Raw genomic sequence first — 115,343 nt, 5'->3', positions numbered from 1 at the left:
GCGTCGGCTTTCGTCCCTATGTCCATGGTCTGGCAACCCGCCATCGGCTCGGCGGCTTCGTCGCCAACGATGCTGATGGCGTGCTGATCGAGGTCGAGGGCGACGAGGTCGCCGAATTCGTCGAGGCTCTGCCGCGGCAGACACCGCCGCTGGCGCGCATCGACGACATCGCCGTCGAGCCGATCGCGGCCGGTACCGGCACGGGCTTCCGGATCGCCGGGAGCGTGGGCGGGCGCGTCACGACGCGGATCGTGCCGGACGCAGCCACCTGTGCCGCATGCCTGGCCGAGCTGTTCGATCCCGGCAGCCGCTTCCATCTCTATCCTTTTGTCAACTGCACCCATTGCGGCCCCCGTTTCACCATCGCCGAGCGCCTGCCTTACGATCGCGTGTCCACGGCGATGAAGCACTTTCCGATGTGTGAGGCGTGCCGGTCCGACTACGAAGATCCTGCAGGGCGCCGCTTTCATGCCGAGGCGATCTCGTGTCCGCGCTGCGGTCCGCGGCTCAGCCATGGCATCGATGATATCGCAGCCGCGCTCGCGAGTGGCAGGATCGTCGCCATCAAGGGTCTCGGCGGCTATCAGCTGCTCTGTGACGCCCAGGATGAACAGGCGGTCCGGCGGCTGCGCGCGCGTAAGCAGCGCGACGGCAAGCCGTTTGCCGTGATGTTGGCCACGGCCGACGCCGCAACTGAGATTGCCGAGATCGATGCGCCTGAGCGCGCGCAGCTGGAGCGGGTGGCGCGGCCGATCGTGCTGTTGCGCTCACGCCAGCGTGTTGCGTCCTCGGTCGCACCAGGCCTCGCAAAGATCGGGGTGATGCTGCCGGTCGCTCCGCTGCATCATCTGATCTTCCATGCGCTGGAGGCGGGCCGCCGCGCGGCTGCCGACGGACCATGGGCGCTGGTCTGCACCAGCGCCAATCCGAGCGGGGAGCCGCTGCTGACCGACAACGCCGAGGCGCTCGCGGATCTTGCCGACATTGCGGACCTGATCGTCACCCACGACCGGGACATCGTCATCCGCGCCGACGATTCCGTGCTTGCCGTCGTGGCCGGCGTTCCCCGCTTCGTCAGGCGTGCGCGCGGCTATGTTCCGGAGCCGATCCGGCTCGCGCGCACCATGCCGCCGGTGCTCGCGGTCGGCGCTCACCTGAAGGCGACGGTCACGGTGACGCGCGGCAACGAGGCGTTCGTGTCGCAGCATCTCGGTGATCTCGACACGGCGGCCGCGATCCGCTTCTTCGAGGAGGCGATTGCGCATCTCACCGCCATCCTCGATGTCCAGCCGGTCGCGATCGCGCATGACCTGCATCCGGACATGGCGTCGACGCGGTTCGCGCAGGCACGAGGTCTGCCGACGCTGCCGGTGCAGCATCACCAGGCGCATGCGGCCTCCGTCATGGCCGAGCATGGCGTGACCAGTCCCGCTCTCGCGCTGGTGCTGGATGGCTACGGCTATGGCAGCGACGGCGGAGCCTGGGGCGGTGAGTTGCTGTCGTGCGACGGCGCGGGCTTCCGGCGCCTCGGCCATCTCGCTCCGTTGAAGATGCCGGGCGGGGACCGGGCCGCACGGGAGCCGTGGCGGATGGCGGCTTCCGTGCTGCACGACATCGGTCGCGGTGACGAGATCGGGCATCGTTTCTCGGCCCAGCCACAGTCGCGCAACATCTCCATGCTGCTGGATCGTGCCGATGCTCCAGTCACCACCAGCGCCGGCCGGCTGTTCGATGCCGTGGCCGGACTGCTCGGTGTCAGCGCGGTGCAGAGCTACGAAGGCGAGGCGGCCATGAAGCTGGAAGCGCTGGTGCGCGAACCCGCGGCGCTGGAGCGCGGCTGGACCATTGCCGATGGCGTGCTGTCGCTGCGGCCGCTGCTCGCGCATCTGATCGCGCGTGATCTCGACGCCGTCGAAGCGGCGGGGCTGTTTCACGGCACGTTGGCCGCGGCCTGCGTCGACTGGATCGTGAGAGCCTCGCGTGCGACCGGCATCGGTACGATCGTGCTGAGCGGCGGCTGTTTTCTCAATGCGCATCTGGCCGAACAGATCGTGCGCGGCTGCCGGTCCGCAGGCCTCGATCCGCTGCTGCCGCGCCGGCTGCCGCCCAATGATGGCGGCCTCAGCCTCGGACAGGCCTGGGTGGCCGGTCTGCATCTCGCACAAAACAACATGATGTCTGGAGGGACCGTCTGATGTGCCTGGCCATTCCTGCCGAGGTGATCAAGCTCTTGGCCGATGACATGGCGATCGTCTCGATCGACGGCGTCAGCAAGGAGGTCTCGGTCGCGCTGATCGAGGAGATCGCCGTCGGCGACTACGTCATTCTCCATGTCGGCCATGCGCTGGCCAAGATCGATCCGGAGGAGGCGCGCGAGACGCTCGACCTGCTCCGGCAGATGGGCGAGGCTGTGGCGGAGGTCAGGCCATGAAATATGCCGACGAGTTTCGCGACAAGGAGTTGGCGACAGGTCTTGCGCGCGCCATCCGCGCCAAGGCCGATCCGGCGCGCGCCTATCGCTTCATGGAGTTCTGCGGCGGACATACCCATGCGATCGCGCGCTATGGCCTCGAGGACATGCTGCCCGACAATGTGCGCATGATCCATGGCCCCGGCTGTCCGGTCTGCGTGCTGCCCGCCGGGCGCATCGACATGGCGACCGCGCTGGCCGAACGGGCCGAGGTCATCCTCTGCGTTTATGGCGACCTGATGCGCGTGCCGGGCTCGCGCGGGTCCTCGCTGCTCAAGGCGAAAGCGCGCGGCGCCGACGTCCGCATGGTGTATTCGACGCTGGATGCGATCGCGCTGGCCGAGCAGAATCCTGGTCGCGAGGTGGTGTTCTTCGCCATCGGCTTCGAGACCACGACGCCGCCGACCGCCGTGATGATCCGGGCCGCCGAGAAGAAGCAGCTGTCGAACTTCACCGTGTTCTGCAACCACGTGCTGACCCCGCCGGCGATGCGCGCGATCCTCGACAGCGACAATCCTGTCGAGATCGACGGCTTCGTCGGACCGGCACATGTCTCGACCGTGATCGGCACCGAGCCCTACGCGCCGTTCGCGCGCGATGACGGCAAGCCCGTCGTGATCGCAGGCTTCGAGCCGCTCGACATGATGCAGGCGATCCTGATGCTGATCGAGCAGGTCAATGACGGCCGCCACGAGGTGGAGAACCAGTACCGTCGCGCCGTCACCGCCAGCGGCAACCAGCGCGCCATCCGCGAGGTCGCCGAGATCTTCGAACTGCGCGACCAGTTCGAATGGCGCGGCCTCGGCAGCATTCCGGCGAGCGCATTGAAACTGCGGCCCGCCTTCGCGCATCTCGACGCCGAGCTGCGCTTTGCCATGTCCGAGCTGGTTGTGGCCGACAATCCGGCCTGCGAATGTCCGGCCATTCTGCGCGGCCTGAAGAAGCCGGTGGACTGCCGGCTGTTCGGCACCGCCTGCACGCCGGAGACGCCGATCGGCTCCTGCATGGTGTCGTCGGAAGGTGCCTGCGCGGCGCATTGGACCTATGGCCGCTTCCGCGACCATCAGCGGAGGCTTGCATCATGAGCATGCATCAGCGCCGGCTCGACATGAAGAACGGCTGCGTCGATCTCTCGCATGGCGCCGGCGGTCGCGCGATGGCGCAACTGATTGCCGGCCTGTTCCACGAGGCGTTCGGCAATGAATGGCTGGCGCGTGGCAACGACCAGTCGGCGTTCGACGTCGCCGCCGGCCGCATGGTGATGACGACCGACGGCTATGTGGTCTCGCCGCTGTTCTTCCCCGGCGGCAATATCGGCTCGCTGGCGGTGCACGGCACGGTCAACGACATCGCCATGGCCGGCGCCAGGCCGCTGTATCTGTCGGCGAGCTTCATCATCGAGGAGGGGTTTGCGTTTTCCGACCTGAAACGGATCGCCGATGCGATGGGCGAGGCGGCGCGCGAGGCGGGCATTGCGATCATCACCGGCGACACCAAGGTGGTCGAGCGCGGCAAGGCGGATGGCGTGTTCATTTCCACCGCCGGCGTCGGCGTGCTGCCGGACGGCCTCGATCTCTCGGCCGACAAGGCCAGGCCCGGCGACCGCGTGCTGTTGTCCGGCAGCCTCGGTGATCACGGCGTGGCGATCATGTCGCGGCGGCAGAACCTCACCTTCGACACCGAGATCATCTCCGACTCGGCCTCGCTGCACGGGCTCGTCGCCGACATGGTTGCAGCCGGCGGCGCCGGCATCCGGCTGATGCGCGATCCCACGCGCGGCGGGGTTGCGGCCACGATGAACGAGATCGCGCAGCAGTCCAATCTCGGCTTCCGTCTGCAGGAGGAAGCGATTCCGGTGAAGCCTGCGGTCGCTGCCGCCTGCGAGCTGCTCGGGCTCGATCCGCTCCACGTCGCCAATGAGGGCAAGCTCGTCGCGATCGTCGCGCCGGAGCTGGCCGGCGCCGTGCTCGCCGCCATGAGGGCGCATCCGCTCGGCCGCGATGCGGCTGACGTCGGCGAAGCGGTGGCCGATGATCACCGCTTCGTCCAGATGGCGACGAGCTTCGGCGGCGGCCGTATCGTCGACTGGCTGTCCGGCGAGCAGTTGCCGCGGATCTGCTGAGACGCGCGATGGGGATCCAGGGAACGATACTGGTCGTGGATGACGAGGTCCGGTCGCAGGAGGCGCTGCGCCGCGTCCTCAACCAGGACTTCGAGGTCTTGTGTGCCGGCAACACGAACGACGCGGAGAAGCTGCTCGAAGGCGAGATCGTGCACGCCGTGATCTGCGACCAGCGCATGCCGCAGGAATCCGGCGTCAGCTTCCTGAAGCGCGTGCGCGAGATGTGGCCCGACCCTGTCAGGATGATCATCTCCGGCTATTCGGACTCCGAGGACATCATCGCCGGCCTCAACGAGGCCGGCATCTATCAGTACATCACAAAGCCCTGGCAGCCGGATCGCCTGATCGAGATCGTCCGCGAGGCCGTGCAGTTGTACCGGCTGCAGAAGGAGACGGAGACCGCCGGCGTCGACGTGAAGGCCACGCCGGCCCACATCAAGAAGGTGGTGTCGGTCAAGCGCGGCGCCGCCAAGCAGCTCTATGATTTCGACCGCATCGTGCATTCGGCGGCGAGCCCGATGCGCAACGTGATCGAGCTCGGCCGGCGCGCCGCCGACTACGACATCTCGGTCTTGATCACCGGCGAATCCGGCACCGGCAAGGAGCTCCTGGCGCGTGCGATTCACTATGGCTCTGCGCGCGCCACCAAGGCCTTCGTGGTCGAGAATTGCGGCGCGCTGCCCGATGAGCTGCTCGAGAGCGAGCTGTTCGGCTGCAAGAAGGGCGCGTTCACCGGCGCCTATCAGGACCGCATCGGCCTGTTCGAGGTCGCCGACGGCGGCACCATCTTTCTCGACGAGATCGGCGAGACATCCCCCGCCTTTCAGGTCAAGTTGCTGCGTGTGCTGCAGGAGAGCGAGATCCGGCCGCTCGGCGCGCAGCGCGTGCGCCAGGTCGACGTGCGCGTGGTCGCGGCCACCAACCGGGATCTCGAGGCCGAAGTCGAAGCCGGCCGCTTCCGCCGCGATCTGTACTACCGGCTCGCCGCGTTTCCGGTGCACATGCCGTCCTTGCGCGAGCGTCCGATGGACATTCCGCTGATCGCCGAGGGCGTGCTGTCGGCGGTGAAGACATCGTTCAACCGGCCGCATCTGCGGTTCGCACCGGCGGCGCTGGAGGAATTCTCCCGCTATCACTGGCCCGGCAATGTTCGCGAGTTGCAGAACGAGATCCAGCGCATGGCCGTGCTGGCCGATGCCGACGAGCTGCGCTGTCCGCCGTTCGCCGGCCGGCGCAACGGCCGCCGCGCCGCGCCCGTGATCGCCAATGGCAAGCTCAACGGTTCCGGGAGCCTGAAGGACAAGGTCGAGGATCTCGAAAAGACCATCATCGTCCACTGTCTGGAGAAATATGATGGTAACATCAGTCGCGTCGCCAGCGAGCTCGGCCTGTCAAGGGTGGGGCTCCGGAACAAATTGTCGAGATACGATCTGAAGAAACATGGCAAAGGCCACTCACTCTCCTGAGTCCGGGGCTGACACGCTGCTCAAGCTGATCGCGAGCAGCAGTACGCTCGAACTCGACAGCGAGCGCGAAGGCGTGTGGATCGAAGTGATCCGCAAGATGGACGAGGTCTATTCCGACCTGCTGCGCTACGAGGTCGATCTCGAGCACAAGAACGCCGAGCTCGAGGAAGCCCAGGCCTTCGTCACCAACGTCATCGAGTCCGTCTCCGACATCCTGGTCGTCTGCGACGCCAGGGGCACGGTACAGCAGGCCAACTCCGCCTTCCTGCACACATCGGGACGGGCCTTGGCCGACATCGCCGGTCGCGATATCGCCGAGATGATCGATCCCGATCATCGGCCCAAGCTCGCCTCGCTGCTGAAGCCGCGCAGCAGCGCCGATGTGGTCGACGGTGAATTGCGCTTTGCCGCGGCAGCCGGCGTCAGCTCCGATCTGTTCGCGATCAACAGCTCGCCGCGGCATGACCATCGCGGCCGCTTCATCGGCGTCGTGCTGACGGGCCGTCCGATCGGCGAGCTGCGCCGTGCCTATGAGGCCCTGCACAAGGCGCATCAGGAGCTGCAGCGGGCGCAGCGGCAATTGGTCGAGCAGGAGAAGATGGCGAGCCTCGGCCGGCTCGTCGCCGGCGTGGCCCACGAGCTGAACAATCCGATCAGCTTCGTCTATGGCAACATCCACACCCTGATGCGCTACCGCACCTCGCTGGTCGGCTATCTCGATGCCATCCATGAGCAGCCGGTCAGCGAGGACATCGCCGCGCTTCGCTCGGATCTGAGGATCGACGCCATCCTCGAGGATTTCGGGCCGCTGATCGACGGCACGCTGGAAGGCGCGGTGCGCATCAGCGAGATCGTCAAGAACCTGCGCCGCCTGTCGTTCTCGAAGCTCGGCGAGGTCGAGCGCGTCAACATCGAGCGACTGATCAATACCGCCGTGCTGTGGGCAGGGCGCACCAAGCAGCATCGTGTCGACATCCAGATCGAGGTCGAGCCGGATCTGTGGATCTTGGGCAACGAAGGCCAGCTGCATCAGGTGATCGTCAACCTCGTGGAGAACGCGATCGACGCGATGCGATCGACCGACCTGCCGCGCCTTCTGGTCGCGGTGGCGCGCCAGGGCAGCGAGATCGCCTTTCGCATCACCGATAACGGCCCGGGCATCGACAAGGATCATCTGACCCACATCTTCGAGCCGTTCTTCACGACCAAGCGCGTCGGGGAGGGGACGGGGCTCGGGCTGTGGATCAGCTACGGCATCGTCCGCGAGCACGGCGGCGAGCTGTTGGCCAGCAACGAGCCGCGGGGCGGCGCCACGTTCTCTTTCAGCTTGCCGGCGGCTTGACCATAGCGGCGGGGCTGCTGCCGACGCTGAAGTGGGATGCTGGGTATCCCTTCGAAACGATGCTGGGGGTTCCTGACGGCGGTGCCGTCGGATGTTGCGGGCAGAAGCCAAGCCCGAGGTGATCAAGACACCGTCGCGACCGGCAGGGGCTCGCGCTGATTGGTCAACCGCGCCAGCAGCACCGTGGCGGTCCGTGTGATGTGCTGCCGGGCGAGATCCTCGGCTGTCTGCGGATCGCCCGCGATCACCGCCCGCAGGATGTCCTCGTGCTGGTCCCAGATCCGCCGCGGGGTCTCGTCGCGCATCAGCACCTCGCCCATCAGGCGGCGCAGATGCAGCCAATGCGGCAGGGTGGTGTCCTGGATGACGGCGTTGCCGGAGATCTCGTAGAGAAATTCATGAAACCTGACGTCGGCCTCGATCAGCTTCTCGACCGAATGCTCGCGCTCGGCGCGCCGGCCCTGCTCGATCAAATTCGGGCCTTCCTCGGCCGCTCGCTTGGCGCCGCGGGTCGCCGCGAGCCGGCAGGCGAGGCCCTCGGCGACCGCGCGTATTTCATAGAGGTTGCGGATGAAGCCGGTGTCGATCGGCGCGACTTCCAGGCCGCGGCCCGGCGCCTCGCGCACAAAGCCCTGATTGCGCAGCAGCAGCAGGGCCTGCTGCACCGGCTGGCGCGAGACGCCGAGGTCGCGGGCCAGATCGTCCTGGATGAGGCGGGCAGATTCCGGCAACTCCCCGCCGACGATGTCGGAGAGAATGCGCTCATAGACGCGTTCGGTCAGGCTCGGCTGGGTCTTCAGCGGCGGCACACGGCCTCCACGGGATCAGGTGTGATGTCCGGTCGCGAATGCGAGGCTGCCGTGCCGGAGCCCAGCGCTCGCATTGCGGCCGCTGTCGGTTTGAACGGAGTCATAGCGGGAATTTCCGCGCAGTGAGCGTCCGCCGCTGCTTGGACTTGCTGTCCTGCTGGATTTCGAGGTGATGGATGAACACGCTGGCCGCGCGCGAAATGTGCTCCCGGCTCAGCCGTTCGGCCTCGGCGCTGCGGCCCTCGATGACGGCTGCAAGAATGTCCTCATGCTCGTCCCAGACCATCCGTGACATGCTCTGCTCCTTCTGCAGCACGTCGGACATCACCCGCTTCAGGCACGGCCAATGCGGTGCCATCGTCTCGCCGATCAGCGCGTTGCCGGAGAGGTCGCCGAGGAAGCGATGGAAGGCGATGTCGGTCTCGATCTTGCGGTTGACGAGCCCGCTCTTCACCGCCTCGTAGCCGGCCGCGATGTAGGCCGGACCTTCGCGCGCAGCGCGATCGCTCGCCCGCTCGGCGGCCAGTCGCGCCGCGAGGCCTTCGAGCACTGCCCGCATCTCATAGAGGTCCCGGACGAAGCCGGGGTCGAGCGGCGCCACGATCAACCCGCGGCCCGGCGCGCTCTGCACCAGCCCGCAGCCGCGCAGCAGGATCAGCGCCTGCTGAACCGGCTGGCGCGACACTCCGTAAGCCTGGGCCAGATCGTCCTGGATCAGCCGCGAGCCCGGCGCGAGAACGCCGCTGACGATCTCGTCAGTGATGGCTTCGACGACCTGGTCGACCAGAGAGGGAGCGGCGGGCACGATTCGCATGGGTCATCACGTTTTGCCGGACATTAGCATGTCAAGACAGAAAATCCATTTGCGACGTATTCGAATTCAGAGTACGAATTCAAAAAAGGGCGCCGCCCTAGGGCAAGTTAAAGAGGCGGCCATATAGGGGAGGGACTCCGTTGTCGGAAGATCCGACCAGTCTGGAGCGCGATCAGGTTTGGTCCGCGCGCTCGGAGGGCAGCGTGCGCGCCGGCGTGATGCCGGCGGTCTCGCGCGCATTGCTGGCGGCCTCTGTGGCGTCGGTTGCAGCGATGGCGCCTGCGCTCGGGGTGGCCGGAGAAGGCCTGACCCTGTCGGATGCGTGGGTGCCGGCGGCGCCCGAGGTGGGACGCGACATCCCGTTGCTGATCACGATCAAGAATGACACGACCGCGCCGGAAGCCTTGATGCGCGTGCGTTGTCCGATCGCAAATTTTTCGGAGCGGCACACCGTCGACCGCGGCGAAGGCGCGCCGGCGATGCGCTCCATTCCCAACATTCCAATTGCCGCGGGCAGCACGCTGGTGCTGCTGCCGACCGCCTATCACGTGATGCTGCTGCAGACGCGGGAGCCGCTCGAGCCAGGCAAGCGCTTCACCTGCACGATCGTGTTCCAGAAAGCAGGATCCATCGAAACGGAGGTCGAGGTTCGCAAGTCCCCTTGAAGCGTGTTTGTCGCCTGCTGCCCTCCGCCGTCGCGCTTGGCGGAGCGGTATTCGCTCCAACTCATAATCAATATAATGGGAGAAGGAAACGATGAGGACTAACGTCAGGTCGACCCTGCGGGCGGTGCTGCTGGCCAGCGCAGCCTTCGCCTGTTTCCAGCTTGCATCGCCGGCGCAGGCCGCCGACGAGATGACCCCCGAACGGCTTCTCAACGCCGACAACGAAGCCGGCAACTGGCTGCACCATCATAAGAACTACTCGGGCACACGGTTCTCGGCGCTGAGGGAGATCAACAAGGATAACGTCAAGAACCTGAAGGTCGCCTGGACGATGCATCTCGGCGGCGTCGAGGGCGGCGGCATCTGGAGCCACGGCGGTCTCGAAGGCACGCCGATCGTCGAGAACGGCATGATCTACGTCACCGACGGCTGGGGCTCGGTCTACAAGATCGACGCGCGCGGTGGCAAAGGCCAACTGGTCTGGAAGATGGATCCGAAGACGGATCACGACTGGGCCGGCGCCATCGCCTGCTGCGGCGTCGACAATCGCGGCGTCGCGCTGTGGGGCAATCTGGTCATTTCGCACACGCTCGACGGCCGCCTGATCGCGACCAACAAGGAGACCGGACAGGTCGCCTGGCAGCGCCAGGTCGCCGATCCCGACAAGGGCGAGGTCATCACCGGTGCGCCGCTGATCGTGAAGAACATGGCGATCTCGGGCGTGGCCGGCGCCGAATACGGCATCCGCGGCTGGATCGCGGCGACCGATCTCGGCACGCAGAAGGAGGTCTGGCGCACCCACACCATTCCGGGGAAGGGCGAGCCGGGCAGCGAGACCTGGAAGGACAGCAACGACGCGGCCGCGGCCGGCGGCGGCTCGACCTGGGTGACCGGGACCTACGACCCGGCGACCGACACCATCATCTGGGGCGTCGGCAATCCCGGTCCGGACTGGGACAACGCCTATCGTCCGGGCGACAACCTCTACACCGACAGTTCGCTGGCGCTCGATGCCAACACCGGCAAGATCAAGTGGCACTATCAGCACACGCCGAACGATCCCTTCGACTATGACAGCGTCGCCGAGAACGTCTTGGTCGATGTGCCCGCGCCGAACGGCTCGACCCTGAAGCTCGCGCTCGAGGCCGACCGCAACGGCTTTGCCTATGCGATCGACCGTACCAGCGGCAAGTTCATCTGGGGCCTGCCCTTCGTCAAGAAGGTGACCTGGACCAAGGGGCTCGATGCCGAGACCGGCAAGCCGATCGAGTATGATCCGAAGAACCCGGTGCAGCGCTACAATGCGTCGGTGTCGCCGCATCGTGAGAACAAGGTCGCGGACATCTGCCCAGGCAACATGGGCGGCAAGAACTGGCCGCCGACCTCGTACAATCCGGACCTGAAGCTCTGGTACATCCCTGTCATCGAGAGCTGCAACCGGATCACCGTGGAAGAAGCGACCAAGGACAAGCTGAAGCCGCGCGAGTTCTGGACCGGCGGCGGACCGAGCCAGCCGTTCAAGATCACGGGCAGCGTGACCGCGATCGACGTCACCACCGGCAAGATCGCCGGCAAGATGGAGACGCCGTTCCCGAATCTCGGTGGCATGCTGTCGACGCCCGATCTCGTCTTCACCGGCCAGCCCTCGGGCGAGGTGATGGCGCTCGATGCCAAGACCCTGCAGAAGCTGTGGGAGTTCAACACCGGTGGCGGCGTCAATGCGCCTCCCGTGACGTTCTCGGTCGACGGCAAGCAGTATGTCGCGATCCTGGTCGGTCTCGGCGGCGCCTGGGACAAGTGGTTCATCGAATCCACGCCCGAGCTGAAGAAGATCCAGCCCGGCTCGATGCTCTACGTCTTCTCGCTGTGAAGTCGGCTGCGGAGCGGAGGCATGGCCTCCGCTCCGCCTCCTATCCCCTGTTCGACAAGAAGATCAGATGAAACTCAGTGCGATCACGTTCGCCGTGACGTCGGCTCTCGTCCTCGGCTCCGCTTCGCTCGCGTTGGCGCAGTCCGCGGCGCCGGCGGATCCGACCGAGGCCGGCAAGGCCGTGTTCAAGCGCGCGAACTGCGTCGGCTGCCACAAATGGCACGGCAATGGCGGTGGTGGCTATGGCGGCGACGCGCTGTCGCTGCGCAGGACGCAGCTCACTCGTGACCAGATCATCGAGACCGTGACCTGCGGCCGGCCCGGGACGGGCATGCCGTACTTCGCGCGCGGCTCCTATGACACGGCGAAGTGCTACGGCATGAGCCGCCAGGATGTCGGCGAGCGCATGCCGCCGGAAGGCGGCGTGTTCCTGCGGCCGAACGACATCGAGGCGGTCGCAGACTACGTGCTCGCGCACATCAAGGGGCGCGGCGAGCCGACCTACGACGAGTGCACCGCCTTCTTCGGCAACACGTCGCGGGTCTGCGATATCTACAAGGCGAATGCCACCAAGCCTGCAAGCGAGCCATCGAAATGAAGCGGTCGACCTGCGCTGCGATCTTCGCCACGTTCGTGCTGTCGTTCGTGATGCACGCGGCCTCCGCGCAGGCGGTGCCGAACTACGATCTGCGTGACATCACCGTCGGCATGCCGGTCGGCGACCTGCCCGATCAGGGCTATGTCAATCTGACTTGCGCCAAGGATCCGAATCGCAAGCTCAATGCGTGGTCGGCATGGCGCGACTGTCCCGCGGACGAGCAGGCGCGGCACGCGGTGCGCTTCGATTTCGATCCGGCGACCAGCCAGGACGGCACAAAGGTGGCCGGTCATCCCGTGCTGCTGACGGTCCTGGTCGACGACAAGGGCACCGTCACCGGCCTGACGATCGAGACCGATCCGAAGGCGCGGCTCTATATTCGCAAGAAGGCGTTCCTGCTCGGCAACCAGGTGAAGTCGCGCTATGGCGCCGAGGGCTGGGAGTGCAAGGAGCAGCAGCCGACCGCAGGCGAGCAGCCCGTCGGGGGCGTGTTCCTGCGCGAGGTCTGCAAGAAGACGGTGCCCGGCCGGACCCTGACGGTCGAGCGCGAGCTGTTCCGCAAGCCGGATCAGGACGCCAAGAGCTTCGTCGATCAGACGCTGGTGCGGATCACCAAGGATATCAACTAATCCGCCGCCGACCTTCATCGCGCTCCGCTGGAGGCGCGCGCCAGTCGGCGTCGTGAACCCGGTTGCCGGGAGGAAACGACGATGAGGGATCTCTTGAATTTCGGGCAGATGCTGTCGGCCCATGCGCGCATGTCGCCGGAGCGCACCGGTGCCCGAGATCTCGAACGTGCGATGAGCTTTGCGCTGTGGAACGAGCGCGCGTGCCGGCTCGCAAACGCGCTGCTCGGGCTCGGCCTTGCCAAGGGCGATCGGGTTGCGATCCTTGCCTACAATTGTGTCGAATGGTGCGAGATCTATGCAGCCACGGCCAAGGCCGGCCTGGTGGCGCTGCCGATCAATTTCCGCCTCACCGCGCCCGAGATGCAGTTCATCGTGCAGAATGCCGAAGCGGCCGCTGTCATCGTGCAGGACGAACTCGTGGGCCTGGTCGAGGAGACGCGCAAGGATCTTGGCATCGCCGACGACCGCTTCATCCACTTTGGCACCAGGCCGCGTCCGGCAGGCTATCGCGGCTACGAGGACGTCATCGCCGCGGCTGCGGACCGCGAGCCGGACCAGCAGGTCGCGCTGTCCGATCCCTGGACGTTGATGTACACCTCGGGCACCACCGGCAAGCCCAAGGGCGTGCTGCGCAGCCATCGCAGCGCCGTCCTCTTGTCGATGGTCACCGAGATCGAACTGAAGCTGAGCCGCAACGACGGCGCGCTGCTGGTGATGCCGATGTGCCATGCCAATTCGCTGAACTTCTTCGGCGCGTTCGGCTATATCGGCGGCGTCAACTCGATCTATTCGCGCAAGAGTTTCGATCCCGAGCACGCCGTGACGACGCTTGCCGATGGCGGCTCCACGTTCACGTCGCTGGTGCCGACTCACTACATCATGATGCTGGATCTGCCGCGCGCGGTGCGCGCGCAGCATGATTTCAGCGCCGTCACCAAGCTGATGATCTCCTCGGCGCCGGCGCGCCCGGAGACCAAGCGCGAGGTGATGGAGATGTTTCCGAAGTCCGGGCTCTATGAGCTGTATGGGGCGACCGAGACTGGCTGGGTCACCATGCTGCATCCGCATGAGCAGTTTACCAAGCCCGGCTCGGTCGGGCGCGAGTGTGTCGGCGCCGCACCGATCCGCATCCTCGACGAGGCCGGCCACGAGGTGCCGGACGGCGAGGCGGGCGAGCTCTATTCGTCGAACGCGCACACCTTCGACTGCTATTGGCGCCTGCCGGAGAAGACCGCGGAGGCGTTCCGCGGTGACTATTGCTCGGTCGGCGACATGGCGCGCCGCGATGCCGACGGCTACATCCATCTCGCCGACCGCAAGAGCAACATGATCATCTCGGGCGGCGAGAACATCTATCCCTCCGAGGTCGAAGCGCAGGTCGGCGCGCATCCTGGTGTCAAGGACATCGCCGTGATCGGCCTGCCCGACGACAAATGGGGCGAGCGCGTTCATGCCGTGATCGTGCCGCGCGACGGCATGGCGGTGAAGGAGGGCGATCTGGCCGAATGGGCGAAAGAACGGCTCGCCGGCTTCAAGCGGCCGCGCTCCTACGCCTTCATCACCGACGCCGAGATGCCGCGCAACGCGACGGGCAAGATCCTGCATCGCGAGCTGAAGAAGAGATTCTCGCAGTGAGTCGCTGCAATGGCTTACGGTCTGATATGTAGTTGCGATGCAGGCCGTCCTCAATTCCGCCCTTCCGATCTTCGCGCTGATTCTGACCGGATTCCTGTGTGGCTGGTTCGGCGTGTTCGATCGCACCGCGACCGACAATCTCAACCGTTTTGCCGTCTATCTGGCGCTGCCGGCGCTGATCTTCACCGCGATGTCCAAGATCGGCGTCGAGCAGGTCAGCCAGTTCGGCTTCATCGGCGCGTTCTGCGGCGGCATCGCCGCGACCTTCGCGACCGGCTTCGTGATCAGCCGTCTGCGCGGCCGGCGCATTGCGAACGCCAGCATCGAGGGGCTGGACGCCGGCTACAGCAATGTCGGCTTCATGGGCATTCCGATGTGCCTCCTGGTGTTCGGTCCGGACAGCGCGCCGGCCTCGATCATCGCCACCCTGTTCACGGCCTGCGTGCTGTTCCTGTTCGCGATCGTGGTCGTCGAGATGGATCTGCAGAAGGGCGCCACGCTGGGCGCGACGGTCGCCAAGGTGGCGCGTTCGCTGCTGACCAGCCCGTTGTTCATCGCGCCCGTCGCCGGGCTCGCGGTCGGCCTCAGCGGATTCTCGCTGCCGGCGCCGTTCCTCAGCTTCACGACCTTGCTCGGCGGCGCAGCCTCGCCGGCCGCGCTGGTCTGCATCGGGCTGTTCCTGGCACAGGAGCGCGTCGCGACGCGCGATGCGACCTCGATCGCCATCCTCGTCTCGCTGAAGCTCGTGATGCAGCCGGCGGTGACCGCGCTGCTCGCCTTTTACGTGTTCTCGATGCCGCCGCTGTGGTCGCATTCGGCCGTGATCCTGAGCGCGCTGCCGATCGGCTCGGGACCATTCACGATCGCCAAGCTCCACGGCCTGGAGGCCGGCGTCACCTCCGGCTCGATTCTCGTTTCGCACATCTTCGCCGTCCTCACTGTCTCGCTGCTCGTGGCCTGGCTTGCGCCGGGCTGATCACGTCACCATCCGCAGGAGTCGTCAGATGAAGATCTCTCCCGACAGTGCCGCCGATCTGATCGCCCGCCTGCTCAAGCGCCGCGGCGTCAGCCGCGTGTTCGCGCTGTGCGGCGGCCACATCATGCCGATCTGGATGCGGCTGGACGCGGAAGGCATCGGCATCATCGACGTGCGCGACGAGCGCGCCGCCGTGCACATGGCGCAGGCGCATACGGAGCTCACCGGCGAGCTCGGCGTCGCGCTGGTCACCGCCGGGCCGGGCATGACCAACGCGATCACCGGCATCGCCAATGCCCATGTCTCGCGCGCGCCGGTGCTGGTGATCTCGGGCGGCAATCCGCGGCCGCAGGAGAACCGCGGCGGCCTGCAGGACATGGATCACACCCAGCTGGTGCGCTCGATCACGCGCTATGCGCGCACCGTGCGGGAACCGTCGCTGGTGCTGCAGGAGCTCGACGAGGCGATCTCCCGCGCCTTCGGCGACGGCGGCGAGCCCGGGCCCGTTTTCATCGATTTCCCGGTGGATACTTTGCGCGGCATCGTGCCCAAGGCGCTGCAACTGGAGGAGCATCTCGCACCGAAGCCGCGGGCGGCGATGCGGCCGGATCCGGCCGAGGTCGAGAAGGCGGTCGAGCTGTTGTGGTCGGCGCGCCGCGTGCTCGTCATCTCCGGCCGCGGCGCGCGTGGCGCCGGCCCGGAGCTGATCGCGCTGCTCGACCGGCTCGGTGCGGTCTATCTCGACACCGGTGAGAGCAGGGGGCTGGTGCCCCACGATCATCCGTCTGTTGTCGGCGCGATGCGCGGCGCCGTGATGGGCGATGCCGACGTCGTGCTGACGGTCGGCCGCCGGCTCGACTTCCAGCTCGCCTACGGCTCCCCGGCTGTGTTCAAGGACGCCAAATTCGTCCGCATCAGCGACATCGCCAGCGAGCTGCGCGACAACCGCCGCGGTGCGGCCGAGATCCTGGCGACACCAGCGGAGACCTTGCGCGCGATGGTGGGGCTGGCGGGCAACCGCGAGTCGGCTGTCGATCGGCAATGGGCTGCAAGACTGCGGGCGGCGCATCAGGAGCGTGCCACGAAGCTGAAGCAGAGCATGGCGACGGCGCCGGCCGGCTCCGACGGCCGGTTGCATCCGAATCGTGTGCTCTCGGCCATCCAGGACGCGATCGGCAACGACGCCGTGGTCATCGCCGACGGCGGCGATTTCCTGTCCTTTGCCCGCGTCGGCCTGAGCGCGCCCCTGATGCTCGATCCCGGCCCGTTCGGCTGTATCGGCATCGGCGTGCCCTATGGCATTGCCGCGAGCCTGGCCTATCCAGACAAGCCGGTGGTGGTCGCGACCGGCGACGGTGCCTTCGGCTTCAACGCGATCGAGGTCGACACCGCCGTCCGCCACAAGGCGCCGGTGCTGATCGTCGTCGCCAACAATGGCGCCTGGCAGATCGAGGTGCACGACCAGGCGGTGACACATGGCAAGGTGGTCGGCACCAGGCTGCAATTTGCCGATCACGCGGCGATGGCGCGCGCCTTCGGCATGCATGCCGAGCGCGTCGAGACCGAGGAGCAGCTCGGCCCCGCGATCCAGCGCGCGCTGGCCAACCGCCCGGCGCTGCTCGACATGGTCGTCACGCCGGAAGCGGTGTCGTCGGATGCCAAGACAGGACTCGCCTGGGTGCCGGACCTGCAGCCGCTTGCTGCGTGGGACGAGGCGGAACGGAAGTGGCGCGGCTCGTGAGGCCTCACACCTGCTGCAGTTGGCGCGGCGCGCTGAGCCACAGCGCGAGCAGGGTGCAGACGGCGCCGGACAAGAGATAGCCGCCGGCCGACAGCAGGCCGAGATTGGCCGCCAGCACCAATGCCGCCAGCGGCGCGAAGCCGGCGCCGAACAGCCAGGCGAGGTCGGCGGTGAGCGCCGAGGCCGTGTAGCGATAGGTGCGCGCGAAGTTGGCGGCGATCGCGCCCGAGGACTGGCCGAACGACAGGCCGAGCAGGATGAAGCCGAGCACCATGTAGATGGTCTCGCCGACCGGGCCGGCGTCGAGCAGTTGCGGAGCGAAGCCGGAGAACACCGCGATCGCGATCGCCGAGCTGATCAGGAGCGACTTGCGCCCGATGCGGTCGGCCAGCATGCCGGACACCACGATCGCGACGACGCCGAACACCGCGCCGACGGCCTCGATGATCAGGAAGCGCGCCGGGGTCTCCTTGGTGAACAGGAACACCCAGGACAGCGGAAACACCGTCACCATGTGGAACAGCGCGAAGCTCGCCAGCGGCGCGAAGGCGCCGATCACGATGTTGCGGCCCTCGTGCCGAATCGTGGTGATGACGCGTGCCGGCTGCAATTCGCGCGACTGGAACAGCTCGTCATATTCCGGCGTCACCACCATGCGCAGCCGCGCGAACAGCGCCACGACGTTGATGGCAAACGCCACGAAAAACGGGTAGCGCCAGCCCCAGTCGAAGAAGTCGGCCGCGGAGAGATAACCGACGAAGAACGCGAACAGCACGCTGGCGACGATCAGCCCGAGCGGCGCGCCGAGCTGCGGGATCATCGCATACCAGCCGCGCCGGTGCTCCGGCGCATTCATGGCGAGCAGCGACGCCAGCCCGTCCCAGGCGCCGCCCCAGGCGAGGCCCTGGCCGATCCGCGCCAGCGCCAGCAGCCAGATCGCCGCGGCGCCGACGGTGTGGTAGCTCGGCAGGAACGCGATCGCGACGGTCGAGGTGCCGAGCAGGAACAATGCGGTGATCAGCTTGGCGCTCTTGCCGTAGCGGCGGTCGATCGCCATGAAGATCACGCTGCCGAACGGGCGTGCGATGAAGGCGAGCGCGAACAGCGCGAACGAATACAGGGTCTGCGTCAGCTCGTCGGCGAACGGAAACACGAGGCGCGGAAACACGATCACCGAGGCGATGGCATAGACGAAGAAGTCGAAGAATTCCGACGTGCGCCCGATGATCACGCCGATCGCGATCTCGCCCGGATGCGCCTCATGCGTGCGGGAGAGTTGGGTTTCGCCGTCGGCGGTCGCCGCTGCCTGTGTCATCGCGCTGCCTGCAGTCCTCTCATACTCTATTGTTGCCCCGTAATTGTCGTCCTCGGCGCCGCTCCGGTATTGGACAAATTGTCCAATGTCGGCCGTGTCGTCCGGTCGCTACGTGAGGCCTCGTTCAGAGATCCGCCGTGCGACGAGGTTAAGCGTGCGTTACTGGAAATTCTTGGCACTGCTGCCGCTGGGGCTCGCGCTCGGAGGCTGCAATCTGGTCGTGCTCTCGCCCTCCGGTGACGTGGCCGCCCAGCAGCGCGATCTCGTGATCATCGCAACTGTGCTGATGCTGCTGATCGTGGTGCCGGTGATGGCCGCAACCGCCATCGTGGCCTGGCGCTACCGCCAGTCGAACCAGGCGGCGGCCTACACGCCGGATTGGGATCACTCCACCCAGCTCGAGCTTCTGATCTGGGCGGCGCCGCTGCTGATCATCATCTGCCTGGGCGCGGTGACGTGGATGGGCACGCATCTGCTCGATCCCTATCGCACGCTCGGACGCATCTCCGCCGAGCGCGCGGTGACGCCGCAGGACAAGCCGCTCGAGGTCGACGTCGTCGCGCTCGATTGGAAGTGGCTGTTCATCTATCCCGAATATGGCATCGCCAGCCTCAACGAGCTTGCGGCGCCGGTGAACCGGCCGCTCGATTTCAGGATCACCTCGTCGTCGGTGATGAACTCGTTCTACATCCCCGCGCTCGCCGGCCAGATCTATGCGATGCCGGGCATGCAGAGCCGGCTGCACGCCATCATCAACAAGCCCGGCGTCTATCGCGGCTTCTCGGCGAACTACAGCGGCGCCGGCTTCTCCGGCATGCGCTTTGCCTTTCATGGCCTGTCTGACGTCGAATTCGCCGGTTGGATCGAGAAGGCCAAGGCCAGCGGCGCCGAGCTTGGCAAGCCGGACTATCTCAAGCTGGAGCGTCCCAGCGCGAACGAGCCGGTCCGCTACTACGCATCGGTGGATAGCGACCTGTTTCGCGCCGTCCTCAACATGTGCGTCGAGCCCGGCAAGATGTGCATGAGCGAGATGATGGCGATCGACGCGAGAGGCGGCATGGGCATGGCCGGCGTCCGCAACACGCTGCCGCTCGCCTACGACAAGTTCGCCGGCCGCGGCGCCGTGTTCGGCGCCGAGCCGAGCTTCGTTGCCGGCGGCGTCTGCCTGCCGGGCGATCAGGTCACGCGGATGGCCGACGATTCCTCGCCGACGGTCCTGGCGCCGCTCGACTGGACGCCGCTGCAGGGCCGTGGATTGGAGCGGCCCGGCCTGCTGCGGCCGTCCAAGGCCACCTTCATCACGGGGACAACCTCCAAATCGGATTCGTGACGTCGGATTCGTGAGGGTCACATCATGTTCGACACTGCCAATCTCACCAGGTTCATCTTCGGCCGGCTGACGCTGGAGTCGCTGCCGTTGCACGAGCCGATCATCGTCGGCACCTTCGCGATGGTCGCGCTCGGCGGCCTCACGCTGTTCGGCGCCATCACCTATTTCCGGCTGTGGGGCTATCTCTGGAAGGAGTGGTTCACGACCGTCGACCACAAGCGCATCGGAATCATGTACATGGTGCTCGGCATCGTCATGCTGCTGCGCGGCTTCGCCGATGCGCTGATGATGCGCCTTCAGCAGGCGATCGCGTTCAACGGCTCCGAAGGTTATCTCAACTCGCACCACTATGATCAGGTGTTCACGGCGCACGGCGTGATCATGATCTTCTTCGTGGCGATGCCTTTGGTCACCGGCCTGATGAACTACGTTGTGCCGCTGCAGATCGGCGCCCGCGACGTGTCGTTCCCGTTCCTCAACAATTTCAGCTTCTGGATGACCACGTCGGGCGCCGTTCTGGTGATGTGCTCGCTGTTCGTCGGCGAGTTCGCGCGCACCGGCTGGCTGGCCTATCCGCCGTTGTCGAACCTCTCCTACAGTCCGGATGTCGGCGTCGACTATTACATCTGGGCCCTGCAGGTCGCCGGCGTCGGTACGCTGTTGTCCGGCGTCAACCTGATCTGCACGATCGTGAAAATGCGTGCGCCCGGCATGACCATGATGAAGATGCCAGTCTTCACCTGGACCTCGCTGTGCACCAACGTGCTGATCGTCGCCTCCTTCCCGGTGCTGACGGCGGTGCTGGCGCTGCTGTCGCTCGATCGCTACGTCGGAACCAACTTCTTCACCAATGATTTCGGCGGCGATCCGATGATGTATGTCAACCTCATCTGGATCTGGGGCCATCCGGAGGTCTACATCCTCATCCTGCCGGCCTTCGGCATCTTCTCCGAGGTGACCTCGACCTTCTCGGGCAAGCGGCTGTTCGGCTACACCTCGATGGTCTACGCCACCGTCGTCATCACCATCCTGTCCTACCTGGTCTGGCTGCACCACTTCTTCACGATGGGCTCCGGCGCCAGCGTGAACTCGTTCTTCGGCATCACCACGATGATCATCTCGATCCCGACCGGCGCGAAGATGTTCAACTGGCTGTTCACGATGTATCGCGGCCGCATCCGCTTCGAGCTGCCGATGATGTGGACGGTCGCCTTCATGCTGACCTTTGTGATCGGCGGCATGACCGGCGTGCTGCTTGCAGTGCCGCCGGCCGACTTCGTCTTGCACAACAGCCTGTTCCTGGTCGCGCATTTCCACAACGTGATCATCGGCGGCGTGCTGTTCGGCCTGTTCGCCGGCATCGCCTACTGGTTCCCCAAGGCGTTCGGCTTCAGGCTCGATCCGTTCTGGGGCAAGATGTCGTTCTGGTTCTGGACGGTGGGCTTCTACTTCGCCTTCATGCCGCTCTACGTGCTCGGCCTGATGGGCGTGACCCGTCGGCTGCGCATCTTCGACGATCCGAGCCTGCAGATATGGTTCATCATCGCCGGCATCGGCGCGTTCCTGATCCTGCTGGGCATCGCGAGCTTCCTGATCCAGATCGCGGTCAGCATCCTCCGCCGCGAGCAGCTCGCCGACGTCTCCGGCGATCCCTGGAATGCGCGCACCCTGGAATGGGCGACGTCGTCGCCGCCGCCGGCCTACAACTTCGCCTTCACGCCCGTCGTCCACGACAACGACGCCTGGTGGGACATGAAGCGCCGCGGTTACGCGCGTCCGCTCGCCGGCTTCAAGGCGATCCACATGCCGAGCAACACCGGTACCGGCATGATTCTGGCGGGCCTCAGCACCACCATGGCATTCGGACTGATCTGGTACATGTGGTGGATGGCGGCAGGCAGCTTCGTCGCGCTGCTCGCGGTCGCGATCGGCCACACCTTCAACTATCACCGCAGCTTCCACATCCCGGCCGATGAGGTCATAAGCGTCGAGCGCGCGCGCACCAAGCTGCTCGTGGCAGGAGCCAAGTCATGACCGTTGCGATGGGCACGATGAAGGCCGGGGAGCCGGTCTTCTATGTCGTCGACGAGCACGAGCATCCCGAAGGCAGCAGCACGATGCTCGGCTTCTGGATCTATCTGATGAGCGACTGTCTCATCTTTGCGATCCTGTTTGCCGTCTATGGCGTGCTCGGCGCCAGGTACGCCGCCGGGCCGGCGCCGAAGGATCTGTTCGACCTGTCGCTGGTCGCGGTCAACACCTCGTTCCTGCTGCTGTCGTCGCTCACCTATGGCTTCGCGATGCTGTCGATGCAGCGGAACCGCATTGGCGCGATGCAGGCCTGGCTCGTGGTGACCGGGCTGTTCGGCCTCGCCTTTCTCGGCATCGAGCTGACCGAGTTCGCGCACATGATCCATGAGGGCGCGACGCCGCAGCGCAGCGCCTTCCTATCGTCGTTCTTCACGCTGGTTGGAACCCACGGCCTGCATGTGACGTTCGGTCTGGTCTGGCTGGTCACCCTGATGGTGCAGGTCGGGACCCACGGCCTGATCGAGGCTAACCGCCGCCGGCTGGTCTGCCTCAGCATGTTCTGGCACTTCCTCGACGTGATCTGGATTGGTGTCTTCACCTTCGTCTATCTGATGGGGATGCTTCGATGAGCTCTGATGCACACGCGCACGGTTCGGCGGACGACCATGCCGGCACGCGCTCGGGCCAACTGATCGGCTTCGGCGCCTCCGTCGTCCTGACGGCGATTCCGTTTCTGCTGGTCATGAACGGCTCGCTCGACAAGCAGGCCACGGCGCTGATCATCATGGCATTCGCGGCCGTGCAGGTCGTCGTCCACATGATCTTCTTCCTGCACATGAACACCAAGGCCGAGGGCGGCTGGACCATGATGGCGCTGATCTTCACCATCATCATGGTGGCGATCGCGCTCAGCGGCTCGCTCTGGGTCATGCATCACCTGACCACCAACATGATGCCGGTACACGAGATGGGCCAGACGCCGTGATGTCAGCTCCTGCCGACGGGGCAGGGGAACGCGACGAGGCCAGCCGCGGGCGATCCGGCGCGCTGCGGCTCGCGATCGTTGCGGCGTGGGTTGCCTGCGTCGCGATGCTGCTGTCGCTGGGCGTCTGGCAGATCGAGCGGCGGGCCTGGAAGCTCGACCTGATCGATCGCGTCGAGCGCCGCGTTCATGCCGCGCCCGTGCCGGCGCCGAGCCCGGCGGATTGGCCGGCCATCGATCGCAGCAGCGACGAGTACAAGCTGATAACGTGAGCGGCCGCTTCCTCAACGACCGCGAGACGCTGGTCCAGGCGCTGACGGTCGAGGGCTCCGGCTATTGGGTGGTGACGCCGCTGCAGACCGCCGGCGGCGCCGTGCTCGTCAATCGTGGCTTCGTGCCCGCGGATCGCCGCGCGCCCGCAAGCCGCAGCGCCGGGAACCCGAATGGCACGGTAAGCGTGACCGGATTGCTGCGGATCTCCGAGCCTGGCGGCGGCTTCCTGCGCCACAACGATCCCGCGGGGAATCGCTGGTATTCACGTGACGTCGCGGCGATCGCGGCGGCGCGCGGTCTGTCCGACGTCGCACCATTCTTCGTCGATGCCGATGCGACCCCGAATCCTGGCGGACTTCCAATCGGCGGACTCACCGTGATCTCGTTTCCGAACAACCATCTGGTTTACGCGCTGACCTGGTTTACATTGGCCCTCATGCTGGCCGGCGCCGGGCTGCAGCGGCTCCGCCGCGCGCAGCGTGAGCCCGGCGCGCCGGCAGCGCAGGATGTGGAATGGGATCAGCAGCGGCAGGACATGGGTGGATGCGGGACGGCGTCTTGAGCGATCGACGCTTGCCGTTCTGCCGGCGGAGATCGGACGGGCCCTCATGAGCAGCGAGGCCCCCAATTTGCCGTTCGGAGTCGTGGCCGCGATCGCCACACCCGAGATCAACGCGCCGCTGCCGACCAAGGACGCGACCAACCGCAAGAACATGGTGCTGCTGATCCAGCTGCGCTGGATCGCCGTGGTCGGCCAGATCGTCACCATCGGCTTCGTGACCACCTGGTTCGGCATTGCGCTGCCGGTGCTGCCGATGGCGGCGATCATCTGCGCGCTGGTGGCGCTCAACATCGCCAGCCATATCTGGCTGCGCAGGCGCGACGACGTCGGCAATCGCCATTTGCTGATCGCGCTGATGCTCGACGTGGTGGCGTTGACATCGGAGCTCTATCTCACCGGCGGCGCGTCGAACCCGTTCACGTGCCTCTATCTGCTGCAGGTGACGCTGGGGGCCGTGCTGCTCGACGCGCGCTCGTCCTGGTCGCTGGTCGCGCTGACGGTGCTCAGCTTCATCTGGCTCACCATCGAGTACCGCCCGCTGCAACTGCCGCAGCATCATGTCAGCGATGCCTTCACCCTGCACATCACCGGCATGTTCGTCGGCTTCATGCTCGACGCCGTGCTGCTCGTCGTCTTCGTCACCCGCATCAACCGGAACCTGCGCGAGCGCGACGCCAAACTCGCCGATCTGCGCCAGCACGCCGTCGAGCAGGATCACATCATCCGCATGGGCCTGCTCGCCTCAGGCGCCGCGCATGAGCTTGGCACGCCGCTGGCGTCGATCTCGGTCATCCTGAACGATTGGCGCCGCATGACCGTGATCTCTGCCGATCCGACGCTCGCGGAGGATTTCACCGAAATGGAAGCGGCGGTGCAGCGCTGCAAGTCGATCGTGACTGACATCCTGGTCTCGGCCGGTCAGGCGCGCGGCGAAGGCTCGGCGCCGACGACGTTGAAGGCGTTCCTGACGACGTTGGTCGCCGAATGGAGCGCGGCGCGCTCGGCGCGCAATCTGATGTTCCGCAACGAGTTCGGCTCGGATCCGGCGATCGTCTCCGACGTCGCCCTGAAGCAGGCGATCGTCAACGTGCTCGACAACGCGTTCGAAGTCTCGCGCGAGTGGGTGGAGTTCGTGGTCGAACGAGATGGTGATCAGCTGCTGCTCAGCGTCAGCGATCGCGGGCCGGGTTTTGATCGGGCGATGCTGGGGCAACTCGGACGTCCCTATCAGTCGAGCAAGGGCCGCCCGGGCCGCGGCCTGGGCCTTTTCCTGGTGGTCAACGTGATCCGCAAGCTGGGCGGCAGCGTTTCCGCCTGGAACCACCGGGGACGTGGAGCGACCGTCCGGCTGTCACTGCCGTTGTCGACGCTTGTCATTGGAGAGCGCGATGGCGAATGACCTGTCCCTCCTGATCGTCGAGGACGATGACGGTTTTGCACGCACCCTGAAGCGCTCGTTCGAACGGCGCGGCTACGAGGCCGTCGTCGCCGGCTCGCTCGAGGACGTCGACGAGATCCTCAAGGAGAAGACGTTCGGTTATGCCGTCGTCGATCTCAAGCTCGGCGGGGCTTCCGGCCTCGTCTGCGTCGAGAAGCTGCATGCGCACGATCCGGAGATGCTGATCGTGGTGCTGACCGGCTTTGCCAGCATCGCCACTGCTGTCGAGGCGATCAAGCTCGGCGCCTGCCACTATCTGGCCAAGCCGTCGAACACCGACGACATCGAGGAGGCGTTCCGCAAGGCGCAGGGCAATGCGCAAGTGGCCCTGGCGGAGCGCTCCACCTCGATCAAGACCCTGGAATGGGAGCGCATCCACCAGACCCTGATCGAGACCGACTTCAACATCTCCGAAGCTGCGAGGAGGCTCGGCATGCATCGCCGGACGCTCGCGCGCAAGCTGGAGAAGCGCCCGGTGAAGTAGATCGATCCGGTTGTTGTCCGGAGGAGTGGAGCTCATTCTTTCCGACCTACTCCCTTGCCAGAGCCGTTGCCGGATCGAGCCGTGAGGCGCTGCGGGCGGGCATGTAGCCGAAGCCGATGCCGATCGCCATCGACGTGACGGCGGCGCCGACCATGGCGAGCGGCGAATAGATCAGCTGGAAGCCGACGTCGAGCGCGTTGAAGACCGTGCCGAAGCCGACCGCGAGCGCAAGGCCCAGCGCACCGCCCAGCAGGCAGACCAGCACCGCCTCGATCAGGAACTGCATCAGGATGTCGCTGCGGCGGGCGCCGACCGCCATGCGCACCCCGATCTCGCCGACGCGCTCCGACACCGACACCAGCATGATGTTCATGACGCCGATGCCGCCGACCAAGAGCGAGATCACGGCGATGGCCGCCACCAGCAGTGTCAGCACCTGCGTCGTGCTTTCGACGGTCTTGCGGATGTCATCGGTGTTGAGGACGAAGAAATCCTTGGCATTGTGCCGCGCCGTCAGCAGCGCCGTTGCGGCACGCTCGGCCGCCGCCATCGGCGTCGCCTCGTCGACGCGGACGCTGATGCTGCGCAGCACCTGGTTGCCGAGGAAGCGCGCCTGCACGGTCGTGTAGGGCAGGTACACGATCGGCGTGGAGCTGGAGCCGAAGCCGGCCTGCTGCTGCTTGGTGATGCCGACGACGCGGCAGGGCACCTTGCCGATCAGGACCACGCTGCCGAGCGGACTGACGTCGGGATCGGGAAACAGCGCCTTGCGCGCATTGTCGTCGATCACGGCGTCCTGGGCGTAGGAGCGCACGGTATCGGCATCGAGATAGCTGCCTTCGGCAAGCTCGGTGTTCTTGACCCGGAAATACTGCTCGCCGACGCCGGAGATCTGGGCGCTGACCTCGATCGCGCCGAACCGCAGCGTGCTGGTGGTCGAGACCGTCGGCGAGATCGCATCGACATAAGGCTGCTGCGCCATGACCTTGGCATCGGCGAGCACCAGCGTCCTGATCTTGCTGGAGCGCGTATCGCCGAAATCCTTGCCGGGAAAGAATTCCAGCGTGTTGGTGCCGAGCCGGTTGATGTCCTTCAGCACCTTGGCCTGCGAGCCCTTGCCGAGCGCCAGCACCAGCACGACCGAGGCGACGCCGATGATGATGCCGAGCATGGTGAGGAATGCGCGCATCCGGTGCGCATTCATGGCGAGCAGCGCCATCCGCGCGGCCTCGCGGAAACGGTCGAGCTGGCTGCGCCACCACGACGCCGCCTGCGCTGCGTGGTCTTCGGTCGCTGCGGCTGGCGCGGGTTCCGAAGTCCGCGGATTGAGCCGGTCGGAAATGACGCGGCCGTCCTCGATCTCGATGATGCGCCGGGCGCGCTGCGCGACGCTCGGATCGTGCGTGACGATGATGACGGTGCGCCCGGAGGCGCTGATCTCGTCGAGGATGCGCAGCACCTCCTCGCCGCTGGCGCGGTCGAGCGCGCCGGTCGGCTCGTCGGCCAGGATCACGTCGGGATCGTTGACCAGCGCGCGGGCGATCGAGACCCGCTGCTGCTGGCCGCCCGAGAGCTGACCCGGCTTGTGGTCGGTACGGCTGCCCATGCCGAGCCGCTGCAGCAGCGCCTCGGCCTTGCGGTGGCGTGCCGCCGGGCCGAGCCCGGCATAGACCGCAGGCACCTCGGCATTGTCGGCGGCGCTGAGCTCGCCCAGCAGATGGTAGCGCTGGAAGATGAAGCCGAAATGCTCGCGCCGCAACGCCGCCAGTTCGTCCGGATCGAGCGAGCCCATCTCGCGGCCGGCGATCCGGTAGCTGCCGGATGTCGGGCGGTCGAGGCAGCCCAGAATGTTCATCAGCGTCGACTTGCCGGAGCCCGACTGGCCGATGATCGCCACCATCTCCCCGCGCGCGATCTGGAGGTCGACGCCACGCAAAGCATGGACCGTGCCTTCGCCGGACGCGTAGCGCCTCCCGACATTCTGCAGGTCGATCAGGACCTCCGTCATTACGCGCCTCCGGGCGGGGGCATCACGGTTCGCTTCGTGCCCTCCTCGGGCGCCGAGATCACGACCCGCTCGCCCTCGCGCAGGCCGGACTGCACCTCGGCCCGGATCTTGTTGTTGAGGCCGACGCGAATGGTGCGCTTCTCCAGCGTTCCTGCGCCGGTCAGCACGCGCACCGTGTAGCTGCCATCGGGATTGGCGTTGCCAAGCGCGGACGACGGAATGGTCGGGACCTTGCGGGCCTCGCCGAGCAGGATGTGAACCTCGGCCGTCATGTAGGTCATCAGCCGCCCGTCCGGATTGGCGATGTCGAACACGCCGTTGTAGTAGATCGCGGAGGACGTGGTGGACGAGGACGAGCTGCTGCTCGACGTGGTCGTCGTGCTCGACGAGAAGCTCGAATCGCTCTTGATCGATTCGGGCGCCGGCTCGATCGACCCGAGCGTGCCCTCGTAGCGATGATCGGGCTCGCCCAGCACGGTGAAATAGACGTTCTGTCCGGGCCTGACCTTGACGACATCGGCCTCGGAAATCTCCACCCGCACGGTCATCGTCTCGACCTGGCCGAGCACGACGATGGTCGGTGCCGACTGCACCGCATTCACGGTCTGGCCCTGCTGGGTGACGATCGACAGCACGGTGCCGTCGATCGGAGCCGTGATCTTCGTGTAGCCGAGATTGACGCGCGCGGTCTCGATCGCCACCTCGGCCTCGACGATCTGCGCGTCGAGCTGCGCGATCTGGGCCTGGGTCTGCTTCGCGGTCGCCTCGGCGCTGTCGTAGTCGGCGCGCGACGACGCCTTCTGCGCCAGCGTAACCTGCTGCCGCGCCAGGTTGGCCTCCGCCAGCGCCAGGGTGGCGACCTTCTCGTCACGCTGCGCCCGCACGCTCCGCAGGCTCGCCTCGTTGGTGCGCAGCGTGTTCTGTTGCGTCAGCGAGTCGATCTCGGCGATCAGGTCGCCGGCCTTCACTTTCTGGCCGAGCTTGACGTTGAGCGCGACGAGGCGCCCCGAGGCCTGGGCACCGACCGCGACGAGCTTGACCGGCTTCAGCGTGCCGGTGGCGAGCACGGTCTGCTCGATGTCGCCGGTCGTGACGGGTGCGGTGACGAGATTGGCGTTGGGATTGCTGGTCAGCCTCATGATCAGCACGATCGCGGCGGCCAGAACGACGAGCGCTCCGGCGATCAGCAGCGGCCAGCGGCGTGGCCGCTTCGGCTTCGGCGCCGGCGCGAGGCCGCCATCGACCGCGACCGGTCGGGGCATGTGGGATAAGGGTGCGTTCATCGGATCACTTCGGAGGCACTTTTTGAAGTTCAGATCGTAGATTATTTGGGCGCGACGGCCTGTGCGAGATGCGGGCCGGTGCCGCTGTCGACGACCTCGGGCAGCGAGCTGTCGATCGCTGCGGTCCAACCGCCGCCCAGCGCCTTGGCCAGCGCCACGTAGTTCTTCGCGAGCGTAGCGCGGCTGGCGAGCAGGTTGTCCTCGGCGGTGAACTGCGAGCGCTCGGCATCGAGCACGTCGAGGAAGGTGCTGGAGCCGGTCTGGTAGAGCGAGCGCGACAGCCGCGCGGCTTCGCCATAGCGCCGGGCCGACTCGCTCAGGCTGCGGATGCGGATGCGCTCCTGGCCGAGGCCGACGATGGCGTTTTCGACGTCTTCGAGCGCGCTCAGCACCGCGCTGCGCCAGGCGACGTGGTATTCGTCACGCTGCGCTTCCGCGACCTCGACGGCGGCCTGCAGCTTGCCGCCGTTGAAGATCGGCACCGAGACGCTCGGGCCGATCGACCAGCCGATCGTCGAGCTCTTGCCGAGATCGCCGAGCTTCAGCGCCGTGGTCGAGACCGTGCCGGTCAGGCTGACATCCGGGTACAGCGCGGCGGTGGCTTGGCCGATCTTCGCGGTGAACTGCGCGAGCTGCCGTTCGGCCTTGCGCACGTCGGGCCGCATGACCAGCACGTCGGCCGGGATGCCCTTCGGCAGCGGCAGGCGCGGCGATGGGATCGGCGCCGCGCGCGACAGGCGGAGATTCAGGGCCGTCGGGTCGCGGCCGAGCAGGACGCCGAGCCGATGCACGGCCTGCTGATAGCTGCTCTCATAGGTCGGGATGGTTGCTTCGGTGCTGGCGGCCAGCGCGCTCGCCTTGGCGGTGTCGACGGCCGAGGCAGAGCCGGCATTCTGCTTGCGCTCGGTCAGCGCCGCGGTCTCGCGCTGCGAGGCGGCAGTGCGCCGCGCCAGCGCCGCTCGCGCCTGGTAGGCGCGGGCATCGATGTAGTTGGAGGCGACGTCGCCGACCAGCGTCAGCAAGGTCGCGCGCAGATCGTCCTCGGCGGCATCGACGCCGTAGGTCGCCGCCTCGACCGCACGGCGGTTGGCGCCGAACAGATCCAGCTCCCAGCTCGAATCGAAGCCGGCCTGGTACTGGCTGTAGGTGGTAGGAGCGATCGCGATGCCGCTCGTCGAGCTGCCGGCGCTGCGGGTCTCCGTTGCCGTGCCGGTGCCGCTGACGGACGGAAACAGCGCGCCGACCGCCTGGCGCTGCGTCGCCCGCGCCTCGCGGATGCGCGCCTTGGCGGCGGCGACGTCGAGATTGCCGGCAACCGCCTCGCTGATCAGTTGATCGAGCAGGTCATCATTGAGGTTGCGCCACCACTGCGCGAGCTTCAGCGTCTGCGCCGGCCGATTGCGGTCGCTGCTCCAGCGCTTCGGCACGCCGAACTCAGGCGTCACGTAATCGGGGCCGACGGCGCAGCCGGCGAGCAGCGGCGTGGCGAGGCAGAGTGCGAGCAGGACGGGCTTCACGGCGGCTGATACTATCGCGGTTCGAAAGGAGGCCGCGCCGGCTGGTCGGCCACGCCGCAGGACTTCCCCGTGTTTGTTTGATGCGCGGAGCCTAGGCAGGTTAACGATTGCGCAGGATTAAGTCGCGTGAAGAAATGTTTCCGCCTTAACAATACAGCTTACTTTCGCCACGATCGGACCTCGCTTCGGGCTGTTCTTTTGGACTCAAATCGACCATGTTCCGCGCATGATGTCGTCACACGATACCGCCGTGTCCGCAGACGCGAACATACCGGCAGCCGCGCGCATTCTCTGCGTCGAAGATGACCGGGAGATTGCGGCGCTGCTCACCGAGCTGTTGCAGGAGCACGGCTTCGCGCCGCGCTTCGTGTCCTCCGCGGCCGCGATGAACGACCTCCTGCAGCGCGAGCAGGTCGACCTCATCATGCTCGACGTGATGCTGCCGGACGACGACGGCATGAGCATCTGCCGCCGCCTGCGCCAGATCTCGACCGTGCCGATCATCATGGTGACGGCGAAGGGCGAGGACATCGACCGCATCCTCGGCCTCGAGCTCGGCGCCGACGACTATGTCGTCAAGCCGTTCAATCCGCGCGAGCTGGTGGCGCGCATCCGCGCGCTGCTGCGCCGGTCGCAATTGCATCCCGCCGTGATCGCGGCGCGGCAGGCGCCGATGACGTTCGACGGCTGGCGCATCGAGCCGGCGACGCGCACGCTGTTCGATCCCGACCGCGTCAAGATCACCTTGACCAGCGCGGAGTTCGATATCCTGCTGGCGTTCTGCCGCAATGCCGGCCGCGTGCTGTCGCGCGAGCAACTGATCGAGCTGGCGCACGGCGGGCAGGCCGGGCCGGTCGAGCGCAGCATCGACGTCCATATCAGCCGTATCCGGCAGAAGATCGAGCCGGGCGCGCGCAGTTGGTCCCTGATCAAGACCGTGCGCCTCGGCGGCTACGTGTTCACGCCAAGAGTCGAGACCATCGATGACGCCAGATAGCAAGCCGTGCCCGCGCCTCGGCCTCACCACGCAGATCGTGACCTTGGCGTCGCTGTCGGTGCTGTTCGGCATGGTGCTGATGATCGCGGCCGCGCTGCTGTTTCTCGATCCGCCCGACGAGCAGGAATCGCCGGCCTACGGCATCGCGCGCGTCGCCGAGGCGGTGCACTTCGTCCGCGCCGCGAACGACCCCGTGGCCGTCGAGAGCAGCCTGTCGAGCCTGCGCAGCTCCGGCATCCAGGTCGAGCTGGTGCCGCTGACCTCGCTGACGCTGCTCGCCAAGCCGGTCAGGGACGTGCCATGGACCTCGCGGCTGGCCCGCCGTCAGCTCAGCGTGCTGCGTGACGTCACCTTGCTCCACGGCGTCGGCTATGGTGCGGCGCCGCCGACCCAGATCATCGTCCAGGTCGACGGCGAGCGTGCGCTGGTGTTCGACGACGTGCCGCGCCTCGAATTCTGGTCGATGGTGCTGAAGCCGACGGCGGTGTTCCTGTTTCTCATCCTGATCCTGGGCGTGCTGCTTTCGATCTACGCGGCGCGGGCGATCATCCGGCCGCTGTCGGAGATGGCGCGCGCGGCGGCCGCATTCGGCCGCTCGCCGGGCGCGCAGGAGCCGCTGAGCCGGCGCGGGCCCAGGGAGATCGCCCAGGTCGCCGAGGCGCTGAACGAGATGCAGGCGCGCATCCGCGCGCTGCTCGACGACCGCACGCGGATGCTGGCGGCGATCAGCCACGACCTGCGCACGCCGCTGACGCGGCTCAGGCTGCGCTCGGAGCGGATCGGGCAGGGCGAGATGCGCAGCGCGATGCTGCGCGACATCGACCAGGTCAGCCGCATGCTCGACGAGACGCTCGATTACCTGCGCGACGACACCAAGGCGGAGCAGCCGGCGCGGATCGAGCTGGCGAGCCTGCTCGAGACGATCTGCTGCGACTTCGCCGATGTCGGCCACGCCGTCAGCTTCGATGGACCGTCGCGGCTGGTCTGCGAGGGCCGGGCGCGGGCGCTGTCGCGCGCCGTCACCAACGTGGTCGAGAACGCGGTCAAGCACGGCAGCGAGGTCGTGGTCAGCCTGTCGACCCTGGCCGACGGCATGATCGCGATCGAGGTCGCCGATGACGGCCCGGGCATTCCGCAGGCGCTGCAGGCGCGCGCGCTGGAGCCGTTCGTCAAGCTCGACCAGGCGCGCTCCGCCGGCGGCTTCGGCCTCGGCCTGTCGATCGCGCAGGAGATCATGAAGAAGCATGACGGCGGCATCGCGCTGATGCCCAACGCCCCGCGCGGCCTGCGGGTACGGCTGTCGCTGCCGCTGCGCCTCGCGATGCCCGCGGCGATCCCCGCCAAGGTGGCGTAGCAGACGCCACGAGGAGGAAACCCCGCCGGTGCTGATCCCGGCGGGGCCTTTGCGTTCGCCGATCTCGAGGGACGGCGATCAGCTCACGCGCTTCCAGGTCTGTCCGCCGCAGAACAGGCCGCCGAAGGCGCAGCCCTGGACCCGCAGCGTGTTCGGATTCTTGAGCACCACGGTGGAGTCGTAGTTGCCGCCGCCGTCCGGATCGTGGATGCGGCCGACCCATTTGCTGTCCTTCGGCTTCATGTTGATCAGGATCTTCTCCCGCGTCTTCTCGGCAAAGCCGCAGATGTTGGCGCCGCACGGCTCGATCACGACATTGCCCTTGCCGCCCTCGGTGGCCCACAGCCCGAGCGGCGAGTTCGGATCGGCTGCCGGCGCCGGCTGAACTGCGGCAGGCGCCGCGGCAACCGTGACCGGCGCGGGTGCCGGGGCTGGCTGTGGAGCAGGCGCGGTCGCCGCGACCGGCGCCGGCGGCACCGGCATCTGCACGGTCGTGGATGGCGCAGCGGCAGTGGGCGATGCAGGGGCTGGCGCGGCCGCGGCTGGCGCGGTGGCGGCGGGCGCCGGCGCGTTGACGACCGGCGGAGCCGCCACGGGCGCCGCGACAGCGGGGGCCGGAGCGCCGGCCGCAGGCGCGCTGCTCGCCGGCGCATCGTCATCGTCGAGCTTGGATGATTTCAGCCCGCTGAGGTCGATGCCGGACACCTGCAGGCAGGACAGCGACTGGCAGTTGCGCGGCACGGTGACGCGGATCTTGTGTCCGTCGAAATTGAACGCGATCGAGCTGCCGGCCTGCGCGGCGCTGCTCGCGATCAGAACGGCTGCTGCGGCCAGATACACGGTCTTCATGAATGAGCTCCCTCGGACGGCGTCGTGAACCTGGAGGGAACTCTTAGACGCGGGTGACGGCGCGATCTGTGACAAGGGTCACAGCCGAAAAGGCAATGCGGCTGGGGCCGCACGCGGCCCACCGCGGCCCGTCAATCGATCGAGGTCGGATCGCAGCGATCAGATCATCCCGACGATGATCGCGCCGACGAATGCAAACACGACATACGTGACCACCATGCTCAGCCGATCGGCAAGGCTCATGGGACCGCTCCCGTTTCGCATCTCGCGCACCTGGCGTGCGCTCGCGCTTGACGCCTGCTCCGCAAAGCGCGCGCCACACATATCCGATCGGCATCGGCAAAAAAGACAGCGCGGTTGTCGCTTCCCCGTAAATGGACTGCCTTTCACGTCACGATGGTTTGCGCGCCGTAAATGGACGGCATTGACAGGTCCTTAAGCAAATTGCCGCAAACCTCTGCATATGACGCGCGGAGTTCGTTTGTATCTCGTCGGCTCCATCGTCCTTGTCTCGCTTGCGGGTTGCGGCCGTGGATTCTTCCAGGAGCGCGAGCCGTGGCGGGCCGAGGCCGAGATCGCCTGCCTGAAATCGGGCGCGGTGAAGGAGAGCGCGGATATCGTCCGCATCAATCCGATCTCCGGCCCCGGCATGTGCGGCGCCGACTATCCGCTGAAGGTGGCGGCGCTCGGCGAAGCGACCACGAGCTATGGCTTCGCCGATGAAAGCCTGCGTCCGCCGGCCGCGATCGGCGGCCAGCCGCGCTGGCCGATCAACCAGCCGCCGCAACGCTACGCCCCGCCCGCGACCTATCAGCCACAGGCGGCGCCGCAGCCCGCCTATCCGTCGTCGAGCGCGGCCTATCCGGGTCCGGCATCGCCGTCCTATGGCGCCCCTCCCGGCGCGCCACTGCAGCTCGAGCCGCCGGTCGGCGAGGACGACGTCAATCAGCCGGCCGACGCGGCCTATTCGCCCTCTGGCGGTCAGCCGGCCGCTCGCACCGCCTATCCGCAGCAGGAACCGCCGCCGCGGCTCGGACCGTCGCGCGATCCGGTCGGCACCGTCGGCCCGGTCGCGGTGAAGCCGACCGCGACGCTCGCCTGTCCGATCGTCTCGGCACTCGACCGCTGGATCGCGGAGTCGGTGCAGCCGGCAGCCCAGCGCTGGTTCGGCACCAAGGTCGTCGAGATCAAGCAGATCTCGGCCTATTCCTGCCGCGGCATGAACGGCAATCCGAGCGCGCACATTTCCGAGCATGCCTTCGGCAACGCGCTCGATATCGCCGCCTTCACGCTCGCCGACGGCCGCCGCATCAGCGTCAAGGACGGCTGGATCGGCCTGCCGGAGGAGCAGGGCTTTCTGCGCGACATCCAGGGCGGGGCGTGCCAGCAGTTCACCACCGTGCTGGCGCCCGGCTCCAACGTCTATCACTACGACCACATCCATGTGGACCTGATGCGCCGCGCCAGCCGCCGCATGATCTGCCAGCCAGCCGCGCAATCCGGCGAGGCGGTGGCGGCACGCGCGCAGCAGCGGCGCTATGGCTACGGCCAGCGCGAGCCCGACGTGACCAGCTCGATCCCGTCGCGCAAGCAGCCGCGCAGCATCGGCCAGCTGATCAACGAGGAAGACGAATTCCGGGACTATTGAGTGGGCGAATAGGGAATAGCGAGTAGCGAATCGGGATCGGGACGATCACCTGCTCGCCATTCGCCATTCGCCATTCGCCATTCGCCATTCGCCCGTCCTGTGCGCGGTTGTGGATTTCTTTCGCCGTCAGCCGCGCCTGACCGCGCTCTGTCCCGTCCCGAAACGCAAACGCCGACGTCACGCGCTGCGGATTAGGAGTCCGTTGACCAGTTTTGCCGTCCGCCTTTGGCCGACACTAGACCTGCCACAGTCGCCAGGAACAAGGCGCGCGGGGTTCTGGTTGCTGCCGGATTGGGAGAGGCGGAGATGGCATCGTATCGCATCAAGGCGATTGGGGCGGGCTTCGAGGTCGGCACCGCCGAGCAGGCCGTGCTGGTCTGCCGCTCGCTGAAGACGGCACGCCGCGCCGTCGCCGATGCGCAGCGTCTGGAGCGGATGCCGCCGAAGCCGATTCCCTGGCGCACGCCGCCGGAGAGTGAGACGTCGGCTGGCGGAGCGGAGGATGCCGCGCGCAGCGAGGATACCGACACCGAGGTTCTCGTCGTGTCGGATGGGCCGCCTCTGTGCTGCTGACTAGATCATGATGCGATTCCACGGAATCGCATCATGATCTCATCTCCTTGTTTGAGCATGATCTTTTCGGAAAACCGGCTTCCACTTTTCCGGATCATGCTCTAACCGGCGCGGAAGCGGCAGAAATTGAACTGCTGCGTAGAGTCCCATGGCGTGCGATGCACCTCGGTGCAACTGTCCTCCAGCGTGAAAGCAGGACCCAGCGCAGCGGCCAGTCCGTGGGCGTCGTAGCGGACGACCGGCAGTCCGCTGCACTTCTCCGGACCATCGGACGCGAACGTGCCGATGATGATGGCCCCGCCGGTCACCACGGCCGCGCGCAGGCGGTCGACGTAGGCGGCGCGGTCTTCGGGCGCGGTGAGGAAATGGAAGGCGGCCCGGTCGTGCCAGACATCGTAGCGCGCGTCCGGCGTCCAGGTGGTGACGTCGGAGGCGATCCACGTCACCCCGGCCGCCGCCGCGCCAAGCCTGCGGCGCGCCGTCGCCAGTGCCGCGTCGGAGATGTCGAGCACGGCGAGCGCGCCGTAGCCGGCCGCGAGCAGCGCATCGACCAGCCGCGAGGCGCCGCCACCGATGTCGATGATCCGCGATGTCGGTGTCGCACCGGCCTCGCGGATCATCCGCAGCGACGTCGCCGGGTCGTCCTGGTACCAGCTCACCTCGGTCTCGGCCTTGGTGGTGTAGACGGTCTGCCAATGGGTGGTGCGGTCGGACATGGTTTCGGTCCCGAGGAGAGGCACGCATTATAGCACGCGACGGCTCGAACTCTTGCCCAGTGAGCTCCCCTCCCCCTTGCGGAGAGGGGGCGGGGGGGGTCCCCACGCGCTGAACGTGGTGAGATCCCCACCATCTGTCGAGAACTCATGGGGTGCGTAACGCGACACGCAACGAAGCGTCGTGCCTGTCGGCGCGCTGGCTCTCATCAACAGCGGGACGCGTGGACCCCCACCCCCAACCCCTCCCCGCAAGGGGGAGGGGAGCCGACCGCGGTCGCGGCGGGCCTCAGAACGTCCCCGCCACCGTCACCCGGAACGTCAGCGGCTCGATCGGGTGCAGCACGCGGTCCATCACGCCGGTCTGGCAGACCTGGGCCGGCGGCACCGGCGGGGGCGGCAACGGGGAGGCCGATGAGCCGTAGCAAGCCTGGTAGAGCTGGTCGGTCGCCAGCAGCGAGCCGTAACCGTAGGAGATCTGGCTGGCCTTGGTGTTGAGCAGGTTCAGCACGTCGAGCTGGATGCGCCAGCCATTGGCGTCGCGGAAGCCGATGCGGCCGTTGAACACGCTGGTCGCGGTCGAGCGGAAGTAGTTGTCCTCGGTCAGCGGCGTCGATCCGAGATAGCGCCAGCGCAGGCCGCCGAACCAGCCGGTCTTCTCGCCGAGCGTGATGCCGGCCGAGGCGATCACCGAAGGCGCGTTGGGGATGTAGTTGCCCGGCGCATTGCCGCGCAACACCTCGGCGGGCGCGCCGGCCGCGACGAGCTGGTTATAGGCGTCGGCCTGGCCGTCGTCGGAGCCGACGAAGCGGGCATGCGTCATCGCGAGGTCGGCGTCGATGTCGATCCACGACGCCGGGCGATAGTGGTTGGTGAACTCGAAGCCATAGCGCCGGCTCGGCCGGCTCGCCTCGGTGTTGCCGGCATCGCCCGAGAACAGTATCTCGGAATCCTGGTTGAGCATGAACACGCTTAGCGACGAGTCGAGTCCGGGGACGATGCGCGTGCGCACGCCGACCTCGGCGCCCTTGGTGCGGACGAGGAGCGGCGAGGAGGCAACTTTGTTGGTTGGATCGGCTGGATCCACGGTCGTGGTCGCGCCGCGGGCATCGTTGCTGTGCATGCCGTAGCCGGCGCCGAGGAAGAACTCGGTCCTGTTGAACGGTCCGATCACCATACGGAACTTCGGGCTGCCGAGGCTCGCGGAAGCGTCGCCGGTGTTGTTGCCGTTGGTGAGCGAGTAGACGTGAGTCTGATAATAGTCGCCGCGATAGCCGACCGTGGTGCGCAGCCAGTCGGTCCAGCGCACGGTGTTCTCGACGTAGATCCCGACGCTGCCTTCGCCGGCCTTGTCGGCGCGAACGACGCCGGTGCTCAATGGATCGATGTCGGAGAGCAACACCCGCTGACGGGTGTTGGTCAGCGCCAGCGCGATGTCGTCGTAGCGCGTCTGGACGCCAAACGTCGTCTCCATCGGTCGGCCGGCAAAGCTGCCGTTCAAGGTGCGCGACGCATTGGCCCCGAGCATCAGCCGATCGTCGTGCTGGTGGAACTGGTCGCCATAGGTGGGGTTGCTGAGTGCGTAGGTGAAATTGTTGTAGAGATCGAGCTGGCTCTTCACCACATAGGCGTTGGCCTTCCACGAGCCGGCGTCGTCGCTGCCGGCGATGCGGCCGGACAGCGCGAAGCGGTTGGTCTTGCCGCCGTCGGTCGGATCGACCGCATCGTAGCGGCCGAGATATCCCGAGGTGATGGCGCGCTCCGGCACCTGGTCGGTCGAGGTCCAGCGGTTCGCATAGGCCATGCCGGTGATCGAGAAGCCGTCGGTTGCCGTGCCCTGCGAGTAGCGCATCAGGCCGTTGATCTTCTTGGCATCGTCGGGCGTGGTCCAGGGACCGTCATAGCGGCCGGCCTCGCCGGCGATCAGGAGATGGCCGTCGCCGACATGCACCGAGTCCATGCCGAAGAAGCGGCGATAGCCGAAGCTGCCCGCCGTCACCTGCGCGATCGCCTTCGGCACGCTGTCGACCAGGCCGATATGGACGCTGCCGACCGAGGCGAAGTCGCCCTCGTCGGCGAAGTAGGGCCCCTTGCGCACGTCGACACGGCCGATCGTCTCCGGCATCAGCCAGTTGAGATCGGCATAGCCCTGGCCGTGGGCATGGGTGCGCATGTTGACCGGCACGTCGTCGACGAACAGCGCGAGGTCGGTGCCGTGATCAAGGTTGTAGCCGCGCAGAAAATACTGGTTGGCTTTGCCTTCGCCGGAGTGCTGCGTGACGATCAGGCCGGGCACCGCTTCCAGCACCTCGCCGGGGCGCGTCGCCGGGCGGGCGTTGATCTCCTCGCCGGATATCACGACCTCGCTCGCCATGCCTTGCGGCTGCGCTGGGCCGGAGCCGACATTGGGCGCGCCGGATGGTGCAGCCGCGGCCGTGGCGGCCGGCATCACATGCGCAGTCGCACCGGCCGTGCCCGGCTTCGGCCGCTGCGCCGACCGCCGGACCTGCGGCTTCGGCTTGGCCGTGCGTCGGGGGGCATCCACGTCGACCGTCGGCAACTCGGCAGGGGCCCGTTCCGGATGGGCGTTTGCCTGCTGCGCCAATGCCGCCATCAGCACGCCAACACTCGCCCCACGCCACCGCATCGTCACGCCCCTAGAACTCGCCACAGGGCATGCATCATCAACTGCAGCGCGCCTTCGTTGGCCCGCGACATGCTCGCTTGGATCGCCCTACTGTCGAATGTTAAAGAACGCTAAGGTGACACCGGTATGATGTCAACGTGAATACATCATACTCATGCGGTGGATAGGCGCTTGCCGCGCAGCTCAGGGAGACCGGACATGCAGCGCCTGACGATCACGATCGACGACGATCTACTCGCCGAGGTCGACGCCTTCATGGCCCGGCGCGGCTACGATAACCGCTCGGAGGCGTTTCGCGATCTGCTGCGCAGCGGCTTGGAGACGGCGGACGGGGCGGCCGGCGACAGCCGCCACTGCATCGCGACGCTCAGCTACGTCTACGACCATGCCGCGCGCGAGCTGCCGAAGCGACTCACCCAGGAGGCGCACGACCATTCCGGCCTCGCCCAGGCGACCCTGCACGTCCACATCGACCAGGAGAGCTGCCTTGAGGTCACCGTGCTCAAGGGCGAGCGCCGCGAGGTCAAGGCGTTCGCCGACCACGTCATCGCCGAGCGCGGCGTCCGCCACGGCCACGTCGCGATGATGCCGGTCGAGGCGGCGCAAGGCCATGGGCACGCGCATTCGCATAGCCACGCCCATAGTCATAGCCATTCGCATTCCCACACGACCAAGAGCGGGAAGAAGTAGAGCAGAAAGAGATTTGGCACCCTGCCGGCCAAATCCTCCAATGTCATGCCCGCCCCCGGGTCTCGCCTTTGGCGAGCCCGAGGGCAGGCTCCGGCGGGCATCCAGTACGCCGTGACGTCGCGTGTCATCACAGCCGCCGCGGAATACTGGATCGCCCGGTCGAGCCGGGCGACGACAGTTGAGGTTTTGGCGCGGAGCCTGCCCACTCTCTGTCAATGCGAGGCGCTCTTGCGCCGAAGCAATCCAGACTCTTCCCGCGCCTCTGATTGCTTCGCTTGTGTTGGCGACAGGGTAGGGTGGGCAAAGGCGCGCCCCGATGCCGCTGATCATACGTGATGCGTCGCGCGCGGTGCCCACCATCCCGCTTTCTCGTGCGCGGAGCGATGGTGGGCACGCGACCGACCTGCAGGCGGCTACTTTGCCCACCCTACGACTGATGTTTCCGACACCCATCAGATGGCCCGCACGGCTGCGCGTGACATCGTCGGGGCTGCGTCGAGCAACTGCTCCGAGCGCTCCCAGAGCCGGCGGGCCAGCGCCCGGTCATGCGCCTGCGGATGCCGTCGGCGAAACACCTAGCGCCTGGTCCGACCGGGACAATGGCAGATAGCGTCAATCCTAGATTCACCATTGGCCACGTGCGGATGCGGCGCGGACGATTTTGCCGGGCCGAGAGATCATAAAGGCGCTACGGTTGTGACCATGAGCAGCGGCATCCCGACAGGCAAGACTTACCTTGGATTCTGTCTACTATGGACCGGTGTGATCTGCGTCGGTGGGCCGCTCTGCTTTGCGACTCTAGCGGCTGGTCACGTGATTTCTGGCGTCACTGCAATTCTGCTCGCTGGTTATGCGTTTTTCCGACACAGCAGATCGATTGGCCGACGTGCCAAGCGAGCAATTCGTCGACCCTCGTCGGAGCTGAGGCGCATTTTGGACCAGCAGCGAGACGTTGTTGGCGACGACAGTTCTCGTTAAGCAGCGGCTTAGTCAACAGTCTCAGCAATTGGCCCGTTGCAGACCTTGCCACTACCAACTCGAGAGGGCATGAGTTACGAGTCGCGCGTTCGGAGGACGAAGGACTATGACTGAACGGCATGAAGTACCTTGGGAAGGTCAGTGCACCGATGCCGCCTATCAGTTCGGTCTGCAGTGCGCAAAGTTGGTCGCCGGAAAGCCTCACAACGTGACCGCGCCGTTAGATTTCATCATCAACTGCTTTATGACTGAGCTTTGGGACAGGAACTTCGGCCAAAGCGAAATCAGGGCAGCTTTCGAAGGGGCAATCTCCGATCTGCCGCGCTACGCTGCGGGGGAGGAGCGGCGCAGTTCAACATCGGCCGAATTGGCTACGGCTGATTGGCGAATGACAGAAAGCCCATGATCGGCGCAAAAGTCCGGATCTGGTCGATTTCGTTGAAAAAGTCAGCAGTTGCGACGCAGAGATATCGGTGATTCAGTCTGTCTAGTGGGCAGGACTGAAGGTCATGATGGGGCATCGGCAAGTCGAACAGGCTGCGTTGTTCTATGAGTTCTCGCTGGAAAGGCACATCCCAGCCGACCACCTCGTGCGGTCGATCGATAGGTTCGTCGACCTTGAGGACTTACGGCGGGAGCTGGCGCCGTTCTACAGCAACATCGGGCGGCCCTCGATCGATCCGGAGCTGATGATCAGGATGCTCTTGATCGGCTATTGCTTCGGCATCCGATCGGAACGGCGCCTCTGCGATGAAGTCCATCTCAATCTGGCATACCGCTGGTTTTGCCGGCTGGGTCTGGATGGAGCTGTCCCCGATCACTCGACGTTCTCGAAGAACAGGCACGGCCGCTTCCGTGAGAGCGATCTCTTCCGTCGCGTGTTCGAGACCGTCTTGCGCCGCTGCATCCGGGAGCGCCTGATCGGCGGCGAAGGGTTCGCAGTCGACGCGAGCCTGATCAAGGCGGATGCCAATCGGCAGAAGGGAATCGAAGGCGATAAGAGGCTTCCGCCGGAGGCTGCGGGTCGAGCGATCGACGAGTATCTTGCCGTTCTTGATGATGCCGCGTTCGGTGCCGCGACGGAGGTCACGCCCAAGTTTGTATCGCCCTCCGACCCGGCGGCGCGCTGGACGGGAGCGCACGGCGGCCAAGCCTTCTTCGCCTACTCGACGAACTATCTGGTCGACGTCGAGAATGCGATCATCGTCGATGTCGAAGCGACCACGGCGATCCGCCAGGCAGAAGTATTGGCCGCCAAGCGCATGATTGAGCGTTCAATCGAAAGGTTCGATCTTTATCCAAGCCGGCTTCTCGGCGACAGCGCCTATGGCTCCGCTGAGATGCTCGGGTGGCTGGTCTACGAGCACGGGATCGAGCCGCACGTGACCGTCTTCGACAAGTCGGCCCGCACCGACGGGACCTTCTCGCGTGAGGCCTTCACCTACGACCATACCAGGGACGTCTATCGCTGCCCCGCTGGCAAACCCCTCACCACTACAGGGACGCTGGTGAACAACGACACGACGGTCCTCTACCGTGCGAGCAAGCGCGATTGTCAAGCATGCTCTCTAAGAAGCAGGTGTTGCCCCAACACCCCGGCCCGAAAAGTGCCGCGCTCGATCTACGAGGGCGCTCGCGACATGGCACGCGAGATCGCAAGCTCATGGGAAGGCCGCACTTCACGCCGGCTCCGCAAGAAGATTGAGATGCTGTTCGCGCATCTCAAGCGCATCCTCAAGCTAGATCGGCTGCGACTAAGAGGGCCGAACGGCGCACGCGACGAGTTCACCCTCGCTGCAGCCGCTCAGAACCTTCGTAAGATGGCCAAGCTGATCCCGATGCCCGCGCTGACGCCCGCGTGAACCACAACGCGCCAATTCGTCCTCGAAACAGATGGCGTTCACGACGAAACTACTGTCGACTTTTTCAACGGAATCGGCCCTTCTCGGACTTTAGGCTCCGGCCGGCTGTCCAGTTCAGGCAGGTGCATCGGTTTTGGAAGGGTGGGCAGCGCCGTTGCATCGTCACCCGCGGCTGCAGCGGAGCAAGGCGCCGTTTGTCCACCCTGCGCGCCTTGCATCGTCCACGTCATTGCAAGGCGCCCTTGCGCCGACGTGTCCGCCGAAGCCGATCGGGCGTAGGCGGAAGCAATCCAGACTGTTGGTGCGGCCCCTGGATCGCGTCGCTTCGCTCGCGATGACGCCGGCTGCTGCGGTCGCGCGCCTTAAAGACCATGTGCGCGCAAAAACTAAATTTGTCAGTCCCATCAAACTGATTTGCCCTGTCCAGTCCCTCGCGCAAAAATTTTGATCTTCCATTTTTCCGAATTTCATGGTTGTCTACCGCCATCCCGCCTCGATCGAAGAGGGACGTTTCGCGGTCGTCACGAGCGTTGGAGGCGGGGAGCGGTGGCCTGTCGGCGCGCAGCGCGCTGAAATCGCGAGCGGACGAACGCGACCGGCAGGACGATGAAGTCGTATGGTCCTGGCGCCCCGATGCTGGCGCCAAGTTGGCGACGATGCCCAGCGCATCGCGCTGATGACGGTGGCTACAAGCCCGGACACCGGGGAGACTACGTATAAGTCGTAAGCCCATCGCGCAGGGAGGGCCGGGTGATCTCGGCTGAACCTGTGGTACCTGCCGCCTGCATTTTTTTGAGCAGGCGGGCCACGGGCGCGGCCAGCGCCCGGCCTTCCCTGCACCCTCCGATCGATTCGAGGGTGATCCGGACGCCAAGCTCGGACGTCATCCGTCGCGAGAAGGAAAGCGCATGCCCGATGCTGGTGAGAACAGAGCCGCAGATGCCGCCATCCGCGGCCCGTCCTCAGTTCTTGACGCCATAGTGGGCGAGGAACATGCCTACGGCGCTGGCGATGACCTTGTGAACGCGGTCGGGCGAGGGGGCCGGCTCGGCCTGGAAGATGAAGGGCAGGAACAGCGTGGCCTGGCACATCTGCTGGAATTGCGAGGCCGCCAGATGGCAGTCGTCGATGGCGAGCTCGCCGGCGTCGACACGGGCCTGCAGATAGGCCGCCAGCCGGCTGATCGTGCCGTTGAGCACGCACTCGTAGTAGCGGCGGCCGACGTCCGGCATCCGCTCGGCGATCGCCATTACGGTACGGATCGCCGATCCGCCGCCCGGCCGGCAGACCACCGCGATCCAGGCCTTGCCGAACTCGCTGAGCACGGTCGCGGCATCGCGATCCGGGTCGAAGCTGAAATTCGAGGCGCCCCGATGCACGCTCTCCTCTTCGACGATCGCCTCGAACAGGCGGAATTTGTCGGCGAAGTAGACGTACAGCGTGCCCTTGGAGACGCCGGCGACGCGCGCGATCTCGCCCATGCTGGCGCCGTCGAAGCCCATGTCCATGAACACCTTGCGGGCGCCCTCGAGGATTTGCCGACGCTTCGAGGAATCGTCGTCCGTCGTCGCCTGGGTGGTGTTTTGGTGCGGCTCAATCATTGGTTTAGGCTGTTCCCGAAGATTTGGCCGGTGCCAACGTCACAAAAGCATCTGCGCGGATATGTTGCGGTAGCGAAGATATAGATTGACCGAACGGTTCGGTCAATGGTAGAGATGAATTGACCGAACGGTTCGGTCGGGATTTTCGATTTTCGGGGCCTGAGCGGCCCCGCTGTCATGGGTGGAGTCTCTGATGGCCGCTGCGAGAGATCAGGCTGTGCGGGCGCGCCGTCCGGACGCTGAGGAAACGCTGGAACAGACGAGGTCTGGGCCGGTCCGGCCGCAGGCCAGCGACGCGGCACAGCGCAAGCCGGTTGATGCCAAGCCGGCTGACCCGAAGGCCGACGTCAGCACCGAGGCGCCGCTTGAACGGCCGGCGCCGGCCGGCGCTCCCACGGGCGCGAAGCCGCAAGCCGCGCCCGCCGCCGCTCCGAAATCCGGCAAACGCAAGCGCGTGCTGGCGGGCATCGGCGTACTGCTCGCGCTAGCCGCCGCCGGCTATGCCACGCACTATTATCTGGTCGGCCGCTTCATGGTCTCGACCGACGATTCCTACGTCCGCGCCAACAACACCATGCTGGGCGCGCGCGTCTCCGGGCACATCCAGGAGATCGTGCCGCGCGACAATTCGGTGGTTCGCAAGGGCGACGTGATTTTCCGCATCGACGACGGCGACTACAAGATCGCGGTCGACGCCGCCCGCACCAAGATTGCCACGCAGGAGGCGACGATCGCGCGCATCGGCCGCCAGGTCGCCGCGCAGCAGAGTGCCGCCGAGCAGGCGCAGGCCAATCTCACCTCATCCGAAGCCGCGATGAAGCGCGCCGGGCTCGACTATGAGCGCCAGCAGGCGCTGAGCAGCAAGGGTTTTGCCTCGCATGCGACCTTCGAGCAGTCGGAAGCCGCGCGCGACCAGGGCATGGCGGCGGTCCGCGCCGCCCGTGCCGCGTACGACGCCGCGCGCGACAATGTCGAGGTGACGAAGGCGCAGCAGGTCGAGGCCCAGGCGCAGCTCGCCGAGCTGAAGACATCGCTTGCCAAGGCCGAGCGCGATCTCGAATTCGCCACCGTGCGCGCGCCGGTCGACGGCACCTTCTCCAACCGTCTCGTCAACACCGGCGACTTCGTCGCGGTCGGCCAGCGGCTCGGCAACGTCGTGCCGCTCGACGACGTCTTCATCGACGCGAACTTCAAGGAAACCCAGCTCAGGCGCATCCGTCCGGGCCAGCCGGTCACGATCAAGGTCGACGCCTATGGCGCGCGCGGCTTCAAGGGCGTGGTCGACAGCATCTCGCCGGCCTCGGGCTCGGTGTTCACCCTGCTGCCGCCGGACAACGCCACCGGGAACTTCACCAAGATCGTGCAGCGCCTGCCCGTGCGCATCCGCGTGCCGAAGGAGGTTGCGCGGCAGAACCTGCTGCGCGCCGGCATGTCGGTCTACGTCACCGTCGACACCACCGACGGCGCCAAGGATGCCGACAGCGACGGAGATCTCGACGCGCCGGCGACGGTGCAGGGGAAGTAGCGAGGTGATCTAACTGACGCGATTGCATTCGCTGTTGCGTCATCGGAAGTCAGCTCCCTCCCCCCTTGCGGGGGAGGGTTGGGGTGGGGGGTCTCCGGGCGAGACCGCCGTTGGGGACCTCCACCCCCGACCCCTCCCCGCCTAGCGAAGCTCCGCTTCGCGCGGGGGGAGGGGAGCGCACCTGTGACGCGGCGCGGTCATTGACTCCAGCGGACTCATTAGAACATGGCTACCGCAACGACAGCCGACCCCACTATGAGCGCACCGGCCGCGCCGTCGGACCGCATCGCGCCGCGGCGGCTGATCGCGTTCCTGATCATGGTGTTCGGCATGTTCATGGCGATCCTGGACATCCAGATCGTCTCGGCGTCGCTGAGCGAGATCCAGGCCGGACTGTCGGCGAGCTCCAGCGAAGTGTCGTGGGTGCAGACGGCCTATCTGATCGCCGAGGTGATCGCGATTCCCTTGTCCGGCTTCCTGTCGCGCGCGCTCGGCACGCGGCTGTTGTTCGCGATTTCGGCGGCCGGCTTCACCATTTCGAGCTTCCTGTGCGGCTTCGCCTCGTCGATCGAGCAGATGATCGTGTGGCGCGCGCTGCAGGGCTTCCTCGGCGCCGGCATGATCCCGACCGTGTTCGCCTCGGCCTACACGGTGTTCCCGCGCACCAAATTCCACATCGTCGGTCCGATCATCGGCCTGGTCGCGACGCTGGCGCCGACGGTGGGTCCCACGGTCGGCGGCTACATCACCGACGCGATGTCGTGGCACTGGCTGTTCTTCGTCAACATCGTGCCGGGCATCATCATCACGACAGGCGTGCTGGCGCTGGTGGATTTCGACGAGCCGCATTTCGAGCTGCTCGACCGCTTCGACTGGTGGGGCTTGCTGTTCATGGCCGGCTTCCTCGGCTCGCTCGAATACGTGCTGGAGGAGGGGCCGCAATATGAATGGCTGCAGGACACCTCGGTCGCGATCTTCGCCGCGGTCTGCGCCGTCTCGGCGGTGTGCTTCTTCTGGCGGGTGCTGACGGCCGACGAGCCGATCGTCGACCTCTTCGCTTTCGGCAACCGCAACTTCGCGGTCGGATGCCTCCTGCAATTCTGCATCGGCATCGGCCTCTACGGCCTGACCTACATCTATCCGCGCTATCTCGCCGAAGTCCGCGGCTACAGCGCCCTGATGATCGGCGAGACGATGTTCGTCTCGGGCGTCACCATGTTCCTGATGGCGCCGGTGGTCGGCCGCCTGATGCTGAAGATCGACATGCGCCTGATGATCGCGTTCGGCCTCGTGATCTTCGCGATCGGCTCCTACCAGATGACCGGCATCACCCGCGACTACGACTTCTGGGAGCTTTTCCTGCCGCAGGTGCTGCGCGGCGTCGGCATGATGTTCGCGATGGTGCCGACCAACAACATCGCGCTCGGCACCCTGGCGCCGGATCGGGTCAAGAATGCATCCGGCCTGTTCAACCTGATGCGCAATCTCGGCGGCGCCGTCGGCCTTGCCGTGATCAACCAGGTGCTGAACGACCGCACCGACCTGCACATTTCCCGCCTGCACGAGCGCGTCAACTGGGGCAATGCCACCGCGGTCGAGACCCTCAACATGCTGCAGCAGAAGCTGCAGGGCATGGGCGACTCGGCGCTGATGGCGATGAAGCAGCTGTCGCAGATCGTGCATCGCCAGGCCGTCGTGATGGGCTATGGCGATGCGTTCTTCATGCTGACCTGCTTCTACATCGCGCTCAGCTTCATGGTGATGCTGCTCAACAAGCCGAGCTCGCCGATGGCGGGCGGCGGCGACGCGCACTGAGACGAGGACGTCGGGCGGGGTGGTGATAACGACGCGGTGAGCTGGATGGCTTACGTGATGTACGCGGGTTGCCAAATCATACCGCCGCGGTTATAAGGCGGGAATTGTCGCTCGAACCGGGGAGATTTGCATGACTGAATCGCATCTGCAGATCGCATGCACCCGATCGATGCCTGTCTTGGTGTTCGGCCGCTCGCTTTGAGCGCCACCGTCTTCTTCCCACAGCCTGATTAGTCATTCGCAGACCGCGCCTGCCGCGTCCGTCTGCCTCATTTGGAGCCGGCCTGGCGCGACGAGCGCGGCCGGATGATGCCATGACCGTCGACGTCTCCGGCCTGAAGGCCGACAAGCGTCCCGCCGCCATCCGCGTCGTGATGCCGTTCGTGTTCCGCCACTGGCTGAAGCAGCCGCGCATGACGCTCGGCATTGCGTGCGCGCTGCTGGGCGCCACCGCTGCCGATCTGTTCATGCCGCTGTTCTCTGGCCGGCTGGTCGATGCGCTCACTCTGGGCCCAGGTAATGCCGATGCACGGCACAGCGCCCTGGTGGCGTTCGCCGCCATCGTAGCCCTCGGCTTCGCCTCGATCGTGCTGCGATTGTCGGGCCTGCAGCTGATCGTGCCGTTCACCCTGCGCATCATGTCCGACGTGGCGCGCGACGCCTTCGTGCGCGTGCAGCGCTTCTCGACCGACTGGCACGCCAACAGCTTCGCCGGCTCCACGGTGCGCAAGATCACCCGGGGCATGTGGGCGCTCGACCTCTATAACGACACCATCCTGCTGGCGCTGCTGCCGTCGCTCTCGGTGCTGCTGGGCTCGATGGTGCTGCTCGGCCTGCACTGGGGCGCGCTGGGCGGCGTGATCGCCGTCGGCGCGGTGCTGTACGTCGCGATGACCGTCGCGTTCTCGACCCGCTACATCGCCCCGGCCGCACGGATCTCCAACGCCTGGGACACCAAGGTCGGCGGCACGCTGGCGGACGCGCTGAGCTGCAATGCGGTGGTCAAGTCGTTCGGGGCGGAAGCCCGCGAGGACGGCCGGCTGATGCGCGTCGTCAGCCGTTGGAGCCGTCGCGTCAACCGAACCTGGCTGCGCTACAACACGACGGCGGCCGTGCAGCTCGGCGTGCTGCTGTGCCTGCGCTCCTCGGTGATCGGCGGCGCCGTGCTGCTGTGGATGGCGGGCAAGGCCTCGCCAGGCGACGTCACCTATGTGCTGACGAGCTACTACGTCATCCATGCGTATCTGCGTGACGTCGGCATGCACATCAACAACCTGCAGCGCGCGGTCAACGACATGGACGAGCTGGTGGCGATCCACAGCGAGCCGATCGGCATCATCGATGCCAAGGACGCCAGGCCGATCGCGGTGACCGGTGGGCACATCGTGTTCGATGCGGTGACGTTCCACTATGGCGGCCATCGCACCCCGCTGTATGACCGGCTCTCGGTGGACATCCGGCCGGGCGAGCGGATCGGCCTCGTCGGGCGCTCCGGCTCCGGCAAGACGACCTTCGTCAAGCTGGTGCAGCGGCTCTACGACGTTGGCGGCGGCCGCATCCTCATCGACGGGCAGGACATAGCGCATGCCACGCAGGACTCGCTGCGCAGCCAGATCGCGATCGTGCAGCAGGAGCCGATCCTGTTCCACCGCTCGCTGGCCGAGAACATCGCCTATGGCCGTCCCGGCGCCAGCCAGGCCGAGATCGAGCAGGCGGCGCGGCTCGCCAACGCGCATGAGTTCATCACGCGCCTGCCCAAGGGCTACGGCACGCTGGTCGGCGAGCGCGGCGTCAAGCTGTCGGGCGGCGAGCGGCAGCGGGTCGCGCTGGCGCGGGCGTTCCTGGCGGACGCGCGGGTGCTGATCCTGGACGAGGCGACCTCGAGCCTCGATTCGGAATCCGAGGCGCTGATCCAGGAGGCGATGGAGCGGCTGATGAAGGGCAGGACGGCGATCGTGATCGCGCATCGGCTGGCGACCGTGCGCAGCCTCGATCGCATCCTGGTGTTCGACCGCGGCCGTATCGTCGAGCAGGGCAGCCACGCCACGCTGGTTGGCAGACCCGGCGGACTCTATCGCAGCCTGTTCGAGCGCCAGGCCACCGAGTTCGGCCAGCTCTCGGCCGCCGGTTGACAAAAATGGTGAGGGGCCCGGCGCTGCTGCGCCGAGCCCCTCATGAACATATCAGCCGGCCTGTAAGCCGGGTTCTGTAGGGCACCGTGATGCTTGCGCATGACGATACGTGACGGCCATTCCTCTGGGATCGCGCTTGCGCGCGACCTCGGGCAACCTACCCGGACGGCGAGCCTGACATCGCTCCCGCGGACGTCATCGCCTTGGCATCATCTGCCTTGGCGATTGTCTCCGCGTGGCCGTCCCTATTCGGTTTTGCTCCCGGTGGGGTTTACCATGCCGGTTCCGTTGCCGGCCCCGCGGTGCGCTCTTACCGCACCTTTTCACCCTTACTCGCCTCCCTCGCGGGAGGAAGCGGTTCGTTCTCTGTGGCACTATCCCTGGGGTCGCCCCCGCCGGACGTTATCCGGCACCGCATGTCGATGGAGCCCGGACTTTCCTCCCCGGCGGCCTTTCGGCGCCTGCCGGAGCGGCCGTCCGGCCGACTGACGCAGCTTGAATGGGGCTTCCCGGCCATCAGGTCAAGCCATCGCTGCGCCGGCAAAAATATTATCCTGGGCGTGTCGTTTCGTGAGCGCGCCATTCGACTGGATGTCGGCGATCCGGCCGAAACAAGGGAGCAAGTTCGATGCAATATCTGTTGATGATCTACCAGAACGAAGTCGACTACGCGAAGATGGAGAAGGAGGCCGAGGGCAAGATGCTGGCGGAGTACCAGACCTTCACCCAGTCGATCATCTCGAGCGGCAATTACAAGGGCGGCGACCGGCTGCAGCCGACCACGACGTCGACGACGGTGCGGGTGCGCGACGGCAAGATCCTCACCACGGACGGTCCGTTCGCCGAGACCCGCGAGCAGCTCGGCGGCTATTACATGATCGAGGCCAAGAATCTCGACGAGGCGATCGGGATTGCCGCGCGGATTCCCGGCGCCCGTTTCGGCTCGATCGAGGTGCGGCCGGTCTGGCAATATAATCATTGAGGCCGGTGCGCTCGCGGCCGAGAAGGGTCACCGATGACGCTTGATGCGATCGACAAGGTGTTCCGCGATGAGGCCGGCCGCGCACTCGCGACCTTGATCCGGCTCGTCGGTGACTTCGATCTGGCCGAGGACGTGCTGCAGGATGCGTTCGCTGCGGCGCTGCTCAAATGGCGGGGGTCCGACGCTCCCGCCAACCCGCGGGCGTGGCTGGTCAATGTCGCCCGCAACAAGGCGATCGACCGGATCCGGCGGCGGAGCAATTTTCGCGGCAAGGAGGCGGAGATCGTTCACGCCATCGAGCGCGATGCCGCCAACGACGATGCCGACGCGCCGGGCGATCTCGACGACGACATGCTGCGGCTGATCTTCACCTGCTGCCATCCGTCGTTCGCGCCGGAGGTCCAGGTGGCGCTGACGCTGCGCACGGTCTGCGGCCTCACCACCGCCGAGGTCGCCCGCGCACTTGTCACCGGCGAGGAGGCGATGGCGCAGCGCCTGGTGCGCGCCAAGCAGAAGATCCGCCTCGCCGGCATTCCCTACGAGGTGCCGGGACGCGATGCGCTCGAGGAGCGGCTGCGCGGTGTCCTGACCGTGATCTATCTGGTGTTCACCGAGGGCTATCTCGCGACCTCAGGCACCGAGCTGATTCGTGAGGATCTCGCGCGCGAGGCGATCCGGCTGTGTCGCCTGCTGCTTGGCTTGATGCCGGAGGCGCGCGACATCAAGGGCCTGCTCGCGTTGATGCTGCTGCACGATGCGCGGCGCGCCGGCCGTACCAATGCGGCGGGCGACATCGTCCTGCTGGAGGAGCAGGACCGCTCGCTGTGGAATCGTGAGCAGATCGCCGAAGGGCTTGGGCTGGTCGAACAGGCCCTGGGCATGAAGGGGCTCCCGCAGCCCTATACGGTCCAGGCAGCGATTGCCGCGCTTCATGCTCAGGCCTCCAGCTACGCTGAAACGGATTGGCGGCAGATCGTGGGGCTCTACGAGGTTCTGCTGCGGATCGCGCCATCGCCTGTGATCGAGCTCAATCATGCGGCCGCTGTCTCGATGGTCGACGGCCCGGCGCGGGCGCTGGCACTGGTCGATGCGCTGGCCGCGCGCGGCGGATTGAAGCAGTACGATCTGCTGCCGGCGGTGCGGGCAGACCTTCTGCGGCGGCTCGGTCGGCGCGACGAGGCGCGCGCTGCTTACCGCGAGGCGAGCGCAGCCACGCAGCTCGCGCCGCTCAAGCGTCTCTATGCACGGCGGCTCGGCGAGCTCGACGTGGAGGCCTGACGTGTCAGACGCGCGGCGCCTGATCCTCGGCCGGCAGGCTCGTCAGCAGCGCATGCAACGTCCACAAGGTCGAGCGGTCGGCGATGCCGTCGATCTTTTCGGGGCGGAAGTGCCGCTGGAACGCGGTGACGACATCCATGGTGATGCCGTCGAATTTACCCGTGATCGGCACGCCATAGCCGTATTTGGCGAGCGCCTTCTGCAAGCCCTTGACGTCGTCGCCGATGCTGCCGAGCTTTAGCGTCTCGCCCTTGGTGATCGCCGCCGGCTGCACCCAGTGGCCCACGCCCGAATTCGCCAGCGAATGCCACGGGAATTTCTCACCCGGATCCTTCTTGCGCGCGGGTGCCACGTCGGAATGCCCGAGCACGCGATGCGCCGGGACATTGCGGCGGAGCATGATGCCCCGGCACAGCGCGATGACCGCCGCGATCTGCCGCGGTGGGAAATCCGGATAGCCCCAATCGTGGCCGCGATTGACGATCTCTATGCCGATCGAGCAGGAATTGATGTCCTCCTCGCCGTCCCATGACGAGAGACCCGCGTGCCAAGCGCGCAAGGCCTCCGGCACGCACTGGACGATGCGTCCGTCCTCGAGCACGACGTAATGCGCGGAGACCTCGCTGCCGGCGGTGCACAGCTTGGTGATTGCCCCTTCGACATCCGGCATGCCGGTGTAATGAAGAATGATCATGTCCGGCTGGCGCCCACCCTTGCGCTCGCCGAAATTGGCCGACGGGATCACGTCGGAGACAACCGACGAGTCCGGCGTGAAGACCGGCAGGTTGGAAACGCCTTTGGGGATCTGCAGCGCACGAGGACGCTTCGATTCCGGCTTGTCGGAGGGACTTGGCATGAACGACTCGAAGCGGACGGCGGCGGCGGCTCAAACCGGATATGGGCAGGCACTACTCTTTTACATGACCCAGCCGCAATCGAAATCGCATGCGAGCCCTCGCTATTGAGCGGACCGTTGTATCGCGATCGCCGGTCCGCCGAACGGCACGGCGGCGAGCAGGACGAAACGTCTACCGGGCAGCTCCGCCTCGCGGTCCAAGTGCCCAACATCCGCCACAGACCATCAACGGTTTGTTAACGCTAAACGCCGTTACTGAGTGGTGAAGAGCCAAGCCGGCTTTCGGGACGGCAAGCCGCCACGATGCAAGGTCCTGCACGGCAGATCACGATCGAAAGCGGTTCCGGGGCGCTCCGGCGCCGCGCGATCGCTGTCGGATCGAGGATCTCGACATGGCCGGATCGTGCTGCTGATGTCGTGACGGCGCGACGGATGACGGAGCGTCCCGGGAGATGGCTTGGCGAATTGACGGGGCGCGAGGATCGAGGGCGCGATGGGCTCGCTGCCAACCAAAGTCAGTCTGAAGCAACGGCGCGCGTGCGGAGCGGCCGGGTGAGCACGGCTGACCAGCGGCACATCCCGGTGCTCGGCCCCGAAGCGGTCGAGATGCTGGCGCCACGCGGCGGCGGAACCTACGTCGATGCGACCTTTGGTGCCGGTGGCTATACGCGCCTGATCCTGGCAACGGCGGGAACACACGTCATCGGGATCGATCGCGACAGCACCGCAATCGCCGGCGGCGCAGGTCTCCTCGCCGAAGCGGGCGGTCGCCTGACACTGGTCGAGAACCGTTTCTCGGCATTGGCCGACATCTGTGCATCGCGAGGCCTTGCGCATGTCGATGGCATCGTGATGGATGTCGGCGTCTCCTCGATGCAGCTCGACTCCGCCGCGCGCGGCTTCTCGTTCAGGTTCGACGGCCCGCTCGACATGCGGATGGGCGGCACGGGACCGACGGCCGCCGATGTCGTCGCCAACGCTGCCGAGCGCGCTCTGGCCGACGTCATCTACATCTTTGGCGAAGAGCGGCACTCCCGCGCCGTGGCGCGGGCCATCGTCGCCGCGCGCAAGGAACAGCCGATCACGACGACGCGGCAACTCGCCGACATCGTCGCGCGCGTGGTGAGATCCAAGCCTGGCGACATCCATCCGGCGACGCGCACGTTCCAGGCGCTGCGGATTCTCGTCAACGAGGAGCTGGACGAGCTCGAACAGGCGCTGTCGGCAGCGGAGCGCGTGCTGGCGCCGGGCGGCCGGCTGGCGGTCGTCTCGTTCCATTCGCTCGAGGACCGCATCGTCAAGACGTTCCTCGCCGAGCGCAGCAGGACCGGCGGCGGCTCGCGCCATCTGCCCGAGATCGCGCAGGAGGCACCGAGCTTCCAGTTGCTCAACCGCAAGCCGGTCGTGGCCGCGGAGGCTGAGACCGAAGCCAATCCGCGGGCGCGGTCCGCCAAGCTGCGCGGTGCCGAGCGCACGGCGGCGCCGGCGCACGCTTCGGCATCCTCGTCGCCCTGGCCGCGGCTGGCCGATGTCCTGCGAGGAGGGTGACCGATGCGCCTCCTGCATCTCGTCGTGATCTGCTCGCTGATCTTCGCGGCGGCCTATGTCTATCGCATCAAGATGGACTCCACGGCGCGGGTCGAGCGCGTGCTGCAATTGCGCGCCGAGATCCGCGAGCAGCGCGAGGCCATCGCAGTGTTGCGCGCGGAATGGGCCAAGCTCGACGCGCCGCTGCGGCTGCAAGGGCTGGTCGAGCGGCATCTGCCGCTGAAGCCGCTCAACGCCACACAATACGACAGCCTGAAGAATCTGCCGGAGCGGCCGCCGCGATTTGCGCGACCGGACAATCCGGATCCGATCGGATCGATGATCGATGCGATCGACGCGATCAACGAAGAGCCCCCCGTGACCGGGTCGGTGCGTCGCCCGGAGGATCAGCAATGACCGATCAGCTTCGGCCCGACGTCAAGCCGCAGGAACCCTGGCGGCAACGTCTGGTGCGCACGCTGCTGTATGGGCGCGATGTCGATCGGACTGCCAAGGCGCGCGCGCGAGTCGGCCTCGCGATCATTGCCTTTGCTGCCGTCTACGCGGTCATCGGCGGCCGCCTCGTGATGTTCGCGATCGGCTCGGATGGTCCGAGCGCGCGGCGCGCCGCGCAGCAGGACGCCATCGCCACCGCGCGCCCCGATATCGTCGACCGCAATGGCGCCGTTCTCGCCACCGACGTGAAGACGCCGAGCCTGTTCGCCGAGCCGCGTCGTCTCATCGACAAGGACGAGGCAATCGAGCTTCTGACGGCGACCTTGCCGGATCTCGATACGGGCGAGGTCCGCGACCGACTGTTGTCGCGCAAGGGTTTCGTCTGGTTGAAGCGCGAGATGACGCCGAAGCAGCAGCAGGACATTCATCGCCTCGGCCTGCCGGGCATCGGCTTCCTGCGCGAGAACAAGCGCGTCTATCCGACCGGAAACGAGGTGGCCCATCTGATCGGCCTGGTGAACATCGACAACCAGGGCATCGCCGGCATGGAGAAGTGGCTCGACAATCAGGGCCTTGCCGACCTGCATCGCGCGGGCTTCGCCACCGATCGCCTGCAGCGCCCAATCGAGCTCTCGGTCGATCTGCGCGTCGAGCACGCGCTGCGCGACGAACTGCTCAAGGCCAAGGACAAGTTCAAGGCCAAGGCAGCTTCCGGTCTCGTCGTCAATGTCAGGACAGGCGAGATCATCGCCATGGTGTCGCTGCCGGATTTCGATCCCAACAACCCGAAGGAAGCGCACGATCCCGACCGGATCAACCGCCTGACCACGGGCGTGTACGAGATGGGCTCGACCTTCAAGGCGTTCACCCTGGCAATGGCGCTCGACACCGGCAAATATGATCTCAATTCGCTGTGGGATGCACGCGGGCCGCTGCACTACGGCAAGTTCGCGATTCATGACGACGAGCCGAAGGGCCGCTTCCTCAACATGAAGGAAGTGTTCTACTTCTCGTCCAACGTCGGCGCCGCCAGGATCGCGTTGACGCAGGGCGTGGAAGCGCACAAGGCGTTCCTGCGCAAGATGGGCCAGTTCGACCGGTTGCGCACCGAGCTGCCTGAGAGCGCCTCGCCGATCCTGCCCAAGCGCTGGGGCGAATTGAACACGGTCACGATCGCGTTCGGTCACGGCATGGCGGTGGCGCCGCTGCAGGGCGTGATGGGCGTCAGTGCGCTGGTCAATGGCGGCTATCTGATCCCGCCGACTTTCATGAAGCGCACCGAGGCAGAGGCGATGCAGGTCGCCAAGCGCGTGATCAAGCCGGAGACCTCTGAGAAGATGCGGTATCTGATGCGTCTGAACGCCGAGGTCGGTACCGCGCGCAAGGCCGACGTGAAGGGCTACTACATCGGCGGCAAGACCGGCACCGCCGAGAAGGTGATCAACGGCCGCTACGCCAAGAAGAAGGTGCTGACCCTCTTCACCGCCGTGATCCCGGCGGACAAGCCAAAATACCAGCTCCTGATCATGCTGGACGAGCCGCAGCCGTTGAAGGAAACCTATGGCTTCATCACCTCGGGCTGGAACGCGGTGCCGACCGCTGGCAACGTGATCTCCCGGATCGGGCCGCTGCTGGGAATTGAGCCCCGTTTCGACCTCCCGCCGTCCGACCGCCAAATTCTTGCGGCATCGCGGCTGACACAGTAAGCCGTCGTCGAATCGCAGGCTTTGGAGCTGCCGCCATCCCGGGCGGGGCCAGGACTGGCACGGAACCAGGATGAAACTTCACGACCTCCTGGGCGATCAGGCGACGCTCGACGCTCCCATCGCCGCAGTCGAGATATCCGGCCTCGCCGTCGACAGCCGAGCCGTGCGGCCCGGCGACCTGTTTTTTGCACTCTCCGGCACCAAGACCGATGGCTCCCGCTTCATTGCGGCGGCAATCGCGGCCGGTGCGGTCGCCGTGGCCGGCGCGGCGGGCCCTGGAACAGGGCTGGCCGTTCCATTCATCGCGCTGCCGAACCCGCGGCGGGCACTCGCGCTCGCTTCGTCCCGGTTCTATCCGCGGCAGCCGGCGACGATTGCCGCCGTCACCGGCACCAGCGGCAAGACGTCGGTCGCGGCCTTCACGCGCCAGATCTGGCAGCGCCTGGGCCACAGCTCGGCCAGCATCGGCACCGTCGGGCTGGTGTCGGACAAGCGCACCGTCTACGGCTCGCTGACGACGCCAGATCCGATCGCGCTGCATCGGCAGATCGACGAGATCACGCAGGATGGCGTCACCCATCTAGCGTTCGAGGCTTCGTCGCACGGGCTCGATCAGTTCAGGCTCGACGGTGTCAGGGTCTCGGCCGGCGGGTTCACGAACCTGTCGCGCGACCACATGGACTATCATCCGGACATCGCGCACTACCTCAACGCCAAGCTGAGGCTGTTCCGCGATCTCGTGCCGCCGGGCGGGCCTGCGGTGATCTCGGCCGATCATGAGTGCTCGCCGGAAGTCATCGCTGCGGCGCAGACGCGCGGTCTTCGCCTGATGACGGTGGGGACGCATGGCGACGGTGCAGGCGAGGGCATTCGCCTCGTGGCCGTTGCAATCGACGGCTTTGCGCAGCAGCTCCAGATCCAGCATTGCGGCCGCATGCATGCGGTCCGCCTGCCGCTGGTGGGCGCGTTTCAGATCGAGAACGCGCTGGTCGCGGCGGGCCTCGCGATCGGCACCGGCAGCGATCCGCAAGCGGTGTTCGAATCGCTCGAGCAGCTCGAGGGCGCCAAGGGCCGGCTCGAGCTGGTCGGCGAGCACAATGGCGCACCCATTTTCATCGACTACGCGCACAAGCCGGATGCGCTCGCCAAGGCGCTGCATGCGCTGCGGCCCTATGCTCCGCGAAAGCTCGTCGTCGTGTTCGGCGCCGGCGGCGACCGTGACACCGGCAAGCGCCCCTTGATGGGCGCGATCGCCGCCGAAGAGGCCGACAGTGTCATCATCACCGATGACAATCCGCGCAGCGAGGATCCGGCTGCGATCCGCGCTGCAATCCTGGCCGCCGTACCCGGTGCGCGTGAGATCGGCGACCGAACGGAGGCAATCCGCGTCGCGATCGGCGAGCTGCAGCCCGGCGATGCGCTCGTGATCGCCGGCAAGGGCCATGAGACCGGACAGATCATCGGCAGCACTATTCTGCATTTCAGCGATCATGAAGCGGTCGCGGACGCGTTGGCAGCGAGGACATCATGACGAAGGCGCTGTGGACCGTGGCAGAGGCGGCGCGCGCGCTCGGCCTCGCCGGCGACTACCCGGAGACCCCGATCGATTTCGTCGCGCAGGACAGTCGCGCGGTGAAGCCCGGCAGCCTGTTCGTGGCACTGAGTGGCACACCGAGTGGCGGCTTCGTATCGAGCTTCGCCTCCAGCCGCGACGGCTGGGAGTTCGCGGCGAATGCCGAAGCGGCCGGCGCGGTGGCGATGATCGTTCCCCACAGGATCGATGGGATCACGGTGCCGCAGCTCGTGGTGCCGGACACGCTGATCGACGGGCTGTGGGCGCTGGCGCGCGCCGCGCGGGCGCGCTTCCATGGCCCGGTGATCGGGTTGACCGGCAGCGCCGGCAAGACCTCGACCAAGGAGTTCATCGCCGCCTATCCCGGTGCGTCTGCGAGTCCGTCGAGCTTCAACAATTTCTGGGGCGTACCGCTGACGCTGTGCAACGCCGATCCTTCCGCTTCGGTGTGGGTCGTCGAGATGGGCATGAATCAAAAAGGCGAGATCGCGCGGCTGACGGAGCTGTCGCAGCCGACGGTGGCGCTGGTCGTGAATGTGCAGCCGGTGCATCTGGAGAAGCTCGGCAGCCTGGAAGCGATCAGGAAAGAGAAGGTCTCGATCGCGCATGGGCTGCCGGCTGACGGCGTCCTCGTGTTGCCGGCTGATCTCGCAGCACCGGAATGGACCGGCAAGGTGATCCGCTTCGGTGGCGGCGCTGACGTCCGCGAGCTCTCGCACGACTCGCGCGGCGAGACCTGGGATGTGAGCGCCGACATCGCCGGTCGCCGCGTCGCCTTCACGCTGACGCCGGGTGCGCCGCATCGCCTGCACAATGCGCTGGCGGCACTCGCCTCCATCGCAGCGGCCGGGCTCGATCCAGCGCTGCTCGCGCCGACGCTCGGCGATGTCGGCATCATGACCGGCCGTGGCGTCGAGCAGACCGTCGGCGACATTGTTCTGATTGACGACAGCTTCAATGGCAACCCCGCCAGCATGGCGGCGGCGCTCGACAGCCTGCAGGCGCGACCGGTGCGGGGACGGCGGATCGCCATCATCGGCGACATGCTCGAGCTCGGCGACGAGGCGCCGGCCTATCATCAGGGGATGGTCGCTCATCTCGCGGGGGTCGACGGCGTCTATTGCGTCGGTCCGCTGATGCGTCACCTGTTCGACAGCCTGCCGCACGCGAAGCGGCTCGGCTGGCACGAGGATCCGGTGACGCTGGATCCCGGTCGGGTCGCGGCGCTGCTTGCGCCGGGCGACGTCGTCGTCATCAAGGGCAGCAAGAAGATCTTCTGGGTCAACAAGTTCGTGTCGAAGCTCGCCGCGGCGCTGCAGCGGGCCACTTGAAAATCGGGCGATATCGCGGCGCGGCAGAAGGATATTTTCCACTGGTGGTCGAAGCGGTCATGCCGGATGGGTCATTCCGCCGGGCTATGATTCGCACCCGGCCCCGATCATGGTTAAAAGAGGCTGGACCGGATTCGCGACCGAATTCGTGTTCGCGGTCTCGGTGAGGCGGCATAGGCGGGTTGGATGTTCTACTGGTTGATCGAGCTGACGAATACGTTTCCGAGCCTGTCCGTCTTTCGCGGATTGCTGAACGTGTTCCGCTACATCACGTTCCGTACGGGCGGCGCCGTCGTCACCGGGGCGCTGTTCGTGTTCCTGTTCGGGCCCTGGATCATCGATCATCTTCGCCTGCGCCAGGGCAAGGGCCAGCCGATCCGCACCGACGGCCCGCAATCGCACATCATCAGCAAGAAGGGCACGCCCACGATGGGCGGCTTGATGATCTTGTCGGGCCTCGTCGTCTCCACCGTGCTGTGGGCCAATCCGCTCAACCCCTATGTTTGGATCGTGCTCGCGGTGACACTCGGCTTCGGCTTCGTCGGCTTCTATGACGATTATCTGAAGGTGACCAAGCAGTCGCATTCCGGCTTTGCCGGCAGACTGCGTCTGCTGATCGAGGCTGCGATCGCTCTGGTCGCCTGTTACGCGCTGGTGCGGCTCGGGCGCGATCCGTCCTCGACCGGGCTTGCCATTCCGTTCTTCAAGGATCTGGTGATCAAGTTCGGCTGGCTCTATGTCATCTTCGGAGCGTTCGTCATCGTCGGCGCCGGCAATGCCGTGAACCTGACCGACGGGCTCGACGGCCTGGCAATCGTGCCGGTGATGATCGCCTCCGCCAGCTTCGGCCTGATCGCCTATCTCGCCGGCAATGCGGTGTTCTCGGACTACCTGCAGATCCACTATGTCGCGGGCACTGGTGAGCTTGCCGTGCTGTGCGGCGCGGTGCTCGGCGCGGGCCTCGGCTTTCTCTGGTTCAACGCCCCGCCGGCGTCGATCTTCATGGGCGACACCGGCTCGCTGGCGCTCGGCGGCATGCTCGGATCGATCGCGGTCGCGGTGAAGCACGAGATCGTGCTGGCTGTCATCGGCGGCCTGTTCGTGCTGGAGGCCGTGTCGGTGATCGTGCAGGTCGCCTCGTTCAAGCTGACCGGCAAGCGCATATTCAAGATGGCGCCGATCCACCACCATTTCGAGCAGCTCGGCTGGACCGAGCCGCAGATCGTGATCCGGTTCTGGATCATTTCGGTGATGCTGGCGCTGGTCGGTCTCTCGACGCTGAAGCTGCGCTGACATGATCCCCGTCACCGCATTTGCCGGAAAGACCGTCGCCGTGTTCGGGCTCGGCGGCTCGGGGCTGGCCTCGTGTCATGCCCTGCGGGCCGGCGGCGCCGAAGTGATCGCTGCCGACGACGGCGCCGATCGGATGACGGAAGCGGCGAAGGCGGGTTTCATCACCGCCGATTTGCGCACCGTCTCCTGGGCGAACTTCGCCGCGCTGGTGCTGGCGCCGGGCGTGCCGCTGACCCATCCCGTGCCGCATTGGACCGTATTGAAGGCGCGCGAGGCCGGGGTCGAGGTGATCGGCGACATCGAGCTGTTCTGCCGCGAGCGCAGGCGGCACGCGCCGGATGCGCCGTTCGTCGCGATCACCGGCACCAACGGCAAATCGACCACGACGGCGTTGATCGCGCATCTGATGCGCGTCGCCGGCTACGACACCCAGATGGGCGGCAATATCGGCACGGCGATCCTGTCCCTCGAGCCGCCGCGCATGGGCCGCGTCCACGTCATCGAGATGTCGTCCTACCAGATCGACCTGACACCATCGCTCGATCCGAGCGTCGGCATCCTGCTCAATGTCAGCGAGGACCACATCGACCGGCACGGCACGATCGAGAACTACGCGGCCGTAAAGGAGCGCTTGGTGGCGAATGTCCAGTCCAAGGGCTCCGCGATCGTCGGCGTCGACGACGGTTTTTCGCGCGCGATCGCCGACCGGCTCGACCGGGCCGGCAAGCGCGTCGTGCGCATCTCGGTGAAGAACCCGCTGGCGGACGGGCTGTATGTCGAGCACGAGACGATTGTGTGCAGTGCAGGCGGGGCCCGCAGCGAGGTCGCCCGGCTTGGCGGCATCGGCTCGCTGCGCGGCCAGCACAATGCTCAGAATGCGGCCTGCGCCGCCGCCGCGGCGCTCGCGATCGGTGTGAAGGAGGACGTGCTGCAGCAGGGGCTGCGCAGCTTCCCGGGCCTGGCGCATCGCATGGAGCAGGTCGGCCGTCGCGGCAACGTGCTGTTCGTGAACGACTCCAAGGGCACCAACGCAGACGCGACCGCGCACGCATTGTCGTCCTTCGCCGACATCTTCTGGATCGCCGGCGGCAAACCGAAGGCCGGCGGCATCACCAGCCTCGCGGGTTTCTTCCCGCGCATCCGCAAGGCCTATCTGATCGGCGAGGCGGCCGCGGAGTTCGCTGGCACGCTGGGCGACAAGGTGCCGCACGACATGTCCGGCACGCTGGAGGTCGCGGTCTCCCAGGCGGCCGCCGATGCGGAGGCCTCGGGATTGAAGGATGTCGTGGTGCTGCTGTCGCCGGCCTGCGCCTCCTTCGATCAGTTCCGCAACTTCGAAATCCGCGGCACGCATTTCCGCGACCTGGTGCAGGCGCTACCGGGCGTGGAGCGGGTGGCCTGAGGCAGCGTTGCCAGCGATTTTCTTAACCCTTCGATAACCATCCTGGGCGCCAATGGGCCGAATATTCGGCTCAGGTGGACGCCCGATGCTCTCCCGTGAAGAACGCAATCCGCTGTCCGACTGGTGGTGGACGGTCGACAAGCCGCTGCTCGGCTCCATCCTCGCGCTGATGCTGTGCGGGGTGATCCTGTCGCTCGCGGCCAGCCCGCCGGTGGCGACCCGGATCGGGCTCGATCCGTTCCACTTCTTCAACCGCCACGTCCTGTTCCTGCTGCCGTCGTTCATCGTGCTGATCGGCGTCTCCTTCCTGTCGCCGCGCCAGATCCGGCGCAGCGCGCTGGTGGTGTTCGCGATCGCCATCGTGCTGATCGTGCTGACGCTCGCGATCGGCCCGGAGGTGAAGGGCTCGCGGCGCTGGATCACGCTGATCGGCGTCAACATCCAGGCGTCCGAGGCGGCGAAGCCGGCCTTCGTCGTCGTTTCCGCCTGGCTGTTCTCGGAATCCGCGCGGCGGCCCGACATGCCGGCGACCACGATGGCGTTGGTGCTGCTGCTGATGCTGGTGTCGCTCCTGGTGATGGAGCCGGATTTCGGCCAGACCATGCTGATCCTGATGGTCTGGGGCTCGCTGTTCTTCATCGCCGGCATGCGCATGATCTGGGTTGCGGGCCTCGCGGGCGCCGCCGCCGCCGGCCTGTTCGGCGCCTATCTCTTGGTCCCGCACGTCGCCGGCCGCATCAAGCGCTTCATGAACCCGGCCTCCGGCGACACCTTCCAGGTCGACACCGCGATGGAGGCGTTCTCCAACGGCGGCTGGTTCGGGCTGGGGCCGGGCGAGGGCATCGCCAAGCGCAGCCTGCCGGACAGCCACACCGATTTCGTGTTCGCGGTCGCTGCCGAGGAGTTCGGCATCATCCTGTGCCTGGCGCTGGTCGCGCTGTTTGCGTTCATCGTGATCCGCACGCTGTCGCGTGCCTATGCGACCGAGGATAGCTTTGCGCGCTTCGCGGCCTCGGGCCTCGCGATCCTGTTCGGTATCCAGGCGGCCATCAACATCTCGGTCAATCTGCAGTTGATCCCGGCCAAGGGCATGACCTTGCCCTTCATCTCCTACGGTGGCTCCTCGATCGTGTCGCTGGCCTATGGCGTCGGCATGATGCTGGCGCTGACCCGACAGCGGCCGCGGATGGAGCTCGAGGCCGGCGACGCAGCCGGCGCGCTGCGCAATTACGCTTAGGCTGCTGGCTCGCAATGACGAGACATTGCCTGTAAACATCAGCGCATGACCTCAACCGCGCCTCTCATTCTGCTCGCGGCCGGCGGCACCGGCGGCCATCTGTTTCCCGCTGAAGCGCTCGGCGTCGAGCTGATCAGGCGCGGCTATCGCGTCCGTCTCGTCACCGACGCGCGCGCGCTGCGCTACAGCGGCCTGTTCACCAAGGACATGATCGACGTGGTGCCGAGCGAGACGGTGCGCAGCCGCTCCCCGGTCGCGCTCGCGCGCACCGCGCTGCTGCTCGGCACCGGCACCATCGCGGCCTTCAACCTGATGCGGCGGCTCAAGCCCGCGGCCGTGATCGGCTTCGGCGGCTATCCGACCGTGCCGCCGCTGCTGGCGGCGCGCCTCGCCGGCGTGCCCAGCCTGATCCACGACGCCAATGCCGTGCTCGGCCGCGCCAATCGTTTCCTGTCCGCGCATGTGAAGGCGATTGCAACCTCGTTGCCGGGCGTGCTGGACCGCGATCCTGCGCTGGCCGGCAAGACGACCACGGTCGGCACCCCGATGCGACCTGCAATCCTCGAAGCCGCGGGCGTGCCCTATGTCCCGCCGGAGACCGCCGGGCCGCTGCGGCTGCTCGTCGTCGGCGGCAGCCAGGGCGCGCGCATCATGAGCGACATCGTGCCCGGCGCGATCGAGCGGCTGGAGCCGGCGCTGTGGGGCCGTCTGGTGCTGACCCAGCAGGTGCGCCAGGAGGACATGGCGCGGGTGCGCGCGGTCTATGACCGGCTGAAGATCAATGCCGACCTGCAACCCTTCTTCACCGACCTGCCGGCGCGGCTTGCCGCCAATCATCTCGTGATCTCGCGCTCCGGCGCCGGCACCGTGGCCGAACTCGCCGCGATCGGCCGGCCCTCGATCCTGGTGCCGCTGCCGGGCGCCATCGACCAGGACCAGTTCGCGAATGCCGGCGTGCTGTCGGACGCGAGCGCCGCGATCCGGATCGTGCAGAGCGAATTCACCTCCGACAGGCTGGCTTCCGAGATCTCGGCGCTCGCCGCCGAGCCGACGCGTCTCGCCGCGATGGCCCAGGCTGCGCGCACAGCCGGGCGGCTCGATGCCGCGGAACGGCTGGCCGATCTCGTGATCAGGACTGCGGCGCTCTAGTCGCGCAAGCGCACGGTGATCCCATGATGAACCGGAGCTCCGACGATGGCGCTATCCTGCTTGACGATCATCCGATGCACTTGCGGCGCCATCCGTCCTTTGTGCCTGTGCTCGTCGGATTTTGCGACCGGCTGATTGCGCCGCTGCGCGGTCAACGCCTGATGATCAAGCTGTTCGGTCAGCGCGCTCCGACGGAAATCGCCGCGCACATCGTGATGATGCACATGTCGGCGCGCAAGCCGGTCGAGCGGCCAACCCTGACACGCCTGCAGAGGCGACTGCCGGGTCCGCGGCAGACGGCGGCGTTCGTCGCGGTGTTGCGCGGTCTGTCGCTGGTGACCGTCGAGCGCGATCCCGAGGATGCCCGTCTCCGCTACCTGGTGCCCGGCCCCGTCATCCTTGAGGGGCTGCGAGGCTGGCTTGCCATGCATCTGGATTGCCACGCCCGATTGACGCATGCCGGCGGACTGAGCCTTCGTCTGCAGGATGACGCCGCGTTCTATGCGGAGACGATCCGGCAATGTGCGAGCTGGCTGTGCCGCGACAATCGGCCCCTGACGGGATTTCCCGATCTCGCCTGGACCGACGAGCATGACAGCGGCATCCATCTGGCGCTGACGCTCGTCGCCCGGTCCGCCGTTGGGCGCGAGGCCGTCGCGATTTCGACGGCGGAGCTTGCGAGCTCGCTCGGCGTTTCGCGCTCCCATATCCGCAATCTCCTGACGACCATGGAGGGGCGCGGTCTGCTCCGCTTCGGCGACGGGCGCCGGCATCTGATGCTGACGCCGGGTTTCGTGGCCTCCGTGGAGGCCTGGTTCTGCCACCAAGTGTGTTGGCTCGCGGCCGCAGCCGCGCGTGCGGATCGCGTGCTGCGGCCAGCTTGAGGCGTCAGATCATCGTGACCCGGCCGGTGCCGATGTCATAGATGCCGCCCACGATCTTCACCTTTCCTTCGGCGACCATGCGGCCGACAATCGGCTTGGCGGTCGACAGGCGCCGGACGTTGCTGCGCACGTTCTCCGCGGTGGCTTCGGCCAGCAGATCCTGCGGCTTCTTCGCGATCGCAGCCTCGACGCCGGGTTTGAGCGCATTGATCAGTGCGGGCAGGTGGCCTGGCAGCTTGGTGCCGTCCTTGAGTACCTTGATCGTCGCATCGATGGCGCCGCAGCCGCTGTGACCGAGCACCAACACGAGAGGCGTGCCGAGGAACTTGACGCCATATTCGAGGCTGGCGAGACCGTCGTCGTTGACGAAATTGCCGGCGACCCGGACCACGAACAGCTCACCGGGCGCTTGATCGAACACCAGCTCGGGGGCGACCCGGGCATCGGCGCAGCTCACGATCGCGGCGATCGGGTATTGGGCCGCGGCGCGCGCTGCCCGGCCGGCCGAGAAATCCTTGTTGTCGAGGTTGCCGGCGACGTAGCGCGCGTTGCCATCGACGATGCGCTTCATCGCGTCGTCCGGAGAGATGGCGTTGGGGGGCATCGCGCTGTCGCTCGCCTGCTTGGCTTCTTTGGCAAACGCCGGAAGTGCGCCGACCGCCGCGGCAGCCAGCACTGCGCCGCCGCCGAGCAGCCGGCGCCGGGACAATACGGGAGGGTGCGTTTCACACAGCGAGCACATCGGCGAGGGTTCTCCATCAAAGATTGAAATATGCGTGCCCGGCACGCCGGCCGCCCGCTACTCATGCCACGCGAACTGACGCGGTGAGCGCGCAAAAATTGCAGGTATCCTGTTGGGAGGGGGCAGCGTGGGATCGCGCTTAACAATTTGTGAAAGGTGGGATCGAGCGGGAACTCCTGGCCGATCGCGCCGGCTGGGCTGCCAAAATCGGCCAAAATCGGGCGAACGGCTGCGAATTTGGCAGTTCTTACGGCCTGGCCGCACTTGTCCAGGTCGGTCATGTCTTGCAAGAAGGGCTGATGATTCGCGGCCGCTCCCCTCCCGCCGGGCGCCCGGAACCCTTGAGACGAGATGCCCCCATGAGACTGCCGCGCGAGATCGGACCCATCCACTTCGTCGGGATCGGCGGCATCGGCATGAGCGGCATCGCCGAGGTGCTGTGCAATCTCGGCTATACCGTGCAGGGCTCGGACGCCTCGGACAATGCGAACGTCGCACGCCTGCGCGAGAAGGGCATCACCGTCAGCGTCGGCCACAAGGCCGAGAACGTCGCGGGTGCCGACGTCGTCGTCGTCTCGACCGCCATCAAGCGCGACAATCCCGAGCTGATGGCGGCGCGCGCCCAGCGCATTCCCGTCGTCCGGCGTGCCGAGATGCTGGCCGAGCTGATGCGGCTGAAGAGCTGCGTCGCCATCGCCGGCACCCATGGCAAGACCACGACGACATCGATGGTCGCGGCGCTGCTCGATGCCGGCGGGCTCGATCCGACCGTCATCAATGGCGGCATCATCAATGCCTATGGCACCAATGCGCGGCTCGGCGCCGGCGAATGGATGGTGGTCGAGGCCGACGAGAGCGACGGCACCTTCCTGAAGCTGCCGGCGGATGTCGCCATCGTCACCAATGTCGATCCCGAGCATCTCGATCACTTCAAGACCTTCGACGCCGTGCAGGACGCCTTCCGCGCCTTCGTCGAGAACGTGCCGTTCTACGGCTTCGCCGTGATGTGCATCGATCATCCGGTGGTGCAAACGCTGGTCGGAAAGATCGAGGACCGCCGCATCATCACCTACGGTGTGAACCCGCAAGCCGATGTCCGCCTTGTCGACCTCGCGCCGATGGGCGGCGGCTCGTCGTTCAAGGTCGTGTTCCGCGACCGCAAGAGCGGTGAGACGCACGAGATTGCCGACATCGCGCTGCCGATGCCAGGCCGGCACAATGCCTCGAACGCAACGGCGGCGATCGCGGTCGCGCGCGAGCTCGGCCTGTCCGACGAGGCCATCCGCAAGGCGATTGCCGGCTTCGGCGGCGTCAAGCGCCGCTTCACCCGCACCGGCGAGTGGAATGGCGTCACCGTGATCGATGACTACGGTCACCATCCGGTCGAGATCGCGGCGGTACTGAAGGCGGCGCGCGAATCCACCAATGGCAAGGTCTTCGCCGTGGTGCAGCCGCATCGCTACACCCGGCTGCAATCGCTGTTCGAGGAGTTCTGCACCTGCTTCAACGACGCCGATGCGGTCGTCGTCGCCGACGTCTATCCGGCCGGCGAGGCGCCGATCGAGGGCATCGATCGCGATCACTTCGTTCTGGGCCTGCGCGCCCACGGCCATCGCGACGTGGTGCCGCTGCCGAAGGCCGCCGACCTCGCCGGGATAGTCAAGGATCTCGCCAAGCCCGGTGACCTCGTCGTGTGCCTCGGTGCCGGCAACATCACGCAATGGGCCTACGCGCTGCCCGGCGAGTTGAAGGCGCTGGGGTGAGGGCGGTGTCGTTGGGCGAGCTGGCAGCTACGCGGCATACTCTGCTCTCTCCCCCCTTGTGGGGGAGAGGTGGAGAGGGGGGGACCACGAGCGCCGGCACCTGGGGCTCACCCCCCTCCCTGACCCTCCCCCACAAGGGGGGAGGGAACGGAGAGTGCGTGCCGACCCTGACGATGCCGGCGCACGATGTGAGAGCAGCCGCGTGAGTTTCCCCGACATTACGCCCGAGCTCAAAGCCGCAATGCCGGAGCTGCGCGGGCGGCTGCTCGCCAACGAGAGTCTCGCACCTCTCACCTGGTTTCGCGTCGGCGGACCGGCGCAGGTGCTGTTCACGCCGGCGGATGCCGATGACCTCGCCTACTTCCTCAAGCACCTGTCCAGTGATCTGCCGCTCTACGTCATCGGCGTCGGCTCCAACCTGATCGTGCGCGACGGCGGCGTGCCGGGCGTCGCGATTCGGCTGGCGCCGCGCGCGTTCGGCGAGGTCAAGGCGGAGGGCGATATCGTGACCGCCGGCACCGCCGCGCTCGACAAGCGCGTCGCCGAGATCGCGGCGTCGGCCAATCTCGCGGGCCTGGAATTCCTGTTCGGTATTCCCGGCACGATCGGCGGCGCGCTGCGGATGAATGCCGGCGCCAATGGCGGCGAGACAAAGGACATCCTGGTCGAGGCGATCGCGATTGACCGCCATGGCAAGACGCACCGCTTCAACAATGCCGAGATGAAGTTCACCTATCGCGCGAGCGGCGCCGATCCGTCGCTGATCTTCACCGCAGCGCGCTTCCGCGGCACGCCGTCGGCGCCGGAGGCGATCCGGGCGCGCATGGCGGAGGTGCAGGCGCATCGTGAGACGGCGCAGCCGATCCGCGAGAAGACCGGCGGTTCGACCTTCAAGAATCCGCCGGGACATTCCGCCTGGAAGCTGGTCGATGCCGCAGGCTGCCGCGGTCTCAAGGTCGGCGGCGCCCAGGTTTCAGAAATGCACTGCAACTTCCTGATCAACACCGGCAACGCCACCGCTGACGACATCGAGACTCTCGGCGAGACCGTGCGCGAGCGGGTCAAGGCGAGTTCGGGCATCGAGTTGCAGTGGGAGATCAAGCGGATCGGAGTCAAGGCGAGCTGATCGCCCCCCTGCTCAAGTGACGTCAGCGCAATCGCGACTGCGGTTGTGAGATCAACCGAGAAGACATTGATGCGCACCACGATTTTGTTCGGCGGCTCCAACAAGGAGCGCCTCGTCTCGGTCGCCAGCGCCAAAGCGCTGCATGCCGCGCTGCCCGAGGCTGACCTCTGGTTCTGGGAGGCCGACGACACGGTGCATCAGGCGAGCGGCCTGGCGCTCATGGCTCATGCCAAGCCGTTCGAGGAGCCGTTCACCGCCGATGGTGAGAGTATCGGCACGCTCGCCGAGGCGCTCGATCGCGCCAGGGCCGAGGATCGGGTTCTGGTGCTCGGTCTCCACGGCGGCCGGGCGGAGAATGGCGAGCTTCAACTGATGTGCGAGCTTCGCGGCGTGCCGTTCACCGGCTCGAGCTCGGCCGCCTCGCACCTCGCCTTCGACAAGGTTGCCGCCAAGCGCTTCGCCGTGCTCGGCGGGGTCACAGCGGCCGAGGGCGTCGCGTTCGATGACGCCGAAGCGGCGCTGGCGCGCTACGGCCGGCTGATCGCCAAGCCGGTGAAGGACGGATCGAGTTTTGGGCTGATCTTCGTCAACGCCAGCCAGGACCTCGTTGCCGTCAAAGCGGCGGCCGCGACCGAGGAGTATCTGATCGAGCCGTTCGTCACCGGGACGGAAGCGACCTGCGGCGTGCTCGAACAGGTAGACGGCTCGCTGATCGCGCTGCCGCCGATCGAGATCCTCCCCGCCGACGGCGCCTTCAACTATTTCGCGAAGTACCTCGCCGCGGCGACGAAGGAGATCTGTCCCGGCCGCTTCAGTCCGGAGGTGACGGTCGCGCTGCAGACGGAGGCGATCAAGGCGCATCGCGCGCTGTCCTGCGGCGGCTATTCGCGGACCGACTTCATCGTCTCGGCCAATGGTCCCGTTTATCTCGAGACCAATACGCTGCCCGGGCTGACCGCGGCCTCGCTGTATCCCAAGGCGCTCGCGGCGCAGGGGATCGCTTTTGTCGATTTCCTCAATCAGCAGATCGCCTTGGCGGAGGGGCGCAGCCGTCGATCCGGCGTTCGGTAGACGCCCCGCAGGAACCCGGCCCGGCGTCTCCCGGTGGTTCCTGTAACCCGTAAAATGCTTAAGAATTCCGGGCAAGGTCCTCATAAATCGGAGAAAAAATTCGTCTCTCCGGACCGATTTTACTTTTTGTTTACCAGGACGTCCGAAGGTTAACGCTGGCGCCTCAGTGGTGCTCGGCTGCCGGGTGGTGACGTCACGCATCGCGACGTCACCAGCGTCCGGCCGGCCGGGAGCGCAGGCGTGGGTCCGCGAGTATCTGCGGGCGCAACAGTTTGATGAGCTCGTGCAATGGATGGTGCAGGACGCCTCGCTCGATCGCAGAGGCCTCAAGCGAACCTGAAAGCCGCTGCCCTTGGCGCGGCAATCCTGCTGCGCGAGTATGTCTCGGCCCGCCTTCCGCGTATCGGCTTCGCGCACGGCGGCACGAAGCAAGGCAGGCGGTCGAGCCGAAGAGATCTGGCGTCGATGCAGGCCGCGCGCGCGCCGATGGTCGAGCGCGAGGCGCCGCCGCGCGTGGTCGAGCTCGTCGAGCGCTATTTGCCGCGCCGGCTCGGCACCGTGGCGACCGTGGTGCTCTTGTTCGGCAGCGTCTGGCTCGGCATCGTCAAGGGCGGCCACGCCCAGGACGTCAGCGCGGCCCTGTCCGACACCCGCAATGCCCTGGCCAATGCGGCCGGCTTCCGCATCACGGCCGTGGCGATCAATGGCCGCAAGCAGCTCACCCAGGACGAGATCCTCGCCGTCGGCGGCGTCACCGGCCGCTCCTCGTTGCTGTTCCTCGATGCCGCCGCCGTGCGCGACAGGCTCAAGGCCAACCCCTGGATCGCCGACGCCACGGTGCAGAAGTTCTTTCCGAACCAGCTCCAGATCGACGTCGTCGAGCGCAAGGCGTTCGCGCTCTGGCAGCAGGAGGGCCGCCTCTCGGTCATCGCCGATGACGGCGCCGTGCTCGAGCAATATGTCTCGCGCCGTTTCCTGACCCTGCCGCTCGTGGTCGGCAAGGGAGCCGAAAGCCGGGCGCGTGATTTCCTGGCGCTGCTCGCCCGCTACCCGCAGGTGCGCGCGGTTACCAAGGCCGCCGTGTTCGTCGGCGAGCGTCGCTGGAACCTGCGGACCAAGGACGGCCTCGATATTCGCCTGCCCGAGCACGATGTCGGTAATGCGCTCGCGACCCTGACCCAGCTCGACCAGGACGACAAGCTGTTCTCGCGCGACATCGTCGCCATCGACTTGCGGCTGTCGGACCGGCTGACGGTGCAACTGTCCGAGGACGCAGCGAAGGCGCACGACGAGCTGTTCAAGGACAAGAAGTCCAAGAAGAAGGCCGGTGACGCATGACCGGCTTCGATCGCCAGACTCCGAAGACGCGCCCGATGGGCCAGAAGCGCACCGCGCTTGTGGCCTCTCTCGATGTCGGCACCAGCAAGATCGCCTGCATGATCGCGCGGCTGAAGCCGGCGCCGCCCAGCGACGCGCTGCGCGGCCGCACCCACACGGTCGAGCTGATCGGCTACAGCCAGATCCAGTCGCGCGGCGTCAAGGCGGGCGCCGTCGTCGATCCCGTCGAATGCGAGCAGGCCGTGCGGCAGGCGGTCGCGCTGGCCGAGCGCATGGCCAAGGTGCGGGTCGAGTCCGTGCTGCTGCCGGTCGCCGGCGGCCGCGTCATGGGCCATCTGATCGAGGCCACCTCGGACATTCGCGGCGGCGCCGTGACCCAGGCCGATGTCAGCCGCGTGACCTCAACCGGCATGCACCACGCCACCGGCGACGGGCGCGCGGTGCTGCATGCCTTGCCCGTCGGCTACACGCTCGATGGCGTGAAGGGCATCCGCGACCCCCGCGGCATGCTGGCGCGGCAGTTCGGCGTCGACATGAACGTGGTCACGACCGACGCCACCGTGGCCAAGAACCTGATGCTCGTGGTGGAGCGTTGCCATCTCAACGTCGAGGCCATGGCGGCAAGCCCGTATGTTGCCGGGTTGTCGGTGCTGACCGACGACGAGGCCGATCTCGGCGCGGCGGTGGTCGAAATGGGGGCCGGCACCACGACGATCGCGATCTATTCCGGCGGCCGCTTCGTCCATGCCTCCGGTTTTGCGCTCGGCGGGCATCACGTGACCATGGATCTTGCGCGCGGACTATCAGCGTGCATTGCAGATGCCGAGCGAATCAAGACGTTATATGGCACGGTGCTGACTGGCGGGTCCGACGCGCGTGAGTTGATGTCTGTTCCGACGGCCGGTGACAACGAGCGGGATGTTCCGCAGATCGTGTCCCGCGCCACCATCGCGAACATCGTCAGGCACCGCGCAGAGGAGATTTTTGAAATGGTCCGCGACCGGCTGAAGGATTCGCCCTTTGCGGCAGAACCCAAGGCGCGCGTCGTCCTTAGCGGAGGCGCCTCCCAGCTGACGGGGCTGGTCGAGCTTGCGACCCGGATCCTCGACCGCCCGGTGCGCGTCGGCCGTCCGCTCGGTTTCGGCCGTCTCCCCAACGAGGCCAAGAACGCCGCCTTCGCGGTGCCCACCGGGCTTCTGGTCTATCCGCAATACGCGCACCTGGAACACGTCGAACCGCGGCATACGCGGCAGGTCGGGACAGGAACCGACGGCTACTTCGGAAAGGTCGGACGATGGCTACGCGAGGGCTTCTGATGACCGGTTTCCACCCCATGCGATTTTCAACAACACCAACCGCGGCCGGCGGCCGGGGCGAACCCACCCGCGCGTGATCGAGAGGCAATCATGGCACTCACTATTACCCCTCCTGATATCCACGAGCTGAAGCCCCGGATCACCGTGTTCGGTGTCGGCGGCGCGGGCGGCAACGCCGTCAACAACATGATCACGGCCGGCCTGCAGGGGGTGGACTTCGTGGTCGCCAATACCGACGCGCAGGCGCTGACCATGTCCAAGGCTCAGCGCATCATCCAGATGGGCACGCAGGTGACCCAAGGCCTCGGCGCCGGCTCGCAGCCGGACGTCGGCGCCGCCGCCGCGCAGGAGGTGATCGACGAGATCCGCGATCATCTCTCGGGCGCCAACATGGTGTTCGTGACCGCCGGCATGGGTGGCGGAACGGGCACCGGTGCAGCTCCGGTCATTGCCAAGACCGCGCGCGAGATGAACATTCTCACCGTGGGCGTCGTCACCAAGCCGTTCCACTTCGAGGGCGCGCGCCGCATGCGCACCGCGGAGTCGGGCATCTCCGAGCTGCACAAGGTCGTCGACACGCTGCTGATCATCCCGAACCAGAACCTGTTCCGGGTCGCCAACGAGAAGACCACCTTCGCCGACGCCTTCGCGATGGCCGACCAGGTGCTCTATTCCGGCGTCGCCTGCATCACCGACCTGATGGTCAAGGAAGGCCTGATCAACCTCGACTTCGCCGACGTCCGCGCTGTCATGCGTGAGATGGGCAAGGCGATGATGGGCACCGGCGAAGCCTCCGGCGACAAGCGCGCGCTCACTGCCGCCGAAGCCGCCATCGCCAACCCGCTGATCGACGATTCGTCGATGAAGGGCGCGCGCGGCCTCCTGATCTCGATCACCGGCGGCAAGGATCTCACGCTGTTCGAGGTCGACGAAGCTGCGACCCGTATCCGCGAGGAGGTCGACCAGGACGCCAACATCATCGTCGGCGCCACCTTCGACGAATCGCTCGACGGGCTGATTCGGGTCTCGGTGGTCGCGACCGGCATCGAGCAGGCGCAGTTCAACCGGAACGTCACGACCTCACAGCCGGCGGCGGCTGTCGCTCCGATTGCCGCCGCCCCGACCGCTGCCGCGGGTCTCCCTGAAAGCCGCCTCGCCGATCTGACTGCGCGCCTGCGCGCCGACAATCAGCGCCTGGCTGAACGCGCCGCCAAGCTCGAGCAGCAGGCGTCGCAGGCTCCGGCCGTCGCCGCCGCGGCGCCCGCGCCGATGGCGCCTGCGCCGCGTCCGGCGCCGAATCTCGAGCGCGACACGCTGGCCGCCGTTGCAGCCGCAATGGCAAGCGAGCCCGCGCCCTCGGCTGCCCCGGCGCCGGCAGCCTCTTATGGCGACGTGACGGTCCGCCCGATTGCGCAGAAGCCGTCCCTGTTCCCGGAGCCCGAGGCGCAGCGCGCGGCTCCGATCGAGCCGGCGGCCCCGCCCGAGACCTTCATTCCCCAGGCCGCTGAGCGGGTTCCGGTCCGCGCGCCGCGCATGCCCAAGTTCGAGGACCTGCCGATGCCGGCCCAGGCCGAGATCCGTCAGGCGAGGGGCGACGAGGGCGACGAGCATCCGCAGAAGACCCGAATGTCGCTGCTGCAGCGTCTCGCCAATGTCGGTCTCGGCCGCCGGGACGAGGACGCCGAGCCGCCGCTGCCGGTGCGGACCGCGGGTCCTGCCATGCCGCAGATGCCGCCCCTGCCGGAACGTAAGCCGCAGCGGAACGTTGCTCAGCAGGTTGCGAGCCACGAATCGCCTGTCTCGGAATATGCCCGCCGTCCCGCGCCGCAGGGTCTGGACGTCCATGGCCGTCCTGCGCCTGTGTCCCCGGCGCCACAGGGAGACGACCATTTGGATATCCCGGCCTTCCTCCGCCGGCAGGCAACCTGAGAATTGTTACAGCCCTGATGGTGCTGAACAGGCCCGGCTCGCGAGAGCCGGGCCTTTTCCATGGGCCGCCGGGGCTCCGTGATTGCCGTTCAACTAACTGATTTTAAATGATTAATTATTCTTTCGGTGTTTAGATCGGGAACCGGGAGGGTTAAGGCCTCGTTCCAGTTTGGTTAAGGGTTGGCGCGAATACGGCAGAGATGGGGTAACAATCCGTAAAGAAGCGTGAGTTGGCGCTCTTTGGGGCTCTCGTTAAGTTCTGCCGTGACTTGGGGATGCCTGAAAGTGAGTCGGTTCGCGAGGGGCGGGCTGACGAGGGATCAGGCGGGGTCTTGGGCGATCGTCGATGAAATTCAGCCGGCAAACAACGCTTCGTTCGCAAGCCACCGTCACCGGTGTAGGCGTCCACTCTGGCGCGCCTGTCAGCCTGACGATCGGGCCTGCGCCGATCGATGCGGGGATCGTGTTCCTCCGCACCGGCCTCGATGGCGCCGACCGCGAGGTCCAGGCGTCCTTCGGCTCGGTGATCGCCACCGAGTTGGCGACGGTGCTCGGTGACCGCAACGGTCCGCTGGTGTCCACCGCCGAGCATGTTCTCGCCGCGCTGCGCGGCATGGGTGTCGACAATGCGCTGATCGAGGTCGATGGTCCCGAGGTTCCGATCATGGATGGCAGTGCGGCACCGTTCGTCGCTGCCATCGACCAGGCCGGGATCGTCAATCAGTCGGCTCCGCGGCGCTACATTCAGGTGCTCAAGCCGGTCCAGGTGACCATCGGCGCCTCCACGGGCGAGCTGCGTCCAAACAGCTCCGGCTTCTGGGTCGAAGCCGAAATCGATTTCACCAACCCCGTGATCGGCCGCCAAGCCTATCATTTCGAGCTCAGCCCCGAGCGCTTCCGCCGCGAGATCGCCCGCGCCCGCACCTTCGGCTGCATGAGCGACGTGTCGCGACTGTGGAGCGCCGGCTTCGCGCTCGGTTCGTCCTTCGACAACACGCTTGTGTTCGACGAGGACCGCCTGCTCAATCCCGAAGGTCTGCGCTACGCCGACGAATGCGCCCGCCACAAGGTGCTGGATGCGATCGGCGATCTGGCGCTGGCCGGCCTGCCGATGCTCGGAACCTATCGTTCGGTCCGTGGCGGTCACAAGCTCAACCATGCGGTGCTGACTGCTCTGATGGCGGATCGCACGGCTTGGCGGATCGTCGAAGGCGAGACCGTGCGGCGTCCCCGCGTGGCCGCGGAGGTCGTTGGCGGCATGGTCGGTGGCATGGTTGCGCCGGCCTACGGCCCGGACGTGTCCTGAGCGTCGTCCTGCCGCTCGGCTGATCCGTCGACGGGGTTGCGCGACGCGCGACATTGCCGGGAGCTTTGCTTTCGACTTCGTTCGGTTTTTTCCGGCTGCTTTTTTGTCAATGTTTGTTACTGGCCACGTCTTCTCCGTGGCTGGATCATCGGCATTTCGATGTTTTCCAACGGCTTCTTCAGCGGTAACCATGATGCGTGGCGGCAGCCTCGGTGTTGCCTTAATCCGGGCGGATTGGCTTCCTATGCGGTTGGTTGATGAAGTGTTTTCGGCTAGAGAGGCCGGGGCCGCGTGATGCGTGCCACTGGCGGGGCTCTTCCTTCGCGGTCATGAAGCGACCTTCATGGTGCACGGCGTAGATCAGATCACAGGCATCGGGTTCCAAAGAAGCATGTCGATACAGCGTCTCACGCGCGACCTCCGTCATCCCGCAGCAAGCATCGGCCGGCTCCGGCTCGCCGCGTCGCTGATCCTGCTGGCGCTGCCGTTGAGCGGCTGCGGCACCGGCGGACTCTGGGACAAGTTCCTCGCCAAGGACGACACCTTCGTCGATGAGCCCGCGGACAAGCTCTACAATGAGGGCTTGTACCTGATGAACGAGAAGAAGGACGTCAAAGGCGCGACCAAGAAGTTCGAGGAGGTCGACCGCCAGCATCCTTATTCCGACTGGGCCCGCAAATCGCTGCTGATGTCGGCCTACGCCTCCTATCAGGCCGGCGACTACGATGGCTGCATCGGCGCCGCCACCCGCTACGTGACCCTGCACCCGGGCAGCCCGGACGCGGCCTATGCGCAATACCTGATTGCTGCCTCGCATTACGACCAGATCCCGGACATCAGCCGCGACCAGGGCCGGACCGAGAAGGCCATCGCCTCCCTCGAAGAGGTGGTGCGTAAATATCCGACCTCCGAATACGCCACCAATGCCAAGGCCAAGATGGAGGGCGCCCGCGACCAGCTCGCCGGCAAGGAAATGGATGTCGGCCGCTACTACATGCAGAAGCGCGACTACACGGCCGCCATCAACCGCTTCAAGGCGGTGGTGACGCAGTATCAGACCACGCGGCACGTCGAGGAAGCGCTGTATCGCCTGACCGAGGCCTACATGACGATCGGCATCGTCGGCGAGGCCCAGACCGCGGCGGCCGTGCTCGGGCACAATTTCCCCGACAGCAAGTGGTACAAGGACGCCTACAATCTCGTGAAGTCGGGCGGCGTCGAGCCCGAGGAGAACAAGGGCTCCTACATCTCGCGCGCCTTCAAGAAGCTCGGCCTGGGCTGAGCAATCGGCCGGATCGCTCGTTTGATCTGGCTTTGTTCTATATTCTTGTTTTGTTCTCTATTTGCTGCTAGCATCAAGTCGTTCGCTCAGGGGCGTTCCGCCCCGTTACGAAGGACTTCGGTTCCATGCTGGCGCGACTGTCGATCCGTGACATCGTCCTGATCGAACGACTCGATCTCGAATTCTCCCATGGACTTGCGGTGCTGACCGGCGAGACCGGTGCCGGCAAGTCGATCCTGCTGGACGCCTTCGCTCTCGCGCTCGGCGGTCGCGGCGACGCCAGCCTGGTGCGCCACGGGGCCGACCAGGGGCAGGTCACGGCCGTGTTCGAGATCGGCAAGGATCATCCCGCGGCCAGGATCCTCGCCGCCAACGGCCTGGATGCCAATGGCGAGATGATCCTGCGCCGCGTCCAGTTCGGCGACGGCCGCACCCGCGCCTTCATCAACGACCAGTCGGTCAGCGTGCAGACGCTGAAAGCGATCGGCGCCACCCTGGTCGAGATCCATGGCCAGCATGATGAACGTGCGCTGGTCGATGCCGCCACCCACCGCCGGCTGCTGGATGCCTTTGCGGGCCTGGAGAAGGACGTCGCCGCGGTCGAGGCCCTCTGGGCGGCCCGCCGGACCGCGGTCACGGCGCTCGACGAGCACCGGGCGGGCATGGAGCGCGCGGCCCGCGAGGCCGACTATCTGCGGCATGCCTCGGACGAGCTGAAGAAGCTGGCGCCGAAGGAGGGCGAGGAGACGCAGCTCGCCGCCCGCCGCACGGCCATGATGCAGGGCGAGAAGATCGCAGGCGATCTGCGCGACGCGCAGGATGCGGTCAGCGGCAACCAGTCGCCGATCGCCGCGCTGGCCGCGGCCGTTCGCCGGCTGGAGCGACGCGCGGTCAGCTCGCCCGCGCTGGTCGATCCGGCGGTGAAGGCGATCGATTCGGCGATCAACGCCCTGGAGGAGGCCGATCAGCATCTGACGGTGGCGCTCGCGGCCACCGATTTCGATCCGCTGGAGCTGGAGCGCATCGAGGAGCGGCTGTTCGCGCTGCGCGCGGCTGCGCGCAAATATTCGACGCCGGTGGATGGGCTGGCGGCCTTGGCTGCCAAATATGCCGCGGATGTCGTCCTGATCGATGCCGGCGCCGAGCAGTTGAAGAAGCTGGAGGCGGCGGCGGCAACAGCCGATGCGCGCTATGCCGCGGCGGCGGCCAAGCTGTCGGCGGCGCGGACCAAGTCGGCAGAGAAGCTGAACCGGGCCGTCCATGCCGAACTCGCCCCGCTCAAGCTGGAGCGCGCCAAGTTCATGACCCAGGTCGACAGCGACGCCGAGGCGCCGGGGCCGGAGGGCATCGACCGTGTCGAGTTCTGGGTCCAGACCAATCCGGGCACGCGGCCGGGCCCGATGATGAAGGTCGCCTCGGGCGGCGAGCTGTCGCGGTTCCTGCTGGCGCTCAAGGTCGTGCTGTCCGACCGCGGCTCGGCGCCGACCTTGGTGTTCGACGAGATCGACACGGGTGTTGGCGGCGCGGTCGCGGATGCCATCGGCGCCCGGCTGGCGCGGCTCGCGCACCGGGTTCAGGTGATGGCCGTGACCCATGCGCCGCAGGTCGCGGCCAGGGCGGACCAGCATCTCCTGATTTCCAAGGATGCGCTGGATCGCGGCAAGCGTGTCGTCACCCGGGTCAACACGCTCGCCACCCTGCACCGCCGCGAGGAGATCGCCCGCATGCTGGCCGGCGCCGAGGTCACCGCCGAAGCCCGCGCCGCCGCCGACCGGCTGCTGGAGGCTGCGGCGGCGTAGCTGGAAACGGAGCGGGCCGAACGCTTTGGCTCCGGCGTGCGCATTGTGTACACCGTCGTTTCGGAACGGCCTCCGGGCCGTCCCGCAACGACGAGCAGATCATACGCATGCCCAAGACAGCAAAACCGAAGCAGCCCATCGACGTTGCCGATCTCACCAAGGCCCAGGCCAAGGTGGAATGGAAACGGCTGGCGCTGGAGCTCGAGACCCACGACAGGCTCTATTATCAGGATGACGCGCCGAAGATCTCGGACGCCGCCTATGACGAGCTGCGTCGCCGCTTCAATGCGATCGAGAAGCGTTTCCCTGAGCTCGTCAGCAGCGAGTCTCCGTCGCAGAAGGTCGGCGCGGCGCCCTCCGGCCGGTTCAAGAAAGTGCGGCACGCGGTGCCGATGCTGTCGCTCGACAACGCCTTCGCCGAGGAGGACGTGCGCGACTTCGTCGGCCGCATTGCGCGCTTCCTCAAGCTTGCCGACGATCGCATCGATTTCTCGGCCGAGCCGAAGATCGACGGGCTGTCGATGTCGCTGCGCTACGAGGGCGGCGAGCTGGTCACCGCCGCGACGCGTGGTGACGGCGCCGAGGGTGAGGACGTCACCGCCAACATCCGCACCCTGAAGGACGTGCCGCACAAGCTGCACGGCCGCAACCTGCCCGACATCTGCGAAGTGCGCGGCGAGGTCTACATGACCAAGCAGGCCTTCCTCGCGCTCAACGAGCGCCAGAAGGAAGCGGGCGACACCATCTTCGCCAACCCGCGCAACTCCGCCGCAGGCTCGCTGCGGCAGAAGGATCCGGCCATCACCGCCTCGCGTCCCCTCGGCTTCTTCGCCTATGCCTGGGGTGAAATGAGCGCGATGCCGGCGGAGACGCAGAGCGGCATGATCAAATGGTTCGAGCGCTGCGGCTTCACGACCAATCCGCTCATCAGGCTCTGCCACTCGGTGGAGGAACTGATCGCGTTCCATCGTCACATCGAGGAGCAGCGTGCCGAGCTCGACTACGACATCGACGGGGTCGTCTACAAGGTCGACCGCATCGACTGGCAGGAGCGGCTCGGCTTCGTGTCGCGCACGCCGCGTTGGGGCATCGCGCACAAGTTTCCGGCCGAGCGCGCCATGACCGTGCTCAAGGACATCGAGATCCAGGTCGGCCGCACCGGCTCGTTCACGCCGGTCGGCAAGCTTGAGCCGGTCGGTGTCGGCGGCGTCATCGTGCAGAACGTGACGCTGCACAATGAGGACTACATCAAGGGGATCGGCAACAAGGGCGAGGTTCTGCGCGAGGGCCGCGACATCCGGATCGGCGACACCGTCGTGATCCAGCGCGCCGGCGACGTCATCCCACAGGTGGTCGACGTCCTCATCGACAAGCGGCCGAAGCACGCCAAGGAATTCCATTTCCCCAAGACGTGCCCGTGCCCCCTGCATACCGACGTCGTGCGGGAGGAGATTGCGACCGGCGAGGAGGGCTCGCGCGCCCGCTGCACCGGCGAGTTCGCCTGCCCGTTCCAGAAGATCGAGCACCTCAAGCTGTTCGCCTCGCGCCGCGCTTTCGACATCGACGGCCTGGGCGAGAAGCAGATCCAATTCTTCTTCGACCAGGGCTGGGTCAAGGAGCCCGCCGACATCTTCACGCTGGCCGCGCGCAACGCCAAGCTGAAGCTCGAGGAGATCGAGGGCTATGGCGAGACCTCGGTGCGCAATCTCTTCAATGCCATCGACGCGCGGCGCGAGATCGCGCTGGAGCGCTTCATCTTTGCGCTCGGCATGCGCCATGTCGGCGAGACCACGGCGCTGGCGTTGGCGCGGGGCTACGGCTCCTGGGATGCGTTCCACGAAGCCTGTCTCAAGGTCGCCAACGGCGACGAGGAGGCGATCGCGGAGATGGATGCGCTCGACCAGATCGGCGACACCGTGATCAAGAGCGTCGCCGCCTATTTCGGCGAGGACCACAATCGCGGCATCGTCGAGCGGCTGACGAAAGAGGTGAAGATCCTCGACGCGGAGAAGCCGAAGCGCAATTCGCCGATCGCGACCAAGACCGTGGTGTTCACCGGCACGCTGGAAAAGATGACGCGCGATGAGGCCAAGGCGACCGCCGAGCGGCTCGGCGCGAAAGTCTCGGGCTCGGTGTCGAAGAAGACGGACTACGTCGTCGCCGGTCCCGGCGCGGGATCAAAGCTGAAGGACGCGCAGAAGCACGGCGTGCAGGTGCTCACCGAGGACGAGTGGCTGCAGCTGATCGGGGAGTAGCAGCTCCGCGGTGTTGGTTGCGACAGATGCTGGATGCGACCTCAACAATTGTCATCATCCGCGAAAGCGGATGATCCAGTATTCCAGAGGCATTTGTCATGAAGCCAGGACGCTTCGGCCTGCTGGATTACCCGCCTGCGCGGGTATGACGCCGAGAGTGACGCGCGGTCGTGCGGTCGCTCACGCGCCTCCCTCACATTACCCCGGCTTCGTCCTCTTCCGCCGTCTCGATCAGCTCCTTCGTCACCTTCATCTGCGTGCGCGGGACCAGGAAGATCATGCTGCAGGCGCAGGCGAGGGACAGGGTGAGCATCGCTGATGTCAGCGGCAGCGTGCTGCTGAAATGGCCGCCGAGCCAGGCGCCGAGCTGCGATGTCAGCGCGCCCACGCCCATCTGCAGGAAGCCCATCGCGCCGGAGGCGGTGCCCGCCGCGCCCGGCCGGACGCTGATGGCGCCGGCGGCGGAGTTCGCCATCACGGCGGCATTGGCGAACATCAGCAGCATCTGCGTGCCGAACAGCACCGAAGGCACCTGGTTGAAGCCGAACAGGCTCCACGTGAAGTTCAGCGCGGCGCTGGTGAGCTGCAGCCCCAGTCCGAACCAGATCAGCCGATCGAGCGAATGGCGCGGCGCGTAGCGCACGCAGAACAGGTTGCCGACGAAATAGGCGAAGCCGGTGGTCGCAAACCACGCGCCATACTCGGCCGAGGAGCGGCCCATCTGCACCTCGACGATATACGGCCCGCCGCCGGCGAAGGCGAAGATGATCTGCGAGGCCAGCACCTGGCACAGCATATAGCCGAGGAAGGCGCGGCTCTTCACCAGCATGGCGACGTCGCGGCGGAAGCTCGCGTCTTCGACGCGGGCAGGGCGGGTCTCCGGCAGCGCCATGGTCACGGCGATCGCGATCACGATCGACAGCGCGGCGACGACGTAGAAGATGGCGTGCCAGCCGAACGCGATCTCGATCAGGCCGCCGGTCAGCGGCGACAGCATCTGCGCGATCATCATGACCGCGACGACGAGGCTGATCATCGCCCCGATGCGCTCGCGCGGATAGAGATCGCGGATGATGGCGCGGCTGATCACCATGCCGCTGGCGCCGCCGAGCGCCTGGAAGAAGCGCGCCGCGATCAGCTGGGGCAGGGTGTCGGCGAAGATGCAGCTGACGCTCGCGACGATCGACAGCGCGAGCCCTGCGAGCATCACGGGGCGGCGGCCGAAGCGGTCCGACAGCGGCCCGAGCAGCAGCTGCGAGATCGCGATGCCGGCCATGTAGAACGACACCGTCATCTGCACCACGGAGGCGTCGCGCCCGAACGTGGTCGCGAGCATCGGCAGGGCCGGCACCAGCAGGTATAGCGAGATCGGCGCCAGGCCGGTCATCACGACCAGCAGGACCAGCAGCGTGCGCGAGGGAGCGGCGCGCGGTGGCGCCGCCCCAGGCGGTCTGCTGATCATTCCATGCATGATGCCGCTCAAATCGGGTGAACGCCCCGACTGTAGCGGCCTTCCGCTTCGCGGAAATGCCTGTTTCGGCATGCGCCCATGCGGGCAGCGGGACAGTTCGTAGCTGGACAGTCCGGATGACTACAGTGGCGCAGTCGCCTGATCGAGCCAGCGCTGGTCGCTGTCGTCGAGCGCTGCACGGACGGTTTCCCTGACCCGGGCATGATAGGCGTCGAGCCATGCCCGTTCCTCGGCGGTCAGCATGACGACATCGATCAGGCGGCGGTCGATCGGCGCCAGGGTCAGCGCCTCGAAGCCGTTCATCGGCTTCTCCGCGCCCGCGACGTCCTTCGCCACAACGAGCTCGAGGTTCTCGATGCGGATGCCGAAGGCGTCGGTCTTGTAGTAGCCGGGCTCGTTGGACAAGATCATGCCGCGCTTCAGTGGCGTCGTGCCGAGCTTCGAGATGCGCGCGGGCCCCTCGTGTACGGACAGATAGCTGCCGACGCCGTGGCCGGTGCCGTGCTCGAAATCGATGCCCGCCTGCCACAGGAACTGCCGCGCCAGGGTGTCGAGCTGCGCACCGGTGGTGCCGTCGGGGAAGATCGCGCGTGCGATTGCGAGGTGGCCGCGCAGCACGCGGGTGAAGCGGTCGCGCATCTCCTCGGTCGGCGCGCCCACGGCGATCGTGCGGGTGACGTCAGTGGTGCCGTCCTGATATTGCGCGCCGGAATCGATCAGCAGCAGATCACCCGGCATGATGCGGCGGTTGCTCTTGCGGGTGACGCGATAATGCACGATGGCGCCGTTGGGACCGGTGCCCGAGATGGTCGGGAACGAGACGTCCCTGAGTGCGCCGGTGTCGCGGCGAAAGCTCTCCAGCGCCTCGACCGCATCGATCTCGGTCAACGTGCCCTTCGGCGCCTCGCGATCGATGAAGGCGAGAAAGCGCGCCAGCGCCACCGCATCGCGCTGATGGGCGCGCCGCGTACCCTCGATCTCCACCGCGTTCTTGGCGGCCTTGAGCAGGCTGACCGGATCGGCGCCGCGCACCGCCTTGCCGCCGGCGCCCTGGATCAGCCGCGTCAGGGCATCGGCGGCCGTGGCGCTGTCGAGCGCGATGGCTGCGCCGGATTGTGCGAGCTCGCTCAGGCGCAGTGTCAGCGTGTCCGGCTCCGCCACATCAGCGCTCTGCTCGAGATGATCGCGCGTCAGGTTCGAGAGCTTCCGGGAATCGATGAAGATCGTCGGACGTCCGGCCTTCGGCACCAGCGCATAGGACAGCGGCAGCGGCGTGTGCGAGACGTCGGCGCCGCGGATGTTGAAGGTCCAGGCGACGTTGTGGGAATCGGACAGCACCAGCGCCTCGACCCCGAGGCGCTCGATCTCCAGGCGGATCCGGCCGAGCTTGTCCGCCTCGCTCTCGCCGGACAATTCCGCGCCGTGGATGGAGACGGCGCCGAGCGGCGGCAGCGGCCGTTCGGTCCAGATGCTGTCGACCGGGTTGCGCTCGACCGGCACCAGCTCCGCGCCCGCCTTGGCGCAAGCGGCGGCCAGACGTTCGGCCGCGGCCGTCGTATGCAGCCACGGATCGAAGCCGACGCGGTCACCGCTCTGCAGGTGTCGCGTCAGCCAACTCTCGGGCGGCGGCTCGATCAGCGATTCCACCATCCAGGCCTTGCCGTCGACCTGCTTGCCGGCCTGCAGCGTATAGCGGCCGTCGACGAAGATCGCGGCTGCCTGCGGCAGCACGATCGCGAGGCCGGCCGAGCCGGTGAAGCCGGTCAGCCATGCCAGCCTTTCCTCCGATGGCGGCACATATTCGTTCTGCTGCTGGTCGGCGCGCGGCACGATGAATCCGGTGAGCTTGCGGCTGGCCAGCTCTTCGCGGAGCGCGGCCAGCCGCGCGGTCAGCGCCACGCCGGTTTCGGGTTCTTCGAACGTCTGGAACAGAGCTTCGAACATCGGTCTCATACTTTAGAAGTGGATCCTGCCGCAGAAGTGGATCTTGCCGCGTCGGCGACGAATACTCCTTCAGCAGACAGTGCAGTGCACGAAGAATCTCCTTGCATTCGCCTGTGCAAAAAGATTTGCTGTCGCATGCCAGTCATCCGAAAGAGGTGCGGCGAGGAAACGTATGGACGTGACGACCGCGATCGTAAAGATCATCCGCGGTCGGTCGCATGATCCGGGGAGTGCCTCAACTCAACGGCGAGGGGATGCACGATGCCTGCTTTTACCTTCGAAAAACTATCGGCGCCCGCGCCAAGCGGACCTGCGTCCGCACCGGCCGAGAAGCCGCGCAGCGCGCTGGCCGATCTCGTCAATCGTCTCGTTGCGCCGCGCGGTCGACGTGCCTCGCGTAATCAGTCCGACTCCACCTCCCAGCAGAGCCAGCCGAAGACGTAGTCGCGAGCTTGCCGCACCGGCGTGAAGGTTAGCGTGCAGGTTCGATCCACGCCGTGAGCTGACTGCCTCACTGCTGCTTCTGCAGCAACAGGCTGCTCCACCCCTCGATTCTCAAATGCCGGATCGGAACCAGGCCGCGAGCGCGATAGGCGGCGCGGACGGCGCGTGCCTGCGGGGTCAACAGGCCCGACAGGATCACGAAGGCTCCAGGCGCGAGGTGGCGCAGCATCGGCGCGGCCAGCTGGCGCAGCGGGTTGGCCAGGATATTCGCCAGCACCAGGTCGAATGGGCCGCACCGGGCAAAGTCCGGGGCGGCGAAGCCGGTGGCGCGGATGACCCGGACCAGGGGGCCTGCGCCGTTGAGCCGGGCGTTCTCCCGCGCCACCATGACCGAGGGCGCATCGATGTCGCTCGCCAGCACGGACCGGTGCGTCGCCTTGGCGGCGGCGATGGCGAGCACGCCGGTTCCGGTGCCGAGGTCGAGCACCCGTCGCGGCGCGTGCGTCTTGAGCACGTGATCGAGCAGCAGCAGGCAGCCGCGGGTGGTGCCGTGGTGGCCGGTGCCGAAGGCGAGCGCCGCCTCGATCTCGATCCCGAGCTTGTTGCCGGGCACCCGCTGCCGGTCATGGCTGCCATGGACCATGAAACGGCCGGCCGGCACCGGAACAAGGTCGTCCAGGCTGGCCTTGACCCAGTCCTTGGCCTCGACGACCTCGAACGCCAGGGTCTGGGCCACGTCGGAGCCTGCCGCCCCGCCGACCAACTCGCGCACCAGCGCCTGGTCGGGCGGGTCGGCAAAATGAACCGTGACGTCCCAGCGCCCGTCCGGACGCTCGAACGCCGCCACCGCCGCGTCGCCCTCGAAGAACACCTCGGTCAGGACGTCGACCGCCGGGCGGGCGGTCGCTTCATCGGCAACCGTGAAGCTGGCCTTGTGGGTGGCGGGCGTGGTCGTTGAGGTCATCAAGGTGGATCCTGGCGAGATTTGACGGCGTGGTTAAGGGAATTGCCTGCCAACGCAAGCGATAGGGCCGCAATGCGGCCGGATCTGCACATCCGGCGGTTGTATAATGCCTTTCCTGATCCGAATAAAAGTTGAGGTTCAATTGCAGCGAAGAATCTCTGCAACTTGAACTGGGGGCATTATCCCGACTTTAGGGTCCTGGCCCCTAATTTTCCCGTCATGGGAACCGGATGATCCTCGGTTCCTGGGTTGGGAAACGAGGTTCAGATGAAGTCCATTCTGTCGAAGTTCTTGCGTGATGAATCCGGCGCCACCGCCATCGAATACGGCCTGATTGCAGCGGGCATCTCGCTGGCGATCATTGCCGCCGTCAACGGCCTGGGCAGCTCGCTCAGCAGCAAGTTCGAATCGATCAACACGTCGCTGAAGTAATCCGACCGCCGCGGCGTCCTCGAAGAACCGGGCCTCAGCGCCCGGTTTTTCTGCTCTTGAGAGGGCGTATCGAACGCCGGGTCCACAGCATATCCACACGGCCGTGCACTGCTTCTTTGGCGGTTGATCCACCGCTTGTCCACAGGGGTGTGCCGCGCCTTTCCACCCCTTATCCTCAGCCGAACAACGCGCGATGGTCCGCCAGGATCGCCTGGGCCGCATTGTGGCCGGGGGCGCCGGTGACGCCGCCACCGGGGTGGCTGCCCGAGCCGCAATGGTAGAGCCCCTTCAGCGGCGAGCGATAGTCGGCGTGACCGAGCATGGGGCGGGCCGAGAACAACTGGTTCAAGGTCAGCGCGCCGTGGAAGATGTCGCCACCGATCAGCCCGAACTGGCGTTCGAGGTCGAGCGGTGACAGCACCTGCCGGCCGAGCACGCTGGCCGCAAAGCCCGGCGCATAGCGGTCGACGGTCGCGATCATCAGGTCGGCGACCTCGTCGCGATGATTGTCCCAGGAGCGGCCGTCCGGCAGCTCGGGTGCGACATGCTGGCAGAACAGGCTGGCGACGTGCCGGCCCGCGGGCGCCAGCGTCGGGTCGAGCGTGGAGGGGATCAGCAGTTCGACCACGGGATCGCGGCTCCAGCCATGCGCCCGCGCGTCGAGATAGGCCTGGTCCATGTAGCCGAGGCTCGGGCCAAGGATGATTCCCGCGGACAGATGGTCGCCGTCGCCCGGCAGCGCGCTGAACGAGGGCAGCCGGTCGAGCGCCACGTTCATGCGGAACGTGCCCGAACCGCAGCGCCAGTTCCGGATGCGGCTCAGGAACGGCTCGGGCACGGCACCGGCCGGCACCAGGCGCGTATACAGCAGCTTCGGGTTCACGTTGGCGACGACATGGCGGGCGCGGATGGTGCGGCCATCCTCGAGCACGATGCCGACCGCGCGGTCGCGCTCGACGATCACCTCGCGCACGCCGGTCTCGACCTCGACCAACGTTCCCAGCTCTTTCAGGCACCCGGCCATCGCCTGCGTGATCGCGCCCATCCCGCCGATCGCATGGCCCCAGACGCCCTTCTTGCCGTTCACCTCGCCGAAGGCGTGATGCAGCATCACATAGGCCGAGCCGGCAGCGTAGGGGCTGGCATAGTTGCCGACGATGGCATCGAAGCCGAACAGCGCCTTCACCAGGTCGGTCTCGAAGATCTCGTCGAGCATCTCGCCGGCCGAGCGCGTGAAAAGGTCGAGCAGGTCGCGCTGCTGCTCCAGCGACAGTGCGCGCAGGGTGTTGGCGGTGCCGAGCGCGTTGAACGCCTCGCGGATCGCCGACAGCCCGAACTGGGCGGCCAGATTCGGTGGCGCCCGGAGCACGAGGCTGCGCAGCACGTCCGCGATCGCCTCGAGCCGGGCCGAGAACGGGGCGATCGCGTCGGCGTCGCGGTGGCTCAGCCGCGCAACCGAAGCCAGCGTGCGACCCTCGCCCGTCAGCAGATAGCGACCGTCCGGCGAGGGCAGGAAGTTCTGCGCCCGGCGCTCGACGATCTCGAGCCCGTGCTCGTGCAGCTTCAGGTCGGAGATGACGCGCGGATTGAGCAGGCTCACCGTGTAGGACGCGACGGAGTTGCGGAAGCCCGGATGAAACTCCTCGGTCACCGCGGCGCCGCCGACCACCTTGCGACGCTCGACCACATGCACGCGCAGGCCCGCCATCGCGAGATAGGCCGCACAGGTCAGGCCGTTGTGGCCCGCGCCGATGATGATGACGTCGGTTTCATTCATGTCAGCTTCAAGAAGTCCTGTTTAATGGCCCGCACCGGGAACCTCGGCTGGTGCTGTCGCGCCGGAAGGCTGCGACGTCAAGGAAAACTCCATTTTGCCTCAGCTGCTCGCCATACCGCCCTGCGATCCGCTATGTCTCGTCTGCTCATCGCGGTCCGGCCTCGGCATCTGATGCCGGCCGCGCTGCTGCCGGAGTTGTCATGACCTCAATCGCCTCGCCCGCCGTCGTCGCTCAGCCCTCCGCCGCACGCAACCGGCTGGTGCTCGTCGTCTATACCGCCGCCATTTTCGTCAGCGCGCTGCTGTTGTTCTCGGTGCAGCCGCTGTTCACCAAGATGGTGCTGCCGCGACTCGGCGGCTCGCCGGCGGTGTGGTCGGTGGCGATGGTGTTCTTCCAGACCCTGCTGCTGGCGGGCTACGCCTATGCGCATTTTCTCACCCAGCTCCGCAGCCGGGTGCTGCCGATCGCGATTCATCTGCTGCTGCTCGGTTTCGCCATCCTGGGCTTGCCGCTGTCGATCGCGAGTAGCTGGGGCGATCCGCCGACCTCGGGCTACGGGCTGTGGCTGCTCGGCCTGTTCACCGTGTCGATCGGCCTGCCGTTCTTCGCGCTCGCCGCCAACAATCCGCTGCTGCAGGCGTGGTTCGTGCGCACGGGTCATCCGGCCGCGCCCGACCCGTATTTCCTCTATGCGTCGTCGAACATCGGCAGCTTTCTGGCGCTGCTGTCCTATCCTCTGCTGATCGAGCCGATCTTCAGCCTGCGCATGCAGAACCTGATCTGGACCGGTGGCTATGGCCTCCTGATCGCGCTGATCGCCGGCTGCGGCGTCCTGCTGCTGCGGTCGCCCGTGATCGTCACGAGCCTGTTGCACACCGGCGACAGCCATGCGCCGGCGCCACGCTGGCTGCTGCGCCTACGCTGGATCTTCCTGGCCGCGGTGCCCTCCGGCCTGCTGATCGCGGTGACCGCGCACATCTCCACCGACGTCGCGGCCGCCCCCTTGCTGTGGGTGCTGCCGCTGTCGCTCTATCTGCTGACCTGGGTGCTGGTGTTCCAGTCGCGGCCGCTGCTGCCGCACAAATGGATGCTGGCGCTGCAGCCGCTGGCGATCGCCGGCGTCGTCGTGCTGCTCGCCTTCGGCGGCGAGCAGAATCTCGCGCTCACGCTCGGCGGTCACCAGCTCTGCTTCTTCATCATCGCCATGGCCTGCCATGGCGAGCTCGCGCGCACCCGCCCGCCGGCCAAATATCTCACCGGCTTCTATGTCGCGCTGTCGTTCGGTGGCATGGTCGGCGGCCTGTTCGCCGGCTTGATCGCCCCCTTCACCTTCTCATGGGTTGCCGAATATCCGATCCTGCTGGCGCTGGCGGCGCTGTGCCGGCCCGCGGCCAACGAGCGCTTGCCCGGGATCACGCGCTGGTACTGGCTCCCGCTCGCGGTCATCGCCGTCGCGCTGCTGGTGCCCGCCGGCATGACCGGCAAGGTCACGACCTATCTCGAGGACCACCGCGTCTATGTCGCGGGCGCCGTGGGCGTGCTCGCAGCGCTGCTCGCTCTGCTGCTGAACGGTGGCCGCTGGAAGGTGTTCGCGACGGCCGCGCTCGCGCTCGTCCTGATCCGCGCCTATCCGGCCGATGACGGCCGCGTCGAGACGGTGCGCAGCTTCTTCGGCGTGCACAAGATCGTGGTGACATCGGACGGGCACTACCACGTGCTGATGCACGGCACGACCATTCACGGCGCGCAGAAATATCTCAACGCCGATGGCTCCAAGGTGACGGGGCGGCCCGAGCCGATCACCTACTATCACAAGGACGGCGGCATCGGCCGCGCCATCACCGCGATCCGGGAGCGCAAGGGCGCGCCGCTCAAGGTCGCCGTCATCGGCGTCGGCGCCGGCACGCTCACATGCGCAGCCGAGCCTGGCGAGAGCTGGAAATTCTTCGAGATCGATCAGACCATGGTCGACACCGCCAGCGACACGAAATATTTCAGCTACATCAGGAACTGCGCGCCGGACATCAAGCCCGTCATCGGCGATGCCCGGCTGACCTTTGCCAAGGAGCCGGACGGCGCCTACGATCTGATCATCGTCGACGCCTATTCCTCGGATGCGATTCCGATCCATCTGGCGACGGAGGAGGCGATGGCGATCTACAAGGCGAAGCTGGCGCCGCAGGGCGCCGTCGTGATGCACGTCTCCAATCGGCATCTGGAGCTGGAGAGCGTCGTTGTCGGCATCGCCGACGCCAACGACCTGAAGAGCTGGGTCTACAACGAGGACTCCGGCCGCGACGACGAGTACATCTTCTCCACCGACGTCGTCATCAGCGCGCGCGAGGACGCCGACGTCGGCAAGCTGGCCTCCTCGGACAAGTGGACCGAAACTGAGCCGACCGACGGCGAACGGGTCTGGACCGACGATTATTCGAACATTCTCGGCGCGGTGTATCGGCGGCTTCGCGACGGCGAGTAACAGGGCACTGCCGCCGTTCGACGTCGCCGGGCCTGGATCGCCGTGATGATGGTTTCTGCGCCCAAAGAGGTGCGCGCCTCGTCAGCGGCGGGCCTCGGTTGCATTGCCGCATCGATTTCTCGAGCGTCTGATCGCCGACTTTGCTGTGCCGCATCGCAAAACGCAGTGGTTTCGCGCTTTCTGCGCGGGCCTCTGTTGCGTGCCCGTCATGACCATGCTACCTTGAGGTGCGCCCCTCATTTGAGGTCGGTACTTTGCGCGTCTTCGAATGGGTGGGTTGGGGCACGCACGCGCAGTCGAGCTGGATCGCAAACTGAGCGGTGAGGGACCGGTCTGGTCGTCTTGCCCTGAGCGAACGATCGCGCGGACGCTGTCCAGATCGAGGTGCTGTTCGTCCGGGCGGAGCCAGCGGTTCGGACGAGAGACGACTGTTCGCGACTAGATATCGTTCGACTACCAAATGCCGGCCGCATCAAAGCAGGCCGGCTTCACATGGGAGGGGTTCAATGAAGCGTCTTTGGATTGCCGGTGCGTCTGCCTTGTTGTCGATGGCGCTCGGTCTCGGTTCCGCGGGAGCCGCGGACAAGAAGGTCCTCGCCTTCGTCGTCAACGGTGCCTCCGACTTCTGGAAGATCGCCGAGGCCGGCGTGAAGAAGGCGCAGGGCGAACTGCCCAATTACAACCTGCAGCTCAAATATCCCGAGCAGGCGGCAGCCGCCGTGCAGCAGCGGATGCTGGATGACCTCGTCGCGGCCGGGGCCGCCGGAATCATGGTGAGCGCCGTCGATCCGAAGAACCAGACTGAGCACCTGAACAAGATTGCCGCACAGACGGTGCTCTTCACCACCGACAGCGACGCCCCGCAATCCAAACGCATCGCCTATATCGGCTCCTCCAATACCGAGCTCGGCAAGGATGCCGGCAAGCTGATGCTGAAGGCGCTCCCGAACGGCGGCAAATGTGTCGGCTTCGTCGGCCTGCTCGGGGCTGACAACGCTCGCGAGCGCATCGAAGGCGTGAAGGAGACCATCAAGGGATCGAAGGTCGAACTGGTCGACGTGCGCGGCGACGAGATCGACCAGACCCGGGCCAAGCGCAATGTCGAGGACATCCTGGCAGCGATGCCGGACGTGAGCTGCCTGGTCGGCTTCTATTCCTACAACACCCCGCGCATCTATGAGGTGCTGAAGGAGGCCGGCAAGCTCGGCAAGATCAAGATCATCGGCTTCGACGAGGATCCGATCACGCTCGGCGGCGTCAAGGACGGCGCGATCGAGGGCACCGTCGTGCAGCAGCCGTTCGAGTGGGGCTATCAGGGCATGAAGCTGATGGCGAAGGTCGTTGAGGGCGACAAGTCGGGCGTGCCGGCGAACGGCATCATCATCGTGCCCGGCAAGGTGATCGAGAAGTCGAACGTCGACGACTTCATGGCGCAGATGAAGCAGATGCTGAAGAAGTAGCGCGACGGCCGGCGTGCGCGAGCCCTTCCTCGAGCTGATCGACATCGGCAAGACCTATCCTGGCGTGGTCGCGCTCGACCACGCCAGCCTGTCGGTCGCGCCCGGCGAGGTGATCGCCCTGGTCGGCGAGAACGGCGCCGGCAAGTCGACCTTGATGCGCGTGCTCGGCGGCGTCGTCGAGCCGAGCAGCGGCACGATCCGGATCGATGGCGCGGCGCGGACCAGCTACACGGTGGCGGACGCGATCGCGTCCGGCATCGCCTTCGTCCACCAGGAGCTGAACCTGTTCGACAATCTCGATGTCGCAGGCAACGTCTTCATCGGCCGCGAGCCGGTCTATGGCGGTCCGCTGCGGCTGATCGACCGGGCGACGCTGCGAGCCAGGGTGCGCCCGCTGATCGCGCGCCTCGGGGCCGATTTCGAGCCGGAGACGCCGCTTGCCGAGCTGTCTTTGGCGCAGCGCCAGCTGGTCGAGATCATGAAGGCTTTGTCGCTCGATGCGCGCTGCGTGATCATGGACGAGCCGACCTCCAGCCTGACGCTGTCGGAAACCGAGCGGCTGATGCAGGTCATCGCCGGCCTGAAGGCGGGCGGGGTCAGCGTCATCTTCATCACGCATCGCTTGAACGAAGTCATGCAATGCGCCGATCGCGCGATCGTGCTGCGCGACGGCCGCATGGTTGGCGCGCTCACGCGGGACGAGCTCAGTCCTGCCGCGATGATCCGGCTGATGATCGGCCGGGACCTGCGGTCACTCTACGTGCCGCCGGCCGCGCCGCCCGGCGATGCCGTGCTCGACGTGGTGGAGGCCGTGACCGCGACCTATCCCAACCAGGCCGTCAGCCTGCAGCTCCGGCGCGGCGAGATCCTCGGGCTTGCAGGTCTCGTCGGCTCCGGCCGCACCGAGCTCGCGCGCGGCATCTTCGGCGTCGAGCCGCTGCTGGCCGGGCGCATCAGCCTGGAGGGCGAGCCGATCCGCATCTCGACGCCGCGCGCGGCGATCGATCGCGGCATCTATCTCATTCCGGAAGACCGCAAGGCCTGCGGCCTGCTGCTCGACCTGTCGATCGCCGAGAACATCTCGCTGCCGGATCTCGCCTCCTATCTCAGCTTTGGACTTGTCGACATCAGGCGTGAGACCGAGAATGCCGACCGGCAGCGCGAACGGCTCAAGATCCGGGCGTCCGACGTCAAGGTCTCGGTCGGCACCTTGTCCGGCGGCAACCAGCAGAAGGTCGTGCTCGCCAAATGGCTGTCGATGCGGCCAAAGGTCTTGATCTTCGACGAGCCGACCCGGGGCATCGATGTCGGCGCCAAGCAGGAGATCTACGACATGCTGCGGCGGCTGGCGGATTCCGGCGTCGCGATCCTGATGATCTCGAGCGACATGGAGGAGGTGATCGGGGTGAGCGACCGGATCGCCGTGATGCATGAAGGCATGATTTCGGGCTTCCTGGCCCGCAACGAGTTCAGCGAGCACAACGTGCTTCAGCTCGCCGTCGGCCATACCGTCTGAGCGAGGGCGCCCGTGCAGAAAAAAGATCTCAGCCTGCTGATCCTGATCCTGGTGGTCGGCGCCGTCGTCGCCTTCATCAACCCGCGCTTCCTGCTGGTCGGCAACCTCTCCAATACCGCCAACCAGGTCGGCATGTTCGGAATCTTCTCGATCGCCGAGGCCTTCGTCATCATCGTTGGCGGCATCGAGCTCGCCGTGGGCTCGGTGATCGCGTTGCTCGGCGTGCTGTTCATCGACCTCATCGTCAACCGGGACGTCGATTGGGTCGCCGCCTTGTTCCTCATCCTCGCCGGCGGCGTCGCCATCGGCATGGTCCACGGCACGCTGGTGACCAAGATGCGCATCCAGCCCTTCGTGGTGACCCTGTGCGGACTTTTGATCTATCGCGGCGCGGCCCGTTATTACACCGAGGATGCCACGGCCGGCTTCGGCTACGGCGCGAGCTTCCCGGCGCTGGAATGGTTGGCCGCCGGCCGCACCGATGTCCTCGGCTTTCCACTGCCGCATAGCGTCGTGGCGCTCGCCATCGTGGCCGGCATCGCCTGGCTGGTGCTGCACCGGTCGGTGTACGGCCGCTATTTCTACGCAGTCGGCAAGAACGAGGAGGCGGCGCGCTACTCCGGCATCCGGTCCGATCGGGTGACGATCGCGGCCTATGTGATCTGCGGCGCCCTGACGGCGCTCGCCGCGGTCCTGCTGGCGATGTACACCCGCTCGATCTCGCCGGCGGTACACGGCTCGTTCTACGAGCTCTATGCGATCGCCGCAGCGGTGCTCGGGGGCTGTTCGCTGCGCGGCGGCGAGGGCTCGGTCATCGGCGTCGTGCTCGGCACAATCCTGCTGCAGATGCTGCAGAACCTGGTCAATCTGCTGGGCATCCCGAGCTCGCTCAATTTCGCCGTGATGGGCACGGTGATCCTGATCGGCGTGCTGGCCGATCAGTATTTCGTGCAGCGGCGCGCGCGCATGCCGACGGCCCGCGGGCAGGCCAGCGCCGATCGTGCGTCCGCCTCGCTCGAGCGGGTCAACGCCGAGTGAGGAGGCGCCGATGCGCTGCGTAACAGCGCCCGGCCGCGAGGATCAATGCGCGATCAGTCCTGATAGGTGTAGTAGCCGCGCGGCTGATAATAAGAGCGCGGCTGGTAATAGCGCGGCTGCGCGTAGCTCGGATTGCCGTTTTGGTAATCGTACTGCTGCTGCTGCGGATAGGCCTGGGCGTCATAGACGCGCCGGGCCGTGCCGCGCGGCGCCGGATAACGCACGCCGTTGTCGCTGCCGTCGGCGGGATAGATGTAGCCGTCATCGGGCCGCTGCTGCGGAACGACCTGGCGTCCGGGCAGCATCTGTGGCTGCGGCGTCAGCACGACCGGCTCGCCGCTGTCGTCATACTGCTGCGGCACGTCGCGGCGGGCAACAGCGGTGCCGCGGCGTGGATTGCGCGCCAGCGCCACCTCGGCCGATCCGGTCAGCGTCACCGTGGTGTTCAGCACGCCGTCCTTTTGCACCAGGTCGTAGAGCGTCGTGGCATTCGCCTTCGACAGCCGGACGCAGCCGTGAGACGCGGGGGTGCCGAGTCGGCCCTCCGAATCCGTGCCGTGAATCGCGTGACCGACCTTCGTGAAGAAGATCGAATGCGGCATCGGTGCGTCGTCGAATTCCTTGGAAAAATGATCGGCCTCCATGCGGAAGGCGCGGAACGAGCCATTCGGCGTTTCCCGTGAGGGAATGCCGGTCGAGACTGGCCATCGATAGCGCTCGACGCCATCGACGGCGACCGTCATGATCTGGCTGTTCTTGTCGACCGTGATGTCGATCTTGGCCAGAGCCGGCGTGGCCGACAGAAAGGCGAAGCCGGCAACTGCAAAAAGGATGGTACGCATCTAACCTCTGGCCTCCAGGGCCCTCGACTGTGGAGAGACCTCAAAACGGGACTTTAACGCCCAGGTCATCGCCTCGACCTGCACTATGTCGGAATTGCCGGCTTTGTTCCAGCCGAGGGCAACCTCAACCTTAATGTCGGGCAGGACCAGGACAAAGGCTCCCCGCGTTCATCGGCGCTGACATTTTCGCGACCGCGGATGGTCTTTCATTCCGGCGTTTTGGGACCTCTCTAATCGGTGCAATTCGTCACGACCGCGCAACTTTTTGGCCGCATCCGCGTTTCAAGGATTCCCCCATGCGGTTCCCAGGACTCAAAATGTTGACGATGAAGGCCAAGACGGCGGTGCTCGATGATCGCGCGCCGCAGAAGCTGACCTACCTGCTGGCTGCGCTCGCGCTGGTCATCCTGGCGCTGGCCTGGCTGGCGCTGCCGCAATTCGCCCATGCCCAGGGCATCATCCGTGGCGCCCATGAAGGGGCGCACGAAGGCAACCGTATCGCCGGTCCGGTGGGCGGCGTCGTCGGCGGCGCGGTCGGTGCCGGCGTCGGCGGAGCCGTGGGCGCCGTCGAAGGCGTGCTCGGCATTCCGCACCGCTCCTATTACCACCGGCACTATCACTGCCGGGGATACCGCGACGGCTACGGCCGCTTCCACTGCTACCGCTGAGTTGAGGCGCCGGCTCAATGCTTGAGCCGGTAGCCCGTCTTGAAGATCCACCAGATGATGGTCATGCAGATCGCCAGGAACAGCAGCGTCACGCCGACGCTGATTTCCACCCTGACGTCGGCGATCTCGTAGAAGCTCCAGCGAAAGCCCGAGATCAGGTAGACCACCGGGTTGAGCAGCGCGATCGAATGCCAGGTCGGCGGCAGCATGTTGACCGAGTAGAAGCTGCCGCCGAGGAACGTGAGCGGCGTCACTACCAGCATCGGGACCATCTGCAGCTTCTCGAAGCCGTCGGCCCAGATGCCGATGATGAAGCCGAACAGGCTGAAGGTCACGGCCGTCAGCACCAGGAATGACAGCATCCACACCGGGTGCTGGATGTGCAGCGGCACGAACAGCCCGGCGGTCGCGAGGATGATCAGCCCGAGAATGATGGATTTCGTCGCGGCCGCACCGACATAGCCGAGCACGATCTCGAAATGCGAGATCGGCGCCGAGAGGATCTCGTAGATCGTGCCGATGAATTTCGGGAAGTAGATCCCGAACGAGGCGTTGGAGATGCTCTGGGTCAGCACCGACAGCATCACGAGGCCGGGCACGATGAAGGTGCCGTAGCTGACGCCCTCGACGTGGCTGATGCGCGAGCCGATCGCGGCGCCGAACACGACGAAGTAGAGCGACGTGGACACGACGGGCGACACGATGCTCTGCAGCAGCGTGCGCCAGGTGCGCGCCATTTCGAACTTGTAGATTGCGGCGACCGCGCGAAAATTCATTGCCGCACCAGGCTCACGAAGATGTCTTCAAGGGATGATTGCTTGGTCTCGAGATCGACGAAGCGGATGCCGGCGGTCCTGAGATCGCCGAGCAGGCTGGTGATGCCGGTGCGCTCGCCCTTGGTATCGTAGTCATAGGCGAGCCGCCAGCCGTCGTCCGACAGCGCCAGTTGATAGGGCGCGAGCGTCTCGGGGATGGTCTCGATCCGGTGCTGCAGATGCAGGCTCAGCCGCTTCCGGCCGAGCTTCGCCATCAGCTTGGCCTTGTCCTCGACCAGCACGATCTCGCCCTTGTTGATGACGCCGACGCGATCGGCCATCTCCTCGGCTTCCTCGATGTAGTGCGTGGTGAGAATGATGGTGACGCCGGCGGCCTTCAGCTCGCGCACGACGTCCCACATGCCCTTGCGCAGCTCGACGTCGACGCCCGCGGTCGGCTCGTCCAGGAACAGCACCTGCGGCTCGTGCGACAGCGCCTTCGCGATCATCACGCGGCGCTTCATGCCGCCGGAGAGCGTGATGATCTTGGCGTCCTTCTTGTCCCAGAGCGACAGGTCCTTGAGGATCTTCTCGATCAGGGCGGGGTTCTTCGGCTTGCCGAACAGCCCCCGGCTGAAGCTGACCGTGGCCCATACGGTCTCGAACGAATCGGTGTGCAGCTCCTGCGGCACCAGCCCGATCAGCGCCCGTGCGGCACGGTAGTCGCGGTTGATGTCGTGGCCGCCGACCGCGACCTTGCCCGCGGACGCGTTGACGATGCCGCAGATGATGCTGATCAGCGTCGTCTTGCCCGCGCCGTTGGGCCCGAGCAGCGCGAAGATCTCGCCCCGCTCGATCGCGAGATCGACATTGTTGAGCGAGGTGAAGCCCGAGGAATAGGTCTTCGACAGGCCGGTAACGGAAATGACGGGAGCCATCACGGGGATTCGATGCGAGGGATTCGAAAAGAGCGGGGGAGCTGCGCGGAGGAGGGGGCGCAGGCGCAGGCGAAGCGCTCAGATAGGGACGGCGATGCGTTCGCGCAATCGTGCGCGCCGCCCTCGATCATGTCGCTTGTTGGGCTTTTCCGTGGCCGATATGGCTGAGTGTTGCCGCTCAGCCACGTCTGAGGAGGAACGCCGCCTTGCGATGTCCGACGATGTTGCGTCCGCGAGCATCTTGGGTACGGTCGCGCCGTCTCGACATTTCCGCCGCGGAGAAGGACCGATGACGGCACGCGCCAGCACCGTTCGACCCACCTTCAAGCGCAGCCTCTCGGCGCGCTGCTTTGGCATGGTGGCGCTGGCCGTTGCGCTGGCTCTGCCGCTCGGCACCGGATCGGTCCGGGCGGCACCGAGCCCGGCGGCCGCAAGCGCCGCCAGCACCACGCATGTCTATCTGCTGCGCGGCGTGCTCAACATCTTCTCGCTCGGGCTCGACGACATCGCCGCCAAGCTGGATTCGCAGGGCATTCCGAACACGGTCGCCAATTTCGTGTCGTGGTCGTCGCTCGCCGACGAAGCGGCGGCCGCCTATCGCGCCGGCCGGATCAAGACCATCATCCTGGTGGGCCATTCCTCGGGCGCGACCGCGCTGCCGGACATGATCAACAAGCTCGGCCAGCTCGGCGTGCCGGTGAAGCTCGCGATCGGGCTCGATTCGGTGTTCAAGACCAAGCTCGTCGGCGGCAACGCCGAGCGCTACATCAATTTCTACATCGCCAGCGGTGCCGGCGAGCCGGTCCGCCGCGACGACGGCTTCCGCGGCAAGCTCGAGAATGTCGACGTCCAGTCGGTTCCCGGTGTCGGCCACGTCACGATCGAGAAGAACCAGATCATGCAGCAGAAGGTGATCGGTGCCATCGATGGCGTGGTGTTCGGCGGCCGCGGCCGCCCGGCGGCGGCGCCGCCGACGCGCATGGCCGCGCCGCAGCGCGCGGCCAACGTGACCGGCTACCGGTAATCGGCGGCCGCGCCACTGGGCGCGCGCCCCAAAATGCTCCCATTCGGCGGCGACAAACGGTATGGCAGGGGGGACATGACCCTGCTTGATCTCAGCCGAGAGCTTTCCCGGGAGCGCGAATGACCAGCGTGGCGCGAATCGCGAGGCGGTGGCTCGGTCCAGCCAAGGTGGCTGCCGGCAGGAGACTGCTCGCGATCCTCGTCACCGCACCTTTGCTCGCGGGACTTGCCGCCCCAAGCATCTCGCGGGCCGCCCAGCCCGGCGCTGCGTCCGCCCCCGCGCCGACCAGATCCGCCAAGGCATCCCCGGCAGCAACCCCCGCAGCGATCCGCGCCGTACCCACTGCGCCGCCCGAGATCAGCCAGCCGCTGCCGCCGCCGCGGGTGTACCTGTTCCGCGGCGCGCTCGGGCCGCTGTTCTCGACCGGGATGGATCGTCTGGCCGAAAAGATCGAGCAGGCCGGCTACCGGGCCAGTGTCTATGAATTCACGCTGTGCGACCTGATCGCGCTCCAGGTGGCCAAGAACTACCGCCAGGAGCCGGGGCCGATCGTGCTGATCGGCCATTCGATGGGCGGGCTGTGCAGCGTCCGCATCGCGATCACGCTGCAGGAGCAGAACATCCCGGTTGCCCTCGTCGTCACCGTCGATCCGGCGCATGCGACCAAGAGCGTGCCGCCCAACGTGCAGCGCTTCATCAACCTGTTCCTGTCCGACAACATTCTCGGCGGCGGCGACGTCAAGCCGGAGCCCGGCTTTCGCGGTCACTACGCCAGCTTCGACATGAAGGATCATGATGAGGTCACGCACATCAACATCGACAAGATGGAGGACGTGCACGCCCAATTGGTCACCATGATCAGCCAATTGTCGCAGACCTCGGCGACCGCCGACGCGGACCCGGTGCCGCTGCGCTACTTGGTGCCGCCGAAAGCCTCCGTGGAGCTGTGGGACAGCGGCACTGCTCTGGCGGTACGGCCGGGCGAGACCCTGGACCAGATCGCCACCAATTATCACGTTCCGCTCTGGGCGCTCCAGCAATCCAACCGCGGCCTCGCCACCCAGCCGCTGGTCCCCGGCCAGCGCATCATCCTGCCGCGACACCTGCTGCCGCAGGCGGCAAACCAGTCGCCGCAGCCGCCTTCGGAAGCCCAGGCCAGGCGCTGAGCGCTCTAGCCCGGCGGCAGGAACGGAATGATCATCGGCACGCGCTGCCGGTAGGTGACGTAATCCGGCCCGAGCTCCTGCGCGAGGAAGACCTCTTCCATCTTCGCCTTCCAGGCCATCCCGAGCGAGATCAGGACGGCGCCCAGCACGGCGGTCACCGTGCCCACCGCGATGCCGGTGGCGATCATGCCGAGGATCAGCCCGGTATAGATGGGGTGACGGACCATGCCGTAGGGGCCGGTGTCGATGACCTTGTGGCCTTCCTTGTGGGTGATCGCGTTGGACCAGAAACGGCCGAGATGGATGCGCGCCCACCAGGTGAAGGCGATGCCGGCCAGGGTGACGACGGTCAGCAGGTAGACGCCGGTCTCACCGGGTGTCCAGAACGGCTTCTCGCCGAGCAGGCGCGAGGTCCACGGCGTGAACAGGATGCCGCCGAGCACGATCAGCGCGTGATAGCGGCTGGTCTTGATCACCGTCACATGCTTGCGGGTCTGCCCCGACCAGAACGAGGCGCCGACCCAGCTCGCGAGCCAGATCAGCCAGATGATGGCCAGCAGCGAGGTGGGCCAGGTGGTGGTCCATCCGCTGAACGCAAACGACGAGATGGGGCTGGCATCGCCGGACATGTGTTGGAACCGTTATGAGACCTGGGACCGGCTGCTCTTAGCTATTCGGCCGCGGTGCGAAAAGGGTGTTGTTTACCGTCGAGCCGCTTTCCCGGCTCGGAACCGAGCAGAAAGGCGATCGTCTCGCGCAAGGTCGGCTCGATCGGGCGCGGGACGTAGCCGAGCTCGCGTTTGGCCCTGTCGATTGACAGATCCGAGGCCGCGCGGGCGATCCGCACCCCCTCGGCGGTGCCGGACGGGCAGCGCTTGGTGAGGTGATCGGAGACGAGCTCGAGCATGCCCGCCGACAGCTCGGCCAGCCGGCCGGGCACGGCGACCGCGACATGCTTGCGGCCGCTGATCGCCGCCATGAGATCGAGGATGCGGCTGAGACGCAGGCTCTCGCCGCCGAACACGTAGCGGCCGCCGACCTTGCCGCGCTCCATCGCCAGGATCAGGCCGTCCGCGACGTCGCGGACGTCGACCAGGTTGACGACGAAGTCGAGATAGAGCTGGAGCCGGCTGTCCAGGAAGTGCCGCAGCATCTGCGAGGGCGGTGTCAGGTTGCTGTCGTGCGGCCCGATCGGCATTGTCGGCGTGCCCACCACGACGGGGAAGCCGTCCGCCGCGGCGGCCATGGCGCGGGCCTCCGCCAGCGCCTTGGAGCGCGTATAGGCGCCCGGCATCGCCTCGGCCGGCGGTGCGGTCGGTGCCGATGCGGCGCCGGTCGAGCCGGGATAGTCGAACAGGATGGATTCGGTCGAACAGTGCAGGAACCGGCGCACCCGGCCGGCGCGCGCCGCCGCCAGCACCGTCTCCGTGCCCACGCAATTGACGCGGTAGAAGTCCTCGCGGTCCGGCATCCACATGCCGGGCAGTCCAGCCAGATGATAGACCTGATCGACGCCGGCGACCGCCCGCTTCACCAGGCCCGCATCGAGCACCGAGCCTTCGATGTACTCGACGTCAGCGATCATGTGGCTGGGGCAGCGAATATCGAGCACACGCACCTCCGCGCCCCGCGTCGTGAGCGCAGAGACGAGGTGATGGCCGATGAAACCGCTGCCGCCGGTGACGAGGACTTTCATTAGGGGCGCGAGTGCTGATCGCCTTGAAGCCGGTCCGATGCGAGCCGATCCGGCGACCAGTCCGGCGCGATGAGGTCGGCCACCGAAGGCCGCAGACCCAACGCCATGTACAATTTCGCCATCACGAACATCGGACCGAGAAAGAGATGCGCCGGATGATCCAGCAGAGATGGATTGTTGCGCTCGAACACCTTGTGGCCCACGGCCTGCGAGACAAAGCCGAAGATGATGAGCGCGGCAAACAGCGCCCAGAAGGCGACGCCATGGACGTGATCGGCGATCATCATGGCCGCAGCAAGGAACAGCACGGCGAAGGCCAGGATGCCGGCCCCGAGTGCGGCATCGAGCAGCAGCCAGTAGAGCAGGACGGGCAGCGCCAGCACGGCGCCGAGGCCGATCCGGATGCCGAACGCGTCGAAATGCCACAAGCTCAGGGGCAGCACGGCGCCCAGGAACAACAGGATGATCCCGAACACATGCATCAGGCCGTTGCGCGGATCGCGATGGTATTCGACGTAGTCGACCATCTGGCGTCGGAACATGGCGTTCATGGCTGGCTCGCTCGTCAATGAGATCGACCGCCGCTCAATCGACGGCCGCAAAGAGGGGGCTATACCATCAAGCGGCTGCATCGACAAACCCGGCAATCGCGGTCCAGCCGCACTGCCGGGCACCCCACTCGAAAACAGGTTCCATTGGCGCCTGTCGGGAATAGCGTATCGGCAACCTGCTGAGACAACAGTCGCACCTGCAGCGCGCTGGGTTCATGGCCTCAGCGCAGGTCTCAATTGCATCAACTGCGATGCTTGCGCGGGGCCTGCTTGTGGGGCGCTGCCGGGGCAGGGGCCGAAGGCGGCGGCGCGGCCTCTTCGACGGTCTTTGCGATCGGGATGATCTGGATCTGCTGATTGACGGCGGCGGTCGGCTTGGACGGGTCGAGCAACTGCTCCTCGCCAAGTCCGATCGATTGCAGCCGCTTGACCGAGATCTTGAAGGTGTTCGCCAGGATGTCGCGGATCGCGTCGGCGCGGCGCTGGCTCAGGATGACGTTGGCCTCGCGCTTGCCGTTGGCCTCGACATGGCCGACGATGAGGAAGGTGTAGGGCAGCAGATCGGAATACACCATCGCATCGGCGATCCGCCCGACGGTCTGGTACGATTCCGGGCGCACGATCGGCGTGTCCACGTCGAACTGGATGTCGACGTTGAAGGCCGGCAGATTCATCAGCTCCGGCGCGATCGGCGGACGCTTCTGCGGCGGTGGCTCGTTGCGCCCGCGCGACCTGGAACGCTCCTGCGTCTGCTGCTTCAGCGCCGGCAGATCCAGCGTGGGTGCGGTTTCGAAGCGGCCGAGCTGGCGCACGATGTCCTCGCGACCCGGCTCCTGCGACCAGGCGGGCGCGCTCGCGGCCATCAGCGAAGCCACGATCGGCCCTGACAGCAATGATCTCGCGGTCCGCCGCATCAGCGATACCCCGCTTCGCCCATCGCCTGCTGACACCGGGCGCTCACGCCGTTGGCCGTCATCAGGCACGGGATCGATTTGCTCGTCTCCTTCGTGGAGCCGCCACACAGCTTGACGATCTCGCGCTGGCAGGCGTTGGCGACCGTGACCCGTGCCGCGATGCGCTTCTGGATCGCCTCGAACGCCTTGAAATAGGTCGCCTTGCACTGCGCGGAGACCACGTCCTGGTTGCGCGAGAGGCATTCCTTGAGGCGGTTGGAGTCGAGATTGACGCCGCGGCAATTGGCGGTGATGTCCGCACCGCAGCTCGACGCGATCAGCCCCGCGGAATCGCCAAAGCTCATCGTCTGCGCCGCCGCCAGCGAGGGCACACACAGCGCGACCGCAACACTCAACAGAATGTATCCCCGGACCATGATTGCATCTCATACGATGCACGCTGCCACGGTCAAGGCCTAACCAAGGCGAAGTGTGAAGTTCGATCGTGGCGAGCGGCTACGCCGCAAGCGCGTGGCGGTCAGGTCACGCCCGCTGCACGAAGCTGTCGACGACGTGCTTCTCGCCGGCCTTGTCGAAGGCGATGGTCAGCTTGTTGCCGTCGATCTTGACGACGCGGCCATAGCCGAACTTCTGATGGAAGACGCGGTCGTCGAGGGCGAATTCCGATGTCGTGCCGGTGGATTTCGCCACCAGCTCGCCCTCGATGGTCATCGGTCCGCGCTTGCCACGGCCGAAATGACCGCCGAAGCCGCTGCCGAACGGATCACGGCCCGAGAACGGCGACGGCTCTTCCTTGAAGCCGCCCTCCGACGAACCGCGCGCCGCGCCCGGCCGACGTGCCTGAGCGCGCTGCCAACCCGGCGTGGAATAGCTCGATCCGAACGACTCGACATTGTCGAAGCGCGACGGGCCGTAGCCCCCGGCGCCGCCCCAGCCCGAGCCGCCCTTCGACTCGGTGATCTCGACGCTCGCCGCGGGCAGCTCGTCGAGAAAGCGCGACGGGATCGTGGTGGTCCAGGTGCCGTGGATGCGGCGGTTGGTGGCGAAATAGATTTTTGCCCGACGCCGCGCGCGGGTCAGGCCGACATGGGCGAGGCGGCGCTCCTCTTCCAGGCCGGCGCGGCCCTGCTCGTCGAGCGTGCGCTGGCTCGGGAATAGCCCTTCCTCCCAGCCCGGCAGGAACACGTTGTCGAACTCCAGCCCCTTGGCGGAGTGCAGGGTCATCAGCGACACCGCTTCCTCGTCGGCCGCGCCCTCGCGGTCCATCACCAGCGAGATGTGCTCGAGGAAGCCGTGCAGGTTCTCGAACTCCTCCATCGAGCGGACGAGCTCCTTGAGGTTGTCCAGTCGCCCGGCCGCATCGGCCGAGCGGTCCTTCTGCCACATCTCGGTGTAGCCGCTCTCGTCGAGCACGATCTCGGCGAGCTCGGTATGCGGCGTCACCTCGCGCTGGGCGCGCCAGCGCTCGAACTGCAGGATCAGCCCGCGCAGCGAGCCGCGCGCCTTCGGCTTCAGCTCGTCGGTCTCGACCACCGCGCGCGCCGCCTCGAACAGCGGGATGCGGCGCTTGCGGGCATGGTCGTGCAGCATCTGCACCGTGGCATCGCCGAGCCCGCGCTTGGGCACGTTGACGATGCGCTCGAAGGCGAGATCGTCGGCCGGCGAGTTGATGACGCGCAAGTAAGCCAGCGCGTCGCGGATCTCGGCGCGCTCGTAGAAGCGCGGGCCGCCGATCACGCGATAGGGCAGGCCGAGCGTGACGAAGCGGTCTTCGAACTCGCGCATCTGGTAGGACGCGCGCACCAGGATCGCGATGTCGTTGAGATGCTCGCCCTTGCGCTGCAGCTCCTCGATCTCCTCGCCGATGCCGCGCGCTTCCTCTTCGGAATCCCAGGCGCCGGTGACGGTGACCTTCTCGCCCTCGACGTCCTCGGTATGCAAGGTCTTGCCGAGCCGGCCTTCATTGTGGGTGATGAGGTGCGAGGCGGCGGCGAGGATGTGACCCGTGGAGCGGTAGTTGCGCTCGAGGCGAATGACCTTGGCGCCGGGGAAGTCGTGCTCGAAGCGCAGGATGTTGTCGACCTCGGCGCCGCGCCAGCCATAGATCGACTGATCGTCGTCGCCGACGCAGCAGATGTTCTTGAGCGGCGGCGTGGCGCCCTGCGCGGCGTCGTCGTCATTCCGGGGCGCACCGCCAGGTGCGAACCCGGAATCTCGCAGTTGGCTATCCTCAGCGCGGGATTCCGGGTTCGGCTCTTCGAGCCGCCCCGGAGTGACGGAGGATGGGGCGACGGCACGCGACGAACTCGGCGCCTGCGACAGCAGCCGCAGCCACAGATATTGCGCGACGTTGGTGTCCTGATACTCGTCGACCAGGATGAACTTGAAGCGGCTCTGATATTGCCGCAGCACGTCAGGGTTCTCGCGGAACAGCCGGATGCTCTCCAGCAGCAGGTCGCCGAAATCGGCGGCGTTGAGGATCTTCAGCCGTTCCTGGTAGCTCGCATAGAGCTTGCCGCCCTTGCCGTTGGCGAACACGGCGGCCTCGCCCGAAGGCACCTGGGACGGCGCCAGGCCGCGGTTCTTCCAGCCGTCGATCAGGCCGGCCAGCATGCGCGCCGGCCAGCGCTTGTCGTCGATGTTCTCGGCTTGCAGCAACTGCTTGAGCAGGCGGATCTGGTCATCGACGTCGAGCACGGTGAAATTGGACTTGAGCTGCACCAGCTCGGCATGGCTGCGCAGGATGCGGCCGGAGATCGAGTGGAAGGTGCCGAGCCAGGGCATGCCCTCGACCGCCTGTCCGAGCATCTCGGCAAGCCGCGTCTTCATCTCGCGTGCGGCCTTGTTGGTGAAGGTCACCGACAGGATCTCGCTCGGCCGGGCGCGGCCTTGGCTCAGGATATGCGCGATGCGCGTGGTCAGCACACGGGTCTTGCCGGTGCCTGCGCCGGCGAGCACGAGCACCGGGCCATCGAGCGTTTCGACCGCCTCGCGTTGCTCCGGATTGAGGCCGGCCAGATAGCGCGCGCCACCGGTCGCGGCGGCGCGGGCGCGCGCGGCGATGCCGCCGGCAACGGGCTGGTGGTCAGGCGCAGGAAAGGGGCTCACGCGGTTGGGCTCGGTCATCAGCGAATCAGTCTCGTCCCTCGGATGGCATCATATGACGGCATCACGAGGTCTGCAGGAAGGAGCCCTCATAGCAGGGATTGACGGCTATATGGGGCCGGCGGGGGCATTTTACAGCCCTAATTCGGGGCAGACGGACGCCGCTCCAGCTTCGATGGGCGTTTGTTCCGGCAAATCGCGAATTTTTAGCGGCCCGCGCGCCCGGAACCTTTGTTCCGAGCCACGATTGTCCTGGCAACGGCGCAAGCTCCGCGTCGCTTTGAACCGCAATCGAGAGACAGAGGTCGTGTCATGTTAGGCTGGGTTGTCACCTTCCTGGTTATCGCATTGATCGCCGGCATCCTCGGCTTCGGCGGCATCGCCGGTGCGTCGATCGAGATCGCCAAGATCATCTTCTTCATCGCCATCGTGCTGTTTCTGGTTTCGGCCGTCGTGGGCCTCGCCCGCGGCCGCAGCCGCGTGTAGTCGGCCTCATCCCTGACAATGAGGTCGGCGAAGGGCGCAGTGCCTCGCAAGAGGTGCTGCGCCCTTTGCGTTTTGAGGAGGTGTCAGGCCGGGGCCGTCAGCGCGACCTGCACCTTGGCGAGGGCGGGATCGAGCGCCACGGAGGCGAGGCGCGTATCGTTGGAGAGCGCGGTCAGAGTGAGCGTCTGGTCCTGCACGCGGAAGATCCGGCACAGCGTCGTCGCCTCCGAGGCGTCGCGCAGCATCACCGACAACGGCGCGATGTGGGTCTCGTCGGCGATCTTCTCCGCCACGAGCGCAAGCCGCGTCGCCGCCGCCGCAAGCTGCTCGGTGCGGTGTGCGGTCGTATTGGCCGCGAGCGGCAAGCCTTCCTCGTTGGTGAGCAGCACGGTCTGGAAGCGGCCGACTTCGGCGATGCGGTCGAGCAGCGGCACCAGCTCGCGGCGCCGGCCCGGCCGGCTCGCGAGCTGCGCCAGATCCAGCGAGATGCGCTCACGCTCGACCAGCGGCGCCAGCACATCTTCGATCGCGCTGCGCAGGCTGGTCTCCCGCTCGATGGCGTCGTGGCTGCTCTGCTCCTGCAACTGGTCGAGGCTGGCCGCCTGCATCTGCACCTGCCGGCGCAACAGCTCGCGGGACAGCGCGCCCTGGCGGGCGCCGAACAGATAGCCCGAGGTCAAGAGCAGAATGGCGGCGCCGAGGCCGCTCACGATGGCATAGATCGTCATGGTCGCTTCGTCGCTGTGAGTTGACTGCAATCATCGACGCCCGCAATGCGCAGCACGGCCTTGCGGTCGCCCGCGACCGCCTGGGCATCGCCGCGCGCCTCGCCGGCGCCGGCCGCGCGCACCGACATCCGCTGCGCGGGGAGGCCCTCGCGCTTCAACTGGGCCGCGATCTCCTTGGCACGCGAATAGCTGAGCAGCACGTTCAGATCCTCGGTGCCGCTGGCATCGGTATGCCCCTCGATGATGATGGTCGCCTCACCGTGGCGCGCGAGCGCGCGTTGCAGGATCGCCAGCGACCGCTTCATGTCGGCAGGGTTCGGTCGTGCGCTGCCGCGCTCGAAGCCGACCGCCAGCGGCGCGAAGCACTCGGCGGAGGGCTTCGCGGGTGTCTGGGGCTCCGGGGGCGCTGCCGGGGCGACCGGCGGTGTCGGTGGAGCGATCACGGCGGGAGCGATCGCGGGCGGCATCGGCGGCGTCGCGACCGGTGCCGGGTCGACGATCCGCGCCTCCCGTCGCTTGGGTGCCGCGTCGGCAACGGGGGCGTCGCGCTGCGGCACGGCCGTCACCGGCATTGCGGCCGTCGCGACCGGCGGCGTGGCGGTGCCTTGCTGCCAGAGCGCTGCCGACATGACGGCGATCAGCGTGCCGGCGACGGCGAAGGCCGCGGCGAGCCAGACCGGCGCCTCCTCGCCGGCCACGGTGCACGCATCGATGCGCATGGCGGTCGAAGGCAGAGCGGAGTTCGGGGAGGGCGCCAGCATGTCAGCCCACGGGCACCTTGAATTTCGGCGTGATCAGGTCGATGCCGCATTCGAGCCCCGCGCACCACGCGATGAACTGGCGCGACATCGTAGCATCCGGAAACAGCGCGCCGTGCTGCGGGGCGATGATCTCGATGTCGAGCGTGCTGACCATCTGCGCCCACGCCTTCATGACGCGGTTGGAGACCATGTAGCGCCGGTGAAAGCCCTCCATGAAGCGCGTATGCGCCTTGAAGTCGCGCACGACGGTGTAGTCGACGCCGATCGAGGCGCCGAGGTCGCCGCTGTAGAGGATCTTCGAGATCGGATCGTAGAGCTGGAAATTGCCCTCACTGTGCAGGAAGTGCGCCGGCAGCGCGTACAGCCTGCTGCCCGCGAGATCGAACACCATGCCCTCGTCGGGGATCGGCTTCAGCCGGTGGGCAACGATGTGGTCGAAGCCGAAATGCGGCACGAAGCGGGTCCACAGCTCGGAGATGTAGGCGTCGGCGTCGGTCGTCATCAGCCAGCCGTTGATCGCCGCGACGATGTCGGGATCCTGGTGCGACAGGAACAGATATTTCAGCCGCCCGCCCGAGAGCTCGCTGAAGGTCTCGCTGAGCACCCTGGAATAGACCTTGTGGCCGCCCGGATCGAGCAGCATGCCGACGCGGTCGTGGATGATCAGATGCTGGTTCGCCTGCACCGCGTGGTCGCCGGCGCCGAAATCCTCCAGCAGAATGTTCTTGTGAACGCCGTCGTCGTAGAGGACGGTATTGGCCATGAAACTACTCCCGCCGGCGCCGCGCCATCGCAGCGCGCCGGCTCATTGGACGACGGTGCGCTACAGTACCTTCTGCAGCGATCTGACGGCTTCGCGCATGTCGAAGAAGGTCAGCCCGAGCTTGCTGTTCTCGTTGGTGAGCGCGAGCAGCAGCGCGCCACGGCCGGCGCTGACCAGCACGGCATAGCCGGACTCGCCGCGGATGATGACCTCCTGCAGATGGCTGCGGCCGAGCTCCATGGCGGCGCGGCCGCCGAGCGACAGCAAGGTCGCGGTCATGCCGGCAACCCGCGTCTCCTCCATGTCGGCCGCGAGCACGCTCGCGATCATCAGCCCGTCCTCCGAGATCAGCGCGCAGGCCTCGACCCCGAACGAGTCGCTCTGCAGCTTGCGCAGCACCCGGTTGATTTCATCGAGTCGTGACATCGGCTTCTCCTCGACGGCGCGCGGGGCAAACTTGGAATGAAACTGGGTTTGAGCCATGGCGGGGTCCTGGTCATCATCTTGGGCTGTTGAAACGGAAGCGGTCGGAATGTCGATTTGTGTAGTAACGAAGGAGGGATACAGCGGGTCATCCGGGACCAGCGTCGTCGTCTGTTCCGGACTGCCGTCCGGCGCCGTCAGCGCGCGCGTCTCGATCGTATCAACCGCATCGTCGAGCGCGCGCTGCTCGGCCTTGATGCGTGATCGCGAGACCGGCGGATCCATCGCCTGCAACTGGGTCACCAGCGCCTGGCGGGCCGACTGGTAGACTTCGGCGCGGCGTTCGGGGGTGGAATCCGGCAGGCTCTCCATCGCGCGCGACAGCAGGATGAAGTAGTCGGCGGTGGTCACGGGCAGGGCTGCCGCATCCTCATGCGGACCGTGCGCTCGGCTCAGCAGGCTTGCGAGGCGTCCCATCGCTCTCTCGTCACTCTACGCAACTAACGATGCATAAGGTTAGGTCGGTGCAAGGGACAGGACGAATGATCTGAATCAAATCTACTAAAATCAGGACCAGACTGCGTAATCCCGCCCTCAAATCGACCGCAGTAGATCATGGTGGGGCCACGATTGCCGCCAATGCGCCGTATTGCCGCCGCGTTCGGCGCAACTGCGCCTCGGTCGCAGCCAGAATCAGCTACGATCACGGCGACGAATGGCGGCGCGGGGAGGGCAATGTGAACGTCCGGGACTATGTGCAGCGCGATGCGACGGCGCTTGCCGCCGCGGTGAAGGGCGGCGAGACCAATGCGGCCGAGCTGCTTCAGCTCGCGCTGGCGCAGAACGAGCGGGCCCAGCCGAGGACCAACGCGGTCTGCAGGCTGATGGAGCGCGAGGCCCGCGCGCAGCTCGCCAAGCCCGCCAACGGCCCGCTCACCGGCGTACCGTTCCTGATCAAGGACTGCGCCCAGGACTATGCGGGCCTGCCGACGGCCTATGGCAGCAAGGCGCTATCCGGATTCGTCGCCGGCGAGCATGCCTCGGTCGTCAGGCGGTATCTCGAGGCCGGCCTGGTGATCTTCGGCAAGACCAACCTGCCGGAGCTCGCGCTGAAGGGCGTCAGCGACTCCCGCGCCTTCGGCCGCGTCAGCAACCCCTGGAATCCCGCACATACGCCCGGCGGCTCCAGCGGCGGCGCTGCGGCGGCGGTCGCTTCGGGCGTCGTGCCGATGGCCGCCGGCAATGACGGCGGCGGCTCGATCCGCATTCCCGCCGCCTGCTGCGGCCTGTTCGGCCTGAAGCCATCGCGCGGGCTGATCTCGTCAGGGCCCGGCTTCGGCGAGTACTGGTTCGGCGCATCCAGCGAGGGCGTGGTGTCGCGCAGCGTCCGCGACACCGCGCTCGCGCTCGACGTCATCGCGGGCGGCGAGCCCGGTGATCCCTTTCTCACCGCCGAGCCGGGCGTGGTCTACACCAACGCGGTGGCCCGCGATCCCGGCCGCCTGCGCATCGGCTACACGGTGGCGTCGCCGATCGGGACCGAGGTGCATGCCGAGGCGAAGCTTGCGGTCGACAACGCCGTGAAGCTGCTGCAGGGCCTTGGTCACGAGGTCGAGGAGGCCTCGCCCGACATCGATGGCGCCGCGCTCGCGACAGCGTTCCTGCACATCTATTTCGGCCAGGTCGCGGCGCTGGTCGCCGACGCGCGCGGCAAGGGCGCCAGGCGCGAGGAGTTCGAGCTGCTGACGCGGGTGCTGTCGACGCTCGGCGGCGCGATCTCGGCCGGCGCGCTGACGACGCAGCTGCTGAAATGGAACGAGTTCGCGCGGGCGCTGGCGCGCTTCCATGCCCGCTACGACCTGCTGCTGACGCCGACGCTCGCGCATCCGCCAATCCGGCACGGCGAGGGCGATCCGAGCACCGCCGAGCAGACCCTGCTCGACATGCTCGACCGCATCGGCCTGCTCGGGCTGATGACGCGCTGGGGCCTGCTCGACGGCATGATCGACAAGATCGCCCGCGACAGCCTGCAATATGTCCCGTTCACGCAGCTCGCCAATCTCACGGGCACGCCGGCGATGAGCGTGCCGCTGCACTGGACCGCCGACGGCCTGCCGCTCGGCGTGCAGTTCGTGGGCCGGCTCGGCGACGAGACGAGGCTGCTGCAGCTCGCCCGCCAGCTCGAGGAGGCGCAGCCCTGGTTCGCGCGCCTGCCGGACTGGGTGATGCAGAGCTGACCACACCCGGCGGGCCGGTTCGAGCAGCGCGGTCGTGCGTCGCACGACGCCGTGCACGTCCATCGCGATTGCGTGCGCGCTGTTTGTGGTGTTCTATCTTAGGTGGAGCGCGGTCGCCTAAGCCGCGCCGGCTCGGCGACGTTCTTCGGACGGCCACGTTCTTCGGACCCGGCACATCGCACGTCGCTGCCGTCGTGCGGAAACTACTCCGCGTCGCTTCCGACGGTCCGCTGGTCCGGTGCCGTGCCATGCACATTGGCGATACTTTCAGAGGGCTGGATCATGAACGTCACAGTCTATTTCGCGACCAACAGGCAACCGATCACGGCTGAAGGCACGAATCAGATTACCGGGTTCAGCTCCGAGCTCGGTCCCGTCAACGGCTTGAACATCAGGTATGGCCGGGCCGAGATCGCGGTCGATCTGCAGGCATCGAGCTATGCCCTGGTGCCTGGATCGCTTCATGTCGAGGACGAGCAACTGATCTTTCCGCAAGGCTCCCGTGCGGTCCTCGGCAGCAATACGATCTTCGGCGCCCTGCGTGCCGACATGCTGGCGAAGGCGCGGCCGACGCTGGCGTTCATTCACGGCTTCAGCAACAGCTTCGTCGACTCGATCGAACGCGCCGGGTGGATCTCGGCGTTCTACGGGATCGACGCCAACATGTTCGTGTTCAGTTGGCCGTCGGTCGCCTCGCTGGTCGGCGTGCCGCTGCCCTTTGTGGACTACCAGCACGATCGCAAGACGGCGGCGGCATCCGGCCCGGCCGTGGCACGCACGCTGCGGCGGCTCTATGATTTCGTCGACGGGCTGCCCGAGAGCGAACGCTGCAACCAGAGCATTCATCTCATCTGTCACAGCATGGGCGTCTATGTCCTGCGCAACGCGTTGCAGGCCTTGATGCAGATGCCCGACCCGGTCGCCGGCGCGGCCATGGCCGGCGGCGTTCCGGCGATGGTGCGGATGGGCGGGACGCAGCCGTCCCTGACCGGATTGCGCAGGACCTTCGACAAGGTCGTGCTCGCGGCGGCCGACGAGGACGCGGACGCGTTCGACGACCCGGCGAAGCTGAAATATCTGCCGCGCACCGCGGGCAGCGTCACGGTCTATCACTCGACCAAGGATTGGGTGCTCAATACGCTGAGCGCGGGCACGAAATTCAACGGTCCGCGGCTCGGCAGCGACGGTCCCGACAACATGGGCAGCATCAGCGACAAGGTCACCGCGATCGATTGTTCGGATGTGACGACGTTCGAGCAGGACCCGCAGCAGCACCAGTATTACCGGATCTTCCCGGTGGTCCGCGACGACATCGTCCAGGTGCTGCAGGGCGTGCCGCAGAACCAGGTCAGCAACCGCGATCCGGTGGGGTCGGGACGCTACCGCATTCGGCCGCAGGCCCGCTTGGCGGTCAGGGCCACCAGTCCCAAGCCGCGCGCCGCGAAGGCGCGCGTCGCCAAGTCCGGTGCTGCGAAGAAGAGGGCGGCCGGCGGGAGCTGAGCGCGGGACGCTGGCGCGCCCGCATGGGCCGGCTCGGCGACGAGACGAGGCTGCTGCGGCTCGCCCGCCAGCTCGAGCAGGCGCAGCCCTGGTTCGCGCGCCTGCCGGACTGGGTGATGCAGAGCTGACGATCTCAGCGTTTGATGATGACCACTTCGAGATACTCCGACGGCACCACCATCGTGCCGTCCTCGGCGCCATTGAGCGTCCCGATCAGGGCCAGCATGTCGCGCTTGAGATCGGCCTGGCGGTCGCCATCAAGCGCAGCGAAGGCCTTGAGCACCGGGCCATAGTAGGTCTTGAACACGTCGACGAAATGCTCAGGCGAGCGGTAGCGCATCGCGAAATGACGCCGATGGCAGCGAATGTCGGTGGCATCGGCGAACATCTCTCGGATGCGTGCCTCGGTGCCCCACAGCGCCGGCGATCTGGCGCCGGCGGGCGGTGGCAGATATTTGCCGAGCGTCTTGAACAACTGGCCGATGAAGCCGTCGGGGGTCCAATTGGCCAGGCCGATCTTGCCGCCGCTGCGGCACACCCGGGTGAGCTCGGCGGCGGCGCGCTCCTGCCGGGGCGTGAACATCACGCCGAATGTCGAGACCACCACGTCGAATGTGCCATCGCCGAACGGAAGCGCCTCGGCATCGGCCTCCTGGAACTGCACGGACAGGCCGTCGGCGGCGGCACGCTGGCGCCCGCGGTCGAGCAGGGCAGGCACGTAGTCGGTCGAGACGACGTTGCACCAGCGCCGCGCCGCAGCCAATGTGACGTTGCCGTTGCCGGCGGCCACGTCGAGCACCTTCTGGCCGGCGCGGATGTCAAGCGCCTCGCAGAGTTCCTCGCCGACGATCTGCAGCGTGTTGCCGACGATGGCGTAGTCGCCGGACGACCACGCGCTGTGCTGGCGTGCCTTGAGCGCGGTGAAATCCGGCTCTGCGGTCGCGCCGGCCTGAATTGCAGCTGATGCGGTCATGATGGTCTCCTCCGGAGAATGCAGCGCTGTTGCGCGCGCTGGTGTGTGGAGACGTACGCGGCAGGCTTCGGGCGGCGCTATCCAGATCGCGACACGGCCATCCGGATCGTGAACTTTTCGAGCGCCGCCGATGACCCATAGGCAATTGGACGTCGTCGCATGATGGACGGAGATCAGGTTCCCCTGGCGGCGCGGCAGCCTTTGCCACGCAGCGTGCGCCGCGCGCTCGAAGCGATGCATGACGACCTCGGGCGGCGCTGGACGCTGGCCGATCTGGCGAAGATTGCCGGCGTTTCCGGACGGACCTTGCAACGCCAGTTCGTCAGGTCGATCGGCCGGTCGCCGCAAATGGTCCGGCAGGAGATCGGCTACGCGCGCGCCCGCGTCGAGTTTCTGCAGGGGCGCGCCGGCGGGAAGGTGATGGACGTCGCGCTGCGCTGCGGCTTCCCGCATTACGGCCGCTTCGCCGCCGGCTATCGTCGCTGCCACGGCGAGACGCCGTCGGAAACCCTGAAGCGGCAGGCGGTCTTGATGGCGCAGCTCGCCGCGTCGCGCACCACCATTGCGCCGGTGCGCGATCGGCCGACCATTGCCTTCGCCATGATCGCCACCGATCCGAGCGTGCGCGAGCTGGCGGACGACCTCGCGGCCGAGCTCACGCTGGCGCTGACCCGCGCGGGATTTGCCGTGACGACCCAGCCGCGCGCGGCGCGCTACCGCATGAACGCGTCGCTCCAGGGTCGGGATGGCGCGTCACGGCTGCTGCTGCAGCTGATCGACCAGGACAGCGGCGGGCTGATATGGGCGCATCGCGGCGAGGTCATGCTGCGGTGGGAGGCCGACGGTCACGAACGGTTGGCCGCCCGCGTGGCGGCATCGCTGCTGCAAAGCCTGCGCCGCGCCGAGATCGATCGGGCGCTGCGCAAACCGGATGAGGATCTG

Annotated in this window: 93 protein-coding genes, 1 other RNA gene and 1 pseudogene (2 of these 95 cut by a window edge); 64 read left to right on the top strand and 31 right to left on the bottom strand. The window is 66.6% G+C overall.

Going from position 1 to position 115,343, the window contains the following annotated elements; translation table 11 throughout:
- The 6 genes in view from hypF to QW863_RS26655 are tightly spaced (at most 8 nt apart) and all read left to right on the top strand, a layout consistent with a single transcriptional unit that may run on beyond the window.
- Positions 1 to 2,195: the 3' portion of a carbamoyltransferase HypF gene (gene hypF, locus QW863_RS26680; RefSeq protein ID WP_315769229.1), read on the top strand. It extends 73 nt beyond the left edge of the window; the window shows 2,195 of its 2,268 coding nt (coding positions 74–2,268); its start codon lies beyond the left edge, outside the window; its stop codon occupies positions 2,193 to 2,195.
- Complete coding sequence (locus QW863_RS26675; RefSeq protein ID WP_315754994.1) at positions 2,195 to 2,431, top strand: HypC/HybG/HupF family hydrogenase formation chaperone; 237 nt, start codon at positions 2,195 to 2,197, stop codon at positions 2,429 to 2,431. Before hypF ends, QW863_RS26675 begins: the two co-directional genes overlap by 1 nt.
- Positions 2,428 to 3,555 carry a hydrogenase formation protein HypD gene (gene hypD, locus QW863_RS26670; RefSeq protein ID WP_315769226.1) on the top strand — a complete coding sequence of 376 codons (1,128 nt, stop codon included), beginning with the start codon at positions 2,428 to 2,430 and terminating at the stop codon, positions 3,553 to 3,555. The genes QW863_RS26675 and hypD overlap by 4 nt, the downstream gene beginning before the upstream one ends.
- Positions 3,552 to 4,592, top strand: coding sequence for a hydrogenase expression/formation protein HypE (hypE, locus tag QW863_RS26665; protein ID WP_315769224.1), 1,041 nt, complete (start codon positions 3,552 to 3,554; stop codon positions 4,590 to 4,592). Before hypD ends, hypE begins: the two co-directional genes overlap by 4 nt.
- An 8-nt stretch (positions 4,593 to 4,600) precedes the next feature.
- Positions 4,601 to 6,058: a sigma-54 dependent transcriptional regulator gene (locus QW863_RS26660; RefSeq protein ID WP_315769223.1), complete on the top strand. Its 1,458-nt coding sequence runs from the start codon at positions 4,601 to 4,603 to the stop codon at positions 6,056 to 6,058.
- A complete protein-coding gene (locus QW863_RS26655; RefSeq protein ID WP_315769221.1) occupies positions 6,033 to 7,400 on the top strand; it encodes a sensor histidine kinase in 1,368 nt (455 codons plus the stop codon). Before QW863_RS26660 ends, QW863_RS26655 begins: the two co-directional genes overlap by 26 nt.
- A gap of 122 nt (positions 7,401 to 7,522) precedes the next feature.
- Here QW863_RS26655 and QW863_RS26650 read toward each other — a convergent pair whose 3' ends face one another.
- Positions 7,523 to 8,209 carry a GntR family transcriptional regulator gene (locus tag QW863_RS26650; protein ID WP_315713482.1) on the bottom strand — a complete coding sequence of 229 codons (687 nt, stop codon included), beginning with the start codon at positions 8,207 to 8,209 and terminating at the stop codon, positions 7,523 to 7,525.
- A 100-nt stretch (positions 8,210 to 8,309) separates the two neighbouring features.
- On the bottom strand, positions 8,310 to 9,023 hold the full coding sequence (locus tag QW863_RS26645; RefSeq protein ID WP_315713481.1) for a GntR family transcriptional regulator: 714 nt from the start codon (positions 9,021 to 9,023) through the stop codon (positions 8,310 to 8,312).
- Between the two features lie 140 nt (positions 9,024 to 9,163).
- Between QW863_RS26645 and QW863_RS26640 the strand changes: the two genes are divergently transcribed.
- The 7 genes from QW863_RS26640 (at position 9,164) to QW863_RS26610 (ending at position 17,137) form a co-directional block, all read left to right on the top strand.
- Complete coding sequence (locus tag QW863_RS26640) at positions 9,164 to 9,688, top strand: copper chaperone PCu(A)C (protein WP_315769220.1); 525 nt, start codon at positions 9,164 to 9,166, stop codon at positions 9,686 to 9,688.
- Positions 9,689 to 9,779: 91 nt separating this feature from the next.
- Positions 9,780 to 11,558 carry a PQQ-dependent dehydrogenase, methanol/ethanol family gene (locus tag QW863_RS26635; RefSeq protein ID WP_315769218.1) on the top strand — a complete coding sequence of 593 codons (1,779 nt, stop codon included), beginning with the start codon at positions 9,780 to 9,782 and terminating at the stop codon, positions 11,556 to 11,558.
- 67 nt (positions 11,559 to 11,625) lie between these two features.
- Entirely contained in the window at positions 11,626 to 12,156 is a 531-nt protein-coding gene (locus tag QW863_RS26630; protein ID WP_315713478.1) for a c-type cytochrome, read from the top strand.
- On the top strand, positions 12,153 to 12,785 hold the full coding sequence (locus QW863_RS26625) for a hypothetical protein (RefSeq protein WP_315713477.1): 633 nt from the start codon (positions 12,153 to 12,155) through the stop codon (positions 12,783 to 12,785). Before QW863_RS26630 ends, QW863_RS26625 begins: the two co-directional genes overlap by 4 nt.
- Positions 12,786 to 12,866: 81 nt before the next feature.
- Entirely contained in the window at positions 12,867 to 14,420 is a 1,554-nt protein-coding gene (locus tag QW863_RS26620; RefSeq protein WP_315713476.1) for an AMP-binding protein, read from the top strand.
- Positions 14,421 to 14,457: 37 nt separating this feature from the next.
- The gene (locus QW863_RS26615; protein WP_315769215.1) at positions 14,458 to 15,396 is read left to right on the top strand and encodes an AEC family transporter; all 939 of its coding nucleotides are present in this window, start codon (positions 14,458 to 14,460) and stop codon (positions 15,394 to 15,396) included.
- Positions 15,397 to 15,424: 28 nt separating this feature from the next.
- Positions 15,425 to 17,137: a thiamine pyrophosphate-binding protein gene (locus QW863_RS26610; RefSeq protein WP_315769213.1), complete on the top strand. Its 1,713-nt coding sequence runs from the start codon at positions 15,425 to 15,427 to the stop codon at positions 17,135 to 17,137.
- A 4-nt stretch (positions 17,138 to 17,141) separates the two neighbouring features.
- Here the strand turns inward: QW863_RS26610 and QW863_RS26605 are convergent, their stop codons facing one another.
- A complete protein-coding gene (locus tag QW863_RS26605; protein ID WP_315769211.1) occupies positions 17,142 to 18,452 on the bottom strand; it encodes an MFS transporter in 1,311 nt (436 codons plus the stop codon).
- Between the two features lie 154 nt (positions 18,453 to 18,606).
- Here QW863_RS26605 and cyoA point away from each other — a divergent pair, with 154 nt between their 5' ends.
- From cyoA to QW863_RS26565, 7 genes and pseudogenes are all read left to right on the top strand, one after another.
- Complete coding sequence (gene cyoA, locus QW863_RS26600) at positions 18,607 to 19,782, top strand: ubiquinol oxidase subunit II (protein ID WP_315769210.1); 1,176 nt, start codon at positions 18,607 to 18,609, stop codon at positions 19,780 to 19,782.
- Between the two features lie 24 nt (positions 19,783 to 19,806).
- Positions 19,807 to 21,816: a cytochrome o ubiquinol oxidase subunit I gene (gene cyoB / locus QW863_RS26595; protein WP_315769208.1), complete on the top strand. Its 2,010-nt coding sequence runs from the start codon at positions 19,807 to 19,809 to the stop codon at positions 21,814 to 21,816.
- A complete protein-coding gene (gene cyoC / locus QW863_RS26590) occupies positions 21,813 to 22,442 on the top strand; it encodes a cytochrome o ubiquinol oxidase subunit III (RefSeq protein WP_315752396.1) in 630 nt (209 codons plus the stop codon). The genes cyoB and cyoC overlap by 4 nt, the downstream gene beginning before the upstream one ends.
- Positions 22,439 to 22,798 (top strand): cytochrome o ubiquinol oxidase subunit IV, encoded by a 360-nt coding sequence (gene cyoD, locus QW863_RS26585; protein ID WP_315769206.1) that lies wholly within the window; start codon positions 22,439 to 22,441, stop codon positions 22,796 to 22,798. Before cyoC ends, cyoD begins: the two co-directional genes overlap by 4 nt.
- A pseudogene (locus tag QW863_RS26575) lies at positions 22,798 to 23,630 on the top strand (SURF1 family protein). Before cyoD ends, QW863_RS26575 begins: the two are co-directional and overlap by 1 nt.
- A gap of 46 nt (positions 23,631 to 23,676) precedes the next feature.
- Positions 23,677 to 25,029: an ATP-binding protein gene (locus QW863_RS26570; protein ID WP_315769204.1), complete on the top strand. Its 1,353-nt coding sequence runs from the start codon at positions 23,677 to 23,679 to the stop codon at positions 25,027 to 25,029.
- Positions 25,019 to 25,552, top strand: a complete 534-nt coding sequence (locus QW863_RS26565; protein WP_315713466.1) for a response regulator transcription factor — start codon at positions 25,019 to 25,021, stop codon at positions 25,550 to 25,552. The genes QW863_RS26570 and QW863_RS26565 overlap by 11 nt, the downstream gene beginning before the upstream one ends.
- A gap of 46 nt (positions 25,553 to 25,598) precedes the next feature.
- Here QW863_RS26565 and QW863_RS26560 read toward each other — a convergent pair whose 3' ends face one another.
- From QW863_RS26560 to QW863_RS26550, 3 genes are read right to left on the bottom strand one after another with little or no spacing between them, the layout of a single operon-like run.
- A complete protein-coding gene (locus QW863_RS26560) occupies positions 25,599 to 27,560 on the bottom strand; it encodes a MacB family efflux pump subunit (RefSeq protein WP_315713465.1) in 1,962 nt (653 codons plus the stop codon).
- Positions 27,560 to 28,843, bottom strand: a complete 1,284-nt coding sequence (locus QW863_RS26555) for an efflux RND transporter periplasmic adaptor subunit (protein ID WP_315769202.1) — start codon at positions 28,841 to 28,843, stop codon at positions 27,560 to 27,562. Before QW863_RS26555 ends, QW863_RS26560 begins: the two co-directional genes overlap by 1 nt.
- Before the next feature lie 41 nt (positions 28,844 to 28,884).
- A complete protein-coding gene (locus QW863_RS26550) occupies positions 28,885 to 30,360 on the bottom strand; it encodes an efflux transporter outer membrane subunit (protein ID WP_315769200.1) in 1,476 nt (491 codons plus the stop codon).
- 226 nt (positions 30,361 to 30,586) lie between these two features.
- Here QW863_RS26550 and QW863_RS26545 point away from each other — a divergent pair, with 226 nt between their 5' ends.
- Positions 30,587 to 31,357, top strand: coding sequence for a response regulator (locus QW863_RS26545; protein ID WP_315713462.1), 771 nt, complete (start codon positions 30,587 to 30,589; stop codon positions 31,355 to 31,357).
- Positions 31,344 to 32,711: an ATP-binding protein gene (locus tag QW863_RS26540; protein WP_315769198.1), complete on the top strand. Its 1,368-nt coding sequence runs from the start codon at positions 31,344 to 31,346 to the stop codon at positions 32,709 to 32,711. The genes QW863_RS26545 and QW863_RS26540 overlap by 14 nt, the downstream gene beginning before the upstream one ends.
- 78 nt (positions 32,712 to 32,789) lie before the next feature.
- Here the strand turns inward: QW863_RS26540 and QW863_RS26535 are convergent, their stop codons facing one another.
- Entirely contained in the window at positions 32,790 to 33,560 is a 771-nt protein-coding gene (locus QW863_RS26535; RefSeq protein WP_315769196.1) for a DUF2147 domain-containing protein, read from the bottom strand.
- A 463-nt stretch (positions 33,561 to 34,023) separates the two neighbouring features.
- Here QW863_RS26535 and QW863_RS26530 point away from each other — a divergent pair, with 463 nt between their 5' ends.
- Both QW863_RS26530 and QW863_RS26525 read left to right on the top strand, forming a co-directional pair.
- A complete protein-coding gene (locus QW863_RS26530; protein ID WP_315769194.1) occupies positions 34,024 to 35,208 on the top strand; it encodes an extensin family protein in 1,185 nt (394 codons plus the stop codon).
- Between the two features lie 306 nt (positions 35,209 to 35,514).
- Positions 35,515 to 35,781 (top strand): hypothetical protein, encoded by a 267-nt coding sequence (locus QW863_RS26525; RefSeq protein ID WP_315769192.1) that lies wholly within the window; start codon positions 35,515 to 35,517, stop codon positions 35,779 to 35,781.
- A gap of 101 nt (positions 35,782 to 35,882) precedes the next feature.
- On the opposite strand, the gene QW863_RS26520 is transcribed toward QW863_RS26525, so the two are convergent.
- Positions 35,883 to 36,497, bottom strand: a complete 615-nt coding sequence (locus QW863_RS26520; RefSeq protein ID WP_315769190.1) for a class I SAM-dependent methyltransferase — start codon at positions 36,495 to 36,497, stop codon at positions 35,883 to 35,885.
- 286 nt (positions 36,498 to 36,783) lie between these two features.
- Positions 36,784 to 39,141 carry a TonB-dependent receptor gene (locus QW863_RS26515; protein WP_315769188.1) on the bottom strand — a complete coding sequence of 786 codons (2,358 nt, stop codon included), beginning with the start codon at positions 39,139 to 39,141 and terminating at the stop codon, positions 36,784 to 36,786.
- Between the two features lie 198 nt (positions 39,142 to 39,339).
- Here QW863_RS26515 and nikR point away from each other — a divergent pair, with 198 nt between their 5' ends.
- The 3 genes from nikR (at position 39,340) to QW863_RS26500 (ending at position 42,671) form a co-directional block, all read left to right on the top strand.
- Complete coding sequence (gene nikR / locus QW863_RS26510) at positions 39,340 to 39,831, top strand: nickel-responsive transcriptional regulator NikR (RefSeq protein ID WP_315769186.1); 492 nt, start codon at positions 39,340 to 39,342, stop codon at positions 39,829 to 39,831.
- 1,084 nt (positions 39,832 to 40,915) lie between these two features.
- A complete protein-coding gene (locus QW863_RS26505) occupies positions 40,916 to 41,215 on the top strand; it encodes a hypothetical protein (protein WP_315755061.1) in 300 nt (99 codons plus the stop codon).
- 103 nt (positions 41,216 to 41,318) lie between these two features.
- Positions 41,319 to 42,671, top strand: coding sequence for an IS1182 family transposase (locus tag QW863_RS26500; RefSeq protein ID WP_315729403.1), 1,353 nt, complete (start codon positions 41,319 to 41,321; stop codon positions 42,669 to 42,671).
- A 962-nt stretch (positions 42,672 to 43,633) separates the two neighbouring features.
- On the opposite strand, the gene QW863_RS26495 is transcribed toward QW863_RS26500, so the two are convergent.
- Positions 43,634 to 44,272, bottom strand: a complete 639-nt coding sequence (locus tag QW863_RS26495; protein WP_315769184.1) for a TetR/AcrR family transcriptional regulator — start codon at positions 44,270 to 44,272, stop codon at positions 43,634 to 43,636.
- Positions 44,273 to 44,465: 193 nt separating this feature from the next.
- On the opposite strand from QW863_RS26495, the gene QW863_RS26490 reads away from it, so the two are divergent.
- From QW863_RS26490 to QW863_RS26480, 3 genes are all read left to right on the top strand, one after another.
- Positions 44,466 to 45,797, top strand: a complete 1,332-nt coding sequence (locus tag QW863_RS26490) for an HlyD family secretion protein (RefSeq protein WP_315769182.1) — start codon at positions 44,466 to 44,468, stop codon at positions 45,795 to 45,797.
- Between the two features lie 225 nt (positions 45,798 to 46,022).
- Entirely contained in the window at positions 46,023 to 47,612 is a 1,590-nt protein-coding gene (locus QW863_RS26485) for a DHA2 family efflux MFS transporter permease subunit (RefSeq protein ID WP_315769180.1), read from the top strand.
- 314 nt (positions 47,613 to 47,926) lie between these two features.
- Complete coding sequence (locus QW863_RS26480) at positions 47,927 to 49,744, top strand: ABC transporter ATP-binding protein (RefSeq protein WP_315769178.1); 1,818 nt, start codon at positions 47,927 to 47,929, stop codon at positions 49,742 to 49,744.
- A 47-nt stretch (positions 49,745 to 49,791) separates the two neighbouring features.
- On the opposite strand, the gene rnpB is transcribed toward QW863_RS26480, so the two are convergent.
- An RNA gene (gene rnpB / locus QW863_RS26475) (RNase P RNA component class A) lies at positions 49,792 to 50,233 on the bottom strand.
- Between the two features lie 139 nt (positions 50,234 to 50,372).
- Between rnpB and QW863_RS26470 the strand changes: the two genes are divergently transcribed.
- Together QW863_RS26470 and QW863_RS26465 are read left to right on the top strand one after the other, a co-directional pair.
- A complete protein-coding gene (locus QW863_RS26470; protein WP_315713448.1) occupies positions 50,373 to 50,726 on the top strand; it encodes a YciI family protein in 354 nt (117 codons plus the stop codon).
- A 33-nt stretch (positions 50,727 to 50,759) separates the two neighbouring features.
- Positions 50,760 to 52,004: an RNA polymerase sigma factor gene (locus QW863_RS26465; RefSeq protein ID WP_315769176.1), complete on the top strand. Its 1,245-nt coding sequence runs from the start codon at positions 50,760 to 50,762 to the stop codon at positions 52,002 to 52,004.
- Positions 52,005 to 52,008: 4 nt separating this feature from the next.
- Here the strand turns inward: QW863_RS26465 and QW863_RS26460 are convergent, their stop codons facing one another.
- Entirely contained in the window at positions 52,009 to 52,860 is an 852-nt protein-coding gene (locus QW863_RS26460; RefSeq protein WP_315769174.1) for an N-acetylmuramoyl-L-alanine amidase, read from the bottom strand.
- Between the two features lie 552 nt (positions 52,861 to 53,412).
- On the opposite strand from QW863_RS26460, the gene rsmH reads away from it, so the two are divergent.
- The 10 genes from rsmH to QW863_RS26410 all read left to right on the top strand — a co-directional run bounded on the left by rsmH (position 53,413) and on the right by QW863_RS26410 (position 65,418).
- A complete protein-coding gene (gene rsmH / locus QW863_RS26455; RefSeq protein WP_315769172.1) occupies positions 53,413 to 54,408 on the top strand; it encodes a 16S rRNA (cytosine(1402)-N(4))-methyltransferase RsmH in 996 nt (331 codons plus the stop codon).
- Positions 54,409 to 54,411: 3 nt separating this feature from the next.
- Positions 54,412 to 54,804, top strand: coding sequence for a hypothetical protein (locus QW863_RS26450; protein WP_315713444.1), 393 nt, complete (start codon positions 54,412 to 54,414; stop codon positions 54,802 to 54,804).
- On the top strand, positions 54,801 to 56,549 hold the full coding sequence (locus QW863_RS26445) for a penicillin-binding protein 2 (protein ID WP_315752422.1): 1,749 nt from the start codon (positions 54,801 to 54,803) through the stop codon (positions 56,547 to 56,549). The genes QW863_RS26450 and QW863_RS26445 overlap by 4 nt, the downstream gene beginning before the upstream one ends.
- 70 nt (positions 56,550 to 56,619) lie before the next feature.
- The gene (locus QW863_RS26440) at positions 56,620 to 58,080 is read left to right on the top strand and encodes a UDP-N-acetylmuramoyl-L-alanyl-D-glutamate--2,6-diaminopimelate ligase (protein WP_315769170.1); all 1,461 of its coding nucleotides are present in this window, start codon (positions 56,620 to 56,622) and stop codon (positions 58,078 to 58,080) included.
- Positions 58,077 to 59,453 (top strand): UDP-N-acetylmuramoyl-tripeptide--D-alanyl-D-alanine ligase, encoded by a 1,377-nt coding sequence (gene murF, locus QW863_RS26435; RefSeq protein WP_315769168.1) that lies wholly within the window; start codon positions 58,077 to 58,079, stop codon positions 59,451 to 59,453. The genes QW863_RS26440 and murF overlap by 4 nt, the downstream gene beginning before the upstream one ends.
- A gap of 186 nt (positions 59,454 to 59,639) precedes the next feature.
- A complete protein-coding gene (gene mraY, locus QW863_RS26430) occupies positions 59,640 to 60,746 on the top strand; it encodes a phospho-N-acetylmuramoyl-pentapeptide-transferase (RefSeq protein WP_315713440.1) in 1,107 nt (368 codons plus the stop codon).
- A 1-nt stretch (position 60,747) separates the two neighbouring features.
- Positions 60,748 to 62,148: a UDP-N-acetylmuramoyl-L-alanine--D-glutamate ligase gene (gene murD / locus QW863_RS26425; RefSeq protein ID WP_315769166.1), complete on the top strand. Its 1,401-nt coding sequence runs from the start codon at positions 60,748 to 60,750 to the stop codon at positions 62,146 to 62,148.
- Positions 62,149 to 62,233: 85 nt separating this feature from the next.
- Positions 62,234 to 63,385, top strand: coding sequence for a putative lipid II flippase FtsW (ftsW, locus tag QW863_RS26420; protein ID WP_315713438.1), 1,152 nt, complete (start codon positions 62,234 to 62,236; stop codon positions 63,383 to 63,385).
- Between the two features lie 45 nt (positions 63,386 to 63,430).
- Positions 63,431 to 64,534, top strand: coding sequence for an undecaprenyldiphospho-muramoylpentapeptide beta-N-acetylglucosaminyltransferase (murG, locus tag QW863_RS26415; protein WP_315713437.1), 1,104 nt, complete (start codon positions 63,431 to 63,433; stop codon positions 64,532 to 64,534).
- Between the two features lie 74 nt (positions 64,535 to 64,608).
- Complete coding sequence (locus QW863_RS26410; RefSeq protein ID WP_315769164.1) at positions 64,609 to 65,418, top strand: hypothetical protein; 810 nt, start codon at positions 64,609 to 64,611, stop codon at positions 65,416 to 65,418.
- 4 nt (positions 65,419 to 65,422) lie between these two features.
- Here the strand turns inward: QW863_RS26410 and QW863_RS26405 are convergent, their stop codons facing one another.
- The gene (locus tag QW863_RS26405; protein ID WP_315769162.1) at positions 65,423 to 66,160 is read right to left on the bottom strand and encodes a carbonic anhydrase; all 738 of its coding nucleotides are present in this window, start codon (positions 66,158 to 66,160) and stop codon (positions 65,423 to 65,425) included.
- Between the two features lie 359 nt (positions 66,161 to 66,519).
- Between QW863_RS26405 and murC the strand changes: the two genes are divergently transcribed.
- The 10 genes from murC (at position 66,520) to ligA (ending at position 81,345) form a co-directional block, all read left to right on the top strand.
- Complete coding sequence (murC, locus tag QW863_RS26400) at positions 66,520 to 67,923, top strand: UDP-N-acetylmuramate--L-alanine ligase (protein ID WP_315769159.1); 1,404 nt, start codon at positions 66,520 to 66,522, stop codon at positions 67,921 to 67,923.
- A gap of 202 nt (positions 67,924 to 68,125) precedes the next feature.
- A complete protein-coding gene (gene murB / locus QW863_RS26395; protein WP_315769157.1) occupies positions 68,126 to 69,049 on the top strand; it encodes a UDP-N-acetylmuramate dehydrogenase in 924 nt (307 codons plus the stop codon).
- Between the two features lie 69 nt (positions 69,050 to 69,118).
- Entirely contained in the window at positions 69,119 to 70,120 is a 1,002-nt protein-coding gene (locus QW863_RS26390) for a D-alanine--D-alanine ligase (protein ID WP_315769155.1), read from the top strand.
- Between the two features lie 288 nt (positions 70,121 to 70,408).
- Positions 70,409 to 71,458: a cell division protein FtsQ/DivIB gene (locus tag QW863_RS26385; protein ID WP_315769153.1), complete on the top strand. Its 1,050-nt coding sequence runs from the start codon at positions 70,409 to 70,411 to the stop codon at positions 71,456 to 71,458.
- A complete protein-coding gene (gene ftsA / locus QW863_RS26380) occupies positions 71,455 to 72,774 on the top strand; it encodes a cell division protein FtsA (protein ID WP_315713429.1) in 1,320 nt (439 codons plus the stop codon). Before QW863_RS26385 ends, ftsA begins: the two co-directional genes overlap by 4 nt.
- Before the next feature lie 90 nt (positions 72,775 to 72,864).
- Positions 72,865 to 74,703, top strand: a complete 1,839-nt coding sequence (gene ftsZ, locus QW863_RS26375) for a cell division protein FtsZ (RefSeq protein WP_315713428.1) — start codon at positions 72,865 to 72,867, stop codon at positions 74,701 to 74,703.
- 346 nt (positions 74,704 to 75,049) lie between these two features.
- A complete protein-coding gene (gene lpxC / locus QW863_RS26370; RefSeq protein WP_315713427.1) occupies positions 75,050 to 76,009 on the top strand; it encodes a UDP-3-O-acyl-N-acetylglucosamine deacetylase in 960 nt (319 codons plus the stop codon).
- Positions 76,010 to 76,400: 391 nt separating this feature from the next.
- Complete coding sequence (locus QW863_RS26365; RefSeq protein WP_315713426.1) at positions 76,401 to 77,291, top strand: outer membrane protein assembly factor BamD; 891 nt, start codon at positions 76,401 to 76,403, stop codon at positions 77,289 to 77,291.
- Between the two features lie 125 nt (positions 77,292 to 77,416).
- On the top strand, positions 77,417 to 79,090 hold the full coding sequence (recN, locus tag QW863_RS26360) for a DNA repair protein RecN (RefSeq protein ID WP_315769151.1): 1,674 nt from the start codon (positions 77,417 to 77,419) through the stop codon (positions 79,088 to 79,090).
- A 107-nt stretch (positions 79,091 to 79,197) separates the two neighbouring features.
- Entirely contained in the window at positions 79,198 to 81,345 is a 2,148-nt protein-coding gene (ligA, locus tag QW863_RS26355; protein ID WP_315769150.1) for an NAD-dependent DNA ligase LigA, read from the top strand.
- Between the two features lie 193 nt (positions 81,346 to 81,538).
- On the opposite strand, the gene QW863_RS26350 is transcribed toward ligA, so the two are convergent.
- The 3 genes from QW863_RS26350 to QW863_RS26340 form a co-directional block, all read right to left on the bottom strand.
- Positions 81,539 to 82,816, bottom strand: coding sequence for a multidrug effflux MFS transporter (locus QW863_RS26350; RefSeq protein WP_315769148.1), 1,278 nt, complete (start codon positions 82,814 to 82,816; stop codon positions 81,539 to 81,541).
- A gap of 120 nt (positions 82,817 to 82,936) precedes the next feature.
- Complete coding sequence (locus tag QW863_RS26345) at positions 82,937 to 84,760, bottom strand: aminopeptidase P family protein (protein WP_315713422.1); 1,824 nt, start codon at positions 84,758 to 84,760, stop codon at positions 82,937 to 82,939.
- 511 nt (positions 84,761 to 85,271) lie between these two features.
- Positions 85,272 to 86,168: a 50S ribosomal protein L11 methyltransferase gene (locus tag QW863_RS26340; RefSeq protein WP_315713420.1), complete on the bottom strand. Its 897-nt coding sequence runs from the start codon at positions 86,166 to 86,168 to the stop codon at positions 85,272 to 85,274.
- Positions 86,169 to 86,435: 267 nt separating this feature from the next.
- Here QW863_RS26340 and QW863_RS26335 point away from each other — a divergent pair, with 267 nt between their 5' ends.
- A complete protein-coding gene (locus QW863_RS26335) occupies positions 86,436 to 86,600 on the top strand; it encodes a Flp family type IVb pilin (RefSeq protein ID WP_315713419.1) in 165 nt (54 codons plus the stop codon).
- Between the two features lie 175 nt (positions 86,601 to 86,775).
- Here the strand turns inward: QW863_RS26335 and QW863_RS26330 are convergent, their stop codons facing one another.
- Positions 86,776 to 88,377, bottom strand: a complete 1,602-nt coding sequence (locus tag QW863_RS26330) for an NAD(P)/FAD-dependent oxidoreductase (protein WP_315769145.1) — start codon at positions 88,375 to 88,377, stop codon at positions 86,776 to 86,778.
- Positions 88,378 to 88,577: 200 nt separating this feature from the next.
- Between QW863_RS26330 and QW863_RS26325 the strand changes: the two genes are divergently transcribed.
- From QW863_RS26325 to QW863_RS26310, 4 genes are all read left to right on the top strand, one after another.
- Positions 88,578 to 90,857, top strand: a complete 2,280-nt coding sequence (locus tag QW863_RS26325; RefSeq protein WP_315769143.1) for a fused MFS/spermidine synthase — start codon at positions 88,578 to 88,580, stop codon at positions 90,855 to 90,857.
- A gap of 506 nt (positions 90,858 to 91,363) precedes the next feature.
- A complete protein-coding gene (locus QW863_RS26320) occupies positions 91,364 to 92,317 on the top strand; it encodes a sugar-binding protein (protein WP_315713416.1) in 954 nt (317 codons plus the stop codon).
- A 13-nt stretch (positions 92,318 to 92,330) separates the two neighbouring features.
- Complete coding sequence (locus QW863_RS26315) at positions 92,331 to 93,833, top strand: sugar ABC transporter ATP-binding protein (RefSeq protein WP_315769141.1); 1,503 nt, start codon at positions 92,331 to 92,333, stop codon at positions 93,831 to 93,833.
- A 12-nt stretch (positions 93,834 to 93,845) separates the two neighbouring features.
- Positions 93,846 to 94,871, top strand: coding sequence for an ABC transporter permease (locus QW863_RS26310; RefSeq protein WP_315752444.1), 1,026 nt, complete (start codon positions 93,846 to 93,848; stop codon positions 94,869 to 94,871).
- 53 nt (positions 94,872 to 94,924) lie between these two features.
- Here the strand turns inward: QW863_RS26310 and QW863_RS26305 are convergent, their stop codons facing one another.
- Complete coding sequence (locus QW863_RS26305; protein WP_315713413.1) at positions 94,925 to 95,713, bottom strand: L,D-transpeptidase; 789 nt, start codon at positions 95,711 to 95,713, stop codon at positions 94,925 to 94,927.
- Positions 95,714 to 96,030: 317 nt separating this feature from the next.
- On the opposite strand from QW863_RS26305, the gene QW863_RS26300 reads away from it, so the two are divergent.
- Positions 96,031 to 96,381 carry a hypothetical protein gene (locus QW863_RS26300; protein ID WP_315736808.1) on the top strand — a complete coding sequence of 117 codons (351 nt, stop codon included), beginning with the start codon at positions 96,031 to 96,033 and terminating at the stop codon, positions 96,379 to 96,381.
- Between the two features lie 14 nt (positions 96,382 to 96,395).
- On the opposite strand, the gene QW863_RS26295 is transcribed toward QW863_RS26300, so the two are convergent.
- Together QW863_RS26295 and QW863_RS26290 are read right to left on the bottom strand one after the other, a co-directional pair.
- Positions 96,396 to 97,157, bottom strand: a complete 762-nt coding sequence (locus tag QW863_RS26295) for an ABC transporter permease (RefSeq protein ID WP_315713411.1) — start codon at positions 97,155 to 97,157, stop codon at positions 96,396 to 96,398.
- The gene (locus QW863_RS26290; RefSeq protein ID WP_315713410.1) at positions 97,154 to 98,074 is read right to left on the bottom strand and encodes an ABC transporter ATP-binding protein; all 921 of its coding nucleotides are present in this window, start codon (positions 98,072 to 98,074) and stop codon (positions 97,154 to 97,156) included. The genes QW863_RS26295 and QW863_RS26290 overlap by 4 nt, the downstream gene beginning before the upstream one ends.
- 289 nt (positions 98,075 to 98,363) lie before the next feature.
- Between QW863_RS26290 and QW863_RS26285 the strand changes: the two genes are divergently transcribed.
- Both QW863_RS26285 and QW863_RS26280 read left to right on the top strand, forming a co-directional pair.
- Entirely contained in the window at positions 98,364 to 99,098 is a 735-nt protein-coding gene (locus QW863_RS26285; RefSeq protein WP_409977968.1) for a hypothetical protein, read from the top strand.
- Between the two features lie 119 nt (positions 99,099 to 99,217).
- Entirely contained in the window at positions 99,218 to 100,264 is a 1,047-nt protein-coding gene (locus QW863_RS26280; protein ID WP_315769138.1) for an alpha/beta fold hydrolase, read from the top strand.
- Positions 100,265 to 100,269: 5 nt separating this feature from the next.
- Here QW863_RS26280 and QW863_RS26275 read toward each other — a convergent pair whose 3' ends face one another.
- The 6 genes from QW863_RS26275 to QW863_RS26250 form a co-directional block, all read right to left on the bottom strand.
- A complete protein-coding gene (locus QW863_RS26275; RefSeq protein ID WP_315752449.1) occupies positions 100,270 to 100,893 on the bottom strand; it encodes an isoprenylcysteine carboxylmethyltransferase family protein in 624 nt (207 codons plus the stop codon).
- A 41-nt stretch (positions 100,894 to 100,934) separates the two neighbouring features.
- Complete coding sequence (locus QW863_RS26270; RefSeq protein ID WP_315769136.1) at positions 100,935 to 101,960, bottom strand: NAD-dependent epimerase/dehydratase family protein; 1,026 nt, start codon at positions 101,958 to 101,960, stop codon at positions 100,935 to 100,937.
- On the bottom strand, positions 101,960 to 102,511 hold the full coding sequence (locus QW863_RS26265; RefSeq protein ID WP_315713406.1) for an Mpo1-like protein: 552 nt from the start codon (positions 102,509 to 102,511) through the stop codon (positions 101,960 to 101,962). Before QW863_RS26265 ends, QW863_RS26270 begins: the two co-directional genes overlap by 1 nt.
- Positions 102,512 to 102,753: 242 nt before the next feature.
- Positions 102,754 to 103,425 (bottom strand): OmpA family protein, encoded by a 672-nt coding sequence (locus QW863_RS26260; protein WP_315713405.1) that lies wholly within the window; start codon positions 103,423 to 103,425, stop codon positions 102,754 to 102,756.
- Complete coding sequence (locus QW863_RS26255; protein WP_315713404.1) at positions 103,425 to 103,841, bottom strand: hypothetical protein; 417 nt, start codon at positions 103,839 to 103,841, stop codon at positions 103,425 to 103,427. Before QW863_RS26255 ends, QW863_RS26260 begins: the two co-directional genes overlap by 1 nt.
- Positions 103,842 to 103,947: 106 nt before the next feature.
- Complete coding sequence (locus QW863_RS26250; protein ID WP_315769134.1) at positions 103,948 to 106,551, bottom strand: ATP-dependent helicase; 2,604 nt, start codon at positions 106,549 to 106,551, stop codon at positions 103,948 to 103,950.
- A gap of 291 nt (positions 106,552 to 106,842) precedes the next feature.
- Between QW863_RS26250 and QW863_RS26245 the strand changes: the two genes are divergently transcribed.
- A complete protein-coding gene (locus QW863_RS26245) occupies positions 106,843 to 107,016 on the top strand; it encodes a DUF1328 domain-containing protein (RefSeq protein ID WP_006614063.1) in 174 nt (57 codons plus the stop codon).
- A gap of 83 nt (positions 107,017 to 107,099) precedes the next feature.
- On the opposite strand, the gene QW863_RS26240 is transcribed toward QW863_RS26245, so the two are convergent.
- The 4 genes from QW863_RS26240 to QW863_RS26225 form a co-directional block, all read right to left on the bottom strand.
- Positions 107,100 to 107,744 (bottom strand): hypothetical protein, encoded by a 645-nt coding sequence (locus tag QW863_RS26240; RefSeq protein ID WP_315713402.1) that lies wholly within the window; start codon positions 107,742 to 107,744, stop codon positions 107,100 to 107,102.
- On the bottom strand, positions 107,741 to 108,442 hold the full coding sequence (locus QW863_RS26235; RefSeq protein ID WP_315713401.1) for an OmpA family protein: 702 nt from the start codon (positions 108,440 to 108,442) through the stop codon (positions 107,741 to 107,743). Before QW863_RS26235 ends, QW863_RS26240 begins: the two co-directional genes overlap by 4 nt.
- A gap of 64 nt (positions 108,443 to 108,506) precedes the next feature.
- Positions 108,507 to 109,268 carry an MBL fold metallo-hydrolase gene (locus tag QW863_RS26230; protein ID WP_315713400.1) on the bottom strand — a complete coding sequence of 254 codons (762 nt, stop codon included), beginning with the start codon at positions 109,266 to 109,268 and terminating at the stop codon, positions 108,507 to 108,509.
- Between the two features lie 60 nt (positions 109,269 to 109,328).
- Complete coding sequence (locus QW863_RS26225) at positions 109,329 to 110,168, bottom strand: roadblock/LC7 domain-containing protein (protein ID WP_315713399.1); 840 nt, start codon at positions 110,166 to 110,168, stop codon at positions 109,329 to 109,331.
- A 260-nt stretch (positions 110,169 to 110,428) separates the two neighbouring features.
- Here QW863_RS26225 and QW863_RS26220 point away from each other — a divergent pair, with 260 nt between their 5' ends.
- Positions 110,429 to 111,928, top strand: coding sequence for an amidase (locus tag QW863_RS26220; protein ID WP_315713398.1), 1,500 nt, complete (start codon positions 110,429 to 110,431; stop codon positions 111,926 to 111,928).
- Between the two features lie 282 nt (positions 111,929 to 112,210).
- Positions 112,211 to 113,428, top strand: a complete 1,218-nt coding sequence (locus QW863_RS26215; RefSeq protein ID WP_315713397.1) for an alpha/beta hydrolase — start codon at positions 112,211 to 112,213, stop codon at positions 113,426 to 113,428.
- Between the two features lie 133 nt (positions 113,429 to 113,561).
- On the opposite strand, the gene QW863_RS26210 is transcribed toward QW863_RS26215, so the two are convergent.
- Positions 113,562 to 114,401: a class I SAM-dependent methyltransferase gene (locus QW863_RS26210; protein ID WP_315713396.1), complete on the bottom strand. Its 840-nt coding sequence runs from the start codon at positions 114,399 to 114,401 to the stop codon at positions 113,562 to 113,564.
- 159 nt (positions 114,402 to 114,560) lie between these two features.
- On the opposite strand from QW863_RS26210, the gene QW863_RS26205 reads away from it, so the two are divergent.
- A protein-coding gene (locus QW863_RS26205) for a helix-turn-helix domain-containing protein (protein WP_315713395.1) crosses the window boundary here: on the top strand, positions 114,561 to 115,343 show its 5' portion. Its footprint extends 756 nt past the window's final position; only the first 783 of its 1,539 coding nucleotides appear in the window; its start codon is at positions 114,561 to 114,563; its stop codon lies off the right edge, out of view.

Origin of the sequence: Bradyrhizobium sp. SZCCHNR1017 (genome assembly GCF_032381375.1) — a bacterium.
In the GTDB taxonomy this organism is placed as follows: Bacteria; Pseudomonadota; Alphaproteobacteria; order Rhizobiales; family Xanthobacteraceae; genus Bradyrhizobium.
Note: the sequence above shows the minus strand (reverse complement) of the source record. Positions and strands in the feature narration are given on the sequence as shown.

Coding starts and splice junctions, on each gene's coding strand:
- QW863_RS26675 (WP_315754994.1), top strand. CDS start 2,195: ATGTGCCTGGCCATTCCTGCCGAGGTGATCAAGCTCTTGGCCGATGAC.
- hypD (WP_315769226.1), top strand. CDS start 2,428: ATGAAATATGCCGACGAGTTTCGCGACAAGGAGTTGGCGACAGGTCTT.
- hypE (WP_315769224.1), top strand. CDS start 3,552: ATGAGCATGCATCAGCGCCGGCTCGACATGAAGAACGGCTGCGTCGAT.
- QW863_RS26660 (WP_315769223.1), top strand. CDS start 4,601: ATGGGGATCCAGGGAACGATACTGGTCGTGGATGACGAGGTCCGGTCG.
- QW863_RS26655 (WP_315769221.1), top strand. CDS start 6,033: ATGGCAAAGGCCACTCACTCTCCTGAGTCCGGGGCTGACACGCTGCTC.
- QW863_RS26645 (WP_315713481.1), bottom strand. CDS start 9,023: ATGCGAATCGTGCCCGCCGCTCCCTCTCTGGTCGACCAGGTCGTCGAA.
- QW863_RS26635 (WP_315769218.1), top strand. CDS start 9,780: ATGAGGACTAACGTCAGGTCGACCCTGCGGGCGGTGCTGCTGGCCAGC.
- QW863_RS26630 (WP_315713478.1), top strand. CDS start 11,626: ATGAAACTCAGTGCGATCACGTTCGCCGTGACGTCGGCTCTCGTCCTC.
- QW863_RS26625 (WP_315713477.1), top strand. CDS start 12,153: ATGAAGCGGTCGACCTGCGCTGCGATCTTCGCCACGTTCGTGCTGTCG.
- QW863_RS26620 (WP_315713476.1), top strand. CDS start 12,867: ATGAGGGATCTCTTGAATTTCGGGCAGATGCTGTCGGCCCATGCGCGC.
- QW863_RS26615 (WP_315769215.1), top strand. CDS start 14,458: ATGCAGGCCGTCCTCAATTCCGCCCTTCCGATCTTCGCGCTGATTCTG.
- QW863_RS26610 (WP_315769213.1), top strand. CDS start 15,425: ATGAAGATCTCTCCCGACAGTGCCGCCGATCTGATCGCCCGCCTGCTC.
- QW863_RS26605 (WP_315769211.1), bottom strand. CDS start 18,452: ATGACACAGGCAGCGGCGACCGCCGACGGCGAAACCCAACTCTCCCGC.
- cyoB (WP_315769208.1), top strand. CDS start 19,807: ATGTTCGACACTGCCAATCTCACCAGGTTCATCTTCGGCCGGCTGACG.
- cyoC (WP_315752396.1), top strand. CDS start 21,813: ATGACCGTTGCGATGGGCACGATGAAGGCCGGGGAGCCGGTCTTCTAT.
- cyoD (WP_315769206.1), top strand. CDS start 22,439: ATGAGCTCTGATGCACACGCGCACGGTTCGGCGGACGACCATGCCGGC.
- QW863_RS26570 (WP_315769204.1), top strand. CDS start 23,677: ATGAGCAGCGAGGCCCCCAATTTGCCGTTCGGAGTCGTGGCCGCGATC.
- QW863_RS26565 (WP_315713466.1), top strand. CDS start 25,019: ATGGCGAATGACCTGTCCCTCCTGATCGTCGAGGACGATGACGGTTTT.
- QW863_RS26560 (WP_315713465.1), bottom strand. CDS start 27,560: ATGACGGAGGTCCTGATCGACCTGCAGAATGTCGGGAGGCGCTACGCG.
- QW863_RS26555 (WP_315769202.1), bottom strand. CDS start 28,843: ATGAACGCACCCTTATCCCACATGCCCCGACCGGTCGCGGTCGATGGC.
- QW863_RS26545 (WP_315713462.1), top strand. CDS start 30,587: ATGATGTCGTCACACGATACCGCCGTGTCCGCAGACGCGAACATACCG.
- QW863_RS26540 (WP_315769198.1), top strand. CDS start 31,344: ATGACGCCAGATAGCAAGCCGTGCCCGCGCCTCGGCCTCACCACGCAG.
- QW863_RS26535 (WP_315769196.1), bottom strand. CDS start 33,560: ATGAAGACCGTGTATCTGGCCGCAGCAGCCGTTCTGATCGCGAGCAGC.
- QW863_RS26530 (WP_315769194.1), top strand. CDS start 34,024: ATGACGCGCGGAGTTCGTTTGTATCTCGTCGGCTCCATCGTCCTTGTC.
- QW863_RS26525 (WP_315769192.1), top strand. CDS start 35,515: ATGGCATCGTATCGCATCAAGGCGATTGGGGCGGGCTTCGAGGTCGGC.
- QW863_RS26520 (WP_315769190.1), bottom strand. CDS start 36,497: ATGTCCGACCGCACCACCCATTGGCAGACCGTCTACACCACCAAGGCC.
- QW863_RS26515 (WP_315769188.1), bottom strand. CDS start 39,141: ATGCGGTGGCGTGGGGCGAGTGTTGGCGTGCTGATGGCGGCATTGGCG.
- nikR (WP_315769186.1), top strand. CDS start 39,340: ATGCAGCGCCTGACGATCACGATCGACGACGATCTACTCGCCGAGGTC.
- QW863_RS26505 (WP_315755061.1), top strand. CDS start 40,916: ATGACTGAACGGCATGAAGTACCTTGGGAAGGTCAGTGCACCGATGCC.
- QW863_RS26500 (WP_315729403.1), top strand. CDS start 41,319: ATGATGGGGCATCGGCAAGTCGAACAGGCTGCGTTGTTCTATGAGTTC.
- QW863_RS26495 (WP_315769184.1), bottom strand. CDS start 44,272: ATGATTGAGCCGCACCAAAACACCACCCAGGCGACGACGGACGACGAT.
- QW863_RS26490 (WP_315769182.1), top strand. CDS start 44,466: ATGGCCGCTGCGAGAGATCAGGCTGTGCGGGCGCGCCGTCCGGACGCT.
- QW863_RS26485 (WP_315769180.1), top strand. CDS start 46,023: ATGGCTACCGCAACGACAGCCGACCCCACTATGAGCGCACCGGCCGCG.
- QW863_RS26480 (WP_315769178.1), top strand. CDS start 47,927: ATGACCGTCGACGTCTCCGGCCTGAAGGCCGACAAGCGTCCCGCCGCC.
- QW863_RS26470 (WP_315713448.1), top strand. CDS start 50,373: ATGCAATATCTGTTGATGATCTACCAGAACGAAGTCGACTACGCGAAG.
- QW863_RS26465 (WP_315769176.1), top strand. CDS start 50,760: ATGACGCTTGATGCGATCGACAAGGTGTTCCGCGATGAGGCCGGCCGC.
- QW863_RS26460 (WP_315769174.1), bottom strand. CDS start 52,860: ATGCCAAGTCCCTCCGACAAGCCGGAATCGAAGCGTCCTCGTGCGCTG.
- QW863_RS26450 (WP_315713444.1), top strand. CDS start 54,412: ATGCGCCTCCTGCATCTCGTCGTGATCTGCTCGCTGATCTTCGCGGCG.
- QW863_RS26445 (WP_315752422.1), top strand. CDS start 54,801: ATGACCGATCAGCTTCGGCCCGACGTCAAGCCGCAGGAACCCTGGCGG.
- QW863_RS26440 (WP_315769170.1), top strand. CDS start 56,620: ATGAAACTTCACGACCTCCTGGGCGATCAGGCGACGCTCGACGCTCCC.
- murF (WP_315769168.1), top strand. CDS start 58,077: ATGACGAAGGCGCTGTGGACCGTGGCAGAGGCGGCGCGCGCGCTCGGC.
- mraY (WP_315713440.1), top strand. CDS start 59,640: ATGTTCTACTGGTTGATCGAGCTGACGAATACGTTTCCGAGCCTGTCC.
- murD (WP_315769166.1), top strand. CDS start 60,748: ATGATCCCCGTCACCGCATTTGCCGGAAAGACCGTCGCCGTGTTCGGG.
- ftsW (WP_315713438.1), top strand. CDS start 62,234: ATGCTCTCCCGTGAAGAACGCAATCCGCTGTCCGACTGGTGGTGGACG.
- murG (WP_315713437.1), top strand. CDS start 63,431: ATGACCTCAACCGCGCCTCTCATTCTGCTCGCGGCCGGCGGCACCGGC.
- QW863_RS26410 (WP_315769164.1), top strand. CDS start 64,609: ATGCACTTGCGGCGCCATCCGTCCTTTGTGCCTGTGCTCGTCGGATTT.
- QW863_RS26405 (WP_315769162.1), bottom strand. CDS start 66,160: ATGTGCTCGCTGTGTGAAACGCACCCTCCCGTATTGTCCCGGCGCCGG.
- murC (WP_315769159.1), top strand. CDS start 66,520: ATGAGACTGCCGCGCGAGATCGGACCCATCCACTTCGTCGGGATCGGC.
- QW863_RS26390 (WP_315769155.1), top strand. CDS start 69,119: ATGCGCACCACGATTTTGTTCGGCGGCTCCAACAAGGAGCGCCTCGTC.
- QW863_RS26385 (WP_315769153.1), top strand. CDS start 70,409: ATGGATGGTGCAGGACGCCTCGCTCGATCGCAGAGGCCTCAAGCGAAC.
- ftsA (WP_315713429.1), top strand. CDS start 71,455: ATGACCGGCTTCGATCGCCAGACTCCGAAGACGCGCCCGATGGGCCAG.
- ftsZ (WP_315713428.1), top strand. CDS start 72,865: ATGGCACTCACTATTACCCCTCCTGATATCCACGAGCTGAAGCCCCGG.
- lpxC (WP_315713427.1), top strand. CDS start 75,050: ATGAAATTCAGCCGGCAAACAACGCTTCGTTCGCAAGCCACCGTCACC.
- QW863_RS26365 (WP_315713426.1), top strand. CDS start 76,401: ATGTCGATACAGCGTCTCACGCGCGACCTCCGTCATCCCGCAGCAAGC.
- recN (WP_315769151.1), top strand. CDS start 77,417: ATGCTGGCGCGACTGTCGATCCGTGACATCGTCCTGATCGAACGACTC.
- ligA (WP_315769150.1), top strand. CDS start 79,198: ATGCCCAAGACAGCAAAACCGAAGCAGCCCATCGACGTTGCCGATCTC.
- QW863_RS26350 (WP_315769148.1), bottom strand. CDS start 82,816: ATGCATGGAATGATCAGCAGACCGCCTGGGGCGGCGCCACCGCGCGCC.
- QW863_RS26345 (WP_315713422.1), bottom strand. CDS start 84,760: ATGTTCGAAGCTCTGTTCCAGACGTTCGAAGAACCCGAAACCGGCGTG.
- QW863_RS26340 (WP_315713420.1), bottom strand. CDS start 86,168: ATGACCTCAACGACCACGCCCGCCACCCACAAGGCCAGCTTCACGGTT.
- QW863_RS26335 (WP_315713419.1), top strand. CDS start 86,436: ATGAAGTCCATTCTGTCGAAGTTCTTGCGTGATGAATCCGGCGCCACC.
- QW863_RS26330 (WP_315769145.1), bottom strand. CDS start 88,377: ATGAATGAAACCGACGTCATCATCATCGGCGCGGGCCACAACGGCCTG.
- QW863_RS26325 (WP_315769143.1), top strand. CDS start 88,578: ATGACCTCAATCGCCTCGCCCGCCGTCGTCGCTCAGCCCTCCGCCGCA.
- QW863_RS26320 (WP_315713416.1), top strand. CDS start 91,364: ATGAAGCGTCTTTGGATTGCCGGTGCGTCTGCCTTGTTGTCGATGGCG.
- QW863_RS26305 (WP_315713413.1), bottom strand. CDS start 95,713: ATGCGTACCATCCTTTTTGCAGTTGCCGGCTTCGCCTTTCTGTCGGCC.
- QW863_RS26300 (WP_315736808.1), top strand. CDS start 96,031: ATGTTGACGATGAAGGCCAAGACGGCGGTGCTCGATGATCGCGCGCCG.
- QW863_RS26295 (WP_315713411.1), bottom strand. CDS start 97,157: ATGAATTTTCGCGCGGTCGCCGCAATCTACAAGTTCGAAATGGCGCGC.
- QW863_RS26290 (WP_315713410.1), bottom strand. CDS start 98,074: ATGGCTCCCGTCATTTCCGTTACCGGCCTGTCGAAGACCTATTCCTCG.
- QW863_RS26285 (WP_409977968.1), top strand. CDS start 98,364: ATGACGGCACGCGCCAGCACCGTTCGACCCACCTTCAAGCGCAGCCTC.
- QW863_RS26280 (WP_315769138.1), top strand. CDS start 99,218: ATGACCAGCGTGGCGCGAATCGCGAGGCGGTGGCTCGGTCCAGCCAAG.
- QW863_RS26275 (WP_315752449.1), bottom strand. CDS start 100,893: ATGTCCGGCGATGCCAGCCCCATCTCGTCGTTTGCGTTCAGCGGATGG.
- QW863_RS26270 (WP_315769136.1), bottom strand. CDS start 101,960: ATGAAAGTCCTCGTCACCGGCGGCAGCGGTTTCATCGGCCATCACCTC.
- QW863_RS26265 (WP_315713406.1), bottom strand. CDS start 102,511: ATGAACGCCATGTTCCGACGCCAGATGGTCGACTACGTCGAATACCAT.
- QW863_RS26260 (WP_315713405.1), bottom strand. CDS start 103,425: ATGCGGCGGACCGCGAGATCATTGCTGTCAGGGCCGATCGTGGCTTCG.
- QW863_RS26255 (WP_315713404.1), bottom strand. CDS start 103,841: ATGGTCCGGGGATACATTCTGTTGAGTGTTGCGGTCGCGCTGTGTGTG.
- QW863_RS26250 (WP_315769134.1), bottom strand. CDS start 106,551: ATGACCGAGCCCAACCGCGTGAGCCCCTTTCCTGCGCCTGACCACCAG.
- QW863_RS26245 (WP_006614063.1), top strand. CDS start 106,843: ATGTTAGGCTGGGTTGTCACCTTCCTGGTTATCGCATTGATCGCCGGC.
- QW863_RS26240 (WP_315713402.1), bottom strand. CDS start 107,744: ATGACGATCTATGCCATCGTGAGCGGCCTCGGCGCCGCCATTCTGCTC.
- QW863_RS26230 (WP_315713400.1), bottom strand. CDS start 109,268: ATGGCCAATACCGTCCTCTACGACGACGGCGTTCACAAGAACATTCTG.
- QW863_RS26225 (WP_315713399.1), bottom strand. CDS start 110,168: ATGGGACGCCTCGCAAGCCTGCTGAGCCGAGCGCACGGTCCGCATGAG.
- QW863_RS26215 (WP_315713397.1), top strand. CDS start 112,211: ATGAACGTCACAGTCTATTTCGCGACCAACAGGCAACCGATCACGGCT.
- QW863_RS26210 (WP_315713396.1), bottom strand. CDS start 114,401: ATGACCGCATCAGCTGCAATTCAGGCCGGCGCGACCGCAGAGCCGGAT.